Raw genomic sequence first — 115343 nt, forward strand, 5'->3', positions numbered from 1 at the left:
ATGCGATGGAACCCTGCGTGCTCGCCGGCCCGACCTGCGACTCGGCCGACGTGCTCTACGAGAAGAACATGTATCCGCTGCCGATCTCGCTGACGATCGGCGACGAGGTTCTGATCGAAGGCACGGGCGCCTACACGACGACCTACTCGGCCGTCGCCTTCAACGGCTTCGAGCCTCTGAAGGCCTATGTCATCTGATCCTGCTCGCTCCCGCTCAAGCGGGAGCGGCTTTCACAATTCATGTCCGGTCCGCCTGAAGCGGTTTTGATGACGGGAGGTCCAGATGGCCGCTGTTGTTGATTCCCTGCGCGCGTTCTTCGCGCCAACCACCTTTATAATCGACTCGGAAAACCCGGGCGATGTCGTTGCGCGCGAGAACCTGCTCGACCGTGCCATGGGCGCGGGTCGCCGCAGGAAATCGTCGGAGAAGCTGCGCCGCGGCCGCGTGCCTGCCGAGGGCCTTGCCCTTGTCGCGCGGGATGCGGACGGTCACGTCATCGGCACCGTGCGCCTCTGGAACGTCGAGGCCGGCGTCAACCGCGAGGGCCAGGCGGTGCCGGCGCTGCTGCTCGGCCCGCTTGCGGTCGATCCGGCGCATGAGGGCAAAGGTATCGGCGGCATGCTGATGCGCGCGGCGATCCAAGAAGCCAAGAACCGCGGCCATGGCGCTGTCCTGCTCGTCGGCGACGCCGCCTATTACGAACGTTTCGGCTTCTTCGCGCAGCGCGCGCAGCATCTCGTGATGCCCGGTCCTTTCGAACGCAACCGCTTCCTGGCGCTCGAACTCAAGGAAGGCTGGCTCGACGGTGCTGCCGGGATGCTGGTTCCCAGCGGCCGGAAACTCGCTTTGCCGCCGCTTCGCCGCGCGGCCTGAATTTCTTCCGCCTCCCACCCTGCGGAGGTGGATTATCAGCAGCGCTCCTGCCGCCCGTCGCGGCGGGAGCGCTGTGCCGCTTTAGAGCACTTCCAGGAAAAGTGTATAACGGTTTTCCGTTGGACCAAACGGTTCAGTGTTTCTATGAAACGTTGAAATGCTCTAAAGCATGGCCCCTCCCTTCGAATGACCATGCCACACGATGTGCCGAAGCCTTCTAATTCGCGGCGTGGCGATAGAGCGCCAGAGATCCGGCGAGCGCCAGCAGTGCGCCGCCGCAGACGCGGTCGAGCCAGATCGCGCCGGAGCGCCTCATGAAGCGTATCGCCTGCGACCCGAGCAGGGCATAACCGAACATCACCATGAAATCGATCGACGCGAAGACGATGGCCAGCATGGCGTATTGCGGCGCCTGTGGCAGGGCGGGATCGATGAATTGCGGCAGAAAGGCCGAAAAGAACAGATAGCCCTTGGGATTGGTGACGGCGACGAGGAGGCTCTTGGCGAAGATGGAGCGCGTTGCCCCGGCATCCATGGCCTGCGATGCTTGCGACGGGAGTTCCAGCGTCCCGCGCGATCGAATCAGCATCACGCCGAGATAGGCGAGATAGGCGGCGCCCAGCCATTTGATCACGGAGAACCAGAATTCCGACGCTGCGAGCAGTGCGCCGAGCCCGAGTGCGACCGCGCCGATCAGCACGAAATCCGAGAGCATCGCGCCGATCATTCCTGCCGTTGCCCGTTTCACGCCATAACGCGAACCATTGGTGAGGGCGAGAAGCACGGTCGGTCCAGGCGTTGCAATGCCGATGAAGGCGACAAGCGCGAATGCGAGAATGGTGACTTCGCTCATGATGTGCTCCCTGGATCACTTTTCCTCATCCGCTCTTGGCGACGCCAAGTCGTCCCATGGCGGTCGCTTGCGTGCAAGTGGCATCGCCGGCGGCCCCGCGCGTTTGACAGCCTGCGTCGTTTCCCCTATTTCAGGCGCCGGGCGAGGGCCCCTGCCGTCCGCGAGCGTCAAGCTTCGGTGAAAGTCTCTCTTTTCGACACGGTCATGCCGCGCGGCATGCTACCGATGGCAATGCGGACACCCATCCCGGAAATGCATGCCGTAACAGGAGACCCTGTCATGACGCATGAATTACGAAGCCTTCCCTCGCTCGATGCGCTGAAGGACCAGGCCAGACGCCTGAGATCGCGGCTTGTGTCGGAGGGTGACGAAGTCACCCACTCCAAGTCGCTCGAGCTGATCGCGGCCCAGTATGGCTATCGCGATTGGAACACGCTGCACGCGGCTGTCGGCAACCGACCTGCTTTCAATCCATGGATGCTCGGGGCGCGGGTCAAAGGCCGTTACCTCGGCCAGCCTTTCGAAGCGGAAGTCCTCTCGGCCCAGGCGATCGGTGCGAAGCCGGGACGTTATCGTCTGACGTTCAAGTTCGACGAGCCTGTCGACGTCGTCACGTTCGAGAGCTTCTCCGCCTTCCGCCAGCGGGTCACCGCCACCATCGATGAGAGCGGGCGGACCGTCGAGACGACATCGGACGGGCGGCCGCATCTGGAACTGGAATGGTGAGAACAGGCGGAGCCGGCCCCATCCGGCTACCCCGCCTTTCGCCGCAGCGGGGGCATGCATTCACCCCCGCTACCCGGCGATATCCACCACACCGCAATCGCCCGCCGCCGATCCAAAAGCGAGTTGGCGGCCGCTCTTGTTCCAGGCCATGGCGGTGATCGCGCCATTGCCCGGGCGACGCAACAGGACTTCCTTGCTGTCCGCGAAGCGGGCGGCAAGGATCATGCCGTCCTCATAGCCGATGGCGACGATATCGTCCGCCGGGTGGCAGGCGACCGTCGTCACCATGATGTTGGCGCGGGTGCCGAGCTCGAGCGGCGCCTTGCCCATCGGCCCGTCCTTGCCCTGAAATGGCCAGACGATCGCCGCCGGCGCCCCGGACGATGCGAGCCACTTGCCCTTCGCTGACCAGGAAAGCGACTTCACCTTGGCCGGATAGCCGGTCATGCGCATGTGGCGCGCCTCGGCGCCGGGCTTCGCGTCGAGCTTCCAGCCATGCAGCGCATTTTCCTGCATTGCGGTGACGACGAAGCGTCCGTCGGGAGAGAAGGTGACGGCGGTGTGGGCGCCCTTCCATTCGAGATCGACCGGCTGGCCTGCCATGGCCACCCAGTGCAGCGAGACGCCGTTGTAGCGCGCGGAGGCGATCCTCAGGCCCTTGGGTGCGAAGGCGATGCCTTCGACGGTCCGCTGCTCGGGAAAGTCCCTGGTGGTACCGTCGGAAAGGCGGACATGCGTCGTCTTGCCGTAGGCGTAAGCGACCGCACCCTGCGGTCCCGCCGCAACTTGCGAGATCCATTTGCGACCCGTGTCGGCAACGAGGCTCGCCGTCCCGTCTGCCGAAATGCGCATTACCTTGCCGTCTTCGCCGCCGGTCAGCAGCGTGTCGTTCGCCTCGTCGACAACGAGGGACAGCAGCCCGTCATGTGCTTCGGTCGTCTTGTGGCCGTGATCGAGCCGGTGGATCGTGCCGGCGGCCCCGGCGAAGAAGGGAACATCCTTGAGGAAAGCCACGCCAACGACGTGACCTTCGAGATCGAGCGGAGCGACGGTCGGCATCAGTTTGACGGACTTTCTGTTTTCAGCATGGACTTATCCGGGATCATGCCGGGACTTCGCACGCCTTGAAGGTGCGCTCGATCTTCTCGCGATCGAGATCGCGACCGATGAAGACGAGCCTGCTTTCGCGCTTCTCGCCGTCTTTCCACGGGCGCTGGTGATCGCCTTCGATGATCATGTGAACGCCCTGGACGACATAACGCTCCGCGTCGCCGGCGAAGGCGATGATGCCCTTGAGGCGCAGGATGTTCGGACCGTCGGTCTGGGTGATCTTCTGGATCCAGGGGAAGAAGCGATCCGGATTCATTTCGCCCCCGCGCAGCGAAATCGACTGCACCGTCACGTCATGGATCGGCGAGGGGCCGTCGTGATGGTGATGGTGGTCGTGATCATGCTCATGGTCATGATCGTGATGGTGGTGATCATGATGGTGATGATCGTGGTCGCAATCGGGACCGCAGACGTGGTCGTGATCGTCCTGATCGAGGAAGTGGGGATCGTTTTCGAGCGCCCTGTCGAGATTGAAGGCACCCTGGTCGAGCACCTTTCCGAGGTCGATCTCGGAGCGCTGCGTGCGATAGATGCGGGCGGACGGATTGATGACGCGCACGGTTGCCTCGACGCGCTCCAGTTCCTCCGGCGTCACGAGGTCGGTCTTGTTGAGAAGCACCACATCGGCGAAGGCGATCTGGTCCTCGGCCTCGCGGCTGTCCTTCAGACGCAGCGGCAGGTGCTTGGCGTCGACGAGCGCCACGACCGCGTCCAGTTCCGTCTTGGCGCGAACGTCGTCATCCATGAAGAAGGTCTGCGCGACCGGCACCGGGTCGGCAAGGCCGGTGGTCTCGACGATGATCGCGTCGAAGCGCCCGGGACGGCGCATCAGTCCTTCGACGACCCGGATCAAGTCGCCTCGAACGGTGCAGCAGACGCAGCCGTTGTTCATCTCGTAGATTTCCTCGTCGGACTCGACGATCAGGTCGTTATCGATGCCGATCTCGCCGAATTCGTTGACGATGACCGCATATTTGCGGCCATGATTCTCGCTGAGGATGCGGTTCAGAAGCGTCGTCTTGCCGGAGCCGAGATAGCCCGTGAGCACGGTGACGGGGATCGGCTTCAGCGCGGATGTTTCGGTCATGGGAACCTCGAGGGTTGGCGATGCGCCGCGGGCATCGATGGCTGGGTTCTCATATAAGAGATGAGGTGGCGATGCGCAAATACAGACCTGTGTCGCGATCGACGCGAAAGAAAAAATCAGTCGAGCTCGCCGGCATCGAAGGCGTTCACATCCTCGAGCAGTTCGATGATGCCTTTCGCAGCATGCGCAAGCAGCGCTTCGCCGCGCTCGGCGGTGGCGGCGGCGGCATTGCCGGCGACGCCGTCCGGGCTCAGATCCGACATCTTCCAGCCGAAGGCGTGCGGGCCGTAGGCGCGCAAATGCTTGAAAGAACGCGCGAACTCGCTCTGGCGCGAGGGGAAGTCGCGCGTCTTCGCCATGTCCACCTTGTCCGGATGGAGCGCCAGCATGACCGAGGTCTCGATATCGCCGCCATGGATGTCGACTGCCTTGTCCTCGGCGCCGATCCAGCCGTCCGGCTGTCCGAAGCGTGTCCAGCTCGTCGCCACGGCGAGCATCCCGAAGCGTATCCGCGCCTCCGTCGCTACGATGGTCATCAGGGGCGAATTGCCGCCATGTGCGTTCAGCATCACGAATTTGCGGATGCCGAGTCCGGCGAGGTCCTCGGCGATGCCGAGCCAACGTTCGACCGCCTCGTCATAGGCGAGCGTTCGGGTGCCGGGCACGTCCATGTGTTCGATCGAATAGCCGACCGGTTCGACAGGCAGGAAGGTCACGGGCAGGGCTTGGGGAGTGCGGCGATAACGCGTTCGACGATGCCCGCCGCAATCAGCCGGTCCGTTTCGAATGGGAGATGCGGCCCGTGCTGTTCATGTGCGCCGAGCGGGAGCACCGCGATCCAGTCCCGCCGCTCGACAGGTTCGAGTGCGGCGGAATTGTCGGTCCATCGGGGCTTCGGCAGCGACATTTCTACTCGGACCTCGGCGTGGTTTGTCGTAAAATCGTTATTTGAGTCATACAGTTCGTAAACTCAAGCCTTATTGCTATAAGTGTAGTGTAGGGGATTCGGCGGGAGGTCCAATGGGCAAGAAGAGCAAAGCCGAAAGGAAGGGCAAGAACGGCAAGAAGAAGGACGAGATCGTCGCCGAGGCGAACGATCACGATCTGGCGTCGGTTCTCGTCCAGGCGGCCCGCTCGATGCGCACCGTACTCTCTCGCAACCTCGTCGCGAGCGGCCTTTATGCCGGGCAGGACGGCGTCATGCTCGCCCTTGCCGAAACCGACGGGCTCACGGCCGGGGCGCTGGCGGGCAAGCTCGGGGTCAAGGCACCGACGATGACGCGCACGATCGGCCGCATGGAAGCGCAAGGCTTCCTCGAACGCCGGCCGGACAGGGACGATGCCCGGCTGACCAAGGTCTATCTGACAGAGCTCGGCCGTGATCGCCTGCAGATCATCGCGGAAGCGGGCCAGCACTCCGAGAAGCTCGCAACACGCGGTTTGACCGACAAGCAGGTACGCACTCTCATGAAGCTCCTGCGCGCTGTCGACAGCAATCTGCAGGCCGCCAGAGCTGCGGATTGAGCCGCGGTGTGAGAACCGGGCGGCTTGAACTTCCCGATTGCAGCGATATTTTAAACAGTTTAAAGGAATTTAAACTGGCTGACGGCAGCGACTGCAACGGGGGATATGGTGGCGCAAAAGGTCAAGCTTTCGACAATCGCGGAAACACTCGGCCTTTCGACGGCGACGGTATCCCTGGCATTGCGCGACAGCCCGCTGGTGGCGGCGGTCACCCGCGACAAGATCAAGGAGCAGGCGCGCGCACTCGGCTATATCTACAACCGCCGTGCCGCAAGTCTCAGGACGTCGCGCTCGGGCATCATCGGTGTCGTCGTGCACGACATCATGAACCCGTTCTACGGTGAGATCCTCAAAGCGATCGAGGCTGAGCTCGATCGCGACAAGCAAACCTTCATTCTGTCCAACCACTACGATTCCGTCGAAAAGCAGCGGGATTTCATCGAGACGCTGCTGCAGCTCGGCGGCGACGGCGTCATCATGTCGCCGGCCATCGGCACGCCGCCGCAGGATATTCAGCTTGCCGAGGACAACGGCATGCCGGCGATCCTGATCGCCCGATCGATCGTGGGGCTCGACGTCCCGATCTTCCGCGGCGACGACGCCTATGGCATTTCGCTCGCGACCAATCACCTCATCGGGCTCGGCCATCGCTGCGTCGCGATGGTCGGGGGAACCGACCAGACCTCCACCGGCCGCGACCGCTATCAGGGCTACGTCAATGCGCTTCGCAAGGCGAATATCGAGGTCGATCCGGACCTGCGCATCCCGGGGCCGCGCTCCAAGCAGGGCGGGTTCGAGGCCGCCGTGCATCTCCTCTCACTGCCGCAGAAGCCGACCGCGGTCGTCTGCTGGAACGATCTGGTCGCCATCGGGATGATGAACGGCATTGCCCGCGCCGGCCTCGTGCCAGGGGTCGACATCTCGGTCACCGGCTACGACGACCTCGAGGAAGCGTCGATCGCGACGCCGGCGCTGACGACCGTCTGGAACGGCCAGGCGGAGGTGGGCCGCAGCGCTGCGCGCGCGCTCCTCGACAAGCTTTCCGGCAGCCATGAACCGGACGGCATCCATCTGATCAAGCCGGAAATGCGCATCCGCCAGTCGACCGGCCCGCTGCGGGTAACGGCTTGATCGATTTCTCCGAGTCTGAACAGGATGCGTGCGTGTTCGCCCGCATTCCCGCTATGTCCGGAAAGGAAACCCGATGAGTCGTCCCAGAATTCTCGTGCCCGGCAAGATCAACCCGAGGGTCCTCGAACGATTGCCGGAAATGTTCGAGACCGTGTGCATCGAGCGCGCCGATGCGGCTCTCGTGACAGCCGACATGCGCGACGTTTCCGGCATCGCCGTTTCGGGCAAGCTGCCGGTGCCGCTGATGGATGCATTCCCCAGCCTCGAGATCGTTGCGAATTTCGGCGTCGGCTACGACGGCGTCGATGTCTCGCGCGCGGCAGCCCGAGGGATTGTCGTCACCAATACGCCTGATGTCCTGACGGAGGAAGTCGCCGACACGGCCATCGGGCTCCTCCTCAACACGCTGCGCCTCCTGCCGCAGGCCGAGCAATGGCTGCGCCAGGGTCGCTGGGCGCGCGAGGGCGCCTTCCCGCTATCGCCGCTATCGCTCCGCGGCCGTACGGTCGGGCTGTTCGGCCTCGGCCGGATCGGCCTTGCGATCGCACGGCGGCTCGAAGCCTTCGGCGTCTCGATCGCCTACCACACGCGAACGCCGCGCGAAGGGCTCGCTTTCACCTATCATCCGACCCTTTCGGGTATGGCCGAGGCCGTCGACACGCTCATCGTCATCGTACCCGGGACGGCGAGCACGCTGAGGGCTGTCGATGCGGATGTCCTTTCGGCGCTCGGCCCGAAGGGCGTGCTGATCAATGTCGGCCGGGGATCGACCGTGGACGAGGCGGCGCTCATCGCCGCGCTTCGGAACGGCACCATTGCCGGAGCCGGCCTCGACGTCTTCGAAAACGAGCCGCATGTTCCCGAAGCGCTGCTTTCGTTTCCGAATGTCTCTCTGCTGCCGCATGTGGCGTCGGCGTCGGTCGTCACGCGCAACGCGATGTCCGATCTCGTGGTCGACAATCTGAAAGCATGGTTCTCGACCGGCGAGGCTTTGACGCCGGTGGTCGAGACGCCGTTCCGGCGCAGAGTGGTCTAACTAATCGGCCTTGCTCTCACGATAGGCGCGCGCGGCATCTCCGAAGGCCTTGAACAGGGCGGCTGACGGGGCGTCGGTCCGCACCCAGTATTCGGGATGCCACTGCACGCCGACGGCGAAGGCCTTGGCGCCGATGACCGAGACCGCCTCGATGGTCCCGTCGTCGGCCACGGCTTCGACTGCGAGGCGCGGAGCAGCGGCGCCGATCGCCTGGCGATGCAGCGAATTGACCCTTACGCGGCCGGTGCCGAGGACCGGGGCAAGGCAGCTTCCTTCCTTCACGACCACATCCTGGCGAATGCCATAGGCGACATCGAGATCCGGAACTTCCGGCTTGCGATGGTCCCAGATGCCGGGCTGCTCCTGGATCTCGCTCGCAAGCGTGCCGCCAAGCGCGACATTGAGCTCCTGTATGCCGCGGCAGATCGCAAACAGCGGGACGCCGCGATCGATTGCGCGGCGGATCAGCGGCAGGCTGGTCGCATCGCGGCCCGGGTCGAAAGGCCCGTCCGCTTCGGTCGCCTCCCTGCCATAGAGGGAAGGGTGGACGTTGGAGCGAGCGCCGCTGGCGAGCACCCCGTCGACGCGGTCGAGAATCTCGTCCACATCGTTTCCGGCCTGCAGTGCGGGGACGAGAAACACCATCAGCCCGGCGCCCTCGACCGCCGCGCGGACATATTGGTGGGCGGCAACATGCCAGACATTGCCGTCGAATTCGCGGAAATCGCAGGGGATGGCAACGACAGGTTTCGACATCGTCAGACTCCGGTTATTATCCGCAAAAGCCATGCCGCCAGAACCTTTAAAAAGTCAACGGGGAGACGCGCGGTACTCGCTCTCTCCGGCGGAACGGCTTGGGCAATGAAAAGACGAGCCTGCGCACTTCCGACGGAAACCGCCATACACTTTTCCTGAAAGTGCTCATTCGATTATGCCGCAGGCTTGCGGGGCGGTTTTCGTTGCGAATGGCCGGCGCATTGTGTATGCGGAGCTAAAGGAACCGATTGCGCCTCGCGGGCAAGCGGTCATGGGTGGATAAGACAGGGCCGCCATCGGCGGCGCCGCAGAATTTTGGAGAATGACGATGGCAGAGCATCATTCGGGACCGGTCGAAACGGGCGCTCCGATGGACTATTCCGAGCATGAGAAGACATATGATTTCTTCATCAGCGCCACGAAATACGGCACTCTGTTTTGCGTCGCGCTGCTGATTGCGATGGCTGCTGCTTTCTTTACGACGATGGGCTTCTTCAGCTCGCTTGTTCTTTTCATTCTCATCAACGTTGCCGGTTACTTCTTTCTTCGCTGACCGGCGTCGCTGATCCGTCCCGCCGAAGATGGGGAGGGGTCCCCATCTTTGTCGCGGGCCCATCGCGTTTTTCCCGCACCACGTGGGAGTATCGTCTCGGCGGCGGATGTTTCCGCCCCCGCAGGAGGAGTTTCTGTCGCTGCGACGACGCCCCGTAGGGTGCACTAAGGTCGCTGTAGCGCATCGAGGTGCCGCATGGTTCTCTTACGAAATCGGCTCGATTCGGGGACCGTGTGAGTGAAGAGGCGGCGTGCAATGCTGTCGTCTGGAGGACAACGTCCGCAACCCGGCCAGCCGGGGCGGACCGGGGAGGGGGATTTGTGAGCGAGATCGTCTTTATCGCCAAGGAATCGGATCCGAACGAGGGACGCGTTGCCGGCTCCGTCGAGAGCGTGAAAAAACTGAAGGCGCTTGGCTTCGACGTGGTTGTCGAAGCGGGTGCGGGCCTCAGTTCACGCATACCAGATCAGGAATACGAGAAGGCCGGTGCGCGGATCGGTACGGCGGCGGATGCGAAAACCGCCGACGTGGTCCTCAAGGTCCGTCGGCCGACTGCGCAGGAGATTTCCGGCTACCGGTCGGGCGCTGTCGTCATCGCCATCATGGATCCCTACGGTAACGAGGAAGCGATATCGGCCATGGCCGGCGCGGGCCTCACGACCTTCGCCATGGAGCTGATGCCGCGTATCACCCGCGCCCAATCCATGGACGTGCTTTCCAGCCAGGCAAACCTTGCCGGTTATCAGGCGGTGATCGACGCCGCGTACGAATATGACCGCGCGCTGCCGATGATGATGACCGCGGCCGGCACCGTACCGGCGGCCAAGGTCTTCGTCATGGGCGCAGGCGTTGCCGGCCTGCAGGCGATCGCTACCGCCCGCCGCCTGGGCGCGGTCGTCTCGGCGACGGACGTTCGCCCCGCCGCCAAGGAGCAGGTAGCCTCCCTCGGCGCCAAGTTCATCGCCGTCGAGGATGAGGAGTTCAAGGCGGCCGAGACCGCCGGCGGCTATGCCAAGGAAATGTCTGGGGAGTATCAGGCCAAGCAGGCCGCGCTCGTCGCCGAGCACATTGCCAAGCAGGACATCGTCATCACCACTGCGCTGATCCCCGGCCGCCCGGCGCCGCGGCTCGTCAGCCGCGAAATGCTCGATTCCATGAAACCCGGATCGGTCGTCGTCGACCTTGCAGTCGAGCGCGGCGGCAACGTCGAAGGAGCCGAAGCCGGCAAGGTGACGGAGGTCGGGGGCATCAGGATCGTCGGCCATCTGAACGTGGCGGGCCGCATCGCCGCTTCCGCCTCGTTGCTCTATGCCAAGAACCTCGTCACCTTCCTCGAGACGATGGTCTCGAAGGAGACGAAGGCGCTGGCATTGAACATGGAGGACGAGCTCGTCAAGGCCACGGCGCTGACCCATGGAGGGGCAGTCGTGCACCCGGCCTTCGGCGGTGTCATGAGGGGGAGAAGTAAGATGGCGAACGAACTTCTGGACAAGGCACTGACCGATCTGGAACGGGCGGTCGAGGCGGTGAAGACCGCCGCCGAATACGTGCCCGATGCGGCCGGAGCGGTGGCGCATGGCGCGACCGGCGGCGCGATCGATCCCTTCGTCTTCCGCCTCGCGATCTTCGTGCTGGCGATCTTCGTAGGCTATTACGTCGTCTGGTCGGTGACGCCGGCGCTGCATACGCCCCTGATGGCGGTGACCAATGCGATCTCGTCGGTAATCGTCGTCGGGGCCTTGCTCGCGGTCGGGATTTCCGCCTCGGGGCTTGCCACCGGCTTCGGCTTCGTCGCACTGGTGCTTGCTTCGGTGAACATCTTCGGCGGCTTCCTGGTCACCCAGCGCATGCTCGCCATGTACAAGAAAAAGAAAAGTGAGGCGGGCCGATGAACGCTAATTTCGCTGCCTTCCTCTATCTCGTCTCGGGCGTGCTCTTCATCATGGCGCTGCGCGGCCTGTCGCATCCGACCACCAGCCGCAAGGGCAATACCTACGGCATGGTCGGCATGGGCATCGCGATCGTCACGACGCTGTTCCTGGCACAGCCGTCGATCGGCGGGTTTCTCCTGATCGTCCTAGGTCTGGCCGCCGGCGGCGGTGCCGGCGCCTATATCGCAAAGCGCATCCCGATGACGGCGATGCCGCAGCTCGTGGCCGGCTTTCACTCGCTCGTCGGTCTCGCTGCCGTTCTGGTGGCGGCCGCCGCACTCTATGCCCCGTCCTCCTTCGGTATCGGTGAGGTCGGCTCGATCCACGCCCAGGCGCTGGTCGAAATGGCGCTCGGCGTGGCGATCGGTGCCGTCACGTTCACTGGCTCGATCATCGCCTTCCTGAAGCTCGACGGCCGCATGTCCGGCAAGCCTATCCTTCTGCCCTACCGCCACGCGATCAATCTCGCGATTGCCGCGCTCGTCGTCTTCTTCATCGTCGGGTTGGCGCTCAGCGAAAGCCATTTCGATTTCTGGGCGATCGTCGCCCTGTCGCTGGCGCTCGGCGTCCTGATCATCGTTCCGATCGGCGGCGCGGATATGCCGGTCGTCGTGTCGATGCTGAACTCCTATTCCGGCTGGGCCGCGGCCGGCATCGGCTTTACCCTCGGCAATCTGGCGCTCATCATAACCGGGGCGCTCGTCGGCTCGTCGGGCGCGATCCTCTCCTACATCATGTGCAAGGGCATGAACCGGTCCTTCATCTCGGTGATCCTGGGCGGCTTCGGCGGCGAGACGGCGGCTGCCGGCGGCGACGACGGGGTCCAGAGGACGGTGAAACAGGGCTCGGCCGACGACGCCGCCTTCCTGATGCAGAACGCCTCTAAGGTGATCATCGTGCCGGGCTACGGCATGGCAGTCGCCCAGGCACAGCACGCGCTCCGGGAGCTTGCCGACAAGCTCAAGGAGAACGGCGTCGAGGTGAAATACGCGATCCACCCGGTCGCCGGCCGCATGCCGGGCCATATGAACGTGCTGCTCGCCGAAGCGAATGTCCCCTATGACGAGGTGTTCGAACTGGAGGACATCAATTCGGAATTTGCCCAGGCCGACGTCGCCTATGTCATCGGCGCCAACGACGTCACCAATCCTGCGGCCCGGGACGACAAGTCCTCGCCGATCTACGGCATGCCGATCCTGGACGTCGACAAGGCCAAGACCTGCCTCTTCGTCAAACGTTCGCTCGGCTCCGGCTATGCCGGCATCGACAACACGCTGTTCTACAAGGACGGCACGATGATGCTGCTCGGCGACGCCAAGAAGATGACCGAAGAGATCGTGAAGGCGATCAATCACTGAGGATATCGGCTCCAGTTAACTGGAGGCGACCTCCGGATCCCAGGTGAAGAGCTCCTTCGCCCTGGCGATGCCGCGCAACGCGAAGCGCCCGAGCGAAACGGCATTTGCCCGATGCTCGGGCGGACAGGCGGCGATGAATTCCGAAGACATGATCACGTGCCGCTCGAGGGAGCGGCACATGGCGGAGATACGGCTCACCTCGTTGACGGCCGGTCCGACGACGGTGAAATCCAGCCGGTTCTGGCTGCCGATATTGCCGTAAAAGACCTCGCCGATGTGCAGCCCCAGATAGACGTCGGTAGTCGGCTTCCCCTCGTCGAGCCGCCTTGCGTTCAATTCCGCGAGCATGACCCGCAGCTGACGCTCCGCCGCGATGGCGGCGCCACAGTCCTCGGCCGGTTTGCGGCCGTTGAAGATGGCAAGCACTCCGTCGCCGATAAGCTTCAATACGCTGCCGCCATGATCGTGGACGGCGGTGATCACCATGCCGGAATAGTCGTTCAGAAAGGGGATGACATCCTCCGGCGCGACGCTGTCGGCTATGCGCGTGTAGTTCCGCAGATCGGAGAACCACATGACTGCTTCGATCCGCTCGGCCGAGCCCCGTTCGATGCTGCCCTCGACGACGCGGCGGCCGGCGTCAGGGCCGAGATAGACATCCGCAAGCGTCCCGATGATGCGCATGCACGAGGCTGCCTTCACCGCGAGCGCGAGGGTGGGCAGCAACACTCTCAGTGCCGCGATGTCCTCCTCATGGAAGCCGGCCTGCTTCTTTGTGGTCCAATAGGAGTACAGGCAATCCATCTGCCCTATGCGGCCGCGGTCGGTGAAGTGATGAATCATGCTGACGCAGTCGGTGTGGCCCTCTGCCTTGAGCGTGTCGAGCATGGTGAAGGGAATATGTTTCTCTCCGGCAAGGCGAGTGCGGCGCTCGGTTTCATTGTTCTTGAGCATATGGAAGAAGACGGAACGCTGCCAGTTGGTCTGGGCCTCGCCGCCGCTGGTCGAGCCGTATTGCACGACCTCGGGAACCTCGCCGCTTTCGCTGTTCCACTGGAAGGCGCGTCCCTCGAACTCCGGGTGCAGCGTATCGATGATGCCGAGCGCACGATCTATGGCTAGGCCCGCGGCGTGGCACCGTTCACAGAAGCCGGCAAGAAGGTCCTGCTCCTTCAGGCCTCGAATTCCCTCGTCCGACATCCACACAACGATGTCGCGGATCAGCTGTTCCTTCATCCTGCATCCCGTCGTGCCGGCGTTACCGCGTCCGGCAACGATCATCACCATCACAGTGCAGCGACTTGCGGCGCCGCGCAAGGTGGGCCGTGCGGATCACGCAATGTGGCGCGGACGGGGAAGGGAGAAGAGACGGCCTCACCGCTCGCCCCGCGATCAACCGGCCGGCGCCAGGACCAGATGATCCACGCCAAGGGCGACATTCAGGCCCTCTTGCACCTGGACATTGACCGGTTGCAGCATGAAAGCCTTGTTCGTGCCGCCGGCAATGACCTTCGCTCCGCCACCGACAGCGAAGCTCGCATCGGCGCCGACGCCGACATATTCGCCAGCCAGTGCATATTCGTTCAGCGGAGTGCCGGTTTTCGCCAGCACGTCCCAGATCATGACGGTTTTGCCGGTGGAGCCGATGTCCAGACCGATCTTGGTGATCTTGCCCGCGTAGACTCCTCCAGGCGAGCCATCCGCCGGCGAGAAGGTGCACATCAGGTTCTTGGTGGAGGTGACGATCAGCCCGGTGCCGCCTTCCGAGCCGCATGTGAGACGCCCGAGCGTGACGTAATTCTGGGCACTGGCAGCTCCGGTGAGCGCCGCAAAGGCGATTGCCGTAATGAGGGTCTGTCGAATCATGGCTCGGATCTCCGTGCTGGACCGTTTCACTGTTCATTCCAACTGTGAAACGCTCTAAACCCGCTGAAACCAGGCGCTTCCGGACGGAAAACCGCTACGCACTTTTCCTGGAAGTGCTCTAAGGCTTTGGTCCAACGCACTTCCGGACGGAAAACCGCTACACACTTTTCCTGGAAGTGCTTCTAGGCCATGGTCAAACGGATTGAATTCAGGATGGTTCCGCGACCCTGCTCGGCTTTGATGAAACGACGACGCCCGCGACAGGCGCGGGCGTCTGATATCTAACGGAGAATGGGCGACGTCAGGACATCGCCTTGGCGCGGGCAAGGCCGGCACGCGCCGGCTCGTATTTGGGATCGAGCGACAAGGCATGCGAATAGGACTTCGCCGCCTTGGCCTTGTCACCGCGTCGCTCGTAGATCAGCGCCTGGTTTGCCCAGGACTCCGCCAGCTTGCCATTCAGGTTGATGGCCGTGTTGAAGTCGGAGAAGGCATTGTCGTCGTCGCCCTGGGCCACATAGGAGATGCCGCGGCCGTTATAGGGTTCGGGTGAGCTCGGCGAGAGCGAGATTGCCTTGGAGAAATCTTCGATAGCCTGCGCGTGCTGGTTGCGCGCCTGATAGATCAGGCCACGATTGTGGTAGGCGCGGGGGTCCGCCGTATCGAGTTCGATTGCCTTGTTGAAGTCGTTGAAAGCGGCGTCGAGCTGGTTCGCCTGCCGGTAGAGATTGCCGCGGCCGATATAGGCGACATCGTAATTCGGATTGATCTGCAGCGCTGCATTGTAATCGGCAAGAGCGGCCTGCTGGTTGCCCAGGTTGCGCTGAACCAGCGCCCTGTTGGCATAGGCCTGATAGAAGCGCGGGTTGAGCTGGATCGCCTGGTCGAAATCGGCGACCGCGCGGCGGAATTCGCCGGCGCGCCCGTAGGCCGAGCCGCGCACATTGTAGCCCTCGGGGTCGCTCGGATTGGACGCGATGACGCTCGAGAGCGAGGCGATGTTTTCTTCCGAGCCCTGTGCCCGTTCGACGCGGAACATCGATTCGGGCTTGTCGGTCTGGCATCCTGCGATCAGCAGGGCCGAGCCGAGCACGAGAAAGGCGGCAAGCTTCGGCTTGCGCTGGTGGCGGCGGTTCGCCTCCTCGGTGATGAGGCCGGAGACGTCCGCAGTCATGGCAGCAAGTGTCAAAGTCGATCCCTCAATGCGACAAGGCCCGAAAGCCATCGGCTTTCCGTTTACAGAGCACGCAAGTGCGGCGGCTGACCGTCGCCAGCTGTCACGCTAGACTGTCGACGGACTGGGTGTCCATACCAAAATGGCGGCGGCGATCCCTCGCCTCCGCCACTTGCATTGGAAAGCGTCGAAAAAAAGACGATCAGCGGGCCACGAGGCCTTCGCGCTGCGCCCGCTTGCGGGCCAGCTTGCGAACGCGGCGGACGGCTTCTGCCTTTTCGCGCGCACGCTTCTGGGACGGCTTTTCGTAGAAGTCACGCATCTTCATTTCGCGGAAAATGCCTTCGCGCTGCATCTTTTTCTTAAGAGCGCGGAGCGCCTGATCGACATTGTTATCGCGGACAAGTACCTGCACGTGAATCCCGTTCCTTTGCTTCGAGTTGGCAAGCCTCACCATCAGGTTTGGAGAGGCAATAAATTTGCGTTCGCTGGGCGAGAACCCTACGATTGAAAGAGCGGATAACAGATCGCGTGCCGAAAGTCCAGCGGCGAGAGAAAGCGCGTGGGGAAAAAGCGCCAATACCTCTGCGGCGGCGGGCCGTCGATGTCGCAAGACCGCGCAAGTCCGCCTGATCGCGTCGCAAAAGAAACGTTGCGTGGTCCTCGGATTTGCGATTTCTAACGCCAACGAACGTTACCGGGTTCATGGAGTAGCAGGCTGATGCGCAAATATTCTGTTTTTGCCGTGGCGCGCGAGGCGCTGCGCGGCCACAAAGGGTGGGGCCCGCACTGGGCTTCGCCTGAGCCGCGCAAGCAATATGACGCAATCATCATCGGCGGCGGCGGCCACGGCCTCGGCGCCGCCTATTATCTCGCCAAAGAGCACGGCATCACCAACGTCGCCGTGCTCGAGAAGGGCTGGATCGGCGGCGGCAACACCGGCCGCAACACGACGATTATCCGGTCCAACTATCTCTATGAAGAGAGCATGGACATCTACGAGCATTCGCTGAAGCTCTGGGAAAACCTGTCGCAGGACCTGAACTACAACGTCATGTATTCGCCGCGCGGCGTGATGATGCTGTCGCACAACATCCATGACCAGCAGTCTTTCAAGCGTCACATCAATGCCAACCGGCTCTACGGCATCGACAACGAATGGCTGACGCCGGAGCAGGCCAAGGCCTACTGCCCGCCGCTCGACATAGCGAAGACTGCCCGCTACCCGATCAACGGCGCGGCACTGCAGCGCCGCGGCGGCACTGCGCGCCACGATGCGGTCGCCTGGGGCTATGCGCGCGCGGCCTCGGATCGCGGCGTCCACATCATCCAGAATTGCGAAGTGACCGGCATCCGCCGCGACGAAACCGGCCGCGTGACCGGCGTCGATACCAGCCGCGGCTTCATCGGCGCGAAGAAGGTCGGCATCTCCGCTGCGGGCCACTCGTCGGTCCTGATGCAGATGGCGGATGTGCGCGTGCCGCTGCAGAGCCAGCCGCTGCAGGCGCTCGTTTCCGAGCCCTTGAAGCCGATCTTCCCCTGCGTTGTCATGTCGAACTCCGTGCATGCCTATATTTCGCAGTCGGACAAGGGCGAGTTCGTCATCGGCGCCGGCACCGATCAGTACAATTCATACTCGCAGACCGGCGGCCTGCAGATCATCACGCATACGCTGGATGCGATCTGCGAACTTTTCCCGATGTTCCGCCGCGTCAAGATGATGCGGCAATGGGGCGGCATCGTCGACGTCACCCAGGATCGTTCGCCGATCCAGGGCGTGACGCCGGTGCCCGGGCTCTACCTCAATGCCGGCTGGGGGACGGGCGGCTTCAAGGCGACGCCGGGTTCGGCCAATCTCTTTGCCCATCTCATCGCGCGCGGCGAGCCGCACCGGCTTGCCGCGGGGCTCACGCTCGAGCGCTTCCGCACCGGGCGGCTCATCGACGAGGCGGCCGCGGCCGCCGTTGCGCACTAAAGCATGATCCGACGGAGCGAAGATCGATAGGATTACGCTTCAGAGAAAGAACGGAGAGCGGCCTTGCGCCTTCCAAGGAAGGCGCGGCGCTCTGATCGAGGACATTCCAGATGCTTCTGATTTACTGCCCCTATTGCGAGGAAGAGCGCTCGGAGCTCGAATTCCGCAATGCCGGCGATGCCCACATCGTCAGACCGGCCAACATCGCCGAGATCAGCGACGAGGAGTTCGAGGAGTACTTCTTCCTCCGTCAGAATCCGAAAGGGCTGATCTATGAAAGGTGGCGGCATATCCACGGCTGCGGTCGCTTCTTCAATGCGGCTCGCGATACGGTGAGCGACCGCTTCCACGTGACCTACAAGGCCGGTGAGCCGAAGCCCGATCTCAACGCCGAGCCGAAGACGAGCGAAACGGTCGAGACCTACGAGGCGCTGGAAGGAGTGGCAGAATGACCGGGGTCAATCGAATTTCGGGCGCCGGGCGCCTGACGCCGGCGCGCACCGCCCGCTTCACCTTCGACGGCCGGACGCTGACGGCGCTCGAGGGCGACACCATCGCCTCCGCGCTCATCGCCAACGACATCCATCTCGTCGGCCGCTCGTTCAAATATCACCGCCCGCGCGGCATCCTTTCGGCAGGCGCCGAAGAACCGAATGCGCTGCTCGACGTTTCGCGCGATGCCGCGCGCCGGCAGCCGAACGTGCGCGCCACCGTGCAGGAAGTCTTCGACGGCATGAAGGTGTCGTCTCAGAACCGTTGGCCGTCGCTCGCCTTCGACGTCGGCGGCTTCAACGATCTGTTGTCGCCCTTCTTCGCGGCGGGCTTCTACTACAAGACCTTCATGTGGCCGAAGGCCGCCTGGCACAAGATTTACGAGCCCTTCATCCGCCGCGCAGCCGGTCTTGGCGTGGCGCCCACGGAGACCGATCCGGACCATTACGCAAGCCGCTACGTCCATTGCGACGTGCTGGTGGTCGGCGCCGGCGCTGCCGGACTTGCGGCCGCACTCGCGGCCGCGAATGCCGGTGCGAAGGTGATACTGTGTGACGAACAGCCTGAAGTCGGCGGAGCCCTGCATTACGACAGCGGCACCGTGATCGACGGCCAGCCCGGCTATGACTGGGCGCTGGCGACGGGCAAGGCGCTTGCGGCGATGGACAATGTCACGCTGCTGACCCGCACGACGGCCTTCGGTTACTACAACCACAATTTCGTCGGCCTCGTCGAACGCGTGACCGATCACCTCGCGGCCCCCGACAAGGGGCTTCCGCGCGAGCGTCTATGGCAGGTGCGCGCGAAGAAGGTGATCCTCGCCAATGGCGCGATCGAGCGCCACATGGTCTTCGCCAACAACGACCGTCCTGGAATCATGCTGGCCTCGGCCGGCCGCACCTATCTCAACCATTTCGGCGTCGCGGTCGGCAAGAAGGTGGGCATCTACACGGCCCATGATTCCGCCTATGAGGCGGCCTTCGACCTGAGGAAGGCCGGCGTCGACGTCCCCGTGATCGTCGACTGCCGCGACAGGCCGGGCGACATGGTACTCGCCGAAGCCCGCAGCCTCGGCATCGAGGTATTGAGCGGCCACTCGGTCGTCAATACCGCCGGCAAGCTCAGGATTGCATCCATGAGTGTGGCTCGCAACGGCGGCGGAGCATCGCGCAAGATCGCGGTCGACGCCCTGCTCGTCTCGGCCGGTTGGACCCCCTCGGTGCATCTCTTCTCCCAGTCGCGGGGCAAGGTGACGTTCGATGCGGCGACGGAGCGGTTCCTGCCGGGAACCTATGCACAGGAATGCCTCTCCGTCGGCGCCTGCAATGGCACGGACGACCTGCAGGCGACGATCGACGAGGCACTCGCCGCCGGTGAACTGGCGGCCCGTGCCGCGGGTGCGGAAGGCGGCGGTCAGGTCGCGCTCTCCGGCCGCAACGCTTTCGAATGGACAGGCGGCATGATCGGCGCGGCGGAAGGCGCGGGGCGAGACACGACGGTCAAGGCCTTCATCGACTTCCAGCACGACGTCTGCGCTAAGGATATCCGCCTCGCCGTGCGCGAAGGGATGCATTCGATCGAGCACATCAAGCGCTTCACCACCAATGGCATGGCGTCCGACCAGGGCAAGCTTTCCAACATGCACGGGCTGGCGATCGCGGCGGAAGCGCTCGGCAAGGAAATCCCGCAGGTGGGGCTCACGACCTTCCGCCAGCCCTATACGCCGGTGACCTTCGGAGCGATCGTCAGCCACTCGCGCGGAAACCTCTTCGATCCGGCCCGCAAGACGCCGATCCATGCCTGGGAGGAGGCGCAGGGCGCCGAGTTCGAGGATGTGGGCAACTGGAAGCGTGCCTGGTTCTATCCGAAAGCGGGCGAAAACATGCACGAGGCGGTCGCGCGCGAGTGCAAGACGGTTCGCGAGGTGGCCGGCGTCTTCGACGCATCGACCCTCGGCAAGATCGAAGTGGTCGGCCCCGATGCCGCCAAGTTCCTGAACCTCATGTACACCAACGCCTGGGACAATCTGAAGCCCGGCCGCTGCCGCTACGGGATCATGCTGCGCGACGACGGCTTCGTCTATGACGACGGTGTCGTCGGTCGGCTTGCCGACGATCGCTTCCATGTGACGACGACGACCGGCGGCGCGCCGCGCGTCCTCCACCACATGGAGGACTATCTCCAGACGGAGTTCCCGCATCTGAAGGTGTGGCTGACGTCGACGACCGAGCAATGGGCCGTCATCGCGGTCCAGGGTCCGAAGGCGCGCGAAATCATCGCGCCGCTCGTCGAGGGCATCGACCTTTCGAACGAAGCCTTCCCCCATATGAGCGTTGCCGAAGGCAGCATATGCGGTGTGCCGACCAGGCTCTTCCGCATGTCGTTCACCGGCGAACTCGGCTTCGAGGTCAACGTACCGGCCGACTACGGCCAAGCCGTGTGGGAGGCGATCTGGGCTCGGGCCGAGCCGATGGGCGCCTGCGCCTACGGCACCGAGACCATGCACGTGCTGCGCGCGGAAAAAGGCTACATCATCGTCGGCCAGGACACGGACGGAACCCTCACGCCGGACGATGCCGGCCTTTCCTGGGCGGTATCGAAGAAGAAACAGGACTTCGTCGGCATTCGCGGCATGAAGCGGCCCGACCTCGTCAAGGAAGGCCGCAAGCAGCTCGTCGGCCTCCTCACGAAGGACCCGCAGGTGGTGCTGGAGGAAGGGGCGCAGATCGTTGCCGATCCGAACGAAGCCAAGCCGATGACCATGCTCGGTCATGTGACCTCGTCCTACTGGTCGCCGAACTGCGGCCGCTCGATCGCGCTCGCGGTCGTCGCCGGCGGCCGCGCACGCCTCGGGCAGACGCTCTACGTGCCGATGGCCGACCGGACGATCGCCGTCGAGGTGAGCGACATGGTGTTCTTTGATAAGGAAGGAGGTCGCCTCCATGGCTGACCACGCAATCGCTACACGCAAAGCTCCGCTTGCCGGCCGCCGTGGCGGCTCGCCGGCGGCGATCCTTACCCCTGCGGAACCCGCTTCGCGGATATCGCTGCGCGCCGGCGCCGACGCGGTTCCCGCACTCTCGGCAGCTCTCGGCGTGACCATTCCCGTGCGGCCGAAGACGTCCGCCTCGACCGGCCGGCGTCATGTCCTCTGGCTCGGTCCCGATGAGTGGCTGGTGATCGACGAGGACGGCGCCGACCTGATGGCGGCGGCCGCATCGAGCGGGACCGTGCATTCGGCCGTCGACGTTTCGCACCGGAACACTGCCGTTATCGTCAGCGGGGCGGGCGCGGAAGCGGCGATCAACAGCGGCTGCCCGCAGGACCTGTCGCTGGCGATTTTCCCCGTCGGTGCCTGCTCGCGCACGATCTTCGGCAAGGCGGAAATCGTTCTTGTCCGAACCGCCGAGGATACGTTCCGCGTCGAGTGCTGGCGGTCGTTCTCGTCCTTCGTGTTTGGGCTGCTGGCCGAAGGCGCGGAAGACGCGGGGCACTGAGGAGGCAATTTCCGGCCCCTCATCCGGCCTGCCGGCCACCCTATCCCCGCCGGGCGAAGGTGACTCGCGGCAAGCTCCAGTCCTCTTCGCCGCCCTGGAAAGAGGACGAGGCGGTGCCCGCATGTTCCTTCTCCCCGTAAAACGGGGAGAAGGTTGCGGCAGCCGGATGAGGGGCATTTCCTCCTCAGGAGCGATCGCGCTAAGTTCTGCCGGTCGAACCGGGATTCGGGAACGGGAGGAGCGAGCTTGAAGACGCGTGCGGCGGTGCTGAGGAAGTCACCGGTCGGAAGGCCTTATGCCCATACGAGGCCGCTCTCGATCGAAACGATCGATCTCGATCCGCCGGGACCGGACGAGTTGCTGGTGAGGATCGGCGCCGCCGGACTCTGCCACTCCGACCTCTCGGTCATCAACGGCGACAGGCCGCGGCCGGTGCCGATGGCGCTCGGCCACGAGGCCGCCGGCACCGTGGAAGCGGTCGGAAGCGGCGTAGGTGACATCGTCCCGGGAGACCGGGTGGTGATGAGCTTCATGCCGAGCTGCGGCCATTGCCTCCCCTGCGCGGAAGGCCGGCCGGCGCTATGCGTTCCCGGAGCGGAAGCAAACGGCAAGGGCACGCTGCTTTCGGGGGAACGCCGGCTGCATTGCGGCGACGTCCCCGTGAACCATCACCTCGGCGTCTCCGGATTTGCCGATTATGCGGTGGTTTCGCGCCATTCCGCGGTCAAGATCGAGACGGACCTGCCGATGGTAGAGGCGGCGCTGTTCGGCTGTGCGGTGCTGACCGGCGTCGGAGCGGTCGTCAATACGTGCCGGGTTCGGCCGGGCGAATCCGTTGCCGTCATCGGGCTGGGCGGGGTGGGATTGGCAGCCCTTCTGGGTGCCGTTGCCGCCGGCGCCCAGCGCGTCGTCGCGATCGATCTCGCCGAGGACAAGCTGAAGCTTGCCCGCGCGCTGGGCGCGACGGACACGTTCCTTGCAGCCGATCCGGATGTGGCCGAGACTGTCCGACAGGCGACCCGCGGCGGCGTCGACCATGCGGTCGAGGCCGCCGGCTCCGTAAAAGCCTTCGAGCTCGCCTATCGAATTACGCGGCGAGGCGGGCTGACGGTTTCCGCAGGGCTCGCCCATCCTTCAAGCCAGATCGCGATCCCCGCGGTGAGCCTGGTTGCGGAAGAGCGTAGCGTGCGCGGCAGTTACATGGGAAGCTGCGTGCCCTCCCGCGATATCCCGCGTTTCATTGCGCTCTACGAACGCGGCAGGCTGCCGGTCGACCGGCTGCTGTCGAGCACCGGACCGCTGGAGGAGATCAATGAGGCATTCGATCTTCTCGACCAGGGCCGCGTGATACGCCACGTGATCACGTTCTGATACGGCCGCCACAGGGTCAGCCGTCCGCCGGCCATCCCTGCCAGGCGATCCAGCGTCCGTGGAAGTCGGCGCGGCCGACGAGATGCCTTTCGCCCTTCGGCCAAATCTGCAATGACAATGCGGCACCCGGCGCCTGTCCGTCGGCTTCCATCTGCAAACGGGCAAGCGGGGCCTCGGATGTCGCGGTCGCCCCGGCGGCAGCGATCAGGGCCTCGCCCTCTTCCCGCGCAGCTTCCGGCAGATACTGCCAGGCGATCGAATGATAGACGACGTGGACAGCGCCCGGATGGACGCGCGCCAGCCGTGTTTTCAGCCAGTCGATCGCGTCCGCCTGCTCGACAAGGCTCCTTTGGGAGGCGGCAAGCTCCAGCGCCTGCCGCGTGCGGTCAATCCGGTCTTGCTGATCGGCCCAGACGTAGGAGAGGAGCCGTAGCCGATCCTCGCTATCGGCCGGATCGAGGGGGTTGATGTCGCAGCCGGCGCGTTCGATCACTTCGACGGGTCGCAGAGGCGGCGCTGCTCCCGACCACTCGGGGGCTATGCTCACGGGGCTGGCTGCATCGCCCCAATGGCTGTTCGCGAGATCGTAGCGGTAGCGGTTCCAATGGAGATTCAAGCCGGCGCTGGCGCCGATCTCGGAAAGGATCAACGGCTTCCCGAAAAGCTGTGCCACGGTGAGGAAACCGGGAAGCAGGGCGCCCGAGCGGCGCACCTCGTTCGTCTGCGGCGCGGAGGTGAGACGGTCGAGGATGAAGGGGGCTTCCCGCTCCATAGCCCGAGCGATCGCCTGCCAGAGAGCGTCGTCGTCCGTCCGGTTCGGCGGATAACACGCGCCGAGGGCCGCGCTGCGGCCGGACAGAACCAGCGCGTGCAGAGCACCGGCAAGGCGGAGCGCGACGGAATCGCCCTTCGAAGTCGGGTCGCCCGACCAGCCGAGAACACGCTCGCCCACCGGCGAGCCCGCATCGATCCGCTCGGCGACGAGACGGCAGAGGCGGGCCGTAAATGGCGATCCCAGCTCGTCACAGGACTTCGCCTGGCCGCGGAAGGCATGGCGAACGTGGGTCCCGTCCGGTCTCCCCTCAGACATCGTCCGGCCGATCCTTCGGGTCGAACTGGATGATCGTCTGCCAGGTGGCTGTCAGGGCGGGCTTTCTTTCGCCTTCGATCTCGACCGTGACGTCATAGGTGATCATCAGCATGCCGGCCCCGCGGAAGCGTGCGTCTGCCATGGTGAAGCGGCCGCGCACGCGCGCGCCGCTCTTGACCGGCGCCACGAAGCGCACCTTCTCGAAGCCGTAATTGATGCCCATCGTCTGCTCGCGGATCTTGGGCAGGCAATTGTAGTTCATCGCCGAAAGCAGCGACAGCGAGAGGAAACCATGCGCAATGGTGCCGCCGAAAGGCGTCTCCGCCGCGGCGCGCACCGGGTCGGTATGGATGAACTGGAAGTCACTCGTCGCCTCGGCAAAACGGTCGATCGTCTGCTGCGTCACGGTGATCCAGTCGGAGACGCCGAGCTCCTTGCCGATCAGATCCTTGATATCGGAAAGTGAAATATCCTGCGGCATATGATTTTCCTGAAAACGGGGCTCCCCCGCTGATCTATAGGCCGGCTCGGCAAGGTCTAGCAAGTGGTCCTAAGCCTTGAGATGGTTCACTGTTTTCTTGAAACAGCGAAACCATCCAACTCTCTGGAGCCGGGCACTTCCGGGCAGAAAACCGTCAGACCCTTTTCTTCGGAGCGCTCTCGAAAACCTCGGCGAGAAAGGTGACCGAACGGGCCGGCGCGAAGGATGGTGCGCTGAGGTCCGAGAGTGCGTCGCGCCATTCGCCCTCAAGGCTCGAAGGCAGGCGGAATGGGTGCGGCGAGTGGCTGCGGTTGATGACCACCGCAAGTCGGGTTGGGCGCCCCTGACGGCGGTCGTCGGTCGCGAGCATCACGACGAGATTGTCGGTTGCGGGATGCTCCCGATCCTCCACCGCAAGCGGATCCCCGTCGAGGCGCAGCCAGGCGACGTCGCCGCTGCCGGTGAAGAACCCGGTCTCGCCGAAGACCGAGAAGCGCCGGCGCATTGCGGAAAGCCTGGCGGTATGCTCGACGAGCTTGCCGTCGAGCTTGCTCCAGTCGAGCCAGGTCACGGCATTGTCCTGCGCATAGGCGTTGTTGTTGCCACCCTGGCTGCGCCCGCCTTCATCCCCGGCCGTCAGCATGATTGCGCCGCGCGAGGTGAAGAGCGTGCCGAGGAGCGCCATGACATCGCGTTGCCGGAAGGCGGCGATCTCCGGATCGTCGATCGGACCCTCGGCCCCGTTGTTCCACGAGAAGTTCTCGTCGTGGCCGTCCCGATTGCCTTCACCGTTCGCCTCATTGTGCTTGCGGGCGTAGCAAACGAGATCCATCAGCGTGAAGCCGTCATGGGCGGCGATGAAGTTGACGCTGCGCGTGGCCGTCTCGCCCCAGCGGGAAAAGCTGTCCGAGGAGCCGGCGAGCGCGGTTGCAAGGACGCCGATCGCGTGCCGGTCGCCGCGCCAGTAGCGGCGGATGTCGTCGCGGGCACGGTCGTTCCATTCGAGGAAGGAATGGGGGAAATTGCCGAGCTGGTAGCCGCCGGGGCCGGTGTCCCAGGGCTCGGCGATGAGCACGCGGTCGCAAAGGACGGGGTCGGCGCAGATGGCCGAGAAGAGTGCGGCATCGCGGCGGAAGCCGCCCATGTCGCGGCCGAGGATCGATGCGAGGTCGAAGCGGAAGCCGTCGACGCCGGCGGCAAGGACGAAATGGCGCAGGCTGTCGAGGATCAGACGCTGGACGACCGGATGGTCGCAGGCGATCGTGTTGCCGCAGCCGGTGTCGTTGATGAGCTCGCCCGGGCGGCCCGTCGCGTGGCGATAATAGGTCAGGTTGTCGAGCCCGCGCATCGAAAGCGTGGCACCGAAGCGATCGCTCTCTCCGGAGTGGTTGAAGACGAGATCGAGGACGACGCCGATGCCGGCCTCGTGCAGGACCTCCACGGTCATGCGCAACTCCTCGATGCCGCCCGGCACCAGGCGTGGATCGAGCGCCATCGGCGCGATCGGATTGTAGCCCCAGCCATTGTGGAGACCGAGCGGAGGCAGGTGCCGCTCATCGATCCAGGCCGTGATCGGCATGAGTTCGACCGCGGAAACGCCGAGCCTCGTAAGGTGATCGATGACGACGGGTTCGGCGAGAGCAGCCACCGTGCCGCGCTTCCTTTCCGGCACGTCCGGATGAAGGATGGTGAACGGCTTGACTGCAATCTCGTAGATCAGTCCCCCGGCCTGAAATAGCGGCGGCTTCGGCTCCAGCGGTCTTGCCTCGGTCACGATGGCCTTCGGCACGAGGTGCGCCGTCTCTTCGCCGAAGACCGTCAGCCGCTGGTCGTGGCGAAAGGGCCGGTCGAGCCTCACCGCATAGGGGTCGACCAGAAGTTTCGACGGATCGAACCAAAGCCCATGGTCCGGCGAGTAGACCCCGTCGGCGCGAAAGCCGTAGCGGGTGCCGGCAGCTATGTCGGGCAGCGCGATGCTGTGGACGTCGCCCTCGCGCAGCATAGGCAGGCGGCTGAGTTCGGTGTCGCCCGCTTCGTCGAACAGGCAGAGATCGATGCGGGCGGCATTGTGCGACCAGACCGCAAAGCGCCTCCCGTCGGGTGTGCGCGTCACGCCGAGAGGTGAAATTCCGGTCGTCGGCATGGGGGCCTCTTTCGAAGTCTAGTATCGCATGGGTTTGCCACGAGGCGATCTCCCCTCTTGTGGGGGAGATGCCCGGCAGGGCAGAGGGGGGTAAGAGGGGGCGCAGGAAGTGGCGCTTTGGTACAGCACCCTCAGGTGATTACGCTCGGTTGGTCGCGGTTGGTACGCTCCTTGATCTCGGCGATCTCGTCGGCAACGGCGATCAGATCGGCAAGCGCTTCCTGCGTATCGAGATCGTGGCGCGCCGGATCCGGCTCGTAGCGTTCGATATAGACGCGCAGCGTTGCCCCCGACGTCCCCGTGCCCGACAGGCGGTAGACGACGCGGGATCCGCCCTCGAAGAGGATGCGGATGCCCTGGTTCTTGCTGACCGATTTGTCGACCGGATCGTGGTAGGAGAAATCGTCGGCAGTCTCGACCGTGAGCGCGCCGAAGCTCTTGCCGGGCAGCGCGGCGAGCTTGTCGCGGAGCGCGGCAACCAGGCCGTTGGCCGCATCGGTGTCGACCTCTTCGTAGTCGTGCCGGGAATAATAGTTGCGGCCGTAGGTCGCCCAGTGCTTGCGGGCGATTTCGAGTGCGCTTTCCTTGCGCGCGGCGAGGATGTTGAGCCAGAGCAGCACGGCCCAGAGCCCGTCCTTTTCGCGTACATGGTTCGATCCGGTGCCGGCGCTTTCCTCGCCACAGATCGTCGCCAAGCCCTCGTCGAGCAGGTTGCCGAAGAATTTCCAGCCGGTCGGCGTCTCATAGATGCCGATGCCGAGCTTTTCGGCGACACGGTCGGCCGCGCCGCTCGTCGGCATGGAGCGAGCGATCCCGGCAAGTCCCTTGGCATAGCCCGGCGCCAGATGCGCATTGGCGGCAAGCATGGCGAGGCTGTCGGACGGAGTGACGAAGATTCCCTTGCCGATGATCAAATTCCGGTCGCCGTCGCCATCGGACGCGGCGCCGAAATCCGGGGCGTCCGGCGCCATCATCGTCTCGTAGAGCGCTCGGGCGTGAACGAGGTTCGGGTCCGGATGATGGCCGCCGAAGTCGGGCAGCGGTATGAAGTTCATGACCGAGCCCTTCGGGGCGCCGAGCCGTTTTTCGATGATCTCCTTGGCATAGGGCCCGGTGACCGCGCTCATCGCGTCGAACACGACACGGAAGCCGCCGGCGATCAGCTTGCGGATCGCATCGAAGTCGAACAGGCTCTCCATCAATTCGGCGTAATCGGCCACGGGATCGATGACCGTCACGGTCATGTCCTCGACCTGCTGGCTGCCTTCGACATCGAGATTGACGTCCGGCGCGTCGGCGATCTTGTAGCTGTCGATCACCTTGCTTCGGGCGAAGATCGCATCCGTCACCTTTTCGGGAGCCGGGCCGCCATTGCCGACATTGTACTTGATGCCGAAATCCTCGGTCGGCCCGCCGGGATTGTGGCTTGCCGAAAGCACGATGCCCCCGAAGGCCTTGTATTTGCGGATGATATTGGATGCGGCTGGCGTCGAGAGGATGCCGCCGCGGCCGACGAGCACGCGGCCGAAGCCGTTCGCCGCCGCCATCTTGACGGCTTTCTGGATGACCTCGCGGTTGTAATAGCGGCCGTCGCCGCCGATCACCAGCGTCTGGCCTTCGAAGCCCTCGAGCGAGTCGAAAATCGACTGGATGAAGTTCTCGGCATAGTTCTTCTGCTGGAATACCGGGACCTTCTTGCGCAGGCCCGAGGTGCCGGGTTTCTGGTCCCCATAGGGGTTGGTCGAGACGGTTCTTGTCATCTGTTTAGCCTTTCGCGAGAAGAGCGGAGTAAAGCGAGACGTAGCGTTCCGCGCTTTTGGCCCAGGAAACGTCGGATTTCATGCCCTGGTTCTGCAGGCGTGCCCAGAGCTTGGGTTCATTGTATGCGCGCAGGACGCGCCGGATCGCAAGTTTTAGCCCGTCGGTGGTCACCGGCAGGAAATGAAAGCCGGTCGCGCACTTCGCAGACAGCGCCGCCTCGTTGGCGTCGATGATCGTGTCGGTGAGACCGCCGGTGCGGGCCACGACCGGAACGCAACCATAGCGCAGGCCATAGAGCTGCGTCAGGCCGCAAGGCTCGAAACGCGAGGGAATGAGGATCGCATCGGCGCCCGCCTGCATGAGATGCGACAGCGGCTCGTCATAACCGGTCACCATGCCGATATGCCCGCGGTGGCGCGACGCGGCTGCCATAAGCGCGCTTTCCAGCGCCGGATCGCCGGAGCCAAGCACGACGAGCTTGCCGCCGAGAGCCACGATATCGTCGGCGGCTTCGGCGACGAGGTCCATGCCCTTCTGCCAGGTGAGGCGGCTGATGACGCAGAAGATCGGCCCCGGACCTTTTTCGAGGCCGAAACGCTCTTCCAGCGCCTTGCGGTTGCCGGCGCGCCGTTTGAGCGTGCCGGGCCCGTAATGCGCCGGAAGGTGTGGGTCCGTCTGCGGGTCCCACGTGTCTCCGTCGATGCCGTTGACGATGCCCGTCAGGTCCGCGACACGGCTCGACAGGAGCCCGTCAAGACCCATGCCGAATTCGGGCGTCAGGATTTCCTGCGCGTATGAAGGGCTGACCGTCGTGATTGCGCTTGCCGTCTGAAGGCCGCCTTTGAGGAAGCCGACATCTCCATAATATTCGACGAATTGCGTGGAGAAGGCATCCGGCGGCAGCGCCAGTTCCGGGAACACCGAGGCGCCGAACTGACCCTGAAAGGCGATGTTGTGGATCGTCATCACCGTCGGCAGGTCCGGCGCCGGGCCGAAGCGCATATAGACGGGGGTGAGCGCCGTCTGCCAGTCGTGGACGTGAACGATGTCCGGCTTCCAGTTGGAGATGATGCCGTTCCCCGCGATCTCCGCAGCCGCCAGCGAGAGCGCGGCGAAGCGCCGGAAATTATCGGGATAATCCCGCCCGGTCGAATCAAGATAAGGGCCACCGTCCCGGGCATAGAGAGCGGGCTGGTCGAGGACCAGCAGGTCCATCCCGTTGACCTCGGCGGCAAGCACCGTGGCTGGATGGCCGAAGAGGTTGTCGAAGCGGCCGACCGTTTTTTCTTCTTCAGCTTCTTCAGCACCGAGGGATAGCCGGGCACCAGCGTGCGCGTCCGCACACCATGCGGGAGAAGTGCGGAGGGCAGCGCGCCGACGACATCGGCGAGGCCCCCCGTCTTCACCAGCGGGTAGACTTCGGACGCAACTGACAGGATGTTCATACGCGGCTACATTCCCAGCTTGTCGATCATCGTTTGCGTGATCAGGCAAACGCCGCTCTCCGTGCGGCGGAAGCGTTTAGCATCGAGTTCCGGATCGTCACCGACGACCAGGCCCTCCGGAATGACGACGCGGCTGTCGATGACGACATTGCGCAGAATCGAATGCCGACCGATCGTCACGTCGGGGAGAACTACGGCATTTTCGAGTCTGGAGTATGAATTCACCCGGACGCCGGTGAACAACAGGCTCCTGTTGAGAGCGGCACCCGAGATGATGCAATCGCCCGATACGAGCGAGGACGTGGCCGAGCCGCGGCGGTTCTCGTCGTCATGGACGAATTTGGCCGGCGGCTTGATTTCAGAGAAGGTCCAGATCGGCCAGGTGCTGTCGTAAATGTCGAGCTCGGGCGTGATATGGGTGAGATCGATATTGGCCTGCCAATAGGCGTCGATGGTGCCGACGTCGCGCCAATAGGCCTCGCGCTCGAAGTCGGATCGGACGCAGGAATGGGTGAAGCGGTGGGCCACCGCTTTGCCGTGTTCGACGATGTAGGGAATGATGTCCTTGCCGAAGTCGCGGCTCGATTTGGGATCGGCGGCATCCCGACGCAGCATGTCCATCAGGAATTTCGTGTGGAACACGTAGATGCCCATGGACGCGAGTGCCATGTCCGGATTGCCGGGGATCCCCGGCGGATCGGCCGGCTTTTCGACGAAGGCGATGATGCGGTCCGCATTGTCCACATGCATGACGCCGAAGCCCGTCGCCTCCATGCGCGGCACCTCCAGGCAGCCGACGGTCACGTCGGCGCCCGAATCGACGTGCTGCTGCAGCATCAGTTCGTAGTCCATCTTGTAGACGTGGTCGCCGGCGAGAATCACCATGTATTCGACGCCATGGTCCTCGATGATGTCGATGTTCTGATAGACCGCGTCGGCGGTGCCTTCGTACCACTGCGTTTCGGAGACACGCTGGCTCGCCGGCAGGATATCGAAGCTCTCGTTACGCTCCGGCCGGAAGAAGTTCCAGCCGCGCTGGAGGTGCCGGATCAACGAGTGGGCCTTGTACTGCGTGGCGACGCCGATGCGCCGGATGCCGGAATTCAGCGCATTTGAAAGCGCGAAATCGATGATCCGCGCCTTTCCGCCGAAATAGACGGCAGGTTTCGCACGCCGGTCGGTGAGTTCCTTGAGCCGGCTGCCGCGGCCGCCGGCGAGAACATAGGCCATGGCATCACGGGCCAGGGGTTGCGTACGTTTTTCCACCATTTTTCCTCCCCAAAATCATTTCGGGGACTGCTTGGCGTCTCTTCGACGCCTCGCGCCCAAACGATTTCCTCCTGTTCCGCCCGTCGAGCCAGTCCCCGTCGGGCGGGACGCTCTAATCCTGCTCCAGCATCAGCGTCGCCAGAGGCGGCAGCGTGATGGTGGCGATTGTCTCTCCGTTCGCTCTCTTCTCTGCCTGGACCGCGCCGCCGTTGCCCTTGCCACTGCCTCCATAGATTTCCGCGTCGGTGTTGAGAACTTCCTTCCAGCGCCCTGCCACGGGAAGCGGTATGTCGTAATGCTCCCGGTAAACCGGAGTGAAGTTGGTGACGACGGCGACCAGCTTTTCTCCGGGCGCCTTCCTGAGCCAGGCGAAGACGGAATTTTCGCGGTCGTCGGCAATCAGCCATTCGAAGCCGTCGCCCTCGCAGTCGCGCGCATGCAGCGCCGGCTTCGAGCGATAGGTGCCGTTCAGGTCGCGCACCAGACGGCGCATCCCCTCATGCAGATTGTATTCGAGCAGATTCCAGTCGAGGCCGCGGTCCTCGGACCACTCGCGCCATTGGGCGAATTCCTGTCCCATGAAAAGGAGCTTCTTACCGGGATAACCCCACATGAAGCCGTAATAGGCCCGGAGATTGGCGAATTTCTGCCAGTCGTCGCCGGCCATCTTGGCGATCAGCGACCCCTTGCCGTGGACGACCTCGTCATGGGAAAGCGGCAGCACGAAATTCTCGCTGAAGGCGTAGAGCAGCCCGAAGGTCATGTCGTTGTGGTGGAACTTCCGGTGCACGGGCTCGCGCGAGAGATATTGCAGCGTGTCGTGCATGAAACCCATGTTCCACTTGAAGCCGAAGCCGAGCCCGCCCGCATGCACCGGGTGCGAGACCTTCGGCCAGGACGTCGATTCCTCGGCGATGGTCAGTACGCCCTGGTGAATGCCGTAGATGCGGGTGTTCAACGTCTGCAGGAAACGCACGGCCTCGAGATTTTCGTTGCCGCCATATTCGTTCGGCACCCATTCGTCATGCTTGCGCGAATAGTCGAGATAGAGCATCGAGGCGACCGCATCGACGCGCAGGCCGTCGACATGGAATTTTTCCGCCCAGTAAAGAGCGTTGTTGACCAGAAAGGCGACGACCTCCTGACGGCCGAAATTGTAGATTGCCGTGTTCCAGTCGGGATGGAAACCCTGGCGCGGATCCGCATGCTCGTAAAGCGCGGTGCCGTCGAACCAGCGAAGCCCGTGTTCGTCGGTCGGAAAATGCGCCGGCACCCAGTCGAGGATGACACCGATCCCCACCTTATGGCAGCCGTTGACGAAACGGGCAAAGCCCTCCGGCTCGCCGAAGCGTGCGGTCGGCGCATAGAGACCCGTGGTCTGATAGCCCCAGGACGGATCATAGGGATATTCCGAAATGGGCAGGAACTCGATGTGCGTGAAGCCCATATCGACGCAATAGGGGATCAGCCTTTCCGCCAGTTCGTCCCAGGTGAGCATGTCGCCATTGTCGCGGCGCTGCCATGAGGCGGCATGGACCTCGTAGATCGAGATCGGTTGGCGGCGCGGATCGATCTCGGCCCAATGACGACGATGCGCCTCGTCCTCCCAGTCCTGGGCGATCTCGCCTGCGGTCATCGAAGCCGTGTCGGGCCTGAGCTCCGAGCGTCGGGCAAAGGGGTCGGCCTTCAACGGCAGCAGCGTGCCATTGCTGTCGACGATTTCGTATTTATAGGGCGTGCCTACGGGCACGCCGGGAATGAAGATCTCCCAGATGCCCGTGTCGGCGCGCAGGCGCATGACGTGCCGGCGTCCGTCCCAGTCGTTGAAACTGCCGACCACGGACACGCGGCGGGCGTTCGGCGCCCAGACGGCGAAGTGAAAGCCTTCGGCGCCGTCATGGCTGATCGGGTGCGCGCCCATCTTGTCGAAGAGGCGAAGATGCGAGCCCTCGCGGATATAATAGTCGTCCATCGGCCCGAGCACGGGGCCGAAGCTGTAGGGATCGATGACGGTCCACTCGCCGCCGTCGTTGCGGGCGCGGTAGCGGATGGGCTGCTCCTTGCGCAGCGCCACCGGACCCTCGAAGAAACCGGCCTCGTCGCGCCGCTCGAGCGTGCCGAGTTCCTTGCCGCTGAGCGTTTCCGCGACCACCGTGTCCGCGCCCGGCACGAAGCACCGGGCGACATAGGTCTTGCCGGCGGCATGAACGCCAAGGACGGAGAAGGGGTCGCTGTGGGTACCGGAAAGTATTGCCGCGATTTCCGGCGCTGGCAGCATGCCTGACGGGGCGGGGGCTGGGTCCTTGCCGGGCGGAACCGTCATCCGGCTCTCCAGATCTCTCCGGCATATTGCCGGATCGTGCGATCGGACGAGAACCAGCCCATGCGGGCGGTGTTGCGGACCGCCTTCAAATACCAGGCGGACGGGGTGGTCCAGAGCTGGTCGATCTCGCGCTGGGCCTTGGCATAGGCCTCGAAATCGGCTGCAACCATGAACCAGTCGTGGTTGTAGAGACCGTCCACGAGGCCGGAGAAGCGATTGCGGTCGTCGGGCGAGAAGACGCCGGAAGCGATCGCATCGAGCGCCTGCGAGAGTTCGCGCGAATTTTCGATGACGGCGCGCGGATTGTGTCCTTCCGCTCGCGCCTTGCCCACCTCCTCGGCGGTCATGCCGAAGATCTTGATGTTTTCCTCACCGATCCAGTCGCGCATTTCGACATTGGCGCCATCGAGCGTGCCGATGGTCAGCGCTCCGTTGAGCGCGAACTTCATGTTGCCGGTGCCCGAGGCTTCCATGCCCGCCGTCGAGATCTGCTCGGAGAGATCGGCCGCCGGCACCATCACTTCCGCAAGCGACACATTGTAGTTGGGGACGAAGACGACCTTCAAGAGCCCGCGGACGGCCGGATCGTTGTTGATGACGCGGGCGATGTCATTGGCAAGTTTGATGATCAGCTTGGCGTTATGATAGCTCGGTGCCGCCTTGCCGGCGAAGAGCTTGACGCGCGGCACCCAGTCGAGCTCCGGATGGGAGCGGATCTGGTCGTAAAGCGCCACCGCTTCGATGAGGTTCAGCAGCTGCCGCTTGTATTCGTGGATTCGCTTGATCTGGATGTCGAACATCGCCGAGGGATCGATCCGGATGCCGAGATTCGCCTGGACCAGCTTTGCCAGCCGCACCTTGTTGGCGCGCTTGACGGCTGCGAAGTGCTCCTGGAAATCCGCCTTGTCGGCAAAGGCGTCGAGGGCCTGAAGCGCCTCGGTATTGTCCATGAACTCGTCGCCGATCGCCTCCCGGATCAAGCCGAAAAGACCCGGATTGCACTGCATCAGCCACCGGCGCGGGGTGATGCCGTTTGTCTTGTTGTTGATGCGGTCCGGATAGAGCCCGTGAAGGTCGGCGAAGACCGTTTCCTTCATCAGTTCGGTGTGGAGAGCCGATACGCCGTTGATCGAGTGCGAGCCGACGAAAGCGAGATTGCCCATGCGCACGCGCCGGTCGCCCGTTTCGTCGATCAGCGAGATGTTGCGGATCGCCTCGTCCGTCGCGTGCCTCTCCCGGCGTGCCTCGATCAGGATCTTGGCGTTGATGGCGTAGACGATCTGCATGTGGCGCGGCAGCAACCGCTCGAAGAGGGGAACGGGCCAGCTCTCGAGCGCCTCGGGCAGCAGCGTGTGGTTCGTATAGGAGAAGGTCCGCCGAGAAATGTCCCAGGCCTGTTCGAAATCGAGCCCGTGGACATCGGTCAAGAGACGCACCAGCTCGGCGACGGAGACTGCCGGATGCGTATCGTTGAGCTGGATGGCGACGGCGTCCGGCAGCGACGTGAAGTCCGGATATTGCTGCAGATGACGGCGCAGGATGTCCTGGAGCGAGGCGGAGGAGAAGAAATATTCCTGCCGGAGCCTGAGTTCCTGGCCGGCCGGAGTGGCGTCGGCCGGATAGAGCACGCGCGTCAGGCTTTCCGCCTTGTTGCTTTCGCGCAGAGCCCCGATATGGTCGCCGGCATTGAAGGCGTCGAGCAGGATGGGGTCGATCGGCTGCGCGGCCCAGAGGCGAAGCGTGTTGACGCGCGTTGCCCGCCATCCCACGGCCGGCGTGTCGAAGGCAGTGGCGATAACGCGCTCGGCCGGCTTCCACACGTAGCGCTGCACTTCCTCGTCGATGTTGACCGTTTCGACGCTGCCGCCGAAGCCGATCTCGTAGGAGCTTTCACGGCGCTCGAATTCCCAGGGGTTGCCGTGAGCGAGCCAGGTCTCCGGCAGCTCGACCTGCCAGCCGTCGGCCATCTGCTGACGGAAAAGGCCGTGCATGTAGCGTATGCCATAGCCGTATGCAGGCACGTCGACGGTCGCCATGGATTCCATGAAGCAGGCGGCGAGGCGGCCGAGACCGCCATTGCCGAGTGCCGCATCCGGCTCCAGAGCCGCAACCACGTCGATGTCGACGCCGAGCGAGGCGAGCGCATCGCGCATCTCGTCCATGAGGCCGAGATTCGTCATCGCGTCGCGCATCATACGGCCGATGAGGAACTCGAGCGACATGTAGTAGACGCGCTTGGCGCCGGTCGAATAGGTCTTGCGGGTGGAGTCCATCCATTTGTCGGTGATGCGGTCACGCGCCACGAGGATGGCGGCCGTCAGCCAGTCGTGCGGCTTGGCGACTTTCGGGTCCTTGCCGATGCGGTATTTCAGACGCTCGAGGATCTCGACTGCAAGCTGGCTGGGTTCCGAGGATCTGAGGGCGGGTTGCGGCAGTTCGGTGGTTGAGAGCCGAGTCATCATGAGAACTGTCATACCCTTATTGCATTTCGGAAAGCCCCAGGTCGGAACCGACCAGGTTCAAGGGCAATTTATGCATCGATCCGAAGCGCTTGCAACAGGTGTTTTTAAAAGGATTAAAACAGCAGATGCTTGTCAGCCCCCGCTTCCGGCAGCAGTTGAACATCAAGGCCGCCCGGCAGGACCGGGCGGCACTTCAGCGGGACGCCCGGGTCATTTCGTCAGGCGGGAAGCCAGTGCAGAGGCGCGTTCGCCGATCGCCTTGAAGGCGGCGACCAGATCGGACGCCTCGTCCGCTTCGAAATAATGCGAGGAGGACGAGGCGCAGTATTTCAGCAGCTTCTGGCCGCGGTCCGGCGCCATGAAAGCTACGCTGTAGATCTGAACCTTGCTCGCCTTGGCCGTGTCGCACCATTGTTTGGTGACGGTATCGTCATTGGCGTAGTTGTTTTCGCCGTCGGTCATGAAGACGATGTACTTCGTCGGCACCTGTCCGTTCCTGGCGCCGTGCGCGCTGTCTTCGGTCAGGGCTGTCACCTTCTGGTAGGCGGTCTTGAAGGCGCTGCCGGAGGCAGTTCCGCCCGTTGCCACGAGGGCGTTGACATAGTCGGCTGCACCCTTCGTGCCCCAGGAGAGACCGCTCGCCGTGTCCTGAGCGGAGTTGTAGGAAACCGCGCCGGTACGGACATAGATCGATTCCGGGTCCGCCGTCACAAGCTGGCGAAGGAGGTCGGCGACGGCTGCCTTCAAGGCGTCGACCTTGGTGACGTAGCAGGGGCTGGTCGCCTTCAGGTCCGGATACGTGCTCCAGTTCGCTTCCGTGTAGTTTTGGCATTTCGCCTTTGCCGTGTTGACCGTGTTGGTCTTCCACGCCATCGAACCGGAGCGGTCGAGCACCAGATACATGGACAGGGCGTTCTTGCTCTCCGTTGCGCTCTCGGCGGTCGACTGAGTTTCGATCTCGACCGACTCCTGGCCGAGCAAGCGTGTCATCGCATTGAGCTGGAGGCGGTGTTTGTTGGCGACCGTGACCTGGAACGACATCCCCTTCGCGCCGTTCGCCGTCGCGGCGATATTGATCTCCGTCGTGTTGATGTCGTCCCATTGTGGTGCGGCGGCCGCCGGTCCCTCGCTCTCCGAAGCCTGGCGGGTGCCAACCTGCTGTTCCTCGCCCGGCATGTCCGTCGCGGAGGCCACTGCCGTCTGGGTCTTCAGGAACTTGCGTGCGATCGCCTTCGCTTCTTCGATGTCCGGTTTCGCATCGGATACGAGCGCGGAAGCCGCCGCGAGCGCTGCCGCGTCGGTTGCGTCCTGAAGCTGGTTCTTTGTCATCAGCATGTTGGCGACATCGACGGACACGCCGCCCACGGCCAGGAGCAGTGGCGCGAGCAGCGCCGTCATCATTCCGAAATTGCCGCCCCGATCGCGCAGCATCGCCAAGAAGGATCGGCTTATGATTGAACGTCTTCGCATCTGTGAACACCCCAGCAAATACATTGCAAGCCCAGGGCGACAATTAGCGGCGATACCTTGCTCTCAAGTTCAGGAAATCGATTGAATTTTAGCGAAGCTCCTGAAAAACCCATGGCTACTAATGGAATTTCGCCCGGTGCGGCCGTGCCGAAGCAGGACATATGTGCCGTTTCGGGTCAGCCGACGGGTACGACGTCGACGGCCTGCTCCGTCGTGTGACGGCCGTAGCCCTTCAGCACCCCGATCACAGGGGCGACATCGCCGTAGTCGCGGCCATGGCCGACGACGATGTGGTCGATGCCGGCCGGAATATTGTTGGTAGGATCAAGCTCCATCCAGCCGCCCGTGGTGCCGCACCAGAAGCGGACCCAGGCATGCATCGCGTCGGCGCCTTCCAGCCGGTCCCGGCCCGGCGGCGGCAGGGTTCTCAGGAACCCGCTGACATAGCCGGCGGGGATCCCGAGGCTGCGCAGCGCCACGATCATCACATGGGCGAAGTCCTGGCAGACGCCGCGCTTCAGCTCGAAGGCCTCGCCGGGGGTGGTGCTCACGGTGGTCGCGGCGGGGTCGTAGGCGAAGTCGCGGTGGATGCGATCGCAGACGGCGGCTCCGATCTGCTCGACCGTCATAGCGTTGCCGGCGATCGCGCGGGCATAGGCGGCGATCTCCGGCACGGCGGGAAGGAGCGGGCTCGGACCCAGGAAATGATGTGGGGATTCGGAGTCGACCGACCAGCAGGCGGCAAGCTCGGACGCAAGACTGCCGAGCGGAGGCGAGAGGTCGGCCGTGAGCGCCGGCGCCTCGGCCTGGACACGCGCCTGCATCCGCATGACGAGATGGTCATGCACGGAGCGGAACAGGATCGACGTCGTGTGATTGGCGAAGAAATCCTTGCCTTCCCGGCGTTCGAAGGGCACCGGCTGGCAAGTCACGGATCCGGCTACAAGACGTTGCCGCCCGGGAATGGATACCGGCAGGACACGTAAGAGATGTCTTCCGCCGCTTACCGGAGCTTCGTAACCGTAGGTGATCTTCAGGCTGATGTCGTAGAGCACGGCAGCCATCTCCTTCAGCCGAGATAGGTCTGCGCCAGCAGTTCGGACAGCCGTTCGAGATCCTGCATCAGGCGCCTGTAGACGGCCATATCCATCTGCTCCGGCGTCATGATCGCAAGCCCGGAATGAAGCCGCATCGTCTCGCGATAGAACGGTGACATCTGCCCGTTGACGAAGGCATTCGGCAGAAGCTCGACCTCTTTCTTGATCTCGTTGAGCTGATAAAGCACCGAGCGCGGATTGAGCGGATCGAGCGCCAGAAGGTCGGTGACCGTCGGTGCCGCCGTGTTGACGTTGTAGCGCCGGCGGTGCGTCATGACGCTGTCGCCGATCTCCAGCAGCATGTCATAGGCGCCGTCGGGAGCCTCCGGGCCGGACATGTGGCCGAGCAGTCCCGTCATATGCAGGCCGCGTTCGAGATAGCGTCCGATCGACAGGAACCGCCATCCCGTGAAGCGATACATGTTTTCGTGCACCAGGCCCGCGAAGCCGGCGAGTTTTCGCAAAAGGACCGTCATCGCGTGCGTGGCGTCGTCGCCCGCCTGAACGGTCGCGTGGAACTTCCGCGCCGTTCTGGAGAGGTCGTTGAGCGCGAGCCACCCGTCCGGCGAGAAGCGGTCGCGGATGTTCCCGGCGCTGAAAAGGGCGCTGTCGATACTGGAAAGCAGGCTGTCCGGTACCGGCTCTCCGGTGTTGATTCCGAGTACGGCGAGGTAGTCGCTCACGTCCTTCAGGAGCGGCATGTTCGCATCGGCGGATTCGGCGAAACGCCCGTGCCAGGCGCGCAGAACCCGAAGGGCGCCTTCCGCCCTTTCTATATAGCGGCCGAGCCAGAAGAGGTTGTCCGCAGCCCGGCTGGGCAGGCTGCCGGGCAGGTTTCGGGTGAAGCTCTCCTCCGCCGGAAGCAAGGTCGTGCGGTCAACGGGCTTGCCGCTCACGATCCAGACGTCGGCGGCAGTGCCGCCGGCCTGCATCGCTATTGCCGCCACGTCATCGCCGGAGCCGATGCGAGCGAAGCCGCCCGGCATGATCTGCCAGCCGTCGCGCGTGCGCGCGGCAAACACCCGGAGGCTCATCGGTCGAGGTGTGAGCCGGCCAAGCACCCAGGCCGGCGTCGTCGACAGCGTAACGGCCTCCTGGCCCACCAGCTTGCCGCCGTCCGCGGCCAGCCATTCGCCGACGGAGGTCCCGGCGCTTTCGCGGAAGGAGGCGCCGAGTACCGACTGGCCTTCGTCGTCGAAGAAGGGCCGCGTCGAATAGGCCGGGCCGATGACCATGCGCTCGATATTGCCGGCGACATGCCGCCGTTCGGCTTCCTGTCCGCACCACCAGGTGGCGATCGACGGCAGCTTCTGCTCCTCGCCGAGCAGATGACGGCAGATCGCCGGCATGAAAGCCAGGAAGGCACGCGTTTCCAGGATACCGGATCCGAGTGCATTGACGATCGAAACGGAGCCGGCCCTCAGCGCCTCGACGATACCCGGGGTGCCGATATGCGAGGATCGATTGAGTTCCAGCGGATCGGCAAACGATGCGTCGAGGCGGCGCCAGAGCACACCGACGGGTTTCAGGCCGGCCACCGTGCGCACCATGACCCGTCCCCCGACAACCGTCAGATCTTCGCCCTCGAGCAGCATGAAACCGAGATAGCGGGCAATGTAGGCATGCTCGAAATAGGTCTCGTTGGCGAAGCCCGGCGAGAGCACGGCAATGCGGTCGTCCGCATGCTGCTTGTGCCCCTGCAGCGTGTCGCGGAAGGCCCCGAAGAATCCAGCCAGGCGATGGACATGGCTTTCTGCATAGAGGTCGGAAAAGGCGCGCGTCGTCGCCACCCGGTTCTCGAGCGCAAAGCCGGCGCCGGAGGGTGCCTCGGTCCGGTCGGAAAGCACCCACCAGTTTCCGTCGGGGCCGCGTCCGATCTCGAAGGAGCAGAAGTGCAGAAAATGTCCGTTCGCCGGTTCGAGACCGACCATCGGGCGCAGGAACTCCGGATTGGAAGCGATGAGCGCGGGGGGCAGAAGGCCGGCCTTGACCAGCCGGTTCTCACCATAGACGTCGGCAAGCACCCGCTCGAGCAGTTCGGCCCGCTGAACGAGGCCGGCGGAAACCGTGGCCCATTCCGCCTCGTCGATCAACACGGGAATGTGCGAAAGCGGCCAGCCGCGCTCGGAATTCTCCTTGCCGTAGGCGCGATAGAAGACTCCGGCATCGCGCAGATACCGGTCCGCGCGGGCGAAGCGGTTGGCAAGATCCGTCTCGTCCATGCGGCCGAGCGTCGCGAGCAGTCGCTGCCATACCGGCCGGACGTTGCCGCGCGCGTCGAGCATTTCGTCGGCGACGCCGGGCAAGGCGCGATAGCCAAAGGCCGGGCCGCCCTCGATTCGGCTCATCTGTTCCGGCCCTGCCGCCTGCCTCTTCGCCATTCCAACTCCTGCCGGACGCCCCGCTCGCGCAACATCATCGGCTGAACCGCCGATTTCGATTCGACCATGTATCACAAATATGGAATGTTTCGCTGGCGAAGCTTTCGGCAGATGGCCGGCAGGCCCGTTTGGAGCTGCCGGCTTCGCCGCTTGCGTGCATGTCCCGTTTCTTCAGACGACCGGCGGGTTGATCCGCGCGAAGCCCTCCTGCCGGTAATAGGGGAAGTAAGGGTAGGGGGCGGTCGTCGCACTCGCCGCGTCGAGCCGGGCAACCGCCTCGGCGGTGAGCGACCAGCCGACGGCGCCGAGGTTCTGTCTGAGCTGCTCTTCATTGCGCGCGCCGATAATGACACTCGAAACGGTCGGGCGCTGGAGAAGCCAATTGATGGCGATTTGCGGAACGGTCTTGCCGGTTTCCTGCGCGATGGCATGGAGAACCTCAACGACGTCGTAGAGCTTTTCCTCGTCGACCGGCGGCCCGAAGGCGGCGGTGTCGTGCAGGCGGCTGCCCTCGGGCCAGGGCTCGCCGCGGCGGATCTTGCCGGTGAGCCGCCCCCAGCCGAGCGGGCTCCAGACGAGTGCGCCGACGCCCTGATCGAGACCGAGCGGCATCAGTTCCCATTCGTAATCGCGGCCGACCAGCGAATAATAGACCTGGTTGGCGACGTAGCGCGGATATCCGTGGCGGTCGGCGGCGGCGAGGGATTTCATCAGCTGCCAGCCGGAAAAATTGGAAACGCCAACATAGCGCAGCTTGCCCGAGCGCACGAGCGTGTCGAGGGTCGACAGCACCTCTTCGACGGGCGTTCCGGCATCGAAGGCGTGCAGTTGCAGCAGGTCGATATAGTCGGTTCCGAGCCGTTTCAGCGCCTTTTCCACACCGCTGATCAGGCGCGAGCGCGACGAGCCGGCGGCGTTCGGTCCTTCGCCGACAGGAAGCGACAGCTTCGTCGACAGAATGACGTCGTCGCGCCGGCCCTTGATCGCGGCGCCAAGAACCTCTTCCGAAGCGCCGTCGGAATAGACGTCTGCCGTGTCGAAAAGATTGACGCCTGCCTCCAGGCAAATATCGACGAGGCGGCGCGCCTCGGACGCATCCGTACTGCCCCAGGCGCCGAAGAGCGGCCCTTTGCCGCCGAAGGTGCCCGCTCCGAAGCTGAGGACCGGTACTTTCAGTCCCGAGGAACCAAGCCGTCGATATTCCATAGCTGCAGCTCCACTCTTGCTCATCAATCAGTCACATGAAGATGGAGCTGTACTCGCTTTGGATATAGACTGTCGCCGGGAATATTATCTGTGAGCTGAATTCATATGTCGAGACCCTCGGTCAATCGCTCGGGCGAAATGGAAATCTTTGCGAAGGCGGTGGAGCTTGGCGGATTTTCGGCTGCCGCCCGCCATTACCGGATGACGCCTTCGGCCGTCAGCAAGCTCGTGCTGCGCCTCGAGGAGCGGCTTGGCGTGAGGCTGGTGAACCGCTCGACGCGAAAGCTGCAGCTGACGCCGGAGGGACATGCATTCTACGACCGCACGGTGCGCATCCTCGCCGATATCGACGAGGCTGAGCGATCTGCATCGGCCGGCGAGAGCCCTGTCGGCCGGGTCCGGCTGAACGTCAACGCATCGTTCGGCACCCACGTCCTGATGCCGCTGGTGCCCGAGTTCCGGGCGCATTTTCCTGCCGTCAGCCTCGACATCGTCATGACCGACGCCGTCGTGGACCTGATGGAGGCGCGCGCGGACGTGGCTGTCCGCGCGGGGCCGCTGAAGAGCTCGACGCTGATTGCGCGCAAGCTCGGGGCGACGCGGATGATGATCGTGGCGGCACCGTCCTACATAGAACGGTACGGAATGCCGTCGTCGATCGAGGAGCTCAAGGAGCATGAGCGGCTCGGCTTCTGCTACGCGCGCGCCGTCGACGGCTGGCCGTTGAGGAGAGGCGGGGAAACGGTGGTGCTGCCGGCCTCAGGGGCGGTACAGGTGAGCGATGGCGAGGGGTTGCGCCAATTGGCGCTTGCCGGCGCCGGGCTGGCACGGCTTGCGGAGTTCACCGTAAGGGAAGACGTCAGCGCCCGGCGGCTCGTGCCGGTTCTGGAAGACCTTAATCCGGGCGATCTCGAGGAGGTTCACGCGGTCTATCTCGGCCAGGGCGGCGCTCTGCCTGCGCGCGTCCGCGCCGTCCTTGATTTCCTCGCCCGCCATGCCCGCGTCACGCCGGGGCAGGACGCGGGCAAGCGCCGGACTTCGCCGGTACCGGCACCGGCATGAGATGATCGCCGGAGCAGGACAGCGGCGAAGATGTTCGCCGCCTTCCCGCATTTCGAGAGGCTCCAACCTTCAGCGTTTCGGCGCGACCAGCGCGAAGAGCGCCCCTTGAGGGTCGGTGAACTGCGCGATCCACGCTCCGCCGGGCACTTCCATCGGACCCATCAACAGCTTCGCGCCGCCGGATTGCGCCCGGTCGATTGCCGCGTCGATCGCCTCGACATTGAAGTAGTAGAGCCAGAAAGGATTGGGAACCTCTCTCGGTCTGGTCATCATCCCGCCGATCGGCTGACCATTATGGGCGAAGATCTGATAGATGCCCATCTCGCCCATATCCATCGCCTGGTCCTTGGTCCAGCCGAACAGCTTGGAATAGAAGCTGAAGGCCGTGTCGAGGTCGCCGGCCATCAGTTCGTGCCAGCCGATATTGCCGGCAGCCATTTGCTCCATGGCCGGTGGCGGATCGCCGTCGCCCCTGAAGAGGGCGAAGGCGGCGCCGTGCGGGTCGGTCACGATCGCGAAGCGGCCGATATTCGGAATGTCCTCCGGCGCTCGATGGACCGTTCCGCCTTCGGCGGCGAGTTTGGCGGCGGTCTCGTCGACATCGTCGACCGCGATATAGCCGAGCCATGCCGGCGGTATCTGCATGTCGAGCGCACCTTCCGGCATCGTCATGAGACCCGCTACCTGGTGGTCACCGGAGGAAAAGAGCGTGTAGTTCATGCCGGGCACTCCCGCGTCGCGCGCGCTCCAGCCAACGATGTCCCTGTAGAAGGCTTCCGCCGCCTTCATGTCCGTCGTCATCAGTTCGTACCAGACGAATTTCCCATGCATTGTCGGTCCTCCGGTTGTTCTGGATGTGTCGTTGCGGTTGGCGACGGACGGTCGCGTGGGGGACGCGAACGCAATCGAAGGCTAGTTCCGGTCCGTCCGCACGCGCTTCATGTCGTTGGTCGACCTGAAATCGTGAACGTGATCGCCTGTAAGTCAGCGCGCAATGCGGGCGGAAAACCGCGCGCACTTTTCCTCGATTCCTCTCTAGCGGCGGCGGTATTCCGCGCGCATCATTTCTTTCCAGTCGCCGCTTTCGGTCTGGACGCGGGCCGTAAGGGTTCGGCTGTTCGCGTCGATGAGCGTTATTCTATCCTGATATCGTGCAGTCTTGCCGGGATTTTCGAAATCGGGGCCTTCACAATTGAGGGCAAGCGTCTTCCCGTCGTCCTCGATCACGCCGTCATAGACCCACATATGCGTCATCATGGATCCTATCCAGGTGCCGAGATAACGCTTGGTGTCGGGATTGTAGCCGAGCGTCATCAAAGTCTGGCCGGGGCTCCCCCGGGCATGATGCCCTGTCCCTCGCACACGACCCAGAGACCGTGCATCGAGCGGACGTTTTCGATCCAGGGCTGGCTGTCCTCGCCGCTTCCCGTCGAATCCTCCGACGTGACCGTCCACTCGCCGAGCAGCTGTTCCAGCCATCGGTGTTCTTCCTGAGGCTCTATTTTCACGATTCCCTCCCATGGTCGTGCACAGCCGTCCCCTTCGCCGGCGCTGAAGCGCCGCTCAGCGGCCGAAGGATCCTTCCGTGCTTCCTTTGCGCGCGCCTCACGCCGGCGCTTGACTAATTATGTTGATATCAACATTACTATTTTATGTCAAAGCCGCTGCCGATCCCTTTTTCCACCACGCTCTTCGTCAGGGACACCTGCCTCTGCCTGCATGTCCAGCGCGCCGCCCGGGCGCTCGCCCGCCGGTTCGACGAGGCGCTGAGGCCGCTCGAGATTACCAATGGTCAGTTCTCGCTGATGATGTCGCTCAACCGGCCGGACCCGCCGAGCATGAGCGCGGTTGCCGCCGTGCTCGCCATGGACCGCACGACCTTGACGGCGGCGCTGAAGCCGCTGGAGCGACGAGGGCTTGTAGAGTCGTTCGCCGACCCTGGCGACAGGCGTCTGAAACGCGTGCGGTTGACGGCGGAGGGCGGCCGGCTGCTCGCCGAAGCCCTGCCGATCTGGGAGGCAACCCATGAAGCGCTCGACGAAGGTCTGGGGGAGGGCGGCGCGCAACGTCTGCGGGCAGATCTGCTCGCACTGACCTGATGGGGCGGCAAGCGCGCCGAGAAATCGCGAACGGAGGGAGCGCATCATGGAATAAGCGGGGCAACTCGCTCGTCTCTACGCCGCGGAGGAAAAATGGGACGAACCGGAAGAATCGAGGCGGGAACGCGAGCAGCCCTGATCGGGTGTCATGTCGGGTATCATGCGCTCGCGCGTTGAACGGAGACTGGAACCGCATTATGCGCGGCTTTTCGCTTATGCCGTCGCGCTTTCGCGCGATCGCGACGGAGCACAGGATATTTTCCAGGAGTGCATCGCCCGCGCCTTGGATGCGCGAAACGTGCTCGAAACGGAGCCGGCGTTTCGCGCATGGCTGTTCTCCATCCTGCGCAACATCTGGATCGATCAGTCCCGTTCTCGCCGCCGCCGGTCCGACCTGGAACAGGAGTTCATCACGGATCTGGTGCCCGCGCCGGTCGCGCCGGAAACCGTGCTGGTCGATGCGTTTTCCGTGCGCCAGGCGTTTACCCGGCTTAGCACGGAACACCGGGAGATACTTGCACTCGTCGATATATCCGGTTTCAGTTACGAGGAAGTGGCAATGATGATCGCCGTACCCAAGGGTACCGTCATGAGCCGCGTCAGCCGGGCCAGACGGGCACTGGCAGCGCAGCTCGGCGAGGCCAACGTCGTCCAGCTCACCCGGCAACGAGAAGGCCGAAAATGACGGAAAACGAGATCGATCCCGAAATCTTGAGTGCCTATGTCGACGGTGAGCTCGAGCCGGAGGAAGCGTCGCGCGTCGCGCGTCTGATCGCGTCCGACGAGGCCGTCGCGCGGCACGCGGCGAAGCTGTCGGAGGTCAAGGCCGCGGTGGCTGGGATGGCTCCGGAAATCGTCGTGGTCACCGTGCCTCGTCCGCGGCCGGTGAGTAGATGGATGCTGTCGTTTGCTGCGGGTGCGTGCGTCACGCTACTGGTCTTCGCGGCGACCTGGTTCGGGGTCGCGAGGGCGCCGGGAGGGCCGGTGGATGCGGCGGTTCGCGACGCCGCTCTGGAACATGCTGCATGGGTCGGGGGCTCAATAGCGCCGCCGGTGCTTCCGGCTTCCGCGCCCTGGGACCTGTTTGCACCGGAAATGACCGCAGCCGGCTTGACGCCCGCCTTCGTGCGCGACACGTCCGTGGACGGCAAGGCCGCCCTGCATACGGGGTATGTCGGCCGCTCCGGTTGCCGGCTGAGCCTTTTTCGATTCACTCGCCCCGACGCGAGACAGGAATTCGACTTGTCGAGCGAAGGCGGACTTCTTCACGCCTCCTGGTCGGGCGGCGCCGAAAGCTTCCTGCTCGTCGCCCGAGGCATGGACGAAGCCCGCTTCGCCCTTCTCGCCGGTTCCCTGAAGCTCGCGAGCGAAGGGGAGCGCCAGGGAGGGGGGCTCATCGCCAGCCTCGGGGTGATGCGCCAACCCTGCGTCGGCTGAGCGCCCGATAAGTCGCGGCACCGTCGGCTTTCGGAAAAATAATCCGACGGAGGGAATTTTCCACGCCGTCACTCGTCTCTTCCGATCATTCGAAGAAGATCGACCGGGCATGCTGCCCTGCGGAAAAGGGAGACGCGACTTGATTGACTTGCTGACCATGAAGCGGCGGAGTTTTCTGACCGGGAGCGCCGGAGCTGTCGTCGCTGCCGGTACCGGTGGGCTTGCGCAGGCGAAGGAAACGAAGCCTCTGCCCGACTACATTGCCTGGAAAGACGCCGACGCGCTGATCGTTCACAGTGACAAGACGCTGGAGACCAAGCGGAGCGAGTTCGGCACCAGCGTCATCACGCCCGAGGATAAGCTCTACATCCGCAACAACGTCAACACGCCTCCCGAATCGATTCTTGCCGATCGCGACGGATGGAAGGTGGAGATATCAGGCGTAAAGGAGCCGCGGACGCTCACGGTTGCCGAGCTGAAGACTCTGGGCCTGGTGACGGCGGCGACTGTTCTGCAATGTTCGGGCAATGGACGCAAATATTTCAAGGATCAACTGACGGAAGGTCAGAAAATGAGCGGCACGCCCTGGACGGTGGGTGCTGCGGGCTGCGTCATCTGGAGCGGCGTCCCTCTGAAGGCCGTTGTCGAGGCCCTGGGCGGGCCTGCCGAAGGCGCCCGCTTCATCACGGGGACGGGCGGTGAGGAGCTTCCGGCAGGTCTCGACCCCAAGCTTCTGGTGGTCGAGCGCTCGGTCCCGATCTCGAACCTCGACAATGTGATCCTGGCATGGGAAATGAACGGGAGGCCTCTTTCCCTCGCCCACGGGGGGCCACTACGGATGGTCGTTCCGGGCTATTCGGGCGTCAACAACATCAAATATGTCAAGACGGTCGCCCTGACCGAGGCAGAGACGGACGCGAAGATCCAGAAGTCCAGCTATCGCCTTCATGCGCTCGGGCAAAAAGGTGCGCCCGACCAGCCATCGGTCTGGGAGCAGCCGGTGAAGTCCTGGATCACCACCGCGCAGGAGGCCGCGAAAGCGGGCCCGGTTCAGATTGCAGGCGTCGCCTTCGGCGGAATGAATGCCTGCAAGAGCGTGGAAGTCTCTGTGGACGGCGGCCAGACGTGGCAGGAAGCCGAGTTCGTCGGACCCGACCTTGGACGTTTCGCCTGGCGCGTCTTCGTCCTCTCGGCCGACCTGGCGCCCGGGACCTACACGCTCGTCAGCCGTGCGACGGATACCGAGGGCAACGTACAGCCCGAGGAAAGCGAAATGAATGGAGGCGGCTACAGCCATAACGGCTGGCGTGCGCCGGGCGTCAAGCTCACCGTCTCCTGATGAAAGGAAGGGTTCCGCTGCGCATGCCGCGGAACCCTGTTTCACGATCTTCCCCTATCAGTTTCGGATCAGAACATGACCTATGCTTCAAGCCGCCGGATCGCGGCCGTGCTCACCTGCGTAACCATCGGCCTGTCGACGATCACGGCATCCGCCGAAGAAGACAAGCTTGCACTCGGTAAAGAGATATTCCTCGAACGGTCGGAACCGCAGTGTGCGCTCTGTCATACGCTGGCGGATGCGGAGGCCGTGGGGGAAGTTGGACCCAATCTCGACGAACTCGCACCCGACGCGGAGAGGGTGAGCACGGCCGTCATCAACGGCATAGGCCCGATGCCGGCCAACGAAATCCTCACGGACGAAGAAATCGAGGCCGTTGCGCTTTATGTCTCGACGGTTGCCGGAAAGGCCGAGTGATCGGCGTCATGCGAGCGTTACTCGTCAAGCAGAGGAGAGTGCGTTGAAGACAAGAATGATGCTTTTGGCGATGTTGGGGGCGGCGTACGCAGGTCAGGTACAGGCCGAGGAATTTCGCATCGAAATGCTGAACAAGGCCGCCGACGGCCGGATAATGGCATTCGAGCCCGCAGTCGTGCGTGCCCAGCCCGGAGACACCATCACCTTCGTGGCGACGAACAAGGGGCACAATTCAGCTCTGATGAAGGGCGGTGCGCCGGAAGGGGCAGAGAGCTGGAAGGGCAAGATCAACGAAGAGGTCAGCGTGACACTGAGCGAGCCCGGTGTCTACATGTATCAATGCACGCCGCATCTGGGCATGGGCATGATCGGCGCCATCGTGGTCGGAGAGCCGACGAACCTCGAAGCGGTCAAGGGCATCAAGTATCCCGGAAAATCGAAGGCAGCCGCGGAGGAGATCTTCGCGGAAATCGAGCGCGGCGGCTGACGGACGGTTGCTTGCGCTTGTAGCGGGATGAGGAAAATTGCTTGCGGTTTTCCGTCCGCATCCCGCGTCTTCTTGGAACCGTTCATGATTTCAGATCGGCCCGACCTGAGATCATTGTGATTTCGTGTTTTCCTGATTTCTGTGCTTGTCACAAGGACCAGCAGCGCTACGCCCGTGGCGCGGGAGTTCTTTCCAGCCCAAGGACTTGGGCTGGCTGGATTCCGGTGACAGGCACGGGAACGAGGAGCGGAAGGGTAGCGTAGCGATAGCCGGCGACACCGCCGCTGCCGTCTTCGTTTGCAACAACCGTTTTGCCGGCGGCGCTTACGGCGGGGCCGCCGCACCGCGCTCGCGGAAGAGCGCGATGATTTCTCCGACGAGCACTGTCGCCCGCCGCAGCTTTTCCTCTCCGACTTCGCTGCCAAGCTCATTCGCCCAGACGGTCTGGCGTGCGGTGATCTCGGCGAGGACCGTCTCGCCCCGCGACGTGAGCACAATCAGCTTCGCGCGCTGATGTGCGGGATTGTCCCGGTACTCGATCAAACCCTCGGCTTTCAGAACGTCGGCAATGCGCTGTACCCCCTGCCGGGCGAGCCCGAGCGCGCGCGCGGTATCGGCAACCGACATGGCAGCATGTCGAGCCGCGGCCAGAACCTGCCAGCGGGCGCTGCTCTGGCCGGATGGTTGCGCGAGCCTATCTCCTTCGGAGGTCAGATGCCCGGCGAGGCGAAGGACCGAGATGGCGAACTCTGCGAAGGCGTCGCCGGGCGGTGTACGAGAGCTTGGATTCATATTGACAACATATTGTCGTTCCGCTTAGATGACAACATGTTGTCACTATGTTCGATGCTTGGCAAGCCTGCGATCATTGAACATCAAGGAATGTCTCGAACATTTAGATCCAAACGGGGAGAAACGAGGATGCAAAAGACCTATCAGGGCAGCTGCCACTGTGGACGGATCCGGTTCGAGGTCGACATCGATCTCGAAGCGGGAACCAGCCGCTGCAATTGCTCGTACTGCTCGAAACTGCGTTATTGGGGCGCGAGCGTGAAGCCGGAGGATTTCCGGCTGATGTGCGAGGAGGCAGGCATCGGCGATTATCAGTTCGGCACGATGAGCGGCCATCATCGGTTCTGCACGGCGTGCGGCGTGACGCCCTATGGCCACGGCTATGTCGAAGAGATCGGCGGCGCCTTCGTCTCCATCAATGTCGCATGCCTCGACGGGGTCGATCCTGCCGAGTTTGCGGCCCTGCCGATCCAATATATGGACGGGCTCCACAACAACTGGTGGAATGCACCGGCCGAGACGCGGCACATGTGAATTGGCAGCTCCGAAACAAAAGCTCCCGCCGCGGCGGGAGCCTTTTCGACAGCTGCAATGCCGTTAGTTTAACGGTCGCCCAGATCTCTCACGGCGCCGCGGTCGGCTGATGTCGCAAAGGCCGCGTAGGCCTTGAGCGCGGTCGTTACGCGGCGCTTGCGTTGCTCGGCCGGTTTCCAACCCTTGGCGTCCTGTTCGGCGCGGCGAGCGGTAAGCTCGGCCTCGTCCACCCGCAGACTGATGGTGCGGTTCGGAATGTCGATATCGATCATGTCGCCTTCGCGCACCAACCCGATCGTTCCGCCGTTCGCCGCCTCGGGCGAGACGTGGCCGATCGAAAGACCGGAGGTGCCGCCGGAGAAACGTCCATCGGTGATCAGCGCACAGGCTTTGCCGAGACCCTTCGACTTCAGGTAGCTCGTGGGGTAGAGCATTTCCTGCATGCCCGGTCCGCCCTTCGGCCCCTCGTAGCGGATGACGACGACGTCGCCGGCCTTGATCTCGTTGGAGAGGATGCCCTTCACGGCGGCGTCCTGGCTCTCGAAGACGCGCGCCGGGCCGGAGAATTTCAGGATGCTCTCGTCCACGCCCGCGGTTTTCACGATGCAGCCGTCGAGCGCGATGTTGCCCTTGAGTACCGCGAGGCCGCCATCCTTCGAAAAGGGATGTTCGACCGACCGGATGACGCCGTTTTCGCGGTCGGTATCGAGCTCGTCCCAGCGTGCCTCCTGGCTGAAGGCGACCTGCGTCGGAATGCCTCCGGGAGCGGCGCGGAAGAAGTTTCGGACAGTGTCGCTCGACGTGCGGGTGATGTCCCAGCGGTCGATGGCGTCGCCGAGCGTCTCGGCGTGGACAGTCGGGCAGTCGCGGTTGATAAGGCCGCCCTTGTCCAGCTCGCCGAGGATCGACATGATGCCGCCGGCCCGGTGTACGTCTTCCATGTGCACGTCGGCTTTTGCCGGAGCGACCCTCGACAGGCACGGGACCTTGCGCGACAGCCGGTCGATATCGTCCATGGTGAAGTCGATCTCGCCCTCATAGGCGGCGGCAAGGATGTGGAGCACCGTATTGGTCGAGCCGCCCATGGCGATGTCGAGCGCCATGGCGTTCTCGAACGCCTGCTTGGTGGCGATGTTGCGGGGCAGCACCCGCTCATCCTCCTGCTCGTAATAGCGGCGCGCCAGATCGACGACGAGGTGGCCGGCCTCGACGAACAGGCGCTTGCGGTCGGCATGGGTCGCGAGCGTCGAGCCGTTGCCGGGCAGCGACAGGCCGAGCGCCTCGGTCAGACAGTTCATCGAATTGGCCGTGAACATGCCGGAGCAGGAGCCGCAGGTCGGGCAGGCGGAGCGCTCGATGATCTTGACGTCCTCATCGGAAATCTTGTCGTCGGCGGCAGCGACCATGGCGTCGACGAGGTCGAGCGCATGCGTCTTGCCGTGCAGCACCACCTTGCCGGCCTCCATCGGCCCGCCGGAGACGAAGACGGCCGGGATGTTGAGGCGCAATGCCGCCATCAGCATGCCGGGGGTGATCTTGTCGCAATTGGAGATGCAGACCATGGCGTCGGCGCAATGGGCGTTCACCATATATTCGACGCTGTCGGCGATGATCTCGCGCGAGGGCAGCGAGTAGAGCATGCCGTCATGGCCCATGGCGATGCCGTCGTCGACCGCGATCGTATTGAATTCCTTGGCGACGCCGCCGGCCGCCTCGATCTCGCGCGCGACGAGCTGGCCGAGGTCCTTCAGATGCACATGGCCCGGCACGAACTGCGTGAACGAGTTCACCACCGCGATGATAGGCTTGCCGAAGTCGCTGTCCTTCATGCCCGTCGCGCGCCAGAGGCCGCGGGCGCCGGCCATGTTGCGGCCGTGGGTGGTGGTGCGGGAGCGATAGGCAGGCATGAACGTGTTCCTTCACGGACGAATGTCATTAGGCGGATGTGGCGATCGCAGAGCGCCGTTGCAGGGGGTAGTAGCGCAAAATTGCGCGCGCGTCATCTTCCGCGCCAGATTATTTCCGGCGGCGCGCGCCGGCGCCGGCACGGCTCCGCGCAAGAAAAAAGGCCGGGCTGAACCCGACCTTCCTCAACACCTTCAGCCGATGCCAGTACATCCGTGGTCAATGGCGAGGTGGTATCTCTTAACAAGCGAACATGAAAACCATGTGACAACGATTCGAAAATCCCGCGCGCGCTTTCGGCAAGCCGGCAGAATCGCCGCCGTTCACGGGTTTCGGTCTCGGCTTCGGTTAAGGGCGAAAATGCTCTGCTCGGATCAGCGAGGCTGGGGGAATTGAAAAAGGGCTTGCGGTCTCCCGTAAGCCCTTTTGAAACTGGGATGGTGGGCGTGACAAGGATCGAACTTGTGACCCCTACGATGTCAACGTAGTGCTCTCCCGCTGAGCTACACGCCCATCCGATGCGGCGCATAGACCACAAAACCGGCGCCCGCGTCAATAGGCTCTTCGAAGGTTTTTTGACAGAAATTGCGCAAGGTCCGCGCGGCATGATTTCAGGGGGACCGGCACTCTTTTTGGACCTCCTGCAGATCCGGCGAGCGCGCTAACGCATTGAAATAACGAAGCCCCCTCGATGCTGGTGATCGAGGGCGGCGTCGAGGCAATGCTTGCGCGGAGCGCGTCTCAGGCTTCGGCAAAGGGGGCGCCGGAAAGCTCGGCGCATATAAGTTCGCTGCTCAGGCCGCCAGCATCTTGTTGACCTCGTTGACGAGGTCGCGCAGGTGGAAGGGCTTGGAAAGGACCTTAGCATCCTTCGGCGCCTTGGAATCCGGGTTCAGCGCAACGGCGGCGAAGCCCGTGATGAACATCACTTTCAGGTCGGGGTCGAGTTCGGTCGCACGGCGGGCGAGCTCGATGCCATCCATCTCCGGCATGACGATATCGGTCAGGAGAAGCGAAAAGGGTTCTTCGCGAAGCCGGTCATAGGCGCTGGCGCCGTTGTCATAGGAAAGGACCTTGTAGCCAGCCTTTTCCAGCGCCTTCACTAGAAACCGGCGCATGTCGTTGTCGTCTTCGGCAAGGAGGATTTTCGCAGTCATATCTGGCCGTGGCTACTTCTTCTGGATGCTGGTGAATTGCGGCAGCTCAGCAAACCGCAACATGGTAAATATCTGGTGAACGGGCGCGATCAAGTCCCTTGAACCAGCGGGCGGCCACTATGGACACAGAGGCGACCAACTGGCAACATGATCTGAATAGCAAGAACCGGACATGGTAAAAAGGGTTCCGATGGGGGAAGCGGTTAAGTGGGAGTTTTTCGAGGTTCTGGAACCCGCAAGCCAGAGGATACCCTTCGTTTTCAACTCGCCGCATAGCGGCCGGCATTATCCCCAGTTCTTTCTCGACCAGTCGCGCCTTGATCCGCATTCCATCCGCCGCTCCGAAGACCATTTCGTCGATGAACTGTTTCGCAGCGCCACGTTTCTGGGGGCGCCCTTGCTTCGGGCGCATTTCCCGCGCGCCTTCCTCGACGTAAACCGCGAACCCTACGAACTCGACCCGCGCATGTTCGATGGCGCCTTGCCGCCGCACGCCAATATCAGTTCGATGCGTGTTGCCGGCGGCCTTGGCACCGTGCCGCGCCTCGTCGCCGAGAATATGGAAATATATCGTGGCCGTTTTCCGGTCGAGCAGGCGCTCGAGCGCATCGAGACGATCTACAAGCCCTATCATGCGACGCTCAGAAAGCTGATCGCCCGCACCCATGTCGAGTTCGGGATGTCGATCCTCATCGACTGCCACTCGATGCCGGGCAACGTGCATCTGCCGGGAAGCGGCCATCGCCCGGACTTCATTATCGGCGATCGCTACGGAACGAGTGCGGCGGCGGAACTGTCCCGGGTGGCGGTGGAGCTTCTGGAGCAGCTCGGCTATGCGGTCGCGCGCAACAAGCCCTATGCCGGCGGCTTCATCACGGAACATTACGGCCGCCCGACGCGTGGACTGCATGCGCTGCAGATCGAAATCAACCGCGGCCTCTATGTCGACGAGGCAACCCTGATCAAAAAGCCGGGATTTGCGGCACTCGAGGCCGACCTCGCAACCTTTATCGCGGCGCTCGCGCGGCACGTCGAGGATTTCGCCGCCTATCTGCCGCTGGCCGCGGAATAGCAACGCGAAAGGGCTTTTGCGTGCCCGGCGGCGCAACGCTGCTCAAAAAGAACCGCGCCAGCGGCGCGGTCAAGTCTAGGGAGGAAACACCCAAGGAGGGTATTTGCAGCCACGAGTGACTGCAGAAAAACTGTAATGCTGCGCTGCACAATTGTCAAGATTCGAAGACCCAGACTTTCGTATCGGTACAGGGCGCCGTCTTCCGGCGCGCCTCACGGAAGCGGCAGCCGACGTCGGTCCGTTGCCTTTCGCTGAATTTCGTCTATTCAGATCGAACCTCCTTCCTCGCAGAGAGCGACATGCTGCCCGACCGTACCTTCTTCGACCGTCTCGCCGACGCCGCCAAGGCCGAAACCATGCCGCGCTTCCGGGTCGGTACGAGTGTTCTCAACAAGCTCGAAGGCGGCTTCGACCCGGTGACGGAAGCCGACAGATCGGCGGAGGCCTCGATCCGCGCTTTGATCGAGAGCAGCTTTCCGGAACACGGCATTCTCGGCGAAGAGCACGGCAATATCGGCCTCGACCGCGAGCTCGTCTGGGTCATCGACCCGATCGACGGGACCCGCGCATTCATCTCCGGCCTGCCGGTGTGGGGCACGCTGATCGGCCTCTACCGGAACGGCAAGGCCGTCATGGGGCTGATGGACCAGCCCTTCACCGGCGAGCGATTTTTCGCCGACGGCGAGAAGGCGCTCTATCGGGGACCCGACGGAGAGAGGGTGCTCGCCACACGGCCCTGCCGTGCGCTTTCGGATGCCGTCCTGTTCACGACATCCCCGCACCTCTACACGGGCGAGCTCAAGGAACGCTTCGAGGCATTGCAGGAGAAGGTGCGGCTCTTCCGCTACGGCTGCGACTGCTATGCCTTCGCGCTGCTCGCAGCCGGCCATGTCGATCTCGTCGTCGAATGCGGCCTGAAGCCCTACGACGTCGGCGGGCTCATTCCGCTGATCGAGCAGGCGGGCGGAATCATCACCGACTGGAAGGGCGGGCCGGCGGAAATGGGCGGCGAAATCATAGCTGCCGGCAGCCGCGAATTGCATGCGCAGGCGCTTGAGACCCTCAAGGGCCGGGGTTAAGCCTCTTCCAACTGCCGCGGCAGGGACGCGGGATCCTCGGCGTCGGCGCCCGGCAGGAAGGCCAGGATCGCGGCCAGCGCCTGGGCGCGATAGCGGTCGGCCTCCTGCAGGAGCTCGTGCCGCGCGCCGTCGATCGGGATCAGATGCCCCGCACGGAAATTGCTGGCCAGCCGCTCGACCGGTAGATACGGCACGAGCTTATCGGCCGTCGGGGCGAGTATGACGGCGGGTATGGTGATCCTCGTCAGATGTTCGTGCTTGAGGACGCGCCGGATCGTTTTGAAAGCTTCGCTCAGCCAGCGGGCGGTCGGCGGTCCGACCCGCAATTGCGGACGCGCATCGATGAGCGCCAGGTTGCGAGCGTAGCGCCGCTCGTCCGCGGTCAGCACATTGCCCTTGAAAGGGGTACGGTTGCCTTTGTCGGCGCTCAGCGGCAGCCTCCCGAGGCCGATCCAGCGCATGGCCGTCGCGATCGCCCCGATACCCCGTTCGCCGATCGCCTGACCGCCCAGGCCGACGAAGGGGGCAAGCAGCACCATCCGGTCGATCCGGCTTGCGAGCATGGGAGCGAGCGACAGGGCGACGAGCGCTCCCATGGAATGGGCGACGATCGAGAAGGGCAGGCGGGTGTCGGGCAGGACGATCTCGTCGAGGAAAATAGTCAGGTCGCGCTCGTAATCGGTGAAATCCTCGACATGGCCGTGGGTCCAGTGCGGCGACAGCCGTTCGGAACCGCCCTGTCCGCGCCAGTCGAAGGTCGCGACCCAGAAACCGGCGGCCACGAGATCGCCGATCGTTTCGAAATATTTCTCGATCGACTCGTTGCGACCCTGCAGCAGGACGATGGTGCCGCGAATGACCGGGGCCTTCGACCTGAACACCGCGTAGCGGATCTTGCGGTTGCCGGCTCCGTCGAAAAAGCCCACCACCGGATCGCCCGGCATCGGATTTTCCGGCATCGAATGAAGGAGAGTGGTCATGGGGAGCGGGCCAGAAGGAACATGCAGATAGGGATAGGCGGCGGCCCGCCACCCGTCAAAGAAAAAAGCCGGAAACGGTGGATGAAATCCGGACGATCACCGTTTCCGGCCGCTGAAGGGAGAAGGGACATGTCACTTCAGCCCTGGGAAGACCCAGTGTCTCCTTTCTAGCCCACGGCGGCTGAACGGCGGCCGAACCCGTCGTTCATCCATTGTTCAGGAAGCGCCGACGGCATCCCTCTTGAACTCGCGCGCGGGCATTCCCATGTCTTCTCCGCGGGCGCCGAAGAAGGGTCCGCTCACCGGTCGAGCCACAGCCGGAACGGGGTGGCAGGCCAGACATCGCAACCGTTGCTCTTATGGAGGACGACATCATGCGTCACTTTGATTTTTCTCCCCTCTACCGCTCGACTGTCGGCTTCGACCGTCTGTTCACCATGCTCGATAGCCTCGGTCAGCCGGATCAGTCGCAGACTTATCCGCCTTACAACATCGAACGCACCGGCGAAAACGCCTATCGCATCACCATGGCCGTTGCCGGTTTCGACGAAAGCGAGCTTTCGGTCGAAGCGCGTGAAAACACGCTGACGATCAAGGGCGAAAAGAGCGAAGAAAAGGGTGAGGAAACCCAGTTTCTCCATCGCGGCATAGCCAAGCGCGCCTTCGAGCGCCGCTTCCAGCTTGCCGACCACGTCGAGATCAAGTCCGCTTCGCTGAAGAACGGCCTGCTCCACGTCGATCTTCTGCGCAATATCCCGGAAACGGCCAAGCCGCGCCGCATCGAGATCACCGCGGCGGCTTCGCAGCCGAAGCAGATCGAGGCGCAGACCGCCTAGAGCGCTTCCCTGTTTCATGGAAGCATTGAAAGGCTCTAAAGTCTTTGAAGCTGCGCACTAATGAAAAGACGGCGTCCAAATGGGCGCCGTCTTCGTTTTGCCGGGATGCCTGTGACGGGCAAACCGTCAGTTCTTCACCGCATCTTCCAGGAAAAATCGGCCGAGCGGGTTCTGGTAGAAATTCTCGATGTTCTTGCGCGAAACGTTGAGATAGGGGCTGTAGTAAAGGTCGATCCAGTGGACGTCGTCCTTCGCCGTCTTCTGGATCTCGACATACATGGCCTCGCGCTTCGCCGGATCGAGTTCCAGACGTGCCGCTGCGACAAGCTCCTTCACTTTCTCGCTGTTGTAGCGGGTCATGTAGTTCATATTTGTGTCATGGCCGAGCACGAAGGTGGTCTTCTGGTCCGGATCGAGGACGTCGTTCGTCCAGTACATCACCGAGATATCGTAGTCCCCGGCGACGAGCATGTCCCAGCTCTGGCTCGCGTCGACCTTCTGCAGATTGACCGTGACGCCCGCCTTTGCAAACTGCTGCTGCAGCAGCACGGCGATCTGCTCGTCGACCTCGTTGCCCGCGTTTACGACATAGTTCAGCGTCAGGTCCGATGCCCCCGCCTCGGCCAGCATCGCTTTGGCCTTCTCCGGATCGTAAGGATACTGGTAGTTGGCGTCGTAGTGATAGAGCGAGCCCTTTGGAATGTAGGAATTTGCGACCGTGCCGAGGCCGAACGTGACCGTGTCGACGATCGCCTTCTTGTCGATCGCCATATCCAGGGCCTGGCGCACTTCCTTTTTGACAAGCATGCCGTGCTCATGGTTGATGAGCAGATGGTCTTCGCGGGTCGAGGTATCGATGTGGACCGTGAGGTTCGGGTCCTTCTTCAATTCCTCGACGCGCGAGAACGGAACGAAGATCGCCGTGTCGAGCTGGCCGGCCTGGACGTTCAGCATGCGCGTGTTGTCGTCCGGAACGGAAATCCATTCGACGCCGTCTAGTTTCACACGATCCGCCTGCCAGAAGTTCGGATTCTTTTCGAGGATGACCCGGTCGCCGCGCCGCCACTCCTTGACGGTGAATGCGCCGGACGATGCCGTTGGCAGTTCGGCGAAGGCGTCCTCGCCAGCCTCGACGGCTTTCTTGGAAAGCACCGAGACGTTCGGAAGGGCAAGCGTCGACAGGAAGGGGGCGGAGGGCGTCTTCAGCTTGACGACCAGTGTCTTCGGATCGGCCGCCTCGGCGGTTTCGACGATCTTGTAGCTGTCGCTCCACAGAGAGCCTTCGTGGTCGCGTATGCGCAGCAAGCTGAAGGCGGCATCCTCGGCCGTTATCGGCGAGCCGTCCGAGAACTTCGCGTCGCGGATCTTGAACGTGTAGGTCAGGCCGTCGTCGGAAAGGGTCCAGCTTTCGGCGAGGCCGGGCTCCAGCTTGGTGCCGGTCTTGTCTACGCGGACAAGCACGTCGAAGACGTTGGAGAACACCCAGTTGTCGACGTTCTGGGCCGACTTGATCGGATCGAAAGTCGTCGAATCTTCGCGGCGGCCGATGGAGAGGATACCGGCGGCCTCCGCATAACCGGCACTGAGCATAAGGGCGGCTGCGAAAGCGGCCCGGCCGATATTGTTCCACCTTTTGATCATTGTTTGTTCCCTTCGTTATTGTGGCAGGCGTTTGACGGACAGGATCGGTTCCACTGGCGCCGCATCGGTAGGGCCGAGCAACGACCTGTCGGGATCGATGTCGGGGATCGCGGCGATCAATGCGGCGGTGTAGGGATGTTTCGGCCGGGAGAAGACGTCCTCGGAGCGGCCCTCCTCGACGATCTCTCCGCGATGCATCACCACGGTGCGTTCGCACAGATTGCGCACGATCGCGAGGTCGTGGGCGATGAAGATCAGCGTGAGGTTAAGGTCGCGGGCGAGCTTGCGGAAGAGGTCGACGATCTGCGCCTGGATCGTGACATCGAGTGCTGCGACGCATTCGTCGGCGATGATCAGCTTCGGATCGACGGCAAGCGCACGGGCGATGCCCGCCCTCTGGCACTGGCCGCCGCTCATGCTGCGCGGCTTGCGGTGGGCGAATTCGCGCTCGAGGCCGACAAGGTCCAGCAGCTCGCCGATGCGTGCCGGAATGTCGGCTCCGCCGATCTTTTTCTGCACTCTCAGAACTTCAGCAAGAGTCTGGCCGATGGTCAGACGCGGGTTCAGTGCATTGAACGGATCCTGAAAGACCATGGCAGACTCGTGTCGCAGCCTGGCGAGACCCGCACCCCTCTGCTGAGAAAGATCGATACCGTCGAAGCTGACGCGACCGGCGGAAATCGGCGTCAGGCCCAGCATGGCGCGGGCAAGCGTACTCTTGCCGCTGCCGGATTCGCCGACGATACCGACCGTTTCGCCGGGCATGATCTGCAGGTTGATCCCTGAAACGGCGCTGACGGTCCTGGCGTTCTTACCCCAGAAAAGACTGCCGCCCGACGGGAAGCGCACATGCAGGTCATCGATCTCCAGAAGGGGCCTTGTCGTTCCATGCAAGGGCGTTGGGAGACTGATGGCGGGGGCACCGCATCAGGCATGGATGGATGGCTGTGGATGAGGCGAACCGTGTACGGGTCCTGCGGTGCGGACAGGATCGTCCGTTTAGGACCCTGTTCCAGCAGCTTTCCGCCGCGCATCACGGCAATGCGGTCGCAGGTCTGCGCCACGATGCCGAGATCATGGGTGATGAGAATGATCGACAGGCCGCGTCTGTCGCGGATGTCCATCAGGAGTTTCAGGATCTGCGCCTGGATCGTGACGTCGAGCGCGGTGGTCGGTTCGTCGGCTATGAGGATTTGCGGATTGCAGGACAGGGCCACACCGATCATGGCCCGCTGACGCATGCCGCCGGAAAGCTCGTGCGGGTAGCTGTCGTACTGGCGGGCGGGGTCAGGGAAGCCGACCTGCCCCAGTATCTCGACCGCTGCCGCCCGCGCATCGCGGCCGCTCAGGCCCTGATGGTAGCGGATGCCCTCGGCGATCTGGTCGCCGATGCGCATGACCGGGTCGAGGTGGCTGGTCGGGTTCTGGAAGATCATGCCGATCTCGGCGCCGCGTACCTCCAGCATCTCGGCGTCGGTGACGGCAGTGAGGTCGCGCTCTGCGAGGAGAACCGCACCGCCTTCGATCTTCAGCAAGGATGATGGCAGGAGGCGAACCAGCGCGCGGCAGAGCAGGCTCTTGCCCGATCCGCTTTCGCCGACGAGGCCGAGGATCTCGCCCTTGGCCAGGTCGAGCGAGACTCCATCCAGCAGCGTGCGCGTCTCTCCCTGGAGATGCGCCTTCACGGTCAGGTCGCGGACAGACAGGACCGAGACGCTCATTCGTGCACTCCGAGCAATTCGCCGAGCGCGTCGCCCAGCATGCTGAAGCCGAAGGCAAGGCAGACGATGGAAAGGCCGGGAAACAGCGTGATCCACCAGGCCGTGGTGATGAAGCTCTGGCCCTCCGCGACCATAATGCCCCATTCGGCGACCGGCGGCTGGACGCCGAGACCGAGATAGCTGACGGCCGCCCCGCTCAGCAGCACCAGGACGGCATCCGACATGGCAAAGACGATCGAGCCGGCAATGGCATTGGGCAGCAAGTGCCGGAACATGATGCGGAAGCGGCCGAAACCAAGGCTGACGGCGGCCACCGCATAGTCGCTGTTCTTCAGAACGAGAATCTGTGCCCGGATCAATCGGGCATAGGAAACCCATCCGACCAGCGCCATGGCGATATAGAAGCTGCCGAGGCCCGGGCCCAGAATGGCGATTATCGACAGCATCAATACGAGGAATGGAAAGGCGAGGATAATGTCGACGAGGCGCATGAACAGCGCGTCGACAATGCCGCCGAAGAAGCCGGCGACGGTGCCGACGATCGTTCCTATGACGAAGGGGAAGGCGACGCCGATCAAGGCGATCTGCAGGTCGATGCGTGTGCCCCAGATGACGCGTGAAAGAAGGTCGCGGCCGAAGTTGTCGGTGCCGAACGGATGCAGAAGCGACGGCGGCTGCAAGCGGGCTGCGCCGTTCTGCAGGATCGGGTCATAGGGGGCGAGGACGGGTGCGCCGATCGCCACCAGCAGGAAAAACAGCAGGATTCCCGCGCCAATGACGAGGGCCGGCCTCCGGCCGAAGAGCAACCGCCAGCCGGCCGGCGACGAGGACACCGTACCGGCGCTCACAGTTTCACCCGCGGATCGACGGCGACGGTGACGATGTCGGCGACGAAATTGACGAGCACAGTGGCGCAGGCAAACACCATGGCGACACCCTGCACGACCATGTAATCGCGCGAGAAGATGGCGCGTACCAGCAATTGTCCCATGCCCGGCAGGGCAAAGACGCTTTCGACCACGACCGTGCCGCCGATCAGCCAGCCGATGTTGACCGCCAGAAGGTTGATGGTCGGCACCAGCGAATTCGGAACGACATGCCGCCAGAAGACGATGCGCTCAGGCATGCCGCGCGCGCGGGCGGCTGTCGCCACGTCTGACTTCAGGGACTCGATCATTGCCGCGCGCAGGCTGCGAACCAGCACCGTCGACAGGGAAAGAGCGACCGTCAGGCTCGGCAGGATCAGATGGGCGAGCTTGTCACCGAAGGTCGCCCCGTAGCCGGACACCGGCAGCAGATCCAGCTTGACGCTGAAAAGGATCATCAGCATCAGGCCGAGCCAGAACGGCGGAAAGCCGATGCCGAAAGTGGAAACAATCCGGACGATATGGTCCGGCGCCCTGCCGGAGTTACGCGCTGCAAGCGCCGCCATGGGCACGGCGATGAGAACCGCCAGAACGACGCTCGACAGCACGAGCGCGACGGTCGGCTCGATACGGGTGGCGATAAGCTTCAGGACATCGATCTTGTAGAGGATCGACTTGCCCATCTCGCCATCGGCGAGATTCTTCAAAAAGTAGAAATATTGCTGCCACATAGGCTCGTCGAGGCCGTACTGGGCGCGGATCTTGGCGATGGCCGAAGGGGTGGCGCGGGCTCCGAGCAGATTGCGCGCCGGATCGCCGGGGATGAGCCGCACCAGAATGAAGGTTATGATGCTGATCCCGAAGATGACCGGCAGGAACTGCAACGGCCGAGTGAGGACGAACCTATAGCGATGCATGGCGATGCGCGCGCCTCCGTCTCGTTCGGATGTCTCTCGCCATGTTTTGCATCAATTCGGCCTGTGCCGCGACAGGAAATCGATCAGCGCAGGATAATAGTCCGCCGGGTTCTCGTAAAACGGCATGTGGCTTGCATTGGCGAAAACCCTGAGCTCGGCATCCGGGATGGCGAGCTTCATCTTCAACGCGCAGGCCGGCGTGAGCTCGTCGTGTTCTCCCGTGGTGATCAGCGTCGGAACCTTGATCCCGGGGAGGTCGGGAATGCGGTTCCAGTCCTTGAGATTGCCGATATAGAGAAACTCGTTCGGGCCCTGCATCGTGCCGTAAGGACCCATGTTCCAGTCGTCCAGGGACCGGCGTACCGGTGCGGGCCATTCCGGCAGGCGGCAGACATGGCGATAGTTCAGGATGGTAATGGCAGCCAAATATTCGGGATGATCGTATGTGCCCTGCGCCTCGTGCTTCTGCATCATGGCGACGGTCTCCGGGCCGAGGGCGGCGCGCAGCCGCTCAAGCTCGGTGACGAGGTGCGGCATGTCGGCGACCGTATCCTCCAGGATCAGCGTCTGCAGGTTTTCCGGGTATGTCAGCGCGTAGTCGATCGCCAGCCAGCCGCCCCAGGAATGGCCGAGCATGTGCACCTTGCCGAGCCCCAGCGCCTTGCGAACCGTTTCGGTTTCCTCGACATATCGGCCGATCGTCCAGAGCGAAGGATTGGTCGGGCGGTCGGAGGCGCCGGTGCCGAGCTGATCGAAGGCGACGACGCGATAGCCCTTGTCGATGAGGCACGAATGGGCCTCGCGCAGATAGTCACAGGGGAGTCCCGGCCCGCCATTCAGGCAGAACAAGGTCTCCGGGCCCGAACCGAAGCTGTAGGCCACCACCTTGTAGCCATCGACTTCGATTTCGTGTCGCGCCTCCGGCTCGATATCACGCCACATTGACCGCCCCGGCAAAGAAACTGCTTGCTCAATATTTGAGCACGGCTAAATTTTATCCGAAAGGCCAACCGGCGCCCAGCTATAAGAAGTGATAGGTTGGCGAGTGACCGGGACCGGAGACAAGGATGTTTGACGAACTCGGGACGATCAGGAACCAGTTCACCGCGCACGACACGCTGGATGGCCGTATAGACCAGGTGTTCGAGGCGATGAAGGCGATCGGCTTCGAGGCGCTGATCTACGATTATACGCCGGTGCCCCGCGATCTCGACGGTACCATCATGGTCCCGTCGCTGCTGAAACTTCGCAACATCTCGGAGGATATGCACGACTACTGGTTCGATCGCGGCTATTTCCGCATCGATCCCGTGCAGCAGGTGGCGCTGCGCACGTCAACTCCGTTCTTTTGGAACTATGATCCCGATGCGGACACGCTGATCAGACGCTTCATGAGCGATGATACGGCGCCCGTCGCCCGCTATCTGAGCGAACGGGACATGTCGACCGGCGTCACCGTGCCGGTCCACATGCCGCGCGGCGACTATGCGACGGTCACGGGTGTGCGTTTCGGCGGCAACCGGGCATTCGAGCGGCATGCGCTGCGGTACATCGCCGATTTCAACCTGCTTGCCCATGTGTTTCACGAGGCGGCCTATTCGCTGTTCGACGCGCAGGCCTTCAACGCCGGCACCGCGAGGCTGACGGAGCGGGAGCGCGAATGCCTCCGCCATTCCGCCGAGGGTCACTCGGCCAAGGAAATTTCGCGCATCATCCACCGTTCTGTGCCGACCGTGGTCATGCATCTCAACGCCGCGGCCAAGAAACTCGGCGCTAAGAACCGTACCCAGGCGGTTGTCCGCGCCACGCACTACCGGCTGCTCGAAGAGCGCCCATCCTATAACTTGTGATAGCTGCCACGGCTTGAAGCCCCGCGTTATGTTCCCTCCGTTGTCCGTCAGACATGGAGATGCATGTGGCCGCCGTCGCGTCGAAGGAAGCCTTCCTGCCCTTTCGCGAGTACCAGACCTGGTATCGCATCACCGGTTCGCTCGACAGCGGCAAGCTGCCGCTGGTCGTTGCCCACGGCGGACCGGGCTGCACCCACGACTACGTCGATTCCTTCAAGGGGATCAGCGAGATCGACGGACGCGCGGTCATTCACTACGACCAGCTCGGCAACGGCAACTCCACGCGCCTTCCGGACAAGGGCCCGGATTTCTGGACACCTGACCTGTTCCTCGGGGAACTCGACGCGCTGCTGAAGCATCTGGGCATCCAGGATCGCTATGCCTTTCTCGGACAGTCCTGGGGCGGCATGCTGGGTGCGGAACACGCGGTTCTGAAGCCCACGGGTCTGAAGGCGCTCGTCATCGCCAATTCGCCGGCCAACATGCATACCTGGGTGGCGGAAGCCAATCGCCTGCGCGGGGAACTGCCGAAGGCGGTTCAGGATACGTTGCTCAGGCATGAGCAGGCCGGGACGATTACCGATCCGGAATACATCGCCGCCTCGCGCGTCTTCTACGACCGCCATGTCTGCCGCGTCACGCCGTGGCCTGCGGAAGTCGCGCGCACCTTTGCGATCATGGACGAGGACAATACGGTCTATCGCAACATGAACGGCCCGACCGAGTTCCACGTAATAGGCACGATGAAGGACTGGACGATCGAGGACCGGCTGATGCGGATCGAAGCGCCGACCCTTTTGATTTCCGGAAAATACGACGAGGCCACGCCGCTCGTCGTCAAGCCGTATGTGGATCGCGTGAAGGGCTGCGAATGGGTGCTGTTCGAGCATTCCAGCCACATGCCGCATGTGGAGGAGAAGGACTTGTGCCTGGAAACGGTCTCTCGTTTCCTGTCATCCCACGATACCGACGCTTGATAAGACGACGCGCCGTTTCGTTCATGCTCTTCAGGTGGGCGTAGCCGGGACGGCGGTTCCCTCGAGCTCTGCCGCCTTGGCGGCATAGCGCTGGGCAATGACCGCACAGGCCATCAACTGGATCTGATGGAACAACATGACCGGCAGGACGATCATGCCGATGTTCTGTCCGGCGAAGATCGCGCTTGCCATCGGAATGCCGCTCGCCAGGCTCTTCTTCGATCCGCAGAAGGTGATGGCGATTTCGTCCGCGCGGTCGAAGCCGAGAAGCCGGCTGCCGAATGTGGTGGCCGCCAGAATAAGCGCGAGGAGAGCAATCTCGATTACCGTCAAAACGGTGAGGTCCGTCAGGGTGAAGGACTGCCAGAGGCCTGCCGTGACGGCCTGGCTGAAAGCCAGATAGACGACCATCAGGATCGAACCGCGGTCGACCGGTGCGAGCAGTTTCTTGCGGGCGCGAATCCAGCCGCCGATCCAGGGCTGCAGGATCTGGCCTGCGACGAAGGGCGCAAGCAGCTGGAGGAGGATCTGTTCGATCGCGTCGAGCGATACGCCGCCATGTCCGCCGGCCGAGAAGATGACGCCGACGAGAAGCGGCGTCAGGAACACGCCCAGGATGTTGGATGCCGACGCCGCGCAGACGGCTGCCGGAACATTGCCGCCGGCCATCGACGTGAACGCGATCGACGACTGTACCGTCGAAGGCAGAACGCAGAGGAAAAGGATGCCGGTATAGAGCGACGGCGGCAGGATCCATGACGGGACGAAACCCACCAGGAGGCCGATGAGCGGGAAAAGGGCGAAAGTCGAAAGAGAATCGCCAGGTGCAGCCGCCAATGCAGGAAACCGGCAATGACGACCTCGCGCGAAAGCCGTGCGCCGTGGAGAAAGAAGATCAGGCCGACGCCAAGCTTCGTCGCGATGGCGAACCAGGCCGCGGCGGCTCCGTCGATGGGCAAAACCGCTGCGAGAGCGACTGTCAGCATCAGGAGGATGGTAAAGGTGTCGGGGAGATAACGGCGCATGGTGCTTGCCGTGTAAGCCCATCCGGAAGCCGGATGCAAGCACTAGATCACGATGTTTTCAGATCGGGTCGACGAAAAACATGAACGCGATCGCTTCCGAGAAGTTGAGACGCGGGATGCGGGCGGAAAACCGCACGCACTTTTCCTCATCCCGCTCCATCGGTCGCGATGCGTGTCGCATTCAAGCGATTTCATGCGGCGCGCTTCGACATCTGCCATGCATCAGCAGGCGGCGACGAAGCGATCGACGTCCTCGGCGCGGGTGGCGAAGCTGGTGACCAGGCGATAGAGACCTTCGTCTTCCGCGAGGTTGCCTTCGAGATCGTGCGGCACTTCCCAATCGTAGAAAAGGGCGCCCTGCTGCTGCAGCCGGCCGGCGGCCTCCCGCTTCAGCACAACGAAGACCTCGTTGGCATCGGGCGCCCAGGCGAGCCGGCTCCCGGCCGAAGCGGTGATGCCGTCGGCGAGGCGCTGCGCCATCGCGTTGGCGTGGCGCGCGAGATCGAGCCAGAGATCTCCGGCGAAATAGGCGTCGAACTGGGCGGCGACGAAGCGCGACTTGGAGAAGAGCTGTGCCGAGCGCTTGCGCAGGAAGTGCATCTCCTGCGCCTTCGAAAGGTCGAAGAGCACCAGCGCCTCGGCGCACCAGCAGCCGTTCTTCGTTCCGCCGAAGGAGAGCAGATCGACCCCACGCTTCCAGGTCATCTCGGCCGGTGTCGTCCCAAGGCTGACCAGGGCATTGGCGAAACGAGCGCCATCCATGTGCAGCGGTATTTTATGAGACCGGGCGATCGAGGCGATCGTTTCGATCTGGTCGAGCGAATAGACGGTGCCGCTCTCGGTCGCCTGCGTCACCGTCACCGCCATCGGCTGACCGCCATGGACGTTCTCCTTCGGAAACCGCCGAATTTCGGCCTCGAGCTTCGCCGGCTCCATCTTGCCGCGGGCGCCCTCGACCGGGCACAGCCTCGCGCCGTGCGAAAGAACTCCGGCGCGCCGCACTCGTCGACGTTCACATGCGCTTCGCGATGGCAGAAAGCGATTCCGCCCGCCCGATTGGCGCTCGAAAGTGCAAGGGAGTTTGCGGCGGTTCCGGTGCCTACGAAGAATACCGCGACCTCCCTCTCGAAAATCTCCGAAAAGCGCTGTTCCACCTTCCGATCGAGCTCGCTCGTGCCGTAGGCGGAAGCATAGCCCTGCGCATTCGTGACCAGACTTTCGGCGATCGCCGGATGGGCGCCGGCCCAGTTGTCGGAGGAGAAGATCATCTGAAGTTTACCCTGTTTACATCGAGCCACGCCGTGCGGAGAGGCGCGCCGGCGCGACCATAGCCGAGTCCCGTCGGCAAGCAAACGGCTGCGCTCGACTGTGCCCGCCTTGTAGTGCCAACCGGAGACCAGTTTGAAACCAAAGTAAAGAAAGTGCGGGATACGGATAATTAAATTTCAAACCCGGGTAATTTCCGGCAATGTTCGGCAAAATCTCTCGCATTATTTGCGGCCGAGGCCCTTGCGAAGGAGGGCGGTTTCTGGCATAGAGCGCATGAAATAGGACAGGTTTGCTGTCCTATTTCGGTCTAGGGGCCGGAACAATCGCCGGAAGCACCGTGAAAAGCGGCAGCCGGCGTGAAGCGCGAGGGGGTTTCGCCGGATTTCATCCGGTCGTTATTCCTTGGCGTCAGGATGGTCGCGGACATCGGTGCCTGACGCGGCCGCGCTTCATTTGCGACCTGATCAGGATCATGCGACGATAATGCCCGGCTTGCCGCCGTGCGAAAAGCACCATGCGGCAAATGCGTGCGGGCCGCGTTATGCCCGGAATTCCCGGGTTCAACAGGAGGGAAAAGATGACGGATCATTCGCCATCACGACAGATTGGGCTCAACCTCGCACAAGACGCTGCGACGGCTGTGAAAACGCCCGCATTCCCCTCCGGCCTGCCGCGAAAACAGGGGCTGTACGATCCACGAAACGAACATGACGCCTGCGGCGTCGGCTTCGTCGCCCATCTCAAGGGCGAGAAGTCGCATCAGATCGTGCGCGACGGCCTCTTCATGCTCGAAAACCTGACCCATCGCGGAGCGGTCGGTGCCGACCCGCTGATGGGCGACGGCGCGGGCATTCTGGTCCAGATCCCCGACCGCTTCTTCCGCGAGGAGATGGCGAAACAGGGCGTCACCCTTCCGAGGGCCGGCGAATATGCGGTCGGCTATCTCTTCATGCCGCGCGATGAGAAGCTCATTGCCCATTTCAAGGAGGTGATCAGCGAGGTCGTGGCCGAGGAAGGGCAGATAATGCTCGGCTTCCGAGACGTGCCGGTCGATAATTCGTCTCTCTCCAAGGCGCCCGACATCGCCGCGACCGAGCCGCACCATGTCCAGGTGTTCATCGGCGCTGGCCGGGAGGCCGCGAGCAGCGATGAATTCGAACGGCGGCTGTTCACGCTTCGCAAGGTGATCTCCAACCGGATCTATGCGGAAGCCGATGGTGGCGATCTCGGCTTCTATATCGTGTCGCTGTCGACCACCACCATCGTCTACAAGGGCATGTTCCTCGCCTACCAGGTGGGTGCCTATTACAAGGACCTCGCCGACGAGCGCTTCCAGTCGGCCGTCGCACTCGTGCACCAGCGCTTCTCGACCAACACCTTCCCGTCCTGGAAGCTCGCGCATCCCTATCGGATGGTTGCGCATAACGGCGAGATCAACACGCTGCGCGGCAACGTCAACTGGATGGCCGCACGGCAGGCTTCCGTTTCCTCGCCGCTCTTCGGCGACGACATTTCCAAGCTCTGGCCGATCTCCTATGAAGGGCAGTCGGACACGGCCTGTTTCGACAATGCGCTCGAATTCCTCGTGCGCGGCGGTTATTCGCTTTCGCATGCCGTCATGATGCTGATCCCCGAGGCCTGGGCCGGCAACCAGCTCATGTCGCCTGAGCGCAAGGCCTTCTACGAATATCATGCCGCGCTGATGGAGCCGTGGGACGGACCGGCGGCGGTCGCCTTCACCGACGGCCGCCAGATCGGCGCCACGCTCGACCGCAACGGCCTGCGCCCGGCGCGCTACATCGTCACCAGCGACGACCGCGTCATCATGGCGTCGGAGGCCGGCGTGCTGCCGGTCGCCGAAGACAAGATCGTCAAGAAATGGCGGCTGCAGCCCGGCAAGATGCTGCTGATCGACATGGAAGAGGGGCGTATCATCTCCGACGAGGAGGTGAAGTCGTCGCTCGCCGGCAAGCATCCCTATCGCCAATGGCTCGACAACACCCAGCTGATCCTCGAAGAACTGAAGCCGGTCGAGCCGAGGGCGCTGCGACGCGACGTGTCGCTGATCGACCGCCAGCAGGCCTTCGGTTACACTCATGAGGACACGAAGCTCCTGATGTCGCCGATGGCGACGACCGGTCAGGAGGCGATCGGATCCATGGGCACCGACACGCCGATCTCGGCGATGTCCGACAAGCCGAAGCTGCTCTACACCTATTTCAAGCAGAACTTCGCGCAGGTCACCAACCCGCCGATCGATCCGATCCGCGAGGAACTGGTGATGAGCCTCGTCTCCTTCATCGGCCCGCGCCCGAACATCCTCGACCACGAGGGCATGGCGCATGCGAAGCGGCTGGAAGTCCGCCAGCCGATCCTGACCAATGGCGACCTCGAGAAGATCCGCTCGATCGGCCACACCGAAGACCGCTTCGACACGAAGACGCTCGATTTCACCTATGACATTTCGCGCGGTGCCGAAGGCATGCTGGAAATGCTCGATCGTCTCTGCGAAAGGGCGGAAGCGGCAGTCAAGGGCGGCTACAACATCATCGTGCTTTCCGACCGGCAGATCGGTCCCGATCGCGTGGCGATTCCGGCGCTGCTCGCGACCGCGGCCGTCCATCACCACCTGATCCGCAAGGGTCTGCGCACGTCGGTCGGCCTCGTCGTCGAGTCGGGCGAACCGCGCGAAATTCATCATTTCTGCCTGCTCGCCGGCTACGGCGCGGAAGCGATCAACCCCTATCTCGCCTTCGACACGCTCGTCGACATGCACAAGCGCGGAGAGTTTCCGAAGGAAGTCGACGAGAAGGAAGTCGTCTACCGCTACATCAAGGCGGTCGGCAAAGGCATCCTCAAGGTCATGTCCAAAATGGGCATTTCCACCTACCAGTCCTATTGCGGCGCGCAGATATTCGACGCCGTCGGCCTTTCGTCCGCGCTGGTCGGCAAGTACTTCTTCGGTACTGCGACGACGATCGAAGGCATCGGCCTCGAGGAGATCGCTGCCGAAACCGTGGCGCGTCACAAGGCGGCCTTCGGAAGCGATCCGGTGCTTGCCAATACGCTCGACATCGGCGGCGAATATGCCTTCCGGATGCGCGGCGAAAGCCATGCCTGGACGCCGGACGCCATCGCCTCGCTGCAGCATGCCGTGCGCGGCAATGCCGAGGACCGCTATCGCGAATTCTCGGCGACGATGAACGAGTTGGCGAGCCGCATGAACACGATCCGTGGGCTCTTCAAGATAAAGGGGGCCGAGGCGGCCGGCCGCAAGCCGATCCCGATCGAGGAGGTCGAGCCGGCTGCGGAGATCGTCAAGCGCTTCTCGACGGGCGCCATGTCATTCGGCTCGATCAGCCGCGAGGCGCATACCACGCTCGCTGTCGCGATGAACCGGATCGGCGGCAAGTCCAACACCGGCGAAGGCGGCGAGGAGAGCGATCGCTACCTGCCGCTGCCGGACGGCTCGACGAACCCCGAGCGGTCGGCGATCAAGCAGATCGCCTCCGGCCGCTTCGGCGTCACCACCGAATATCTGGTCAATGCCGACGTTCTGCAGATCAAGGTGGCGCAGGGCGCAAAGCCCGGCGAAGGCGGCCAGCTGCCGGGTCACAAGGTAGATGCGACCGTCGCCAAGACGCGGCATTCGACACCGGGTGTCGGCCTGATCTCGCCGCCGCCGCATCATGACATCTATTCGATCGAGGATCTGGCGCAGCTGATCTACGATCTGAAGAACGTCAACCCGGAGGCCGATGTCTCGGTCAAGCTGGTATCGGAAGTGGGTGTCGGCACCGTTGCGGCCGGCGTTGCCAAGGCACGCGCCGATCACATCACCATTGCCGGCTTCGACGGCGGCACCGGCGCTTCACCGCTGACCTCGCTGAAGCATGCGGGTAGTCCGTGGGAGATCGGCCTTGCCGAAACGCAGCAGACGCTGGTGCTCAACGGTCTGCGCTCCCGCATCGCGCTGCAGGTCGATGGCGGCCTGAAGACCGGCCGTGACGTCGTCATCGGAGCGCTGCTCGGCGCCGACGAATTCGGCTTCGCGACCGCGCCGCTGATCGCGGCCGGCTGCATCATGATGCGCAAGTGTCACCTGAACACCTGTCCCGTCGGCGTCGCCACCCAGGATCCGGTACTCCGGAAGCGTTTCAAGGGGACGCCGGAGCATGTCGTCAACTACTTCTTCTTCGTTGCGGAGGAAGTGCGCGAGATCCTCGCATCGCTTGGTGCCAGAAGGCTCGACGACATCATCGGAGCCTCGGATCTGCTCGACCGCGACCGGATGATCGAGCACTGGAAGGCGAGGGGCCTCGACTTCTCGAAGATCTTCCACAAGGTGGAGGCTCCGAAGGAAGCCACCTATTGGACGGAGCGCCAGAACCATCCGATCGACGACATTCTCGACCGCAGGCTGATCGAGAAGGCGAAGCTCGCGCTCGAGACCAAGGTGCCGGTCGCCTTCGAAGCCGGGATCAGGAACGTCGACCGTTCGGCCGGCGCCATGCTTTCGGGCGCGCTTGCCAAGCGCTGGGGCCACAAGGGGCTGAAGGACGATACGATCCACGTGACCCTCAAGGGCACGGCTGGCCAGTCCTTCGGCGCGTTCCTCGCCCGCGGCATCACCTTCGATCTCGTCGGAGACGGCAACGACTATGTCGGCAAGGGCCTCTCGGGCGGGCGCATCATCGTCCGGCCGCCGGAGAACGCGCGGATCGTGCCGCACCAGTCGATCATCGTGGGCAACACCGTGCTTTACGGCGCGATTTCCGGAGAGTGCTACTTCAACGGCGTCGCCGGTGAACGCTTTGCCGTGCGCAATTCCGGTGCGATCGCGGTCGTGGAAGGCGTCGGCGATCACGGCTGCGAATATATGACGGGCGGTGTCGTCGTCGTTCTTGGCGGCACGGGCCGCAACTTCGCGGCCGGCATGTCGGGCGGTGTCGCTTACGTGCTCGACGAGGAGGGCGACTTCGCCCGGCGCTGCAACATGGCCATGGTCGAACTCCAGCCGGTTCCGGAGGAGGACGACATGCTGGAGAAGCTGCATCACCACGGCGGCGACCTCATGCACAAGGGCATGGTGGACGTCTCGGGCGACATGACGCGCCACGACGAGGAGCGCCTCTACCAGCTCATCTCGAACCACCTGCACTATACGGGTTCGGTCCGCGCCAAGGAGATCCTCGATCGCTGGGCGGATTACCGGCCGAAGTTCCGCAAGGTGATGCCGGTAGAGTACCGCCGCGCGCTCGAGGACATGGAGCGCATGAAGATGGCTGAAGCGGCCGAGTAACCGGCCCTCGTGAATACGGCTCCCGGCCCGCCCGGGTCAGGGGCCATCACGCGCGCTCGAGCGCGCCTGTTGAGATTGAAGATGTCAGGATCATAAGATGGGCAAGGTTACTGGGTTTTTGGAGATCGACCGGCAGGTGGCGAAGTACCAGCCGGCATCCGACCGCATCCGCCATTTCCGCGAGTTCACCATTCCGATGTCCGATCAGGAAGTGCAGAAGCAGTCCGCTCGCTGCATGGACTGCGGCATTCCCTATTGTCACGGGCCGACGGGGTGCCCGGTGCACAACCAGATCCCGGACTGGAACGACCTCGTCTATAACGGCAATTGGGACGAGGCGATCCGCAACCTGCACTCGACCAACAACTTCCCGGAATTCACCGGCCGCGTCTGCCCGGCGCCCTGCGAGGAGGCCTGCACGCTGAACCTCGAAGACGTGCCGGTGGCGATCAAGACGGTCGAGCAGGCGATTGCCGACAAGGCCTATGAGATGGGCTATATCGTGCCGCAGCCGGCCGTGACGAAGACCGGCAAGAAGGTCGCGGTCATCGGCTCCGGGCCGGCCGGCATGGCGGCTGCCCAGCAACTGGCGCGCGCCGGCCACGAGGTGCATGTCTACGAACGCGAGTCCAAGCCCGGCGGGCTGCTGCGCTACGGCATTCCGGATTTCAAGATGGAGAAGAACTTCATCGACCGTCGTGTCGAGCAGATGCGGGGCGAGGGCGTGACCTTCCATTGCGGCGTCAATGTCGGTGTCGATGTCGCGGTGCAAAAGCTCGTCGATGAAAACGACGCCGTGCTCTATTGCGGCGGCTCCGAGACGCCGCGCGACGCCGGCATCCCCGGCGTGGAGTTCGTCGGCGTACACGACGCCATGCCTTATCTGGTACAGCAGAACCGTCGCGTCGGCCGCGAGAACATCGACAGCGTGGGCTGGCCGTCCGAGCCGATCCTCGCCGGCGGCAAGCACGTCGTCGTCGTCGGCGGCGGCGACACGGCATCCGACTGTGTCGGGACCGCCTTCCGCCAGGGCGCCGTCAAGGTGACGCAGCTCGATATTCGTCCGCAACCGCCCGAGAAGGAAGACAAGCTTGCGGTCTGGCCCTTCTGGGCGACGAAGATGCGCACCTCCTCCAGCCAGGCCGAGGGTGCGGTTCGCGAATTCCAGGTCGCGACGCTCGAGTTTGTCGGCGACGAGGACGGCAATCTCACCGGCGTCAAATGCTGTCAGGTCGACGAGCGCCGCAAGCCGATCGCCGGTACCGAGTTCATCATCAAGGCCGATCTCGCCTTCATCGCCATCGGTTTCCGCGGACCCTTCGCCGACAGCGTCCTCAAGGATCTCGGCGACAAGCTGACGGTCAACACCGACCGCCGCGGTTCGACCAATGTCGTCGCCAACGAGCGCGACTACAGGACTTCGGTCGACAAATTGTGGGCGGCGGGCGACATTCGCCGCGGCCAGTCGCTCGTCGTATGGGCTATCCGCGAAGGCCGGCAGGCTGCGCGCGCGATCGACGAGGCGCTGATGGGCTCGACGGTGCTGCCGCGGTAGGGCCAGTCCTCGCCGCGCCCGGCCGGCGGATGAGGGGCGAAGGCGGTGTTCCTCCGGAGAGCCGCATTTGCGCATCAACGGGTAGAACTGCCCGGCGGCCCCTGCTTCGTCAGCCGGAAATCGTCGATACGTCCGGCCGGGGCGACGACCACCTCGCCCTTTTCGATGAGCCGGTCGCGCGGGCTCTTGCCCGTGCTCTTGAGGGGCGTGTCGCCGCCGAGAAGGGCGGTCGCTCCATCGAGTTCGGGATCGATCAGGCTGATCGGCTGCGTCTTGATAATATCTTCGTTAGCAAGCGGCTTGCTGACGACCAGGTCCTTCAAGCCTTCCGCACCGGGAACGTCCGTGGTCGCTGCCGCTTCGCCCAATAGCTTGCGAATGTCCTTTTCGACATAGAAGGCCAGTTTGCGCTTGCCGGCCTTCGTCAGGTTGATGCCGTCAGAACCCCTGAGGCGGACCTGCTGCCCGTTGATGTCGGAGCCGGTCAGGACGAACTTTCCCCCTTCATCGACGAAGCCGTCCCAGATGTCGATGAACTGGCCGCCGACCTTCTCCACCTCTTCGCGGTAGATTCCGTTGAACGTTACCATATCGGCTGTCATGGACGTCGATTGGAAGGGCGGCATTCCGACCCAGAGGACCGGAAGATTGTCCTTGCGCGCAAGCGTCGCCAGTGCGTTGACGCGCTTGCGGTATTCTTCCGTCCAGGCGTCGGTCCGGAACTTCTCCTGCACGTCGCCGATCCGCATCATCTGGCGATCATTGGCGCCGAGGCTCACGACGATGACGGCGGGCTTGAGTTCCGCGATGGCGTCCGGCAGCGCCTTGGGCCAGTCGAAATAGTCGTCGCGGACGATACCCGAGGAGCCGTTGGCGCGCGTCTCGATCACGATGCCGGGCGTGGTTTCGAACGCGACCTTCAAACCGTCGCCAAGGCTGCCGGCAACGAAGTCTCCGACGACCAGGACCTTCTTGGCGTCCGGAGATTTCTCCACGACGACCGGCGCGGGCGGCGGTGCCGCGGCGGGCCGCGGCTTGGCCCGGCTCGGGCGCGACTGCCGTGGCTCCGATGGTTGCGCTCGGCGCTTCTGTATGCGCTGCGGCCGTGGCTGGCGCCGAAGATCGTATTGATCCTCGTAATAGACGCGCCTTTGCGGCGTGAAGACGCCGAAGAGCCTTTGCAGCACGTTGCGTCGTGGCACCCGCTCCTGCGCCTCGGCCACAGTGGCAAAGAAACCGGCGGCGACCATCGCCGCAGCGCCGAGCAAGACGGGAGCCAGCCGAAGCAAACGCGAAAACAGTCCCTTCCCGCGGTATCGGATCGTCAGCATGATCATTTCACCGTCGAATGGCAGACATTCCCGCAACCATACGCCAGATCACGGCGATTGGCACCGTTTGATCGGGAATCGCCGTGATGAGAGAAAGCTGCGGGTGCGTTTCACCTGCGCAGGGCGCGCAACAGACGCTGTGTCGGCTCCCCGTCCGGCGCCAGGCCGTTCTGGGTCTGGAACGCCTGGATTGCTGCTTTCGAGCCCGAGCCGAAGTTGCCGTCGACTTCGCCGTCGTAATAGCCGAGTTCCTTCAACCGGTTCTGCAGCTCGAATTTTTCGCTGATGTCGAGCGAACCGTCCGGACGCGGCCAGCGTTGCTGCATGCCGGCATATCCTGCGATCTGATCCGCAAGAAGCCCGACCCCGAGCGCGTAGGAATCGGAGGCGTTATAGCGCTTGATGACGAAGAAGTTCTTCGTCATCAAGAATCCGGGGCCGCCGCCGCCGCCGGGCAGCTTCAGTTCGGCCCGCATCTTCGGATTGCTGAAGCCCTTGCCGCCCGGGCGGGCGAAGCCGAGGGCCGCCCACTGGCCGAGCGTCTTGGTCTGGCCCGAATATTTCGCCGCATTGGCCGGCGGGACGACCTCGTAACCCCATGTTTCGCCGGGGCGCCAGCCGTTCTTCCGCAAGAGATTGGCAGCCGTTGCAAGCGCATCCGGCACCGAGTTCCAGATGTCCCGATGGCCGTTGCCGTCGGCATCGACCGCATAGAGCAGATAGCTCGTCGGAATGAACTGGGTGTGTCCCATGGCGCCCGCCCAGGAACCCGTCAGCTCCCGCGGGGTGATGTCGCCGCTCTGCAGGATCTTCAGTGCCGCGATGAGCTGGGTCTTCGCAAATTTGGACCGCCTTGAATCGGCATAGGCAAGGGTCGCCAGCGCCCGCGGCACGTAATGCAGCCGGTCGTCTTTCTGGAGAATCGCGCCGTAGTTCGATTCCATCGACCAGATGGCGAGCAGGATGGATTTGTCGACGCCGTAGTGCCGTTCGAGGGCATTGAGCGTGCGGGCATGCTTCGCCGCCATTTCCTGTCCTATCCGCTTGGTATACGGATTGACACGCGCGTCGACATACTCCCAGATCTTGTGCTTGAATTCGGGCTGATAAGCGGCCTTCTCCAGCACGGCCGGATCAGGCGTCTTCACGCCGGCGAAGGCCTTGCGATAGGTCGCCTGGCTGATGCCGCTCTTGGCCGCCGTTGCATAGAAGTTATTGATCCAGTTTTGAAAACCCTGATCCGCACGCGCGGGCGACGACCCAAAAGCGGCGGCAACAACGAGAGCGGCGGCGATATGTCGGAAGAACGTCCTGCGGTTTTTCATCATCTGCTGTCGGTTCCGTTTCTCGGTGGAGCGTTCAGCCGGCGTTCATGCCGAACCGACTACTCCGAGGTTCGCAATTTGCCCGCACCAGGCCACTGGAAAGGGCAGTATGCGGTTCTTCTAGGGACCGGACGGCGGAAGCCGTATCGGTCGAGGGAGAAGCCTACAGAAACGAAGTCAACAAAGTCTTTACCATGAAAATACCGAGTCGTCTTCCTTCGCAAAAAATTGGCAGTCGGCGACTAAATCCAATTCAATTTTCCTGTTTCAGGCTAGACTGAGATGCACTGCAAGGAGGTGCCAATGACCGACAAGCGCAAAGTCCGCAAAGCCGTTTTCCCCGTTGCAGGTCTCGGGACCCGTTTCCTTCCCGCGACCAAGGCGGTTCCGAAGGAGATGCTGACGGTGGTGGACAAGCCGGTCATCCAATATGTCGTCGATGAGGCGCTCGAAGCCGGCATCGAGCATCTGATTTTCGTGACCGGCCGCAGCAAGGCGGTCATCGAGGACTATTTCGACATCCAGGTCGAATTGGACCAGACGCTGCGCGAGCGCAACAAGAAGACGGAGATCGAGCTCCTCGAAGCCATGCTGCCGAAGGCCGGTACCACGAGCTTCACCCGTCAGCAGGCACCGCTGGGCCTCGGCCATGCCGTCTGGTGCGCCCGCGATCTCGTCGGCAACGAGCCCTTCGCGCTGCTCCTGCCCGACATGATCATGAAGGGCGAGAAGGGCTGCCTCAAGGGCATGGTCGAGCTCTACGAAGAGTCCGGCGGCAACGTCGTCGCGGTCGAGGAATGCGCGCCCGACCAGGCGCATAAATACGGGATCGTCGGCGTGGGCGAGACGGTCGGCGACGGTTTCCGGATCACCAAGATGGTCGAGAAACCGGCCAAGGGGACGGCACCGTCGAACTTCTTCATCAATGGCCGCTACATCCTGCAGCCGGAGATTTTCCCGATCCTGGAAAAGCAGGAACGCGGCGCCGGCAACGAGATCCAACTGACCGACGGCATGGTGAAGCTCGCCGAAGCCCAGGCCTTCGCCGCCTATCGCTTCCGCGGCGATACGTATGATTGCGGCGCCAAGGACGGCTTCATCCTGGCGAACGTCGCCTTCGCTCTCGAGCGCGGCGATATCCGCCCCATCGTGGAAGGACCGCTCAAGACGCTCCTGCAGGGTCTGAAGTAAGCTCGCGGTAAGCCGGGGAGGCCGCGCAACGCGGCCCTCCCGATCAGCGCCGGAGCGTCAGGCCGAGGCCAACCCGCGTGGTGTCGGTCGAGCTACCCTCGTCCCTCTCCGTGCGCTCGTAGCTCACGTCTCCGGTGAGCGCGAGATAGCGGCTCATGTCCCAGGTGAGCCCGGCGCCGGTTCGCCAGGTCGTCTCGTCGGAGGCGGTGGCATCCGAAGGAAAATCGCGAAGGGTGAGACTGTTCGAAAGCCGGCCGACGAGGGTCGAACGCAACTGATGCGTGACCACGTTCGTCAGCTCGTAATTGATCGATCCCGCCTCGCCCGGAGTGGTCGAGGGATCGACATAGGTCAGCACGCCGAAAAGGACGTCGGTGCCGCGGTGCGGTGACCAGTTGACGCGGCCGTCGAGCGAGAATCCGTTGAGGTCGCCGAGCCGTTCGTCGTCGAAGCGGAAGGTCTCGTAACCGAGCGCCAGTTCACCGTTGAGCTTTTCGCCGAGATCGACCTCCATGCCGGCGCGGCCGGCATAGCTCTCATAGGAGCGCTCGAAGCCGAACGTATCCCGACGCAGATCATAGATCGATTTGCCGACTGAGGCCTCGAGGAAGGGGACGAGCGCCGGCGAAAGCTCGTAGCCGATCCGCCCCGTGAGGGTGCCGAGATTGCGGTCGCGATCCTCCTGTGAGAGCGTCGTCCCATTGTCGAGCTCGACATCGCCATAGGTGCGGCGCTCGAAATCCACGCCGAGCGAGCCGCGAATGAGACCGAGGTCGCGCTCGACCGCGGCGCCCAGGCGATAGCTATGGACGCCGGATTGGCTGTCTGCATTGGCGATGGCATTCGGGTCGTTCGCATCTTCGCGTTCGAAACTGTAGCCTGTCCTCAGCCTTGCAATGGTCTCCGCGCCGAGGTCGAGGCGCAGTTCCGCGTCGATGTCGGCGCGCGGCTCCTCCTGGCCCTCACCGGATATGTTGTCCTGGATCACGCCTTCGCCGGTCACGCTGAGCTGATGGCGGGACCAGTCGGAGGTCAGCGAACCCTTGAGCCCGGTCTCCAGGAAGCTCCGGCTCTGACTGCTGCCGCCGTTCTTCTGCCGTTCGTGGTTGAAGGTCTCGCTGAGCGCCGGCTTCAGAACGAAGGTGCCGATGCGAATGCCGGGCGCCTGACCGTCATCGGGATCGATGCGCCTGCGCAGCCCGTCGATCGTCTCCTCGCGCCGGTTCAGGCGGTTGAAGTCCTCGTCCAGGGCAGGCGAAAGGTCGGTGCCGGCAAGGGCGCCGGTCTCCTGCGGGTCGATTAAGACCGGAAGCGGCTGGTCTGCTGAGGCGGCGACGGAGACGCCCGCCGGGGATGGATCGCCGAGGCTTTGCGCGCTCGCTGGCGCATAGGCGAGGAAAGCGCAGCCCGCCAGCAGCCATGCCGGCGGCTTCACACGCAAGGCGCCCGCCATCATCGAGCGTGAGATATTGGGCACCATGCGCCGTCTGTCCGCAATTTGATTGCAATCGTTTCGCAATCGTAAAGGCGCGTGGTTAACCAATCGTTTCTCTACCGCAGTTTCCGAACGCGGATGTGTTCAGATCTGCTCGACCGTCAGGTGGCGGCCGCTGCTCGCGACGATGCGCACGCGTGTGCCGACCGGAAGGTCGGGGCCCTCGACGGACCATGTCGTATCGTCGAGCCGCACGCGCCCGCGGCCCTCCTTGATCGGCTGCTCGAGCACTGCCGTCCGTCCGACGAGGCTTTCGCCGCGCCTGTTGAGCAGAGGCTCGTCGCTCTCGGCGGAAGAGGAGACGAAGCGCCGCCCGATAAGGACGGAAGCGACCGAGAGCAAAGCGAAGGCGACGAACTGCACCTGCCAACTCCAGAACGGCGCCTCCCAGAAGAAGAGCGAGAGGGCCCCGGTGACGAGCGCGGCAAGCGCGATCCACACGAGGAAGACGCCGGGCAGGATCAGCTCCGCCGCCAGCAGCAGGAGGCCTAGGACCCACCAGCTCCAGGGGCCGAGTTCGAGGATGATGCGCATGATCATGGGCGATCCTCAGGGCGTTTCCGATGGAACGGAAGGACCGGTTCGGGGCGTGGACTGGCGCTGGCGCGGGGAGGACGCGGTGCCTTCACCGAAGACCTCCTTCGCGATCGCGCCTATGCCGCCGAGCGAGCCGATGAGCGACGAGGCTTCCATCGGCATCAGGACGATCTTCTGGTTGCTCGCCGTTCCGATCGCGGCAAGGGCCTCGGTATATTTCTGCGCCACGAAATAGTTGATCGCCTGCACGTCGCCGGCTGCGATCGCCTCAGAGACCATCCGGGTCGCCTTGGCCTCCGCCTCGGCCAGTCGCTCGCGCGCCTCCGCCTCGCGGTAGGCGGCCTCGCGCTGTCCTTCGGCCTGGAGGATCGCCGATTGCTTCGCGCCTTCGGCACGCAGGATCTGCGCATTTCTGGAGCCCTCCGCTTCGAGCACCTGTGCGCGCTTCTCGCGTTCCGCCTTCATCTGCCGGGCCATGGCGTCGACCAGGTCTTTCGGCGGCGCGATGTCCTTGATCTCGATGCGGGTGATCTTGATGCCCCAGGGATTGGCGGCCTCGTCCACGACGTGGAGCAATCGATCGTTGATCGTGTCGCGGTTCGACAGGAGTTCGTCCAGATCCATCGAGCCCATAACGGAGCGGATGTTGGTCATCGTCAGGTTGAGGAGCGCGTTTTCCAGATTGGCGACCTGGTAGGCCGCCTGTGCGGCGTTCAGGACCTGATAGAAGGCGACCGCATCCGCCGACACGCTCGCATTGTCCTTGGTGATGACCTCCTGCGTCGGAACGTCGAGCACCTGCTCCATCACGCTCAGCTTGGAACCGATGCGATCGATGAAGGGGACGATGAGATTAAGCCCCGGTTCCATCGTCCTCGTGTAACGGCCGAAACGCTCGACCGTATAGCGGTAGCCCTGCGGCACCGTCTTGATCCCGGCAAAGAGCACGAGGATCACGACAACGACGAATGCGACGACTGCGATATCCATACCGCCCATGACAGCCCCTTCCTTCTGCAACTCCAGCGTTTGGAGTCGCGCCCGAGTGATCAGGTGGCGATTCGCGGGGATAATTCAAGCGTGTCGGAAAGGTCCGCGCGTTTCTGCGATGCCTCACGGCCAACTGTCGTCAACACAAATGGGTCAGGTGCCGTTATCGGCATGGTCGAGGTGGCGGATCGCGTGATAGAGGTTTGCCTGCCGGCGGGACAGCGCCGCCCATGCTTCGGCGGTGGCTGGGCGCGGTTCGACCTGTTCGGCGAGGCGCGACATGGCGTCGGCGGCCTCGCTGAAATGCCCGTACCAGCCGGCGCCGACGGCAGCGGACATCCCGGCGCCGAGTGCGGAGGCCTCGTCGGAAAGGCTGCGAATGACAGGCAGTCCGCTGGCATCCGCGATCATCTGCCGCCAAAGCGGGCTGCCGGCGCCGCCGCCGATGACGAAGATCCGGTCGGCCAATACGCCCATCGATCTCATCTCGCGCAGGGACCGGACGAATTCCAGCGTAATGGCTTCCATCGAGGCACGGTAGAGATGGCCCATGCCCGTCTCAGGACCCATGCCGGTGAAGGCTGCGCGGGCATCCGCGTCCCAGTGCGGGTCCATGCAGCCCATGAGGTAGGAGCAGACGGTGACGCCACCGGAGCCGACACTCAGGCTGGCCGCGTCCGCTTCGAGCCGCTCGAAAATTGAAGGATCCGATCGTCCTCCGGCGAAGGTGTCCAGCAGCCAGTTGACGAAATAGGCGCCTGCGCGCTGGCAGCTTTCGAGCAGATAGCCTTCGCCGCTCGGCGAAACCAGGGTGCGCCAGTACCGGCTGAGCTTGCGCGTCGGGGTCCAGCAACCGCCGACGACGGCCGTGCCGAGATTGAGATAGACGACGCCCGGTTTGATCACATTGACACCCAGGCCGGCGCAATGGCCGTCGCCGCCGCCGGCATAGACCGGCACCCCCGCGGCGAGGCCCGTCGCCGCCGCGGCATCCGCGGTTACCTGGCCGATCAGCGTACCGGGCCGGTAAAGCGGCGGCAGCTTGGCGAGCGGAATGCCGAGGTGGTCGAGAATCGCGCGGGACCATTGCTTCGTCTCGATATCGAGGAGCCCGAAGGGATCGCCGCTGGTCCAGCTTGCAGCGGCCTCGCCAGTCAGCTTCTGAGTCAGGTAATCATGTACGCTCAGGATCTGCGCCGCGCGGTCCAGCATTTCCGGCTCATACTGCCGATAATAGAAAAGGCGATACACGCAGGGAATGGTGTCGACCGGCTTGCCCGAGATTGCATGCAGCCGCTCGGCGCCGAATTCGTCCGCGAGCAGCTGAACCACGTCCTGCGCGCGGCGGTCGAGCCAGAGGGTTGCCGGGCTGAGCGGCTTTCGGTCCTGCCCGAGCAGGACCATCGTTTCGCGCTGGTTCGAAATCGCAATACCGTCGACCCGGGCCGGATCGATCTGGCGCATGAGTGATGACAGCGCCTGGCAGGCGGCCGACCACCAGTCCTCGGCATCTTGCTCCGCCTTGAGCGGATGCGGCGTCGAGATGCGGTGCGGCGCGCGGCCCTCGGCACGCGGTGTGCCGTCCGCTGTCCAGGCGATGGCCTTGACGGATTGGGTCGATGAATCCAAGCCGATGACATATCGTTCGTCCAGCTGCATGCGCACCTCCTCCACGGCTCAACACCATGCGGCCCTCCTCAGGCCGCACCACACGCATTGGCCCTTCTTCACGGCCGAGATCAGCCGCACCGGACGACCGCGGTCGCCCTGATCACTTCGCCAGCAACGCCTCTCCCGTGGCGATGTCGGTTACGAAATGGGTGGCGTAGCCGGCTTCGAGCGTGGCGGTGATCGCGGCGATCTTGACCGCGCCTCCGGCCACGCAAATGCGGCTCGCCACCTGCTTCAGCTCGTCGAGCGAAATGCCGACCATCCTTTCATCGTGGTCTCCGCCGATCGCGGCACCATGCGCATCGATGAAGCGACCGATAATCACGGCCGTGGCACCGCGCGCGACATAGTCGTCTATCTCCTCCCGGCTTGCGATGCCGGAGGCCCGCACCGTGCTCTTCGGGCCGATGTCGCCGACGCCGAAGAGAATGCGGTTGGTCGAATGCACCAGATCCATCTGCTTCCTCAGCACCGGTTCGTTGAGCAACGCCGCCTTCAGCTCGCGCGTCGACAGAACGGCAGGCGCCAAAAGGTTGACGCAGCGGGCGTGGATGCGGTTCGAAAGCAGGGAGGTGCAGAGTTCGGGCGAGAAGTTGGGCTCGCCGGTCGAACTGCCGGAGACCTGCACCACGGTAAGATTTCCAACAGGGCGCGTCAGGGAAATGCGGTCTGCGACGGCGAGTACGGTGCGCCCCCAGGCGACGCCGATCGTATCGCCGTCCTCGATCTGGTCGGCCAACACGCGCGCGCCGGCTTCGCCGAGCCGCTGCGACAGGCTCTCCTCGTCACCGTTCGGGATGACGAAGGCGCCTTGAAGGCCGAACTTCTCCATCAGCGCGCGGGCGACGCTGGTGCGGCCGCCGGCCTTGGGGTTGATGTTCACGGAGACGATGCCGCGCTCGCGTGCCTCCTGCAGGTAATTGACGATGGTGGCTCGCGATACGTTGAGCTGCTTGGCGATCTCGCTCTGCGTCATCTGGTCGGCATAGTAGAGCCAGGCGGCCCACATCACCGCATCATCGAACTCGGTGGGTATCCCCGCCGTGGTTTCCTCGCCGGTCCTGCCGGAAGTCTTTTCCCTTGCCATGGCGCTATCTGGCAGAGCCTGATGGCATTTGTCAATCATCTCTGGCATGTGTATTGACATATGCCAATTCATGTTGTCACATGCTACGAGATTGAGAGCACGGAACGAGGGTATGGAAACGGCAAGCCAGCAGAACACCGCCGCATGTGCGCCCGAAGGAGGCTGGGCGGTCCTCATCGAAGACATTCTTGCCGGGAACTGGATCAACCCCGAAACGGGTAGGCCGGCCAGCGTTCCCTACGAGAAGATCGCCATTGCGGAATCGCTGGACGGAGCCGAGGCCGATCTCGTCGCCAGCCTCGGCTTGGGCGAACGCTATGCGGTGGTATCCGACGCAGCCACCTGGGATGCGATGGGCGGGCGCGTCGCATCCGCGCTGAAGAGCCTCGGTCCGGTCGATGCGGTCATTCTCGACCATCCGCATGCGGATATGGGTGCCGTGAGCGCGTTGACCGAAAGGCTTTCAGGGGCGGATGCCGTAATCGCGGTGGGTTCCGGCACGATCAACGACCTCTGCAAATTCGTCACCGGGCGCACCAATCGCCGATACGCCGTGTTCGCGACGGCCGCCTCGATGAACGGCTATACTTCCACGACTGCCTCCATCACCTTGGAAAACGGCCTGAAGGTCTCGCTTCCCTCGCATGCGCCGGCCGGCTTTTTCGTCGATCTCGCGGTCACTGCCGCGGCGCCTCGCTATCTCTCGGCGGCCGGTTTCGCCGATTGCCTCGTGCGCTCTGTCGCGCAAATCGACTGGTGGATGTCCCACCGGCTGACGGGCAGTCTCTATTCCAGCGTACCCTATATCCTCCAGGGTGCCGACGAGCGGGCGTTGAACGCGCGTGCGGCGGGCATTGCCGAAGGTCGCATCGAGGCCAACGGCTACCTTCATCGCGTCCTGACGCTTTGCGGCTTTGGGGTCTCCTTCACCGGAATGTCGAACCACGGCTCGATGGGCGAGCATCAGATATCTCACTATATCGACTGCTTTGCCGGCGAAAATCATCCGGGCACGCTGCACGGCCAGCAGGTGGGGGTAGCAACGCTGACCATGGCGCGGCTGCAGCGCATCTTCCTCGACAGCGACAAGCCGCCGGTCGTCCGCCCCACGAAGATCGACCCTTCCGAGATGGCCCGGCGTATGGGCGACGACATCGCCGCCCAGTGCTACGCCGAAATCCAGCCGAAGATTTTCGATGCAGCTTCCGCCGGCGAGATCAACGAAAAGCTCTCCGAACTCTGGCCGACGCTGCGCCGGGAGCTGGAGGCTTTCGCTCTGCCGGTGGCCGAGATGGAGAGACTTCTACGGGATGCCGGCGGCCCGATGACGGCGGCCGACCTCGGGCTGCCGGCCGATACCTACCGGGAGGCCGTGCTGCACTGCCGAGAGATGCGCAACCGTTACACCTTCCTCGATATCGCCGCCGACGCGGGCATCCTCGAGGATTTCGCCGCCGGGGAGGCGTGAGGCGATGCGCGCGGTTGCCGAGATGCCTATCGATGTCGCCGCCCGGATCAAGGTGCTCTTTGCCGACATCGACGACACACTGACCAACGAAGGCCGGCTGCCGGCCGCCGCTTACGACGCCGTCGAGCGCCTGGCCGAGGCGGGCGTTGCCGTTGCCCCGATTACAGGGCGACCGGCCGGCTGGTGCGACATGATCGCCCGCATGTGGCCGGTCGCGGGAGTTGTCGGCGAAAATGGCGCCTTCTATTTCGCCTACGACCAGACGGAGCATCGCATGCACCGCCGCTTCGCTATCGCCGAAGCCCAGCGTGCCGCCGACCGCGAGAAGCTCAGCCAGGTGAGCGCCCGTATCCTCGCGGAAGTGCGCGGCGCAGCGGTCTCTGCCGATCAGCTCTACCGAGAGGCCGATCTCGCCATCGATTTTTGCGAGGACGTGCCGGCGCTCCCGGCATCGGAGGTGGACCGGATCAAGCGCATCTTCGAGGAGGAGGGTGCCGTCGCTAAGATCTCTTCCATCCATGTCAACGGCTGGTATGGCGCCTATGACAAGCTGACCACGACGCGTCGCTTCGCCGCCGACATTCTGGGCGTCGACATCGACAGCGAGCGCGAGACGATCGTTTTCGTCGGCGACAGCCCGAACGATGCGCCTATGTTCGGCTTCTTCCCCAATGCCTGTGGCGTTGCGAATGTGCTCTCCTTCAAAGGTCGCATCGAGGCGGAGCCGGCCTATGTGGCGGCCCGCGAGGGAGGTCACGGCTTCGTCGAGGTTGCGAACCACATCCTCGACGCCCGGTCGGGGAGGGACGCGGCATGAAGGGAGCGGCCTTCGACATTGCCATTATCGGCGGCGGCATCAACGGAGCAGGCGTCGCCCGCGATGCGGCTGGCCGCGGTCTGAGGGTCCTGCTCACCGAACAATCCGATCTCGGTTCGGCCACATCCTCGGCCTCCACCAAACTCATTCATGGTGGCCTGCGCTATCTGGAGCACTACGAGTTTCGACTGGTCCGCCATGCTCTGGAAGAGCGCGAGCGGCTCTGGGGAATCGCGCCGCATATCATCTGGCCGCTGCGTTTCGTGTTGCCGCACCGCAAGGGATTGCGTCCCGCCTGGCTGCTGCGGCTCGGCCTGTTCCTCTACGATCATCTGGGCGGGCGCAAGCTCTTGCCGGCAACGCAGACCGTGCGGCTGAGGAACCACCCTGCAGGGGAGCCGCTGCGCGACGTCTCGTCAGTTGGGTTCGAATATTCCGACTGCTGGGTGCAGGATAACCGACTCGTCGTACTCAATGCGCGCGATGCGGCGATGAGAGGCGCCGACATCAGGGTGCGTACACGCTGCGTCGCCGCTCGCCGCGAAGGCGGTCTCTGGAGGCTGACTTTCGAAGATGCCGAGACCGGCCTGAAGAGCGAAGCGACGGCTCGCGCCCTCGTCAACGCCGCGGGCCCTTGGGCCGACAGGATCGTGTCCGAGGTCGCGGGCGTCGGTGCGGCGGGCCGCGTACGCCTGGTTCAGGGCAGTCACATCGTCGTCAGGAAGCTCTACGAGCACGACCGCTGCTATATCTTTCAGAATCCGGACGGCCGCATCTTCTTCGCTATTCCCTATGAGGAGGATTTCACCCTCATCGGCACGACCGATCGGGATTACAGGCACGCTCCCGAAGAGGTCACCGCGTCGGCGGAGGAGATAGATTACCTGCTGACCGCAGCATCGTCCTATTTCCGTGCCGATCTTTCCGCAGCCGACGTCGTCTGGACCTATTCCGGCGTGCGCGCTTTGTTCGACGACGGCGCGGCCGACGCGCAGGAGACGACGCGCGATTACGTGCTGGAGCTCGATCGGCCGGAAGCGCAGGCGCCGATGCTCTCCATCTTCGGCGGCAAGATCACCACCTATCGCTGCCTGGCCGAGGATGTCCTGGAACAGCTCGCGACGGTCTTTCCCGAGTGGGACGGGCAGCGGGGCTGGACGGCGGCGCAGCCGCTTCCAGGCGGCGCCTTTCCGGTTGGAACGGCCGACGATCTCGCAAGAGCCATTCTCTCCGAGCATCCCTATCTCACCTGGCGGGAGGCGCGCCGACTGGTGCGTCATTACGGACTGGAGGCACGCGGCATTCTCGGCAAGGCGCGGGAGCGCGCCCATCTCGGCCGCGACTTCGGCGGCTCCATGACCGAGGCGGAGATCACCTTCCTGATGGAGCGCGAGTTTGCACTGACGGCTGCCGACGCAGTCTGGCGGCGCACGAAGTCGGGACTGCGGATGACGAGCGAGGAGATAGAGGCGCTCGACAGATACATGCAGGAACGGCGCCGCAGCGGCGAGGCGGCGCGCGCGGCAGGCTAGGACCGCTTCCGGGGAAGGCGGGCGCACGAGGGGAGACGACGGTGTTCCGCACCGTCGAATTGTCGGAGGGGACGGACCGGGGCGGGTTACCGCCGCGACTGGCGTCCGTGGGAGGAGAAGGCAATGTCGATTGCACAGGTAAAACGCATCGCGATCTCGGATTCGCCGTGGCCGTGGCTCCTGCCGCTTGTCGCGCTGCTCGCCGTCTTCACCATCTATCCGTTCATCTACAATGTCTGGCTGAGCTTCCACGAATTCGTGCCGAAGAGCCGAGGACTCAAGTTCGTCGGCGTCGACAACTGGATTCAACTTTGGAACGACAGTCGCTTCTGGGGTGCACTTGGTGTCACGTTCCTCTATTTCGCCGTGGCCCTGACGATCGAAATCGTCCTCGGCATGGCGATCGCGCTTCTCCTCGACGCCGAACTGCCGGGTTTCGGGATGCTGCGCGCGGTGCTTTCTATGACGCTGGTCATCCCCCCTGCCATTGCCGGCATGATGTTTCTCCTGATGGAGGATTCGCAGTTCGGGGCGCTCTCCTATCTGCTGGGCCTCGTCGGCCTGCTCGACAAGGCGACGCCGATGCTTGCCACGTCCTCGCTCGCGCTGATCGGGGTTCTGATCGCGGAAGTCTGGCAATGGACGCCGTTCATGGTGCTGATCTTCCTGGCCGGGCTTCGCTCGCTGCCGGCGGAGCCTTACGAGGCGGCGATGATCGACGGCGCATCGTCCTGGCAGATGTTCCGCCGGCTGACGCTGCCGATGATGTCGCGCGTCATCGCCGTCGCGGTGCTGCTGCGCGGCATCGACCTCTTCCGCGTGTTCGACTACGTCTTCGTCATGACCTCGGGCGGGCCAGGCACCGCCACCTATACGGTCAGCCTCTATGCCTGGCAGCAGACCTTCTCGTTCCTGAAGTGGGGCTACGGCGCCACGCTGAGTCTGACGAGCCTGGTCATCGTCATGGTCATTGCCAACACATTCATCCGCGTTGCAAAGGTGAGGTGGTAACATGCATCAGAGCGCTTTCGCCCGCACGCTGCGCACCATTGCCGGTTGGCTCGTCGTCGGAGCCTTCTTCTTCCCGATCTATTTCTGGACATCGGTCGCCTTCCGCGACGCAAAGGACATCTTCAACTGGCCACCGATTTTCTTCGGCTTCCAGCCGACCGTGAGGAATTTCGAGCAAGTCTTCGGCATATCGCTGGGTTTCGGCTTCGGCAGCCAGGAAGCCGTAACGCCGGGTGGCGGCAACTTCTACATGGGGCCGCGCCTTTGGGATTCGATCGTCGTCGCATCCTGCTCGACTGTGCTGGCGATCGTGGTCGCGACACTTGCCTCCTATGCACTGTCGCGCATGCATTTCCGCGGCCGCCATGAATTCGTCAACTGGGTGCTGTCGACCCGCATGATGCCGCCGGTAGCGGTGGCGATCCCGATGTTCTTCATATTCAAGCAGTTCAACCTGCTCGATACCTATACGGGTGTCATCCTCGTGCACGGTCTCATGAACCTGCCGCTGGCGGTACTGCTTCTGAAGAGCTTCTTCGACGACATACCGGCGGAGATCGACGAGAGCGCGCTGCTCGACGGCGCGTCGCGCTGGACGATCTTCCGACGCATCGTGCTGCCGATGGCCAAGGGCGGCATCGCCGCTACCGCCGTACTTTGCTTCATCTTCTCGTGGACGGAGTTTCTCTTCGTCCTGACCCTGACGCAGACCGGGCTGAAGACCGTGCCGGTCGTGTCGTCGACCTTCGTGACATCGATCGGAACGGCCTGGGGCAACATGGCCGCCCTCGGGGCAGCGGCGATCGTGCCCGCCTTCGTCGTGATCCTGCTCGTTCAACGCCACCTCGTCCGTGGCCTGACGATGGGTTCGCTGAAGCAGTGAGAATGCGGCGCTCGCGCCGACAACAGGAGAGATCGGGGCCATTTCCGGCGCCGATAGAGGAGGAAGACATGAAAGAGAAAGACAGAAAGTTTTATCTCGCGTCTGTGACCGACCGCTTCGTCCGCGGCGAGATCGACCGCCGCAGCTTCCTGCGCGCCGCCGGCACGCTCGGCCTCGGCGCAACCGCGCTCGGAATGGGTTTCGGCAACCGCCCCTTCGGCCTAAGCAGGGCGCTCGCCCAGGAACAGCTTCAGCCGTCGGCCGAGGTGATCTCCTGGCTCAAGGACGTCGCCAAGCCCTTTGCGGGAACGACGTTGAAGCTCGCCACGGAATCCACTCCGCCGTCGAACGCCATCAACTCGCAGCTGAAGAAATATTTCGAGGAAGCGACCGGCATCAGGGTCGAGATCGAGGTCCTGCCGCTCGAACAGGTTCTGCAGAAGCTGACGCTTGACGTCGCCTCTTCGCTCGGAACCTACGATCTCTATTACATCGACCAGAGCTGGTCGGCATCCTTCAGCCAGGACGTGTTCGATCCGCGCGAGCAGCTTCAGGACAAGCCAGACCTCGCCATGCCGAACTACAACATCGACGATTTCATGCCGGCGCTCGTCGACGGCATCGCCAAGTATGAGGATCGCTGGGTTGGCGTTCCCTACGACATTCCCATCTTCATCATGATCTACCGAAAGGACATCTACGAAAAACTCGGTCTCAAGGCGCCGACGACGTTCGAGGACCTGCTGAACAATTCCGCCGCCATCACGAAGGAAATGGGGCCGAACCTCTACGGCTATGCCGGGCAGATGAAGTCGGGCCACTATGCGCTGGAGTGCGAGTGGACCTCCATGCTCTGGGGAAATGGCGGCTCGATCTTCAATGCCGACAAGAAGTTCGTCGGCAACGACGAACGGGGCATCGCCGCGCTCGACTATTACACCAGGCTCAAGGAAACCATGCCGCCGGGTGTCGACCAGTGGACCTGGGACGGCCAGGGCCAGGCGATCGCTCAGGGGGTTGCCGCCTCCATGCTCTCCTGGGGCGAGTTCTTTCCCTATTTCGACGATGCCAGCCAGACCAAGGTTTCCGGCCTCTGCGAGGCGGTCGTCCCGCCGCAGCCGGCCGCGCTCAGGAAGCCGGAAGAATGCGGCTACGGCGAAATCCCCGGTACCGGCCACCAGGGCGGCTCGTCGCTGGCGGTGTCCAGATATTCGAAAAGCCCGGATGCGGCTTGGATCTTCATGCAATGGGCCACCTGCGCCGACACGCAGGCCCTCATCACCACGCTCGGCGGCGGCACCGGCCCCACCCGCGCCTCGGTCTATGACGACCCGCGCGTCAAGGCCAATGCCCGGGTCGGCGCCGGCACGACCCGTCACTTGTCGGTCGTCCGCGAGACGATCGACAAATACATGGGCTCGGAACCGGACTTGCCGGAATGGGCGCAATTGTCGAGCGACACGATTCCCGTCGGCCTCGGCAAGTATTTCGCCGGCAGCTACGGCTCCTCCAAGGAGGCGATGGACGACATCGCCTCGCAGGTCGAAACCGTTCTGAAAGGCTGACTCACATCCGGATGGGGCGCCGCTGCATGTCGAAATGCGGCGGCGACATTGCGCCTCGGCAAGCGCGCGCCGTCTTAGCGGTGCCCCTTCCGGTCGGACAAACGCAAAAACAGGGGATCACCATGCCCGAAAAACCGCTGATAGCGATCACTGGCGCCAGCTCCGGCATTGGAGAGGCCGTCGCGCGCGCCTTCTCCAAGGCCGGCCATCCGTTGCTGCTCATAGCCCGCAGGCTCGATCGGCTCGAGTCGCTGGACTTGCCCAATGCCGTTCTGAAGCAGGCGGACGTGCGCGATCGCGCTGCACTTGCGGATGCGGTCGGCGAAGCCGAGGCGAAGTTCGGGCCGGTCGACATGATGTTTGCCAATGCCGGCATCGCACGGCTCGGCGACATCGCCCGTCAGGCACCGGAAGAATGGGACGAGATGATCGACATCAACACCAAGGGTGTGATGAACAGCGTGCATGCGGTGCTATCCGGTATGATCGGGCGGAAGCAGGGAACGCTGGTGATGATGAGCTCGATCGCCGGACGCAAGGTCTACCCGGACCATACGGTCTATTGCGGCACAAAGTTCTTCGTCCACGCGGTGTCCGAAAGTCTGCGCGAATATCTGGCGCCGCACGACGTGCGCGTCATCGTCGTCTCCCCCGGCATCATCGAAACGGAGGTGCTGGACCACGTGAAGGACGAGACCACTCTTGCCAATTACAAGGCGAACAAGGCGGCGATCGGCGGCGGTATTTCAGCGGAAATCGTCGCGGACCTCATCCTCGACGCCTATCGGCTGCCGCAACGCGCGATCGTCCAGGAAATCGTCATCACGCCGACGCGGCAGAAGTATTGAGACAGTGCTGCCGCGACGGCCGGCCGAAACGAACAAGGGAGTAACGACCGATGGCGACCGTGGAATATCAGAATATCGGCAAGTCGTTCGGTGCCGTCACGATCATGCGCGACATCTCCTTCCGAATCGAGGACCACGAATTCGTGGTCCTGCTCGGACCGTCGGGCTGCGGCAAGACGACCTTGCTCAGAATGACGGCCGGCCTCGAGGCCGTCAGCGAAGGCGATCTCATGATCGGCGGAAAGCGTGTGAACGACGTGCATCCGCGTGACCGTTCGATCGCCATGGTCTTCCAGAACTACGCGCTCTATCCGACGATGAAGGTCTACGACAACATCGCCTTCAGCCTGGAAGTGGCGAAGGTTCCTTCCGCGGAGATCAAGGAGCGGGTGGAATGGGCGGCCGCAACCCTCAACCTCACCCCCTATCTCGATCGTTATCCTAAGGAGCTTTCCGGCGGCCAGCGCCAGCGCGTCGCCATGGGTCGCGCCATGGTGCGCGAGGCGGAGGTGTTCCTGTTCGACGAGCCGCTGTCGAATCTAGATGCCAAGCTGCGCGCTCATATGCGCACGGAAATCCGCCAGTTGCACAACCGGCTGAAGACCACCACTATCTACGTCACCCATGACCAGATCGAAGCCATGACCATGGCCGACAAGATCGTCGTCATGCGCGCGGGCAAGATCGAGCAGATCGGCTCGCCCGACGACGTCTACGACCGGCCCGCCAGCAAATATGTTGCAGACTTCATCGGCTCTTCGTCCATCAACTTCCTCCCCGGAACCGTGGTGGCGGACAATGGCGCTCCCGCCGTCGATACGGCGGCCGGCCGGCTGGCCGTGGAGGCGTCCCCGGCTTTGAAGCCGGGCAGGAAGGTCGTCCTCGGCCTGCGCCCGACCGACGTGGTGGTCGATGCCGCAGGTCCGCTTGCAGCCAAAGCGATCCTCACCGAGCGGCTTGGCCATGACGCGCAGCTTTTCTGCCAGGGCCCGGAGGGAAGCTTCGTCGCGGTCGTCGACAAGGCGGAGCGGTTTTCGGAGGGCGCCGAGGTTCGCTTTGCGATCCCACCCTCCAAGGTGCACGTGTTCGATGCCGAGACCGAGGTCCGCATCTGACCGCTGCGGACCGGACATTACACGATTGATCGACTGGGAGCCGGCCGCTCGAACGCGGTGCCGGCCAGGAAAGGAACTGTCATGAAGTCGCGCTGGTTGGACTCCGAATTCACTTCGACCGTAGAGGGCTATGCCGCCAAAGGCGTCAATCGCGATCTTGCGGTCCGCACCTATACGACCCGGCTGCTGGGCTCCGATCCGGAATTGGTATTGCACGGCGGCGGAAACACATCGGTCAAGACCACGTTCAAAGAGATGGACGGCACCGAGGTGGAGGTACTCTGCGTCAAGGGCAGCGGATGGGACATGGGTACGATCGAGCCGCAGGGACTGCCGGCGGTGCGCTTGCAGCCGCTGCAGGCGATGATCGGCTTCGAGACGCTCTCCGACGACGACATGGTGATGCTCCAACGCCGCCTGCTCATCGATCCAGCTTTGCCCAACCCGTCGGTCGAAGCCATCCTGCATGCGATCCTTCCGTTCAAGCACATCGATCACACCCATGCGAATGCGATCGTTTCGCTCACCAATCAGCCGCATGGCGAAGAGTTGATCCGAGAGCTCTTTCCCGAGTCGATCATCGTTCCCTATGTGATGCCGGGCTTCGATCTGGCCAAGGCCTGCGATGCCGCCTTCAAGGCAAACCCGAAGGGCGGCGGCATGATCCTGCTGAAGCACGGCATCTTCACCTGGTCGGACGAGCCGCGAGAGGCCTATGAGGACATGATCGCCAAAATCGACAAGGCCGAGCGGCGTCTCTCCCAGGGCAGGGCGAAGCCGTTCGCGGGCATCGTCCTCCCCGACAACCTGGCCTCCGCCGCGGAGATTGCGCCGATCCTGCGCGGGGCTTTGGCGATCGAGACGGGCCTCGAAGGTACGCCGAAGCGGTTCGTTCTGGAGCACCGTACGGGCGAGAAGATCCTCGAATTCTGCAACGCCGAAAACGTCGATAGCCTGACGCGCCGCGGCAATGCGACACCGGAGCACGTGATCCACATCAAACGCTTCGGAGTGGCACTGCCGGCGCCGCAAAAGGACAGGCTCGGCGAATGGGCAGAGCAGGCGCGGGCGGCGGTTGCCGCCTTCGAGGCCGACTACAGGGACTATTTCGAGCGCAACAATGCCCGTGTCGGAGGTGGCAAGCGCATGCTCGACCCGAAGCCTCGGGTGTTTTATGTCGCCGGCGTCGGCCTCTTCGCCGCCGGCGCGGCGCGAAAGAATGCGATCGTCGGTGCGGACGTGGCGGAAGCAACCATCGACGTCATCACCAAAGCGGAGGGCATCGAGGCGTTCGAGGCGCTCTCTGAGGCCGATCTCTTCGACATCGAATACTGGTCGCTTGAGCAGGTGAAGCTGGCAAAGGTGCAGGAAAAGCCTTTGACCCGACAGGTGGCGATCGTTACCGGCGCAGCAAGCGGGCTGGGCCTCGCGGTGGCAGAGGCACTGAAGGCGGAGGGTGCCGAACTCGCGCTCTTCGACATTTCCGAGGACGCGCTGAAGGCGGCTGCGAAAAAGCTCGGCGCGCTGCCGGTGCTGTGCGACGTGACCAATCCGGAGGCGGTAGACGCAGCCGTCGCCAAGGCCGTGGCGCATTATGGCGGTGTCGACATTCTGATCTCGAATGCCGGAGCCGCCTTCCAGGGCAAGCTGCTTGGCGTCGACGAGGCGACCTTCCGCAGAGCCTTCGACCTCAATTTCTGGAGCCATCACTATGTCGCGCGTGCGGTAGTGCGCGTCATGGAGCAGCAGAAAACGGGCGGCGCGCTGGTGTTCAACGTCTCCAAGCAAGCGGTGAATCCCGGCGCCGATTTCGGCCCCTACGGGACTTCAAAGGCGGCGCTGATGGCGCTGATGCGCCAATATGCGATCGAGCACGGCGGCTCCGGTATCACCTCGAACGCCGTCAATGCAGACCGTATCCGTACCGGCCTCATGACCGACAAGATGGTGGAGGAACGCTCGAAGGCGCGGGGCGTGACGCCGGAGGACTATATGCGAGGCAATATGCTTCGGCGCGAGGTGACAGGCGCCGACGTGGCGGCGGCCTTCGTGCATCTGGCCAAGGCACGGACCTCCACCGGCGCGGTCGTCACCGTCGACGGCGGCAATGTCGCCGCGATGATGCGCTGAACAGCGGCGGGGGGCGTATATGGCAACGATCCTCGTTTTAGGGGCAGGCGTCATGGGTACTGCCCTGGCCGTGCCTGCCAGCGACAACGGCCACAGGGTACTGCTGGCCGGCACGCCGCTCGACACGCTGCCTGTCACCAGGATGAAGGCAGGTGAAATCCATCCGAAGCTCGACGCGACGCTTGCCGAAACGGTGACGATCCTCGCGGACGAGGAACTCCGGCCGGAACATGCCGAGACGGCGGATCTCATCGTCGTCGGCGTCAGCAGCCCGGGTGTCGCCTGGGCGGCCGACCGGCTGAGCGGCCTGCTGCGCTCGAAAAAGCCGGTGGCTTTCGTGACGAAGGGTCTCGACCGCGAGGGTGAACGGATCGTCACCTATGCCGAGACGCTGCCGCCGCGGATCGCCAATATGGAGAGCTTCATCGGCATTGGCGGGCCATGTATAGCGCGCGAGCTTGCCAACCGCTATCCGACGTCCAGCATCTATGCCAGCCGTGACAGGGCGGCCGCGGACTTCGCCGCGGGCTTGATGCGGACACCTTATTACCGGCTCGCGGTGGGTGAGGATGTGACCGGCGTCGAGGCCTGCGCGGCGCTCAAGAATTTCTTCGCAATCGGTGTCAGCGCCATGCAGACCCGCTATCCGGAGGGGCTGCGCGCCGACGGCCAGTCAAAAAACCCGACTGCGGCGGCCTTCAATCAGGCGGCTCAGGAAATGGCTTTGCTCTGCGAACGGATCGGCGGCAACCGTGCTTCCGCTTTCGACCGCGCCGGCATCGGCGATCTGCACGTGACGGTGGGCGGCGGACGCAACAGCCGGCTCGGTCACGGCCTCGGGCTTGGCCGAACCGTTGCGGACGTGATGTCGGGCGAGCTCGGCGGCGAAACGGTCGAAGGCATCGACACCGCACGGATGGTCGGCTCGTTGTTGCGGCAAATCGACGATGCTGCCACCCTTCTGCCTCTCGCAACCGCCATTACGAACGCCATAGTCGAGGACGGCGTATTCGCCTTCGACTTCGGGAGGATTTAGGTCGCGGCGATTCCCGGTCGGGAATGGCGCTGTTCTACAACCAACCTTCCAGCTCGCGGCGCACGACGTGGTTGAGCACCGCCATGCCCTCGGGGCTGTCGTTCAGGCAGGGGATATGGGCGAATTGTTCGCCGCCATTGTGGTGGAAGCTCTCGGCCGCCTGCCCGGCGATCTCTTCGAGCGTCTCCAGACAGTCGGAAACAAAGCCCGGATTGATGACGGCGATCTTCTTCACACCCTCCTTGGCCAGCCGGTCCACGGTGGCGTCCGTATAGGGTTGCAGCCACTCCTCGGGGCCGAATCGCGACTGGAAGGTCACCTGCAGCTTTTCTTTCGGCCAGCCAAGTTTTTCGCGCAGAAGGCGTGCGGTCTTCTGACACTGGCAATAATAGGGATCTCCCTTTTCGAAATAGCTTTTCGGGATCCCGTGGAACGAGGCGAGCACCAGTTCCGGCTCCCAGTCGAGCGTCGCGAGATGCTTGGTGATCGAGGTGGCCAGGGCGTCGATGTAGACCGGGTCGTCGTGATAGGGCGGCACCGTTCTGAGCGCCGGCTGCCAGCGCATCTTGAGCAAGGCCTCGAAGGCCTTGTCGTTGACGGTGGCGGTGGTGGCGGCGGCATATTGCGGATAGAGCGGGAAGACGAGAATCCGCTCGCATCCGGCTTTCTGCAGCGCCTCTATGCGCGACGCGATCGAGGGCTGGCCATAGCGCATCGCCCAGTCGACGACGACCTGCGGCCGGCCGCCGAAGGCATCCGCCATCAGTGCCGCCTGATTGCGCGTATAGGTTCTGAGCCAGCTTTCGTTCAGTTCCTTGTTCCAGATGAGCTCGTAGGCCTTGCCGACCTTGCGCGGACGTGTGTTGAGCACGATGCCGTAGAGGATCGGGTACCAGAAGAGACGCGACCATTCGATCACGCGGCGGTCGCTCAGAAACTCCCGCAGATAGCGACGCATCGAGGCGACGTCGGTGCCGTCCGGCGTGCCGAGATTGACGAGGAGCACGCCGACCTTTCCGTAGCTGACGGCGGGGTGATTGGTGTTCGGCTCGGCATCCATGGCGGTCATTTCGGTCCTCGTGAGGCGCGCACCTTTGCAAGGTGGTGGTCGCGCCGGCAGTTTCAAAGCCTTCTAAGAAGAAAAACCGGCGCGGGAAAGCCCGGGCCGGTCCCAAATGGCGAGGCAAATCGTCTTACTCGGCGGGGATGTCCAGCTCGCGGCCGATTTCAAGCGCTCGCGGCGCCGGATCCCCGTTGGCGGCCGATATCTTCCGCCATTCGGTGCCGCTGCCGTAAAAGGATTCCGCGAGGTCCCACAGCGTATCGCCGCGCGCTATGACGTGCTTGCGTGGGCCTTCGGCAGCGGCTGCCGCCGGGGGCGAAGCCTCGGGGGCAGTGGTCGCCGCTTCGCTTTCCGCCGGCTTTGCGGCGGCCTCCGGCTCCGGCGCGGCGGCCTCCGGCTCCGGTGCGGCGGCTTCCGGCTCCGGCGCGGCGCTGGGCGCGGCCTCCGGGGCTGCGGCAGCCACTTCCGTGATGCGGCCGTCGGTGTAGGGCTTGAAGGGCTGGTGGGCGGCGAGGTAGTCGGCGAGCACGGTTTCGAGGCCCGGTCCGTAGTCATAGGCATTCTCGCCCTTGTCCTTGAAGACGGCGTAACCGTCGCCCCCGCCGCGCATGAAGTTGTTGCTGACGAGCGAATAGGTCTTTTCCGGATCGAGTGCCGCGAAGGCGTCACCCTCCTTGACCTCGACGCTGACGAGGCGGCTGCCGGCGGGCTTCGAACGATCGAACGAATATTCGAGGCCCGCGACCTGGGGAAGCGCCCGCCGCCTTCTTCGACCTGGCTGAGGCCGTTTTCAAGGGCTGCGCGGATGTCGGAGCCCTTCAGCTGGAAGGTGGAAAGCGTGTTCTGGAAGGGCAGGACGGTGATGACTTCGCCCATCGTCACGTCGCCGCCGTCGATCGAAGCGCGCAAGCCTCCGCCGTTGGTGATGGCGACCGTCACGCCCTGGCCCTTGACGCGATCGAGCATCGCGTCGGCCACGAGGCTGCCCATCTCGCACTCCTTGGCGCGGCAGGTCTCGCGCGATCCGTCGATCGGCGCCTCGGTTTTGGCAATCACTTTCGATCGCAACTCTTCGATGGGCTTTGCGAGTTCCTTGATCCGTGCGGCCACGGCCTCGTCCGGCTTCACCGAGGAATCGACGAGGATCGGGTCGCCCTTGGCGGCCTTGACGACGCCGTTGTCGTCGAACGTCACCACGAGGTCGCCGAGATATTTGCTGTAGGAGCCGGCCTGTACCACCGGCACCTGGTAGCCGCCGGGGTTGTCGACCATGGTGGGATATGGCCCCTCGGCCTTCTCGTCGGTGTTGGAGAGCAGACTGTGGGAATGGCCGCCGACCACCACGTCGACGTCCGGGATCTTGGCGATCGCCGCGAGGTCGCGCGGATAGCCGACATGGGTGAGCGCGATGATCTTGTCGACGCCCTGCTTCTTGATCTCTTCGATCGCGCTGGTGATCGTCGCCACGTCCTCGCCGATCAGAATATCCGGCCCGACCGAGGAGAGCTCAGGCGTGTCATTTGCGACCGCGCCAACGATGCCGATCTTTTCGCCGCCGACATCCAGAACGATCGACGGCTTGATCCGATCGCCGATCTTCGATTTGTGACTCGGCAGGACATTGGCGGTGACGACGGGGAAGGTGACCTTGTCGAGGAAGCTGGCAAGGCCATCTTCGGCTTCGTCGAATTCGTGGTTGCCGACGGTCATCGCGTCGAACTTCATCAGGTTGAGGAACTCCGCTTCCGCGGTGCCCTTGTAGGTGGTGAAGAAGAGCGAGCCCTGGAAATTGTCGCCGGCGTTGAGCAGGAGCACGTTCTTGCCCGTCAGTTCCTGGCGCTTCTGGTCTATCAGCGTCTTGAGGCGGGCGACGCCTCCGAAGCACTCGTTCTTGCCCTCTTCCTCGGCCGAACAGGTCGAATCGAATTTGTTGATCGATTCGATGCGCGAATGAAGGTCGTTGATGTGCAGGATGTTCAGTTCATAATCGGCAAAAGCTGCGCCCGAAGAGAGCGCGAGAAGGGAAGCGGCAACGAGGCCGGTCCGCATGTGTCTGATCATGGTGTGCTCCTGTGTGCTGCCGGCCGAGTCGCAGGTAAGACCCGCCGCGCTGCAGCGGATGTTTTCACCAGTCGGGATCGACTTCAAGCCGCAAACGCATGCCGACGCCGCCGGATTTCAGACAAGGTTAAGCCGTCCCGGCAAGAAAAAGGGCCCGTCCAGGGCCCTCGTTCATCATCTGGCGCCGTGTCAGCCGCGGCGCGCCAGCGAGAACTGTGCGCCGGAGTCCGTCGTGCAGTTCAGCTGCGCCGGCGTTGCCAGCGCACAGTTGACCTTGGACTGGGTGTTGCGCACCAGCGAGGTCATGTTGATTTCCACCAGCGTCGGGCTGACGTTCACATAGTTGCCGGAGGCGAGAAGCTGGTTGGTGTCGGTCGTGCGCGTCGAGAAGGTGCCGCCTGCGAAAGTGGAGACGATGCCGTTCGGATCGACCCAGGAACCCTCGACACCCGTCGCCTGCGGCGCCGACGACATTGGCCGGAGTTCCCGAGGCTGAGACTGACAGGATGCCAGCGCGGCGGCAGTTGCCAGGAGGGTGAGGATGGCGAATGGCTTCATCGGCGTTTCTCCCGCGTCACGAGTTGAGCGGGATGCGAACGCAAAACCGCTTCATACTTTCCTGTCCCGCTCTACCGCATAATTCCGTGAATCGAAACCGATCGACGCACAATTGTGCGGCGTCTCACAGCACCGCAACGACCGTTGTGCGTCTTTTGAGACACGCGTGCGCGAAACATGCCGCGATCATGAGTTGAAAGCAAGAGCGGGCATGCGCGGCGTTCGAAAAGAAAAGGCCCGGAACAGGACTGCTCCGGGCCGACAGGGCGTGCTTCGTCGCGTGATCCTCAGCGGACGAGAATGTTCCTGAACTGCCAGGGGTCCTTCGTGTCGATGTCTTCCGGGAAAAGGCCCGGGCGGCCGTCGAGCGGCGTCCATTCGGTGTAATGTCCTTCGACAGGGCCGAGATAAGGCATCTGCACTTCCAGGCAGCGCTTGTAGTCCATCTCGTCGGCTTCGACGATGCCGGCCTTCGGGTTCTCCAAAGCCCAGACCATGCCGGCAAGAACGGCGCTCGTGACCTGCAGGCCGGTGGCGTTCTGATAGGGCGCGATGCGGCGTGTCTCTTCCAGCGAAAGGCGGGAGCCGTACCAATAGGCGTTCCTCGCATGGCCGTAGAGCAGCACGCCGAGCTCGTCGACGCCGTCTACGAGCTCGTGCTCGTCGAGGACGTGCAGCTCCGGCTGCGCCGTGCCGCCATTGCCGAACATCTCGTGCAGCGAGAGAACGGCGTCATTGGCCGGGTGATAGGCGTAATGGCAGGTCGGGCGGTAGGAAACGTCGCCGTCCTTATCGCGGACGGTGAAGAAGTCGGCGATCGAGATCGCTTCGTTGTGCGTGACCAGGAAGCCGTATTGCGGGCCGGGCGTCGGGCACCAGCTGCGCACGCGGGTGTTTGCACCCGGCTGCTCCAGGTAGATCGCCGCCTTGCAGCCCTTCTTGTGCTTCTTGGCGTTTTTCGGCATCCAGTTCTCGTGGGTGCCCCAGCCGAGCTCGGCCGGCTGCAGGCCTTCCGAAATGAAGCCTTCCACCGACCAGGTGTTCCAGAACACGTTGAGCGGTTTCGGGTGCTTGGCGCGCTGGGTGTCGCGCTCGGCGATGTGAATGCCCTTGACGCCCGCTTTCTTCATCAGCTTCGCCCAGCCTTCCCGGTCGTCCTGATGCGGCTCTTCGTATTTCAGGCCGAGATCGTCGGCGAGATTGAGAAGGGCCTTCTTGACGAACCAGGAGACCATGCCGGGATTGGCGCCGCAGGTCGAAACCGCCGTGGTGCCGCCCGGGTTCTTTTCCTTCTCCCGGCGTACCGTTTCGCGCAGGGCGTAATTCGTGCGCTCGGAATTGTCCATTTCGGCATCGAAGTAGAAGCCGAGCCACGGTTCTACGACCGTGTCGACATAGAGGACGTCGAGCTTGCGGCAAAGCTTCATGAGGTCGAGCGACGAGGTGTCGACAGAGAGATTGACGCAGAAGCCCTGACCGCCGCCTTCCGTCAGGAGCGGCTTCAGCAGTTCCTTGTAGTTGTCCTTGGTGACGGCCGCCCGCACGTGCCGCACGCCATGGCGCGCGAATATTTCCGCGTCCTTGGCATCCTCACGGGGCTCCACCACGATCAACCGGTTCTTGTCGTATTTGAAGTGGCGCTCGATCAGCGGCAAGGTGCCGTGGCCGATCGACCCGAAGCCGATCATCACGATCGGGCCGGCGATCTCGCCATAAACCGGATAGGTGGTGTCTGCCATTTTTGTCTTTCTCCTGAGAAAACATCCCTGTGCGATGCTTGGATGGGCGCAAGAAGCGAGCCTCGAATTCCTGGTGAGGACTGCATGTCGGGCAGAACCACTCAGGCAAACTATAGAGTGCAGCGGACTTTCGTGCGTCTGGATAGATGCGCGGCGCTGTAGAGCACAGTTTCCTGTCACAATAAAGAGCGGTCCCGTCAAGGCGGCACCTGCGACTTTGCTTAACCGGCTATCTTCCAGGGGCAGCGATGCCGCGGCCGTACCGGCACGATTTCGGGTCGATTCCGGAATCATCGCGATGCGGGCAGCTTGCCGCAAGCGCATCGTGCTATAGCTTCAACAGAGCCCATTGCCTCGCATCGCGACCGAAGTTCCTGGAGCAGACCAACGTGACTGGTGATCACCTCAAGGCCCTGATGGGCTTGCAAGCCGCAACGCCGGTGCTCATCGCGCTCTATGATCCGCAGGATCGGCTGCGCTACGCCAATGAAGCCTTTCGGTCGGCCTACCACGTCGGCGAGGGCGAAGCGCCGACCTGGGCGGAGATCATGCGCCGCAATCATGCCGCGGGCAGGGGCACCGTTCTCAAGACTGACGACCTCGAAGGCTGGATCGCCGCCACGGTCCACCGGCGCGGGAAGGTACCTTTCCGCACGGTCGAGACCGACCTTCACGACGGCCGCTGGCTTTGGATGACGGAGACCGTGGACCAGAAAGGCTGGATGCTGTGCATCGCCGTCGACATTACGCAGGTGCGGGCGGGGAGCGCAAGCTTCGCCAGGACCGGGATTTCGCGCTCAGGGCCTCACAGGTGGACGAACTCACCAGCGTGCCCAACCGGCGCTACACGATGGAAAGGCTCAACGAGTTCATTCGCAACTGCGCCGAGAACCCGCACATGTGGGGGTGCGTGGCAATCATAGACATCGACTATTTCAAGGCGATCAACGATCGCTATGGCCATCATCGGGGTGATGAGGTGTTGCTCGACTTCGCCCGGCAGATGCAGGAATTCGTCCGGCGCTCCGATTGCTTCGGGCGGATCGGCGGCGAAGAGTTCATGCTGATCCTGCCGGACACCACCGTCAGCGAAGCGAACCTCATCCTCGATCGGCTGCTGGACAGGGTCCGCAACGCCAGACCGCTTTCGAACATACCGGAGTTCTTCTACACCTGTTCGGTAGGACTTGCGGAGTATCGGGAGGGCGACAGCGTCAGGGACATTTATTCACGCGCGGACGATGCCCTTTACATCGCCAAGCGTGAAGGGCGCGATCGCGTCAAGCGCCATACGCTACCCGGATCAGACCGTGAGTTCAGCCCGGATCAGACCCCTTAGGGAATTGCCGATGTAAAGACGGCCGCTTGCGAGGTCGGCGGGAGCCAATCGCTCGACCCGTGCTCGCCGCTGGCAGATGAGCTCCGTGCGCAGAACGCCGGCGAGGAGGCCGCAGGCGATCGGCGGCGTCTTCAAGTACCCGCTGCCGTCATCGAGAAAGACCGACGTTATCGTCCCCTCACAGACTTCCCCCTTTTCATTGAGCAGGATGACCTCGTCGGCCTCGGCCGTGGAAAACTCGCTGCGTGCCGCCTCGTAGCGGCTCCGGCGCGTGGTCTTCATCCGGAGGAGGCGGTCGCTGGAATCGAGCCGCGTCGAGGCGATCCGCACCCGCCACGCCGCGCCGTCGGCAAGCGGCACGAAGGGCGCCGTCGTCACGTCGATGCTGCCGTCGCGGTCGAGCGTGAGGCGCACGCGCAGCGGCGCTCGCGCGCCCGCAACGGCTCGCTCCAGCGTCGCCTCGGCTGCGGCCGCACCTGAAAAGCCGAGGCGCCTGGCGGAGCGCGTCAGTCGCGCCAGATGCAGCCGCAGCCTCGTAAAGCCATTCTCCGGTTCGTAGCGCAGCGTCTCGATCAGGGAAAAACCGGTCATCGGGCGATCTCGGCATCGCCGACGGCGAAGCGGGCCTTCAGCAGGCATTCCTCGTACTCTGCCTCGGCCCTGGAATCGAAGACGATGCCGCCGCCGACATTGAACACAGCCCGGCCCCCGGCAAAGAGCGATATGGTGCGGATCGCGACGTTGAAGCGCATCGTGCGGTTCGGGGCGATGTAGCCGATCGCGCCGCAATAGGCGTCACGCGGCCCGGACTCCAGATCGTGGAGAATTTCCATCGCCCGAATCTTCGGGGCGCCGGTCACGGAGCCGCAGGGAAAGAGCGCGGCGAAAATGTCGGCGATGCCGATCTCGGGCAGAAGCTTCGCCCTGACGTGGCTCACCATCTGGTGGACCGTCGGATAGGTCTCGATGTCGAAGAGCTTCGGCACGTCGAGCGTGCCGACTTCGGTCACGCGGGAGATGTCGTTGCGCAGAAGGTCGACGATCATGCGGTTCTCGGCTTGCGTCTTCTCGTCGGCGCGCATCGCCGCGATGATCGCGTCATCCTCATCAGGGCTCGCGCCGCGCCGCGCCGTGCCCTTCATCGGATGCGTCTCGATCCAGCCGTCGGCGTCGACCCGGAAGAAAAGTTCCGGCGAGCGCGAGATCAGGACCGGGCCGTCGAGGGCGACGAGCGCGCCGTATTTCACCGGCTGACGCTCGATCAGCGACCAGAATGCGGCAAGCGGATCGCCGGACCAGCGCGCATGGATCGGCATGGTCAGGTTGGCCTGGTAGCAATCGCCCTGGCGCAGGTGCCGGTGCAGCTTTTCGAAACGCTGGCGATAAGCAGGAAAATCCCAGCCTGCGCGGGGCTCCGCGAGGAAGGGTTCGTTTTCGATGCGCCGCTGCGGCACCGCAAGCGGATGGTCCTTTGCCGGCGCGTCGAAGACGCCGAAGGACATCAGCGGCGTTTCCCGGTTCTCCGGCGCGAAGGGGGCCAGTTTCTTCTCGAAAAGATGGCCCGCTTCGTAGGCCATGAAGCCCGCGATCCATTTGCCGGCACGATGGGCCGCCTCGATTTCGCCAAGGCCCCGGTGGAACTCAGCCCTCGTCCGTGCCGTGATGACGCGCAAAGGCTCGGCGAAAACCGTCGTGCGGTTCTCGCTGTCGTCCCGGAAGAGGACATAGGGCGCGTGTTCGATCATCGAGGTCGGTCGCTGTCAATTCGGTCCGACGGGGGCCGATAAGGCCCGAGCGGGTCACGCCTTATCAAGCGCCTCCAGTTCGTCGATGAGCCCTTCAATCATCGACAGGCCCTGTGCCCAGAACGACGGATCGGTGGCGTCGAGCCCGAAGGGCGCGAGAAGCTCGGAATGGTGCTTCGTTCCCCCCGCCTTCAGCATCTCGAAATATTTCTCCTGGAAGCCGCGCTCGGCGTTCTGATAGACGGCATAGAGGGAGTTCACCAGGCAATCGCCGAAGGCATAGGCATAGACGTAGAAGGGCGAATGGATGAAGTGGGGGATATAGGCCCAGTAGGTCTCGTAGCTCTCAGAAAGCCGGATCGCCGGGCCGAGGCTTTCGCTCTGCACCGACAGCCATATCCGGCCCAGGTCCTCGGCCGTCAGTTCGCCTTCCTTGCGGGCCGTATGCACCTTGCGCTCGAAATCATAGAAGGCGATCTGCCGGACGACCGTGTTGATCATGTCCTCGACCTTCTGCGCAAGCATCGCCTTGCGTTCGCGCTTGTCCTTGGTCCGGTCGAGGAGCGCGCGGAAGGTCAGCATCTCGCCGAACACGGATGCGGTTTCCGCAAGCGTCAGCGGCGTTGAGGCCATCAGCGCGCCCTGGGCGCCGGCAAGGACCTGATGGACGCCATGCCCGAGCTCGTGGGCGAGCGTCATCACGTCGCGCGGCTTGCCCATGTAGTTGACAAGCACATAGGGGTGCACGGAAGGGACGGTCGGATGCGCGAAAGCGCCCGGCGCCTTGCCCGGTCGGACCGGCGCGTCGATCCAGCTATCGTCGAAGAAGCGCCGCGCGATCGCCGCCATCTCCGGGGCGAAGGCGTGATAGGCGGAAAGGACCGTGTCCCTTGCTTCGGTCCAGGGAATAAGCGCGTTCGGCGTTTCCGGCAGAGGCGCGTTCCGGTCCCAGAAATCCATCTGCTCCATGCCGAGCCACTTGGCCTTCATCGCATAATAGCGGTGCGAGAGCCGGGGGTAGGCGGCCTTCACCGATGCGGCCAGAGCGTCCACGACCTCACGCTCCACCCGGTTGGCGAGATGGCGGCTGTCGGCGATATCCTCGAAACCGCGCCAGCGGTCGGAGATTTCCTTGTCCTTCGCAAGCGTGTTGGTGACGAGGGTGAAGGTGCGGATATTCGCTTTGAAGGTTTCCGCGAGCGCAAGCGCGGCCTTCTTGCGCACTTCGACTGAAGGATCCTGCAGAAGGTTGAGCGTCACTTCCAGCGGCTGCTCCTTGCCGTCCACCGAGAAGGTCAGCGATGCGATCGTCTCGTCGAAGAGCCGGTTGAAGGCGTTTGCGCCGGTCATGGACTTTTCGAGGAAAAGCTGCTCCAGCCTGTCGTCGAGCTGGAAGGGCTTGTCCTTGCGCAGGTCGAGGATCCAGGGCCGATAGTGGGCGGCAAGGCTGTCGGTCGCGAGGGCGGCGTCGATCACCTTGTCGTCGATGCGGTTGAGTTCCAGCGAGAAGAACAGGAGATGCGCCGATATGTCGGTAAGCTTCGACTGGACGTCGCCGTAGAGCTTTCCGTTCGCCGGATTGGACGTATCGGAGAAATAGGTAAGCCCCGCAAAGGAGGCGATGCGGCCCATGAGGTCGTCCAGCGCCTCGAATTCCTTCACGGCCGCGCCGATGCCCTGATCACCGGTTCGGCCGGCAGCCTCCTTGAGCTTGCCCTTCCACTTCGCCTCGAAGGCGATCGCGTCGGTTTCCGCCTTCGCGAGGTCCGAGCGGAATTCCTCGGAAGAGGGCGAGAGGTAGAGGTCCGTGAGCCGCCAGGACGGCAGCTCGCCGAGTTCGGCCGGCGCTGCTGAAGCCTGTCCGGCCCCGGAATTCACCAGCGAGGCGCGCAGGAGGGATTGCCCGGAGGCGGCGAGGCGTGGCGAGGCAAAATTCATCGTCGGTTCTCTCGTTTTGAACAGGCCTTAACCCTGAAGCGAGGCAACGGCATGGCGCCCATTGCTACCGCCCGCGATGGATAAAATGCAAGCATTTCTCAAAACAGGATGTTCAGCCGTTTGTGGGACGAATGGCCGGTATGATTTGGCACATGATGCTGGCCAAAGGTACCCCGCGTGTCCCAAGCAGGAGGCTTTCGTGACATCTCATATTCTTGTCATCGACGACGATCCGGTGCAGCGGCGGCTGCTGACGAACATGATCGAGCGGCTGGGCCATGTCGCGCATCTCGCCGACAACGGGCGCAGCGGGCTCGAACTCCTGCAACGCAAGGGCGGGATCATCAACGTCATCCTGCTCGATCTTCTGATGCCGGAAATGAACGGGCACGGCCTTCTCGAGGCGCTCGCCGAACGTGGCATCGACATCCCGGTCATCGTTCAGACAGGGCAGGGCGGCATCGAAACGGTGGTCCAGGCGATGCAGGCCGGCGCCTTCGATTTTCTCGTAAAGCCGGTTTCGCCGGAGCGGCTGTCGATCGCCTTGGGCAACGCGCTGAAGATGGCGAGCCGCGACGGCAAGGTCAAAACCGCACGGCGTCCGCGCGGCGGGGCAGTCGGTTTCGACGATATCGTCTCGGCAAGCCCGGCGATGATCCGCGTCATCGATCTCGCGCGCCGCGCTGCCCAGTCGAACATTCCGATCGTGCTCGAGGGCGAGTCGGGCGTCGGCAAGGAAATGGTGGCCCGCGCCATCCAGGCGGCGAGCGACCGGGCGGCGAAGCCTTTCGTCACCGTCAATTGCGGCGCCATTCCCCACAACCTCGTCGAGAGCATTCTCTTCGGTCATGAGAAGGGAGCGTTTACGGGCGCAAGCGAAAAGCACAGCGGCAAGTTCGTCGATGCCGATGGCGGCACCCTCTTTCTCGACGAGATCGGCGATCTTCCGCTAGAGGTCCAAGTCAAACTGTTGCGCGCCGTCCAGCAGGGCGAGATCGAGACGATCGGGGCGCGTCAGCCGCAGAAGGTGAACGTCCGCCTCATCTCGGCCACCAACAAGGACCTCATCACCGAGGTTCGCGAGGGCCGGTTCCGCGAAGATCTCTACTATCGGCTGAACGTCTTCCCGATCACCATTCCGGCGCTACGCCGGCGCAAGGAGGATATCCCCGTTCTCGTACGCGCCTTCGTCGAGCGCTTCGCCGCCGAGCAGAGACTGGATCAGAGGCTGACGGTATCGAGCGGCGCGATGGCGCTGCTGACGTCCTATGACTGGCCGGGCAATATCCGCCAGCTCGAAAACGCGATCTTCCGCGCGGTCGTCCTCGCCGAAGGTCACGAACTCACGGTCAGGGACTTTCCGCAGGTCGCCACCCAGATACCGGGATACATCGTTGCCGACCGCAGCGGTCTCTCCTGGGGCGAAGCCGGCCCGGAACGTCGTCCCGCTGCCGCTCAGCTCGCCGCTGCCCAGGCGGATGCTGGCGCGCGGGAACAACCGGCGCATGCCGAGACGACTCCGGACGCCCGCCTGGAGAACGCCATCGCCAGCCTCAGCGAGGGCGGCGAGGTCAGGAAGCTCGCCGAGGTCGAGGAGGAACTGATTCGCTTTGCCCTGAAATTCTACCGCGGCCAGATGAGCCAGGTGGCGCGCAAACTGGGAATCGGCCGCTCGACTCTCTATCGCAAACTCAAGGATTACGGCATCGATCCCGACAATCCCTTGCGTGAGGCGGCATAAAATCGACGCATTCACACCTCATTTGCCGTGCAAATCGTCCACCGCCGTTTAGACCTTGTTAGCAAACTGTTCACTATATTATAAGGGGCGGTGAACACTGTGGCATAATTGCCATGCTGTCACCTTATTTGACAGTCATCTGAGACAGCAAAGCACGGTTGTCCGTCGGACGGGGATTGAATGCCAAATTTGTTCGGTTTGGAGGAACCAGTCGGTTCCTTTGCGCGCAGACTCTGCTCGGCGGTCGCTCGAAAGGCGCCCCAGGTCCTGGCGTCCATCGCGCTGGTTTGCTCCCTCGTCACACCCGGGATGGCGCCTCCGGTCGAGGCCGCCGGCCAGACACGCACCCTCAAGCTGTATTTCATCCATACCAAGGAAAAGGCGCAGATCACCTTCAAGCGCAACGGTCGCTACGATCAGAAGGGTTTGCAGCAGATCAATCGTTTCCTGCGCGACTGGCGGCGGAACGAGCCGACCAAAATGGATCCGCGCCTGCTCGATCTCGTCTGGGAAGTCTACCAGAAGAGCGGTTCGCGCGACTATATCCACGTCGTTTCCGCCTATCGCTCGCCGGCCACGAACGGCATGCTGAGGTCGCGGTCGAAGGGCGTGGCGAAGAAGAGCCAGCACATGCTCGGCAAGGCGATGGACTTCTATATACCGGACGTGAAGCTCAAGGCGCTGCGCGAGATCGGCATGAAGTTCCAGGTCGGCGGCGTCGGCTATTACCCGACTTCCGGTTCGCCCTTCGTCCATATGGACGTCGGCGGGGTACGCGCATGGCCGCGCATGACGCGCAACGAGCTCGCGCGGCTCTTCCCGGACGGCAAGACCATGCATATTCCCTCCGACGGAAGGCCGCTGCCGGGCTATGAGCAGGCGGTGGCCGATTACAAGCGCCGCGTCGGCGCATCGGCGATCCAGGTCGCAGGCGGCGGCGCCAAGGGGCCGGGCGATACCGGCAAGCGCCGCAACCTCTTCGCCGCGCTCTTCGGCGGAGGCGGCGACGAGGATGAAGAACCCGCGGCAATCGCTGCCGGCGGCGCCGAAGAGGAAGCTCCGGCCAAGGTTCAGACTGCATCGGCGCCGGCGGCCCAGGATGCTCTTCCCGGTGTTGCAGGTTCCACTGCGGCGCCTGCCGGGCAGCAGGATATCAACGCACCGGTGCCGGCCGTGCGACCGGCATTCAAGGAAACTCCGGCTGATGGCGGCGTAGCGGTTGCACTCGTCGCGCCGGAAAAGAACAGTGCCCAGGAGGCGCTGGCAGCTGCCATGCCGCAGACAGCGGCCGTGCCTTCGGAATTCGCGGATCTGAGCACCCTCAAGGTTCCGGTTCCGCAAATGCTCGACCGTCGCGACATGAACGCCTTGATCGCCAACGAGACGCTCGTCGCCTCCGCCGACGGCCAGGCTCAGGAGTTCGGCTTCGTGCCGGTGCCGGGAATGCGTCCGGCCGGCGAAGAGGCGCTCGCGGCCGTGGCTCACGCGGAGGTCACCATTCCCGCTTCTGAGGATGGGCCTGCGCTCGCTTCTGCGGCGCAGCCGCCGAGTGCCGCCGGTACGCGCGTTGCCCTCGCAGCGCCGACCAGCGAGGATCGGGCGCCTGCATTTTCTCCGGCGATCGAGGTCGCGGCCTATGCGCCGCAGTCGGGTCCCGCTTCACGTGAGGCGATCTTCGACAGCGTTTTCGACACCGAGGCCGATGCTCCCTCGAAGGGCGCCCGTCCCAAGAGGCAGGATGCCCAGGCGAAGAGCCGGTCTTCCGTACGCACGGAACCGAAACTGACGCAGAAGATCATTTCCGAGTGGGCACTCTCGGCGGGCCGTGTGGCTACCCTGTCGAAGCCGGTCAAGGCCCCGCGCTTCGTCAGCAAGTCGCTCCGCGTCGCTCCGACGACCGTTTATGCAGCCGGCTTCACCAGCAATAGCGGAGCGGTCGATACGGCGCGCTTCAGCGGCAGCGCGGTCAACTTCATGGAAGTGAAGAAGTTCAGCACAAACTGAGCCTTCGATTGCCGCTTGAATATAAAAAGCCCGCCAGGTCAGTCCGCCGGCGGGCTTTTTGCCGAGTTGTCAGGCCGCATCCTCGGATTCGGCGGCAGGGATCATGCCCAGCGCCTGGAGGTAGGTGTCGAGGATCGCTTCCTGTTCCATGCGCTCGTCGGCGTCCTGCTTGCGGATCGAAATCACCTTGCGCAGGATCTTGGCATCGAAGCCCATCGATTTTGCCTCGCCATAGACATCCTTGATGTCGTCGGCGATGGTCTTCTTCTCTTCTTCCAGCCGTTCGATCCGTTCGATGAAAGCGCGAAGCTGGTCGCGGGCAATGCCGTGAGCATCCGACATGGTCGTCTCCTTGTGGGGATGAATTTTCCGGGTGCTGTGAACTGCCGTGAACGGCCGCCGAGGTCAAGGGCGATTGCGCAACAACACAGGCATTTCCCGCGCAGGTCTTACTCCTTCGGGCGATTGCGTTCGTACGCGGCTTTCTGCTCGGACGAGGCCTCAGCCTGGTTCTGCGCCCGCCATTCCTCATAGGGCATGCCGTAGACGATCTCCCGGGACTCCTCCTTGCTCATCGGCACGCCGGAGGCCTCCGCCGCCTCGCGATACCAGTTCGACAGGCAATTGCGGCAGAAGCCGGCGAGGTTCATCAAGTCGATGTTCTGGACGTCGCTGCGTTCGCGCAGATGTTCGAGCAGCCGGCGGAAAGCCGCGGCCTCGAAAGCGGTGCGCTGTTCCGGACTGATTTCGCTCATCGGGGTGGTCTCCTCTTCTTCAGTCGCTGTAAGCGCCCGTGCGGGACGGGTGGCGCTGGTATGCATGAAGCTCCGGCAGGGCGTTGAGCGCCGCAAGGATGGGCGCCAGACGTTCCGCCCAGGCGGCGACGCCCGCGGCATCGGCGATCAGGTCCTGCCGGACCTCTATCAGCGCATGCGCGATCCCGGGAGCCATGCAGTGCCGGTACATGGTATCGCCACGCAGCGCGCCGTCATAGGGCTCGTTGTTGCCGACGACGATGTCGCCGGCGGCCTCCAGCCGTTCGATCAGCGGAAACACGGCGCGCGGGTCGTTGTCCCAGAGAACCGAGGCATGCCAGGGGCGTGCCACGCCCTTCCAGAAGGGCGTGAAGGAATGCAGGGAAATGACGAGAGGCGCTCTTGCGCCGGCCGCGGCGGACCGGGCGATGGTTTCGGATACGGCCTCGTGATAGGGGCGGTGAAAGCGCCTTATGCGGTTCTGCCACTCCTCGCCCGAGATCGGGTGGTTGCCCGGAACGATCGCGCCATCGGAAATCTTCATGATCAGGGTGGGGTCGTCTTCGCCACGATTCGGATCGATCAGGAGGCGCGAGAAACAGCCGAGCACGGCCGGTGCGCCGAGTGCGTCCGACAATTGCCGCGTCAGCGGTTCGATGCCGATATCGTAGGCGATGTGACGCTCGAAGGCGCTTTCGGGCAGGCCGAGCCGGCCATATTCCGGCGGCAGCCGGTTCATTGCATGGTCGGCAACCAGCACGAGACCCTTTGCCGGATCGCCCCCGGTGATCTCGTAAGGAGAGTAATGGTGCATTCGGCTCCTGCCAGGCTAAGGGTACCCACCTGATTGCACGCAAAGCCGCCATTCGCAAGAAAAACGCGAAGCTCTTATGCCGTTCCGTCACAGGAATGACGATTATAATCGATTAGAGTTGCGTTGACTTTCAGGGCTGGGCGTCGCAAGAAAGTGCCACGCAAATCAAAACGGAGTTCCGTAGGAAGCCGTGTCTAGATATCCTTTTTCCAGAGTGAAGCCGGGGTCGATGACGTTTGGATCCATCCTCCTGTTTTCCTTGGCAATTTCCGCTTCATTTCTCTCTGCCGGCGATGCCCGCGCCGATTTTCGAGTCTGCAATGGGACGCAGACTCTGGTCGGCGTGGCGATCGGTTATCGGGCCAAGGAAGGCTGGGTGACCGAAGGCTGGTGGCAGGTTCCGGCGACCACCTGCGCCACGCTGATCGAAGGCGAACTTCAGTCCCGATATTATTATCTCTATGCGGAAGATGCGGCCAAGGGCGGCCGTTGGACCGGCGACGTCAACATGTGCGTGGCCGAGAACGAGTTCAAGATCGTCGGCGTGCAGGACTGCTTCGCCCGCGGCTTCCAGCGCATGGGTTTCAAGGAATACGACACGGGGCGGCAGGGAAGCTGGATGGTTCAGCTTTCCGACACGCCCGGCACGCAGGAAAGCCAGAATTGATGAGACGGAACAGGAAAGTCAAAATCCTCGCGACACTCGGGCCGGCATCGGCCGACGAGCAGATGATTCAGAAGCTGCACGAGGCGGGGGCCGATCTGTTCCGAATCAACATGAGCCATGCAAGCCATGAAGTCATGCGCACGCTGATCGAACGGATCCGTTTGGTCGAGGCGCGCTGCGGCCGTCCGATCGGCATCCTCGCCGATCTGCAGGGGCCGAAGCTGCGCGTCGGAAAGTTCGCCGAAGGCAAGGTCGAACTCAAGATCGGCCAGACCTTCACGCTCGACAACCGCGATGTGCCCGGCGACAGCCGCCGCGTCTATCTTCCGCATCCGGAGATCCTCGAAGCGGTGAAGCCCGGCCATCGCTTGCTCATCGACGATGGCAAGCTGCATCTGCGCGCCGAAAAGTCCGATGGCAAGAGCATCGTCACCACGGTCGTTTCCGGCACGCGGATTTCGGATCGCAAGGGCGTCAGCCTGCCCGATACGCTGCTTGGCGTCGGCGCGCTGACCGACAAGGACCGCGTCGACCTCGACGCCGTGCTGGCGACAGGAGAGGTCGATTGGGTGGCGCTTTCCTTCATCCAGCGCCCTGAGGATCTTGCCGAGGTTCGCAAGATCGCCCGCGGCCGCGTTGGACTGATGTCGAAGATCGAGAAGCCGCAGGCGATCGAGCGGATCGACGAGATCATCGAGCTTTCGGACGCGCTGATGGTGGCACGCGGGGACCTCGGCGTCGAAATGCCGCTCGAATCCGTACCCGGACTTCAGAAACAACTGACGCGTGCCTGCCGGCGCGCGGGCAAGCCGGTCGTCGTCGCCACGCAGATGCTCGAATCGATGATCTCCTCGCCTGTGCCGACGCGCGCAGAAGTGTCGGACGTGGCGACCGCCGTGTTCGAGGGTGCCGATGCGGTGATGCTTTCGGCCGAATCCGCCTCCGGCGAGTACCCTGTCGAGGCGGTTTCGACCATGGCGTCGATCGCCAGCAACGTCGAGCGCGATCCGCATTATCCGGGGATCATCTACGCTCAGCGCACGCCGCCGGAAGCAACGGGCGCGGACGCCATCTCGCTTGCCGCTCACCAGATCGCCGAGACGCTCAAGCTTGCCGCGATCGTGACCTACACCTCCTCCGGCACCACCGGGCTGCGCGCTGCGCGCGAGCGTCCCCAGGTGCCTGTCATCGCACTTTCGCCGATCGTCCAGACGGCTCGCCGGCTTTCCGTGGTGTGGGGGCTGCACTGCGTCGTCACAGGGGATGCGACCGATCTTGACGACATGGTCAACCGCGCCTGTCGAATCGTCTCGACGGAAGGCTTCGGCAAGCCGGGAGACCGAATCATCGTTACCGCGGGCGTGCCGCTCGGTACCCCCGGCGCCACCAACATGCTGCGCATCGCCTATATCGGCTCGGACGGCCAATCGGGCATCTGAGTCGCCGCCTGCTCGATCGAGCATTTCGACGCAGCCCCTCATCCGCCTGCCGGCACCTTCTCCCCGCAAGCGGGGCGAAGGGGCTCTCGGCGCCGGCTTCGTCCGCTCTCCACGTTCACAGCGCGTCTTAGAGCATTTCAACGTTTCATAGAAACACTGAAATGCTCTAACCATTTAATCCAACGCACTTCCGGACGGCCGGTGGCGACGCCTTGCGCCTGCCTGCCGGACGAGGGGCATTCTCGCGTCCTCAGGTGCCGGTCACGTGCGGCTGCCGGCAAGCTTTTCCGCGAGTTCGCCGAGTTGCTCCTGCGCCTTCCGGTCGGAGGGGTAGATGTCGAGGAATTGCTGCCATGCGCGCATGGCAAGTTCATCCTTCCCGGCGGCCTCGAGCATGGTGGCCATGCCGGCGAGCGCGCCGAAATGGCGAGGCTCCAGGGCAAGGACATGATTTATGTCGGACATCGACTTTCGGAAGTTGCCCATCTGGTAGTGCAGCGTGGCGCGGCGGTTCCAGCCTTCGACATAGTCGGGGGCGAGGGCAAGCGCCTGGTCCAGAAGATCGAGCGCCGCCGACTGCTTCTCATCGGCAATCGCCTTGTTGGCCCATTGCATCAGGAGATTCACGGTCGCGCTACCGGAATCCTGCCATTCGAGACGGATGCGATCGGCCACCTGCCGGGCCTTG

General features: G+C 63.5%; 88 protein-coding genes, 1 tRNA gene and 9 pseudogenes (2 of these 98 only partly in view). 45 read left to right on the forward strand and 53 right to left on the reverse strand.

Features of this window, described 5'->3' with window-relative positions; translation table 11 throughout:
• Together odc2 and N0Q91_RS03240 are read left to right on the forward strand one after the other, a co-directional pair.
• Positions 1–197 carry the end of an ornithine/lysine decarboxylase gene (gene odc2 / locus N0Q91_RS03235; RefSeq protein ID WP_234841209.1) on the forward strand. The gene continues 943 nt to the left of window position 1, outside the view, so 197 of the gene's 1140 nt are visible here — the last part of the coding sequence; its start codon lies off the left edge, out of view; the stop codon is at positions 195–197.
• A gap of 85 nt (positions 198–282) precedes the next feature.
• Complete coding sequence (locus tag N0Q91_RS03240; RefSeq protein WP_100672888.1) at positions 283–873, forward strand: GNAT family N-acetyltransferase; 591 nt, start codon at positions 283–285, stop codon at positions 871–873.
• Positions 874–1090: 217 nt separating this feature from the next.
• Here N0Q91_RS03240 and N0Q91_RS03245 read toward each other — a convergent pair whose 3' ends face one another.
• Positions 1091–1726: a LysE family translocator gene (locus tag N0Q91_RS03245; RefSeq protein ID WP_275597322.1), complete on the reverse strand. Its 636-nt coding sequence runs from the start codon at positions 1724–1726 to the stop codon at positions 1091–1093.
• A 279-nt stretch (positions 1727–2005) separates the two neighbouring features.
• Between N0Q91_RS03245 and N0Q91_RS03250 the strand changes: the two genes are divergently transcribed.
• Positions 2006–2452, forward strand: coding sequence for a glyoxalase superfamily protein (locus N0Q91_RS03250; RefSeq protein ID WP_100672890.1), 447 nt, complete (start codon positions 2006–2008; stop codon positions 2450–2452).
• 69 nt (positions 2453–2521) lie between these two features.
• Here the strand turns inward: N0Q91_RS03250 and N0Q91_RS03255 are convergent, their stop codons facing one another.
• From N0Q91_RS03255 to N0Q91_RS03265, 3 genes and pseudogenes are all read right to left on the reverse strand, one after another.
• Entirely contained in the window at positions 2522–3511 is a 990-nt protein-coding gene (locus N0Q91_RS03255; RefSeq protein WP_018096713.1) for a WD40 repeat domain-containing protein, read from the reverse strand.
• A 43-nt stretch (positions 3512–3554) separates the two neighbouring features.
• Positions 3555–4649 carry a CobW family GTP-binding protein gene (locus tag N0Q91_RS03260; protein WP_100672891.1) on the reverse strand — a complete coding sequence of 365 codons (1095 nt, stop codon included), beginning with the start codon at positions 4647–4649 and terminating at the stop codon, positions 3555–3557.
• Positions 4650–4765: 116 nt separating this feature from the next.
• Positions 4766–5556: pseudogene (locus tag N0Q91_RS03265) on the reverse strand (creatininase family protein).
• Between the two features lie 113 nt (positions 5557–5669).
• Here N0Q91_RS03265 and N0Q91_RS03270 point away from each other — a divergent pair.
• The 3 genes from N0Q91_RS03270 (at position 5670) to N0Q91_RS03280 (ending at position 8340) form a co-directional block, all read left to right on the forward strand.
• Complete coding sequence (locus N0Q91_RS03270; protein WP_003528917.1) at positions 5670–6173, forward strand: MarR family winged helix-turn-helix transcriptional regulator; 504 nt, start codon at positions 5670–5672, stop codon at positions 6171–6173.
• A 108-nt stretch (positions 6174–6281) separates the two neighbouring features.
• Complete coding sequence (locus N0Q91_RS03275) at positions 6282–7304, forward strand: LacI family DNA-binding transcriptional regulator (RefSeq protein WP_275597323.1); 1023 nt, start codon at positions 6282–6284, stop codon at positions 7302–7304.
• Between the two features lie 73 nt (positions 7305–7377).
• The gene (locus tag N0Q91_RS03280; RefSeq protein WP_100672893.1) at positions 7378–8340 is read left to right on the forward strand and encodes a 2-hydroxyacid dehydrogenase; all 963 of its coding nucleotides are present in this window, start codon (positions 7378–7380) and stop codon (positions 8338–8340) included.
• On the opposite strand, the gene N0Q91_RS03285 is transcribed toward N0Q91_RS03280, so the two are convergent.
• Entirely contained in the window at positions 8341–9096 is a 756-nt protein-coding gene (locus N0Q91_RS03285) for a gamma-glutamyl-gamma-aminobutyrate hydrolase family protein (protein WP_275597324.1), read from the reverse strand.
• 328 nt (positions 9097–9424) lie between these two features.
• On the opposite strand from N0Q91_RS03285, the gene N0Q91_RS03290 reads away from it, so the two are divergent.
• The 3 genes from N0Q91_RS03290 to N0Q91_RS03300 all read left to right on the forward strand — a co-directional run bounded on the left by N0Q91_RS03290 (position 9425) and on the right by N0Q91_RS03300 (position 12938).
• Positions 9425–9649, forward strand: a complete 225-nt coding sequence (locus N0Q91_RS03290) for an aa3-type cytochrome c oxidase subunit IV (RefSeq protein WP_003528928.1) — start codon at positions 9425–9427, stop codon at positions 9647–9649.
• Positions 9650–9969: 320 nt separating this feature from the next.
• A complete protein-coding gene (locus tag N0Q91_RS03295; protein WP_275597325.1) occupies positions 9970–11541 on the forward strand; it encodes a Re/Si-specific NAD(P)(+) transhydrogenase subunit alpha in 1572 nt (523 codons plus the stop codon).
• Positions 11538–12938, forward strand: a complete 1401-nt coding sequence (locus N0Q91_RS03300; protein WP_018096721.1) for an NAD(P)(+) transhydrogenase (Re/Si-specific) subunit beta — start codon at positions 11538–11540, stop codon at positions 12936–12938. The genes N0Q91_RS03295 and N0Q91_RS03300 overlap by 4 nt, the downstream gene beginning before the upstream one ends.
• Before the next feature lie 15 nt (positions 12939–12953).
• Here N0Q91_RS03300 and N0Q91_RS03305 read toward each other — a convergent pair whose 3' ends face one another.
• From N0Q91_RS03305 to rpsU, 4 genes are all read right to left on the reverse strand, one after another.
• The gene (locus tag N0Q91_RS03305) at positions 12954–14225 is read right to left on the reverse strand and encodes an adenylate/guanylate cyclase domain-containing protein (RefSeq protein ID WP_275597326.1); all 1272 of its coding nucleotides are present in this window, start codon (positions 14223–14225) and stop codon (positions 12954–12956) included.
• 105 nt (positions 14226–14330) lie between these two features.
• Positions 14331–14804 carry a DUF992 domain-containing protein gene (locus N0Q91_RS03310; RefSeq protein WP_100672898.1) on the reverse strand — a complete coding sequence of 158 codons (474 nt, stop codon included), beginning with the start codon at positions 14802–14804 and terminating at the stop codon, positions 14331–14333.
• Between the two features lie 301 nt (positions 14805–15105).
• Positions 15106–16029 (reverse strand): tetratricopeptide repeat protein, encoded by a 924-nt coding sequence (locus N0Q91_RS03315; protein ID WP_013844854.1) that lies wholly within the window; start codon positions 16027–16029, stop codon positions 15106–15108.
• A gap of 151 nt (positions 16030–16180) precedes the next feature.
• Positions 16181–16393: a 30S ribosomal protein S21 gene (rpsU, locus tag N0Q91_RS03320; protein ID WP_025424858.1), complete on the reverse strand. Its 213-nt coding sequence runs from the start codon at positions 16391–16393 to the stop codon at positions 16181–16183.
• Between the two features lie 306 nt (positions 16394–16699).
• Between rpsU and N0Q91_RS03325 the strand changes: the two genes are divergently transcribed.
• The 5 genes from N0Q91_RS03325 to N0Q91_RS03345 all read left to right on the forward strand — a co-directional run bounded on the left by N0Q91_RS03325 (position 16700) and on the right by N0Q91_RS03345 (position 23313).
• Complete coding sequence (locus tag N0Q91_RS03325; protein ID WP_275597327.1) at positions 16700–17953, forward strand: sarcosine oxidase subunit beta family protein; 1254 nt, start codon at positions 16700–16702, stop codon at positions 17951–17953.
• 110 nt (positions 17954–18063) lie between these two features.
• Complete coding sequence (locus N0Q91_RS03330) at positions 18064–18405, forward strand: sarcosine oxidase subunit delta (protein ID WP_003533888.1); 342 nt, start codon at positions 18064–18066, stop codon at positions 18403–18405.
• On the forward strand, positions 18402–21395 hold the full coding sequence (locus tag N0Q91_RS03335; protein WP_275597328.1) for a sarcosine oxidase subunit alpha: 2994 nt from the start codon (positions 18402–18404) through the stop codon (positions 21393–21395). The genes N0Q91_RS03330 and N0Q91_RS03335 overlap by 4 nt, the downstream gene beginning before the upstream one ends.
• Positions 21388–21942 (forward strand): sarcosine oxidase subunit gamma family protein, encoded by a 555-nt coding sequence (gene soxG / locus N0Q91_RS03340; protein ID WP_275597329.1) that lies wholly within the window; start codon positions 21388–21390, stop codon positions 21940–21942. The genes N0Q91_RS03335 and soxG overlap by 8 nt, the downstream gene beginning before the upstream one ends.
• Positions 21943–22188: 246 nt before the next feature.
• Positions 22189–23313 carry a zinc-dependent alcohol dehydrogenase family protein gene (locus tag N0Q91_RS03345; RefSeq protein ID WP_275597330.1) on the forward strand — a complete coding sequence of 375 codons (1125 nt, stop codon included), beginning with the start codon at positions 22189–22191 and terminating at the stop codon, positions 23311–23313.
• A gap of 16 nt (positions 23314–23329) precedes the next feature.
• Here the strand turns inward: N0Q91_RS03345 and N0Q91_RS03350 are convergent, their stop codons facing one another.
• The 12 genes and pseudogenes from N0Q91_RS03350 to N0Q91_RS03405 form a co-directional block, all read right to left on the reverse strand.
• Entirely contained in the window at positions 23330–24403 is a 1074-nt protein-coding gene (locus tag N0Q91_RS03350; RefSeq protein ID WP_275597331.1) for a DUF2332 domain-containing protein, read from the reverse strand.
• A complete protein-coding gene (locus tag N0Q91_RS03355) occupies positions 24396–24884 on the reverse strand; it encodes a MaoC family dehydratase (RefSeq protein ID WP_018096729.1) in 489 nt (162 codons plus the stop codon). Before N0Q91_RS03355 ends, N0Q91_RS03350 begins: the two co-directional genes overlap by 8 nt.
• Positions 24885–25038: 154 nt before the next feature.
• The gene (glgX, locus tag N0Q91_RS03360) at positions 25039–27027 is read right to left on the reverse strand and encodes a glycogen debranching protein GlgX (RefSeq protein ID WP_275597332.1); all 1989 of its coding nucleotides are present in this window, start codon (positions 27025–27027) and stop codon (positions 25039–25041) included.
• 131 nt (positions 27028–27158) lie between these two features.
• On the reverse strand, positions 27159–28787 hold the full coding sequence (locus tag N0Q91_RS03365) for an alpha-D-glucose phosphate-specific phosphoglucomutase (RefSeq protein WP_275597333.1): 1629 nt from the start codon (positions 28785–28787) through the stop codon (positions 27159–27161).
• 4 nt (positions 28788–28791) lie between these two features.
• Positions 28792–30233 (reverse strand): annotated as a pseudogene (gene glgA / locus N0Q91_RS03370) (glycogen synthase GlgA).
• Positions 30234–30239: 6 nt separating this feature from the next.
• Positions 30240–31502 (reverse strand): glucose-1-phosphate adenylyltransferase, encoded by a 1263-nt coding sequence (gene glgC / locus N0Q91_RS03375; RefSeq protein WP_003533906.1) that lies wholly within the window; start codon positions 31500–31502, stop codon positions 30240–30242.
• Between the two features lie 112 nt (positions 31503–31614).
• The gene (gene glgB / locus N0Q91_RS03380) at positions 31615–33825 is read right to left on the reverse strand and encodes a 1,4-alpha-glucan branching protein GlgB (RefSeq protein WP_275597334.1); all 2211 of its coding nucleotides are present in this window, start codon (positions 33823–33825) and stop codon (positions 31615–31617) included.
• Positions 33822–36299 carry a glycogen/starch/alpha-glucan phosphorylase gene (locus N0Q91_RS03385; protein WP_345774897.1) on the reverse strand — a complete coding sequence of 826 codons (2478 nt, stop codon included), beginning with the start codon at positions 36297–36299 and terminating at the stop codon, positions 33822–33824. Before N0Q91_RS03385 ends, glgB begins: the two co-directional genes overlap by 4 nt.
• A gap of 198 nt (positions 36300–36497) precedes the next feature.
• Positions 36498–37757 carry a vWA domain-containing protein gene (locus N0Q91_RS03390; protein ID WP_275597336.1) on the reverse strand — a complete coding sequence of 420 codons (1260 nt, stop codon included), beginning with the start codon at positions 37755–37757 and terminating at the stop codon, positions 36498–36500.
• Positions 37758–37933: 176 nt separating this feature from the next.
• Positions 37934–38821: a transglutaminase family protein gene (locus N0Q91_RS03395; RefSeq protein ID WP_275597337.1), complete on the reverse strand. Its 888-nt coding sequence runs from the start codon at positions 38819–38821 to the stop codon at positions 37934–37936.
• A gap of 5 nt (positions 38822–38826) precedes the next feature.
• Positions 38827–41235 (reverse strand): circularly permuted type 2 ATP-grasp protein, encoded by a 2409-nt coding sequence (locus tag N0Q91_RS03400; RefSeq protein WP_275597338.1) that lies wholly within the window; start codon positions 41233–41235, stop codon positions 38827–38829.
• 171 nt (positions 41236–41406) lie between these two features.
• A complete protein-coding gene (locus tag N0Q91_RS03405; protein ID WP_275597339.1) occupies positions 41407–42441 on the reverse strand; it encodes an aldo/keto reductase in 1035 nt (344 codons plus the stop codon).
• Between the two features lie 105 nt (positions 42442–42546).
• Between N0Q91_RS03405 and N0Q91_RS03410 the strand changes: the two genes are divergently transcribed.
• Entirely contained in the window at positions 42547–43503 is a 957-nt protein-coding gene (locus tag N0Q91_RS03410; protein ID WP_275597340.1) for a LysR family transcriptional regulator, read from the forward strand.
• A gap of 69 nt (positions 43504–43572) precedes the next feature.
• Here N0Q91_RS03410 and N0Q91_RS03415 read toward each other — a convergent pair whose 3' ends face one another.
• Positions 43573–44334, reverse strand: coding sequence for a VOC family protein (locus tag N0Q91_RS03415; RefSeq protein ID WP_275597341.1), 762 nt, complete (start codon positions 44332–44334; stop codon positions 43573–43575).
• 204 nt (positions 44335–44538) lie between these two features.
• Positions 44539–45011: pseudogene (locus tag N0Q91_RS03420) on the reverse strand (DUF1579 family protein).
• Positions 45012–45155: 144 nt separating this feature from the next.
• On the opposite strand from N0Q91_RS03420, the gene N0Q91_RS03425 reads away from it, so the two are divergent.
• The 6 genes from N0Q91_RS03425 (at position 45156) to N0Q91_RS03450 (ending at position 49282) form a co-directional block, all read left to right on the forward strand.
• On the forward strand, positions 45156–45602 hold the full coding sequence (locus N0Q91_RS03425) for a MarR family winged helix-turn-helix transcriptional regulator (RefSeq protein ID WP_275597342.1): 447 nt from the start codon (positions 45156–45158) through the stop codon (positions 45600–45602).
• A gap of 148 nt (positions 45603–45750) precedes the next feature.
• A complete protein-coding gene (locus tag N0Q91_RS03430; protein WP_275597343.1) occupies positions 45751–46287 on the forward strand; it encodes an RNA polymerase sigma factor in 537 nt (178 codons plus the stop codon).
• On the forward strand, positions 46284–47039 hold the full coding sequence (locus tag N0Q91_RS03435; protein ID WP_275597344.1) for an anti-sigma factor family protein: 756 nt from the start codon (positions 46284–46286) through the stop codon (positions 47037–47039). The genes N0Q91_RS03430 and N0Q91_RS03435 overlap by 4 nt, the downstream gene beginning before the upstream one ends.
• 139 nt (positions 47040–47178) lie before the next feature.
• Positions 47179–48378: a SorT family sulfite dehydrogenase catalytic subunit gene (sorT, locus tag N0Q91_RS03440; RefSeq protein ID WP_198516770.1), complete on the forward strand. Its 1200-nt coding sequence runs from the start codon at positions 47179–47181 to the stop codon at positions 48376–48378.
• Positions 48379–48453: 75 nt separating this feature from the next.
• Entirely contained in the window at positions 48454–48795 is a 342-nt protein-coding gene (gene sorU / locus N0Q91_RS03445) for a SorU family sulfite dehydrogenase c-type cytochrome subunit (RefSeq protein WP_018096746.1), read from the forward strand.
• A 43-nt stretch (positions 48796–48838) separates the two neighbouring features.
• Positions 48839–49282 (forward strand): pseudoazurin, encoded by a 444-nt coding sequence (locus tag N0Q91_RS03450; protein ID WP_100672915.1) that lies wholly within the window; start codon positions 48839–48841, stop codon positions 49280–49282.
• A 324-nt stretch (positions 49283–49606) separates the two neighbouring features.
• Here the strand turns inward: N0Q91_RS03450 and N0Q91_RS03455 are convergent, their stop codons facing one another.
• Entirely contained in the window at positions 49607–50074 is a 468-nt protein-coding gene (locus N0Q91_RS03455; protein ID WP_100672916.1) for a MarR family winged helix-turn-helix transcriptional regulator, read from the reverse strand.
• A 129-nt stretch (positions 50075–50203) separates the two neighbouring features.
• Here N0Q91_RS03455 and N0Q91_RS03460 point away from each other — a divergent pair, with 129 nt between their 5' ends.
• On the forward strand, positions 50204–50608 hold the full coding sequence (locus N0Q91_RS03460) for a GFA family protein (protein ID WP_018096749.1): 405 nt from the start codon (positions 50204–50206) through the stop codon (positions 50606–50608).
• 68 nt (positions 50609–50676) lie between these two features.
• Here N0Q91_RS03460 and ilvD read toward each other — a convergent pair whose 3' ends face one another.
• From ilvD to cpdR1, 3 genes are all read right to left on the reverse strand, one after another.
• Entirely contained in the window at positions 50677–52515 is a 1839-nt protein-coding gene (gene ilvD / locus N0Q91_RS03465) for a dihydroxy-acid dehydratase (protein ID WP_275597345.1), read from the reverse strand.
• 436 nt (positions 52516–52951) lie between these two features.
• A tRNA-Val gene (locus N0Q91_RS03470) sits at positions 52952–53026 on the reverse strand.
• Between the two features lie 281 nt (positions 53027–53307).
• Positions 53308–53670, reverse strand: coding sequence for a response regulator CpdR1 (cpdR1, locus tag N0Q91_RS03475; protein ID WP_003531148.1), 363 nt, complete (start codon positions 53668–53670; stop codon positions 53308–53310).
• Positions 53671–53860: 190 nt separating this feature from the next.
• Here cpdR1 and N0Q91_RS03480 point away from each other — a divergent pair, with 190 nt between their 5' ends.
• Positions 53861–54742, forward strand: a complete 882-nt coding sequence (locus tag N0Q91_RS03480) for an N-formylglutamate amidohydrolase (protein ID WP_020487499.1) — start codon at positions 53861–53863, stop codon at positions 54740–54742.
• A gap of 299 nt (positions 54743–55041) precedes the next feature.
• Positions 55042–55821 (forward strand): histidinol-phosphatase, encoded by a 780-nt coding sequence (hisN, locus tag N0Q91_RS03485; protein ID WP_018096753.1) that lies wholly within the window; start codon positions 55042–55044, stop codon positions 55819–55821.
• On the opposite strand, the gene N0Q91_RS03490 is transcribed toward hisN, so the two are convergent.
• Positions 55818–56801, reverse strand: a complete 984-nt coding sequence (locus N0Q91_RS03490; RefSeq protein ID WP_100672919.1) for an alpha/beta fold hydrolase — start codon at positions 56799–56801, stop codon at positions 55818–55820. The two genes, hisN and N0Q91_RS03490, sit on opposite strands and share 4 nt — an antisense overlap.
• A 374-nt stretch (positions 56802–57175) precedes the next feature.
• Between N0Q91_RS03490 and N0Q91_RS03495 the strand changes: the two genes are divergently transcribed.
• On the forward strand, positions 57176–57637 hold the full coding sequence (locus N0Q91_RS03495) for an Hsp20 family protein (protein WP_003531141.1): 462 nt from the start codon (positions 57176–57178) through the stop codon (positions 57635–57637).
• A 126-nt stretch (positions 57638–57763) separates the two neighbouring features.
• Here the strand turns inward: N0Q91_RS03495 and N0Q91_RS03500 are convergent, their stop codons facing one another.
• The 5 genes and pseudogenes from N0Q91_RS03500 to N0Q91_RS03520 form a co-directional block, all read right to left on the reverse strand.
• Positions 57764–59278 (reverse strand): ABC transporter substrate-binding protein, encoded by a 1515-nt coding sequence (locus N0Q91_RS03500; RefSeq protein ID WP_275597346.1) that lies wholly within the window; start codon positions 59276–59278, stop codon positions 57764–57766.
• Between the two features lie 15 nt (positions 59279–59293).
• Positions 59294–60999, reverse strand: a pseudogene (locus N0Q91_RS03505) (dipeptide ABC transporter ATP-binding protein).
• Positions 60996–61847 carry an ABC transporter permease gene (locus N0Q91_RS03510; RefSeq protein ID WP_100672922.1) on the reverse strand — a complete coding sequence of 284 codons (852 nt, stop codon included), beginning with the start codon at positions 61845–61847 and terminating at the stop codon, positions 60996–60998. The pseudogene N0Q91_RS03505 and the gene N0Q91_RS03510 overlap by 4 nt, the downstream one beginning before the upstream one ends.
• A complete protein-coding gene (locus N0Q91_RS03515) occupies positions 61844–62782 on the reverse strand; it encodes an ABC transporter permease (protein ID WP_018096760.1) in 939 nt (312 codons plus the stop codon). Before N0Q91_RS03515 ends, N0Q91_RS03510 begins: the two co-directional genes overlap by 4 nt.
• A 51-nt stretch (positions 62783–62833) precedes the next feature.
• Entirely contained in the window at positions 62834–63724 is an 891-nt protein-coding gene (locus tag N0Q91_RS03520; protein WP_275597347.1) for a proline iminopeptidase-family hydrolase, read from the reverse strand.
• Positions 63725–63849: 125 nt separating this feature from the next.
• Here N0Q91_RS03520 and N0Q91_RS03525 point away from each other — a divergent pair, with 125 nt between their 5' ends.
• Positions 63850–64632 (forward strand): helix-turn-helix transcriptional regulator, encoded by a 783-nt coding sequence (locus tag N0Q91_RS03525; protein ID WP_018096762.1) that lies wholly within the window; start codon positions 63850–63852, stop codon positions 64630–64632.
• Positions 64633–64685: 53 nt separating this feature from the next.
• Positions 64686–65609, forward strand: a complete 924-nt coding sequence (locus tag N0Q91_RS03530; protein ID WP_033057556.1) for a proline iminopeptidase-family hydrolase — start codon at positions 64686–64688, stop codon at positions 65607–65609.
• A 30-nt stretch (positions 65610–65639) separates the two neighbouring features.
• Here the strand turns inward: N0Q91_RS03530 and N0Q91_RS03535 are convergent.
• A pseudogene (locus N0Q91_RS03535) lies at positions 65640–66634 on the reverse strand (bile acid:sodium symporter family protein).
• Positions 66635–66856: 222 nt separating this feature from the next.
• A pseudogene (locus N0Q91_RS03540) lies at positions 66857–67902 on the reverse strand (threonine aldolase family protein).
• 578 nt (positions 67903–68480) lie between these two features.
• Here N0Q91_RS03540 and gltB point away from each other — a divergent pair.
• A complete protein-coding gene (gene gltB, locus N0Q91_RS03545) occupies positions 68481–73205 on the forward strand; it encodes a glutamate synthase large subunit (protein WP_275597348.1) in 4725 nt (1574 codons plus the stop codon).
• 97 nt (positions 73206–73302) lie between these two features.
• On the forward strand, positions 73303–74760 hold the full coding sequence (gltD, locus tag N0Q91_RS03550) for a glutamate synthase subunit beta (protein ID WP_018096768.1): 1458 nt from the start codon (positions 73303–73305) through the stop codon (positions 74758–74760).
• 74 nt (positions 74761–74834) lie between these two features.
• Here the strand turns inward: gltD and N0Q91_RS03555 are convergent, their stop codons facing one another.
• Together N0Q91_RS03555 and N0Q91_RS03560 are read right to left on the reverse strand one after the other, a co-directional pair.
• Positions 74835–76097: an SGNH/GDSL hydrolase family protein gene (locus tag N0Q91_RS03555; protein WP_100672928.1), complete on the reverse strand. Its 1263-nt coding sequence runs from the start codon at positions 76095–76097 to the stop codon at positions 74835–74837.
• Positions 76098–76201: 104 nt separating this feature from the next.
• Positions 76202–77419, reverse strand: a complete 1218-nt coding sequence (locus N0Q91_RS03560; protein WP_275597349.1) for a lytic murein transglycosylase — start codon at positions 77417–77419, stop codon at positions 76202–76204.
• A 300-nt stretch (positions 77420–77719) separates the two neighbouring features.
• Between N0Q91_RS03560 and galU the strand changes: the two genes are divergently transcribed.
• The gene (galU, locus tag N0Q91_RS03565; protein ID WP_275597350.1) at positions 77720–78607 is read left to right on the forward strand and encodes a UTP--glucose-1-phosphate uridylyltransferase GalU; all 888 of its coding nucleotides are present in this window, start codon (positions 77720–77722) and stop codon (positions 78605–78607) included.
• Positions 78608–78650: 43 nt separating this feature from the next.
• On the opposite strand, the gene N0Q91_RS03570 is transcribed toward galU, so the two are convergent.
• From N0Q91_RS03570 to N0Q91_RS03590, 5 genes are all read right to left on the reverse strand, one after another.
• On the reverse strand, positions 78651–80087 hold the full coding sequence (locus N0Q91_RS03570) for an outer membrane beta-barrel protein (RefSeq protein ID WP_275597351.1): 1437 nt from the start codon (positions 80085–80087) through the stop codon (positions 78651–78653).
• 99 nt (positions 80088–80186) lie between these two features.
• Positions 80187–80642 carry an NfeD family protein gene (locus N0Q91_RS03575; RefSeq protein WP_018096773.1) on the reverse strand — a complete coding sequence of 152 codons (456 nt, stop codon included), beginning with the start codon at positions 80640–80642 and terminating at the stop codon, positions 80187–80189.
• A gap of 9 nt (positions 80643–80651) precedes the next feature.
• Positions 80652–81638 (reverse strand): SPFH domain-containing protein, encoded by a 987-nt coding sequence (locus N0Q91_RS03580; protein WP_018096774.1) that lies wholly within the window; start codon positions 81636–81638, stop codon positions 80652–80654.
• A gap of 144 nt (positions 81639–81782) precedes the next feature.
• Positions 81783–83288 (reverse strand): xylulokinase, encoded by a 1506-nt coding sequence (locus N0Q91_RS03585; protein WP_275597352.1) that lies wholly within the window; start codon positions 83286–83288, stop codon positions 81783–81785.
• A gap of 112 nt (positions 83289–83400) precedes the next feature.
• Positions 83401–84387, reverse strand: a complete 987-nt coding sequence (locus N0Q91_RS03590) for a sugar-binding transcriptional regulator (RefSeq protein WP_018096776.1) — start codon at positions 84385–84387, stop codon at positions 83401–83403.
• 112 nt (positions 84388–84499) lie between these two features.
• On the opposite strand from N0Q91_RS03590, the gene N0Q91_RS03595 reads away from it, so the two are divergent.
• From N0Q91_RS03595 to N0Q91_RS03640, 10 genes are all read left to right on the forward strand, one after another.
• Positions 84500–85855, forward strand: a complete 1356-nt coding sequence (locus N0Q91_RS03595) for a sn-glycerol-1-phosphate dehydrogenase (RefSeq protein ID WP_275597353.1) — start codon at positions 84500–84502, stop codon at positions 85853–85855.
• Positions 85856–85859: 4 nt separating this feature from the next.
• On the forward strand, positions 85860–86672 hold the full coding sequence (locus tag N0Q91_RS03600) for an HAD-IIB family hydrolase (protein WP_275597354.1): 813 nt from the start codon (positions 85860–85862) through the stop codon (positions 86670–86672).
• Positions 86669–88204 carry a glycerol-3-phosphate dehydrogenase gene (glpD, locus tag N0Q91_RS03605; RefSeq protein WP_275597355.1) on the forward strand — a complete coding sequence of 512 codons (1536 nt, stop codon included), beginning with the start codon at positions 86669–86671 and terminating at the stop codon, positions 88202–88204. The genes N0Q91_RS03600 and glpD overlap by 4 nt, the downstream gene beginning before the upstream one ends.
• A gap of 123 nt (positions 88205–88327) precedes the next feature.
• Positions 88328–89215 (forward strand): carbohydrate ABC transporter permease, encoded by an 888-nt coding sequence (locus tag N0Q91_RS03610; RefSeq protein ID WP_275597356.1) that lies wholly within the window; start codon positions 88328–88330, stop codon positions 89213–89215.
• A 1-nt stretch (position 89216) separates the two neighbouring features.
• Entirely contained in the window at positions 89217–90098 is an 882-nt protein-coding gene (locus N0Q91_RS03615) for a carbohydrate ABC transporter permease (RefSeq protein ID WP_018096781.1), read from the forward strand.
• A 68-nt stretch (positions 90099–90166) separates the two neighbouring features.
• On the forward strand, positions 90167–91663 hold the full coding sequence (locus tag N0Q91_RS03620; RefSeq protein WP_275597357.1) for an ABC transporter substrate-binding protein: 1497 nt from the start codon (positions 90167–90169) through the stop codon (positions 91661–91663).
• Positions 91664–91785: 122 nt separating this feature from the next.
• Positions 91786–92511 (forward strand): SDR family oxidoreductase, encoded by a 726-nt coding sequence (locus N0Q91_RS03625; protein WP_275597358.1) that lies wholly within the window; start codon positions 91786–91788, stop codon positions 92509–92511.
• 50 nt (positions 92512–92561) lie between these two features.
• A complete protein-coding gene (locus N0Q91_RS03630; RefSeq protein ID WP_100672938.1) occupies positions 92562–93626 on the forward strand; it encodes an ABC transporter ATP-binding protein in 1065 nt (354 codons plus the stop codon).
• Positions 93627–93707: 81 nt separating this feature from the next.
• Positions 93708–95756: a bifunctional aldolase/short-chain dehydrogenase gene (locus N0Q91_RS03635; RefSeq protein ID WP_275597359.1), complete on the forward strand. Its 2049-nt coding sequence runs from the start codon at positions 93708–93710 to the stop codon at positions 95754–95756.
• A gap of 19 nt (positions 95757–95775) precedes the next feature.
• The gene (locus tag N0Q91_RS03640) at positions 95776–96792 is read left to right on the forward strand and encodes a glycerol-3-phosphate dehydrogenase (protein ID WP_275597360.1); all 1017 of its coding nucleotides are present in this window, start codon (positions 95776–95778) and stop codon (positions 96790–96792) included.
• 34 nt (positions 96793–96826) lie between these two features.
• Here the strand turns inward: N0Q91_RS03640 and hemH are convergent, their stop codons facing one another.
• The 4 genes and pseudogenes from hemH to N0Q91_RS03660 all read right to left on the reverse strand — a co-directional run bounded on the left by hemH (position 96827) and on the right by N0Q91_RS03660 (position 102213).
• On the reverse strand, positions 96827–97861 hold the full coding sequence (gene hemH / locus N0Q91_RS03645; RefSeq protein WP_375341873.1) for a ferrochelatase: 1035 nt from the start codon (positions 97859–97861) through the stop codon (positions 96827–96829).
• Positions 97862–97985: 124 nt separating this feature from the next.
• Positions 97986–99916, reverse strand: a pseudogene (locus tag N0Q91_RS03650) (5'-nucleotidase C-terminal domain-containing protein).
• A gap of 189 nt (positions 99917–100105) precedes the next feature.
• On the reverse strand, positions 100106–100474 hold the full coding sequence (gene omp10, locus N0Q91_RS03655) for an outer membrane lipoprotein Omp10 (protein WP_003531074.1): 369 nt from the start codon (positions 100472–100474) through the stop codon (positions 100106–100108).
• Between the two features lie 287 nt (positions 100475–100761).
• On the reverse strand, positions 100762–102213 hold the full coding sequence (locus N0Q91_RS03660; RefSeq protein ID WP_100672943.1) for a homospermidine synthase: 1452 nt from the start codon (positions 102211–102213) through the stop codon (positions 100762–100764).
• A gap of 389 nt (positions 102214–102602) precedes the next feature.
• On the opposite strand from N0Q91_RS03660, the pseudogene N0Q91_RS03665 reads away from it, so the two are divergent.
• Positions 102603–103552, forward strand: a pseudogene (locus N0Q91_RS03665) (GGDEF domain-containing protein).
• On the opposite strand, the gene N0Q91_RS03670 reads toward N0Q91_RS03665, so the two are convergent.
• The 3 genes from N0Q91_RS03670 to N0Q91_RS03680 are packed head-to-tail and all read right to left on the reverse strand — an operon-like array spanning position 103517 to position 107235.
• Positions 103517–104143: an aminotransferase class IV family protein gene (locus N0Q91_RS03670; protein WP_127709023.1), complete on the reverse strand. Its 627-nt coding sequence runs from the start codon at positions 104141–104143 to the stop codon at positions 103517–103519. The pseudogene N0Q91_RS03665 and the gene N0Q91_RS03670 sit on opposite strands and share 36 nt — an antisense overlap.
• Complete coding sequence (locus N0Q91_RS03675) at positions 104140–105297, reverse strand: aminodeoxychorismate synthase component I (RefSeq protein WP_275597361.1); 1158 nt, start codon at positions 105295–105297, stop codon at positions 104140–104142. The genes N0Q91_RS03670 and N0Q91_RS03675 overlap by 4 nt, the downstream gene beginning before the upstream one ends.
• A gap of 54 nt (positions 105298–105351) precedes the next feature.
• Complete coding sequence (locus tag N0Q91_RS03680; RefSeq protein ID WP_275597362.1) at positions 105352–107235, reverse strand: M3 family oligoendopeptidase; 1884 nt, start codon at positions 107233–107235, stop codon at positions 105352–105354.
• Positions 107236–107434: 199 nt separating this feature from the next.
• On the opposite strand from N0Q91_RS03680, the gene N0Q91_RS03685 reads away from it, so the two are divergent.
• Positions 107435–108976, forward strand: a complete 1542-nt coding sequence (locus N0Q91_RS03685) for a sigma-54-dependent transcriptional regulator (RefSeq protein ID WP_275597363.1) — start codon at positions 107435–107437, stop codon at positions 108974–108976.
• A 180-nt stretch (positions 108977–109156) separates the two neighbouring features.
• Positions 109157–110980 carry a peptidoglycan L,D-endopeptidase MepK gene (locus N0Q91_RS03690; protein WP_275597364.1) on the forward strand — a complete coding sequence of 608 codons (1824 nt, stop codon included), beginning with the start codon at positions 109157–109159 and terminating at the stop codon, positions 110978–110980.
• 69 nt (positions 110981–111049) lie between these two features.
• Here the strand turns inward: N0Q91_RS03690 and N0Q91_RS03695 are convergent, their stop codons facing one another.
• From N0Q91_RS03695 to N0Q91_RS03705, 3 genes are all read right to left on the reverse strand, one after another.
• The gene (locus N0Q91_RS03695) at positions 111050–111322 is read right to left on the reverse strand and encodes a DUF2312 domain-containing protein (protein ID WP_018096796.1); all 273 of its coding nucleotides are present in this window, start codon (positions 111320–111322) and stop codon (positions 111050–111052) included.
• A gap of 107 nt (positions 111323–111429) precedes the next feature.
• Positions 111430–111735, reverse strand: coding sequence for a DUF1244 domain-containing protein (locus tag N0Q91_RS03700; protein WP_275597365.1), 306 nt, complete (start codon positions 111733–111735; stop codon positions 111430–111432).
• 19 nt (positions 111736–111754) lie between these two features.
• The gene (locus tag N0Q91_RS03705; protein WP_275597366.1) at positions 111755–112549 is read right to left on the reverse strand and encodes an N-formylglutamate amidohydrolase; all 795 of its coding nucleotides are present in this window, start codon (positions 112547–112549) and stop codon (positions 111755–111757) included.
• A 229-nt stretch (positions 112550–112778) separates the two neighbouring features.
• On the opposite strand from N0Q91_RS03705, the gene N0Q91_RS03710 reads away from it, so the two are divergent.
• Together N0Q91_RS03710 and pyk are read left to right on the forward strand one after the other, a co-directional pair.
• The gene (locus tag N0Q91_RS03710; protein WP_003531042.1) at positions 112779–113216 is read left to right on the forward strand and encodes a DUF1036 domain-containing protein; all 438 of its coding nucleotides are present in this window, start codon (positions 112779–112781) and stop codon (positions 113214–113216) included.
• Complete coding sequence (gene pyk / locus N0Q91_RS03715; RefSeq protein WP_275597367.1) at positions 113216–114655, forward strand: pyruvate kinase; 1440 nt, start codon at positions 113216–113218, stop codon at positions 114653–114655. The genes N0Q91_RS03710 and pyk overlap by 1 nt, the downstream gene beginning before the upstream one ends.
• A gap of 261 nt (positions 114656–114916) precedes the next feature.
• Here the strand turns inward: pyk and N0Q91_RS03720 are convergent.
• Positions 114917–115343 (reverse strand): annotated as a pseudogene (locus N0Q91_RS03720) (tetratricopeptide repeat protein) (it continues 189 nt past the right edge of the window).

The sequence above is a fragment of the Sinorhizobium prairiense genome (assembly GCF_029201645.2).
In the GTDB taxonomy this organism is placed as follows: Bacteria; Pseudomonadota; Alphaproteobacteria; order Rhizobiales; family Rhizobiaceae; genus Sinorhizobium; species Sinorhizobium meliloti_A.

Excerpts from the sequence above, each read along its gene's own strand:
- N0Q91_RS03240 (WP_100672888.1), top strand. The coding sequence starts at position 283 with ATGGCCGCTGTTGTTGATTCCCTGCGCGCGTTCTTCGCGCCAACCACC.
- N0Q91_RS03245 (WP_275597322.1), bottom strand. The coding sequence starts at position 1,726 with ATGAGCGAAGTCACCATTCTCGCATTCGCGCTTGTCGCCTTCATCGGC.
- N0Q91_RS03250 (WP_100672890.1), top strand. The coding sequence starts at position 2,006 with ATGACGCATGAATTACGAAGCCTTCCCTCGCTCGATGCGCTGAAGGAC.
- N0Q91_RS03255 (WP_018096713.1), bottom strand. The coding sequence starts at position 3,511 with ATGCCGACCGTCGCTCCGCTCGATCTCGAAGGTCACGTCGTTGGCGTG.
- N0Q91_RS03260 (WP_100672891.1), bottom strand. The coding sequence starts at position 4,649 with ATGACCGAAACATCCGCGCTGAAGCCGATCCCCGTCACCGTGCTCACG.
- N0Q91_RS03270 (WP_003528917.1), top strand. The coding sequence starts at position 5,670 with ATGGGCAAGAAGAGCAAAGCCGAAAGGAAGGGCAAGAACGGCAAGAAG.
- N0Q91_RS03280 (WP_100672893.1), top strand. The coding sequence starts at position 7,378 with ATGAGTCGTCCCAGAATTCTCGTGCCCGGCAAGATCAACCCGAGGGTC.
- N0Q91_RS03285 (WP_275597324.1), bottom strand. The coding sequence starts at position 9,096 with ATGTCGAAACCTGTCGTTGCCATCCCCTGCGATTTCCGCGAATTCGAC.
- N0Q91_RS03290 (WP_003528928.1), top strand. The coding sequence starts at position 9,425 with ATGGCAGAGCATCATTCGGGACCGGTCGAAACGGGCGCTCCGATGGAC.
- N0Q91_RS03300 (WP_018096721.1), top strand. The coding sequence starts at position 11,538 with ATGAACGCTAATTTCGCTGCCTTCCTCTATCTCGTCTCGGGCGTGCTC.
- N0Q91_RS03305 (WP_275597326.1), bottom strand. The coding sequence starts at position 14,225 with ATGGTGATGATCGTTGCCGGACGCGGTAACGCCGGCACGACGGGATGC.
- N0Q91_RS03310 (WP_100672898.1), bottom strand. The coding sequence starts at position 14,804 with ATGATTCGACAGACCCTCATTACGGCAATCGCCTTTGCGGCGCTCACC.
- N0Q91_RS03315 (WP_013844854.1), bottom strand. The coding sequence starts at position 16,029 with ATGGCTTTCGGGCCTTGTCGCATTGAGGGATCGACTTTGACACTTGCT.
- N0Q91_RS03325 (WP_275597327.1), top strand. The coding sequence starts at position 16,700 with ATGCGCAAATATTCTGTTTTTGCCGTGGCGCGCGAGGCGCTGCGCGGC.
- N0Q91_RS03330 (WP_003533888.1), top strand. The coding sequence starts at position 18,064 with ATGCTTCTGATTTACTGCCCCTATTGCGAGGAAGAGCGCTCGGAGCTC.
- N0Q91_RS03335 (WP_275597328.1), top strand. The coding sequence starts at position 18,402 with ATGACCGGGGTCAATCGAATTTCGGGCGCCGGGCGCCTGACGCCGGCG.
- soxG (WP_275597329.1), top strand. The coding sequence starts at position 21,388 with ATGGCTGACCACGCAATCGCTACACGCAAAGCTCCGCTTGCCGGCCGC.
- N0Q91_RS03350 (WP_275597331.1), bottom strand. The coding sequence starts at position 24,403 with ATGTCTGAGGGGAGACCGGACGGGACCCACGTTCGCCATGCCTTCCGC.
- N0Q91_RS03355 (WP_018096729.1), bottom strand. The coding sequence starts at position 24,884 with ATGCCGCAGGATATTTCACTTTCCGATATCAAGGATCTGATCGGCAAG.
- glgX (WP_275597332.1), bottom strand. The coding sequence starts at position 27,027 with ATGCCGACGACCGGAATTTCACCTCTCGGCGTGACGCGCACACCCGAC.
- N0Q91_RS03365 (WP_275597333.1), bottom strand. The coding sequence starts at position 28,787 with ATGACAAGAACCGTCTCGACCAACCCCTATGGGGACCAGAAACCCGGC.
- glgC (WP_003533906.1), bottom strand. The coding sequence starts at position 31,502 with ATGGTGGAAAAACGTACGCAACCCCTGGCCCGTGATGCCATGGCCTAT.
- glgB (WP_275597334.1), bottom strand. The coding sequence starts at position 33,825 with ATGACGGTTCCGCCCGGCAAGGACCCAGCCCCCGCCCCGTCAGGCATG.
- N0Q91_RS03385 (WP_345774897.1), bottom strand. The coding sequence starts at position 36,299 with ATGACAGTTCTCATGATGACTCGGCTCTCAACCACCGAACTGCCGCAA.
- N0Q91_RS03390 (WP_275597336.1), bottom strand. The coding sequence starts at position 37,757 with ATGCGAAGACGTTCAATCATAAGCCGATCCTTCTTGGCGATGCTGCGC.
- N0Q91_RS03395 (WP_275597337.1), bottom strand. The coding sequence starts at position 38,821 with ATGGCTGCCGTGCTCTACGACATCAGCCTGAAGATCACCTACGGTTAC.
- N0Q91_RS03400 (WP_275597338.1), bottom strand. The coding sequence starts at position 41,235 with ATGGCGAAGAGGCAGGCGGCAGGGCCGGAACAGATGAGCCGAATCGAG.
- N0Q91_RS03405 (WP_275597339.1), bottom strand. The coding sequence starts at position 42,441 with ATGGAATATCGACGGCTTGGTTCCTCGGGACTGAAAGTACCGGTCCTC.
- N0Q91_RS03410 (WP_275597340.1), top strand. The coding sequence starts at position 42,547 with ATGTCGAGACCCTCGGTCAATCGCTCGGGCGAAATGGAAATCTTTGCG.
- N0Q91_RS03415 (WP_275597341.1), bottom strand. The coding sequence starts at position 44,334 with ATGCATGGGAAATTCGTCTGGTACGAACTGATGACGACGGACATGAAG.
- N0Q91_RS03425 (WP_275597342.1), top strand. The coding sequence starts at position 45,156 with ATGTCAAAGCCGCTGCCGATCCCTTTTTCCACCACGCTCTTCGTCAGG.
- N0Q91_RS03430 (WP_275597343.1), top strand. The coding sequence starts at position 45,751 with ATGTCGGGTATCATGCGCTCGCGCGTTGAACGGAGACTGGAACCGCAT.
- N0Q91_RS03435 (WP_275597344.1), top strand. The coding sequence starts at position 46,284 with ATGACGGAAAACGAGATCGATCCCGAAATCTTGAGTGCCTATGTCGAC.
- sorU (WP_018096746.1), top strand. The coding sequence starts at position 48,454 with ATGACCTATGCTTCAAGCCGCCGGATCGCGGCCGTGCTCACCTGCGTA.
- N0Q91_RS03455 (WP_100672916.1), bottom strand. The coding sequence starts at position 50,074 with ATGAATCCAAGCTCTCGTACACCGCCCGGCGACGCCTTCGCAGAGTTC.
- N0Q91_RS03460 (WP_018096749.1), top strand. The coding sequence starts at position 50,204 with ATGCAAAAGACCTATCAGGGCAGCTGCCACTGTGGACGGATCCGGTTC.
- ilvD (WP_275597345.1), bottom strand. The coding sequence starts at position 52,515 with ATGCCTGCCTATCGCTCCCGCACCACCACCCACGGCCGCAACATGGCC.
- cpdR1 (WP_003531148.1), bottom strand. The coding sequence starts at position 53,670 with ATGACTGCGAAAATCCTCCTTGCCGAAGACGACAACGACATGCGCCGG.
- N0Q91_RS03480 (WP_020487499.1), top strand. The coding sequence starts at position 53,861 with ATGGGGGAAGCGGTTAAGTGGGAGTTTTTCGAGGTTCTGGAACCCGCA.
- hisN (WP_018096753.1), top strand. The coding sequence starts at position 55,042 with ATGCTGCCCGACCGTACCTTCTTCGACCGTCTCGCCGACGCCGCCAAG.
- N0Q91_RS03490 (WP_100672919.1), bottom strand. The coding sequence starts at position 56,801 with ATGACCACTCTCCTTCATTCGATGCCGGAAAATCCGATGCCGGGCGAT.
- N0Q91_RS03495 (WP_003531141.1), top strand. The coding sequence starts at position 57,176 with ATGCGTCACTTTGATTTTTCTCCCCTCTACCGCTCGACTGTCGGCTTC.
- N0Q91_RS03500 (WP_275597346.1), bottom strand. The coding sequence starts at position 59,278 with ATGATCAAAAGGTGGAACAATATCGGCCGGGCCGCTTTCGCAGCCGCC.
- N0Q91_RS03515 (WP_018096760.1), bottom strand. The coding sequence starts at position 62,782 with ATGCATCGCTATAGGTTCGTCCTCACTCGGCCGTTGCAGTTCCTGCCG.
- N0Q91_RS03520 (WP_275597347.1), bottom strand. The coding sequence starts at position 63,724 with ATGTGGCGTGATATCGAGCCGGAGGCGCGACACGAAATCGAAGTCGAT.
- N0Q91_RS03525 (WP_018096762.1), top strand. The coding sequence starts at position 63,850 with ATGTTTGACGAACTCGGGACGATCAGGAACCAGTTCACCGCGCACGAC.
- N0Q91_RS03530 (WP_033057556.1), top strand. The coding sequence starts at position 64,686 with ATGGAGATGCATGTGGCCGCCGTCGCGTCGAAGGAAGCCTTCCTGCCC.
- gltB (WP_275597348.1), top strand. The coding sequence starts at position 68,481 with ATGACGGATCATTCGCCATCACGACAGATTGGGCTCAACCTCGCACAA.
- gltD (WP_018096768.1), top strand. The coding sequence starts at position 73,303 with ATGGGCAAGGTTACTGGGTTTTTGGAGATCGACCGGCAGGTGGCGAAG.
- N0Q91_RS03555 (WP_100672928.1), bottom strand. The coding sequence starts at position 76,097 with ATGATCATGCTGACGATCCGATACCGCGGGAAGGGACTGTTTTCGCGT.
- N0Q91_RS03560 (WP_275597349.1), bottom strand. The coding sequence starts at position 77,419 with ATGATGAAAAACCGCAGGACGTTCTTCCGACATATCGCCGCCGCTCTC.
- galU (WP_275597350.1), top strand. The coding sequence starts at position 77,720 with ATGACCGACAAGCGCAAAGTCCGCAAAGCCGTTTTCCCCGTTGCAGGT.
- N0Q91_RS03570 (WP_275597351.1), bottom strand. The coding sequence starts at position 80,087 with ATGGTGCCCAATATCTCACGCTCGATGATGGCGGGCGCCTTGCGTGTG.
- N0Q91_RS03575 (WP_018096773.1), bottom strand. The coding sequence starts at position 80,642 with ATGATCATGCGCATCATCCTCGAACTCGGCCCCTGGAGCTGGTGGGTC.
- N0Q91_RS03580 (WP_018096774.1), bottom strand. The coding sequence starts at position 81,638 with ATGGGCGGTATGGATATCGCAGTCGTCGCATTCGTCGTTGTCGTGATC.
- N0Q91_RS03585 (WP_275597352.1), bottom strand. The coding sequence starts at position 83,288 with ATGCAGCTGGACGAACGATATGTCATCGGCTTGGATTCATCGACCCAA.
- N0Q91_RS03590 (WP_018096776.1), bottom strand. The coding sequence starts at position 84,387 with ATGGCAAGGGAAAAGACTTCCGGCAGGACCGGCGAGGAAACCACGGCG.
- N0Q91_RS03595 (WP_275597353.1), top strand. The coding sequence starts at position 84,500 with ATGGAAACGGCAAGCCAGCAGAACACCGCCGCATGTGCGCCCGAAGGA.
- N0Q91_RS03600 (WP_275597354.1), top strand. The coding sequence starts at position 85,860 with ATGCGCGCGGTTGCCGAGATGCCTATCGATGTCGCCGCCCGGATCAAG.
- glpD (WP_275597355.1), top strand. The coding sequence starts at position 86,669 with ATGAAGGGAGCGGCCTTCGACATTGCCATTATCGGCGGCGGCATCAAC.
- N0Q91_RS03610 (WP_275597356.1), top strand. The coding sequence starts at position 88,328 with ATGTCGATTGCACAGGTAAAACGCATCGCGATCTCGGATTCGCCGTGG.
- N0Q91_RS03615 (WP_018096781.1), top strand. The coding sequence starts at position 89,217 with ATGCATCAGAGCGCTTTCGCCCGCACGCTGCGCACCATTGCCGGTTGG.
- N0Q91_RS03620 (WP_275597357.1), top strand. The coding sequence starts at position 90,167 with ATGAAAGAGAAAGACAGAAAGTTTTATCTCGCGTCTGTGACCGACCGC.
- N0Q91_RS03625 (WP_275597358.1), top strand. The coding sequence starts at position 91,786 with ATGCCCGAAAAACCGCTGATAGCGATCACTGGCGCCAGCTCCGGCATT.
- N0Q91_RS03630 (WP_100672938.1), top strand. The coding sequence starts at position 92,562 with ATGGCGACCGTGGAATATCAGAATATCGGCAAGTCGTTCGGTGCCGTC.
- N0Q91_RS03635 (WP_275597359.1), top strand. The coding sequence starts at position 93,708 with ATGAAGTCGCGCTGGTTGGACTCCGAATTCACTTCGACCGTAGAGGGC.
- N0Q91_RS03640 (WP_275597360.1), top strand. The coding sequence starts at position 95,776 with ATGGCAACGATCCTCGTTTTAGGGGCAGGCGTCATGGGTACTGCCCTG.
- hemH (WP_375341873.1), bottom strand. The coding sequence starts at position 97,861 with ATGACCGCCATGGATGCCGAGCCGAACACCAATCACCCCGCCGTCAGC.
- omp10 (WP_003531074.1), bottom strand. The coding sequence starts at position 100,474 with ATGAAGCCATTCGCCATCCTCACCCTCCTGGCAACTGCCGCCGCGCTG.
- N0Q91_RS03660 (WP_100672943.1), bottom strand. The coding sequence starts at position 102,213 with ATGGCAGACACCACCTATCCGGTTTATGGCGAGATCGCCGGCCCGATC.
- N0Q91_RS03670 (WP_127709023.1), bottom strand. The coding sequence starts at position 104,143 with ATGACCGGTTTTTCCCTGATCGAGACGCTGCGCTACGAACCGGAGAAT.
- N0Q91_RS03675 (WP_275597361.1), bottom strand. The coding sequence starts at position 105,297 with ATGATCGAACACGCGCCCTATGTCCTCTTCCGGGACGACAGCGAGAAC.
- N0Q91_RS03680 (WP_275597362.1), bottom strand. The coding sequence starts at position 107,235 with ATGAATTTTGCCTCGCCACGCCTCGCCGCCTCCGGGCAATCCCTCCTG.
- N0Q91_RS03690 (WP_275597364.1), top strand. The coding sequence starts at position 109,157 with ATGCCAAATTTGTTCGGTTTGGAGGAACCAGTCGGTTCCTTTGCGCGC.
- N0Q91_RS03695 (WP_018096796.1), bottom strand. The coding sequence starts at position 111,322 with ATGTCGGATGCTCACGGCATTGCCCGCGACCAGCTTCGCGCTTTCATC.
- N0Q91_RS03700 (WP_275597365.1), bottom strand. The coding sequence starts at position 111,735 with ATGAGCGAAATCAGTCCGGAACAGCGCACCGCTTTCGAGGCCGCGGCT.
- N0Q91_RS03705 (WP_275597366.1), bottom strand. The coding sequence starts at position 112,549 with ATGCACCATTACTCTCCTTACGAGATCACCGGGGGCGATCCGGCAAAG.
- N0Q91_RS03710 (WP_003531042.1), top strand. The coding sequence starts at position 112,779 with ATGACGTTTGGATCCATCCTCCTGTTTTCCTTGGCAATTTCCGCTTCA.
- pyk (WP_275597367.1), top strand. The coding sequence starts at position 113,216 with ATGAGACGGAACAGGAAAGTCAAAATCCTCGCGACACTCGGGCCGGCA.